At 62.8% G+C, this 111335-nt stretch carries 118 protein-coding genes, 3 tRNA genes and 1 pseudogene (2 of these 122 running past the window's edge); 59 read left to right on the top strand and 63 right to left on the bottom strand.

The window, feature by feature from the left end; translation table 11 throughout:
• Nucleotides 1-109, bottom strand: the 5' portion of a protein-coding gene (locus tag LK535_RS02780; protein ID WP_227770356.1) for a replication-associated recombination protein A. Its footprint begins 1220 nt before the window's first position; the window shows 109 of its 1329 coding nt (coding positions 1-109); the start codon lies at nt 107-109; the stop codon falls past the left edge of the window.
• A 95-nt stretch (nt 110-204) separates the two neighbouring features.
• Between LK535_RS02780 and LK535_RS02775 the strand changes: the two genes are divergently transcribed.
• Nucleotides 205-930, top strand: coding sequence for a PadR family transcriptional regulator (locus LK535_RS02775; protein ID WP_227770355.1), 726 nt, complete (start codon nt 205-207; stop codon nt 928-930).
• A 35-nt stretch (nt 931-965) separates the two neighbouring features.
• Here LK535_RS02775 and LK535_RS02770 read toward each other — a convergent pair whose 3' ends face one another.
• From LK535_RS02770 to LK535_RS02760, 3 genes are read right to left on the bottom strand one after another with little or no spacing between them, the layout of a single operon-like run.
• Entirely contained in the window at nt 966-1625 is a 660-nt protein-coding gene (locus tag LK535_RS02770; RefSeq protein WP_227770354.1) for a septation protein A, read from the bottom strand.
• A 56-nt stretch (nt 1626-1681) separates the two neighbouring features.
• Nucleotides 1682-2614, bottom strand: a complete 933-nt coding sequence (gene ftsY / locus LK535_RS02765) for a signal recognition particle-docking protein FtsY (protein WP_227770353.1) — start codon at nt 2612-2614, stop codon at nt 1682-1684.
• The gene (locus LK535_RS02760) at nt 2611-3855 is read right to left on the bottom strand and encodes a MiaB/RimO family radical SAM methylthiotransferase (RefSeq protein ID WP_227770352.1); all 1245 of its coding nucleotides are present in this window, start codon (nt 3853-3855) and stop codon (nt 2611-2613) included. Before LK535_RS02760 ends, ftsY begins: the two co-directional genes overlap by 4 nt.
• On the opposite strand from LK535_RS02760, the gene LK535_RS02755 reads away from it, so the two are divergent.
• Nucleotides 3854-4441: a DUF924 family protein gene (locus LK535_RS02755; RefSeq protein WP_227770351.1), complete on the top strand. Its 588-nt coding sequence runs from the start codon at nt 3854-3856 to the stop codon at nt 4439-4441. The genes LK535_RS02760 and LK535_RS02755 overlap by 2 nt on opposite strands.
• 72 nt (nt 4442-4513) lie before the next feature.
• On the opposite strand, the gene LK535_RS02750 is transcribed toward LK535_RS02755, so the two are convergent.
• Genes LK535_RS02750 through LK535_RS02740 form a run of 3 tightly spaced genes read right to left on the bottom strand, consistent with a single transcriptional unit; the run spans nt 4514 to nt 7438 of the window.
• Nucleotides 4514-5311, bottom strand: coding sequence for a crotonase/enoyl-CoA hydratase family protein (locus LK535_RS02750; RefSeq protein ID WP_227770350.1), 798 nt, complete (start codon nt 5309-5311; stop codon nt 4514-4516).
• Between the two features lie 13 nt (nt 5312-5324).
• Entirely contained in the window at nt 5325-6476 is a 1152-nt protein-coding gene (locus LK535_RS02745) for an acyl-CoA dehydrogenase family protein (RefSeq protein WP_227770349.1), read from the bottom strand.
• On the bottom strand, nt 6473-7438 hold the full coding sequence (locus tag LK535_RS02740; protein WP_227770348.1) for an acyl-CoA dehydrogenase family protein: 966 nt from the start codon (nt 7436-7438) through the stop codon (nt 6473-6475). The genes LK535_RS02745 and LK535_RS02740 overlap by 4 nt, the downstream gene beginning before the upstream one ends.
• A 152-nt stretch (nt 7439-7590) precedes the next feature.
• On the opposite strand from LK535_RS02740, the gene modA reads away from it, so the two are divergent.
• From modA to LK535_RS02725, 3 genes are read left to right on the top strand one after another with little or no spacing between them, the layout of a single operon-like run.
• Entirely contained in the window at nt 7591-8346 is a 756-nt protein-coding gene (modA, locus tag LK535_RS02735; protein WP_415837064.1) for a molybdate ABC transporter substrate-binding protein, read from the top strand.
• A complete protein-coding gene (modB, locus tag LK535_RS02730; protein WP_227770347.1) occupies nt 8343-9029 on the top strand; it encodes a molybdate ABC transporter permease subunit in 687 nt (228 codons plus the stop codon). Before modA ends, modB begins: the two co-directional genes overlap by 4 nt.
• Nucleotides 9019-9624, top strand: coding sequence for an ATP-binding cassette domain-containing protein (locus LK535_RS02725; RefSeq protein ID WP_227770346.1), 606 nt, complete (start codon nt 9019-9021; stop codon nt 9622-9624). The genes modB and LK535_RS02725 overlap by 11 nt, the downstream gene beginning before the upstream one ends.
• Here the strand turns inward: LK535_RS02725 and LK535_RS02720 are convergent.
• The 4 genes from LK535_RS02720 to LK535_RS02705 form a co-directional block, all read right to left on the bottom strand.
• On the bottom strand, nt 9611-10312 hold the full coding sequence (locus tag LK535_RS02720; protein WP_415837062.1) for a TIGR02281 family clan AA aspartic protease: 702 nt from the start codon (nt 10310-10312) through the stop codon (nt 9611-9613). The two genes, LK535_RS02725 and LK535_RS02720, sit on opposite strands and share 14 nt — an antisense overlap.
• Before the next feature lie 120 nt (nt 10313-10432).
• Nucleotides 10433-10978: a 30S ribosomal protein S9 gene (gene rpsI / locus LK535_RS02715; RefSeq protein WP_227770345.1), complete on the bottom strand. Its 546-nt coding sequence runs from the start codon at nt 10976-10978 to the stop codon at nt 10433-10435.
• Complete coding sequence (gene rplM / locus LK535_RS02710) at nt 10978-11457, bottom strand: 50S ribosomal protein L13 (RefSeq protein WP_227770344.1); 480 nt, start codon at nt 11455-11457, stop codon at nt 10978-10980. Before rplM ends, rpsI begins: the two co-directional genes overlap by 1 nt.
• A gap of 174 nt (nt 11458-11631) precedes the next feature.
• Complete coding sequence (locus tag LK535_RS02705; RefSeq protein WP_227770343.1) at nt 11632-14037, bottom strand: TonB-dependent receptor plug domain-containing protein; 2406 nt, start codon at nt 14035-14037, stop codon at nt 11632-11634.
• Between the two features lie 184 nt (nt 14038-14221).
• Between LK535_RS02705 and LK535_RS02700 the strand changes: the two genes are divergently transcribed.
• Nucleotides 14222-14878 (top strand): sulfite oxidase-like oxidoreductase, encoded by a 657-nt coding sequence (locus LK535_RS02700; protein WP_227770342.1) that lies wholly within the window; start codon nt 14222-14224, stop codon nt 14876-14878.
• Nucleotides 14879-14913: 35 nt separating this feature from the next.
• Here LK535_RS02700 and LK535_RS02695 read toward each other — a convergent pair whose 3' ends face one another.
• The gene (locus tag LK535_RS02695; protein ID WP_227770341.1) at nt 14914-15954 is read right to left on the bottom strand and encodes a COX15/CtaA family protein; all 1041 of its coding nucleotides are present in this window, start codon (nt 15952-15954) and stop codon (nt 14914-14916) included.
• 107 nt (nt 15955-16061) lie between these two features.
• Between LK535_RS02695 and LK535_RS02690 the strand changes: the two genes are divergently transcribed.
• Nucleotides 16062-16451: a MerC domain-containing protein gene (locus LK535_RS02690; RefSeq protein WP_227770340.1), complete on the top strand. Its 390-nt coding sequence runs from the start codon at nt 16062-16064 to the stop codon at nt 16449-16451.
• Nucleotides 16452-16454: 3 nt separating this feature from the next.
• On the opposite strand, the gene LK535_RS02685 is transcribed toward LK535_RS02690, so the two are convergent.
• Nucleotides 16455-17291 (bottom strand): class I SAM-dependent methyltransferase, encoded by an 837-nt coding sequence (locus LK535_RS02685; protein WP_227770339.1) that lies wholly within the window; start codon nt 17289-17291, stop codon nt 16455-16457.
• Between the two features lie 46 nt (nt 17292-17337).
• Between LK535_RS02685 and LK535_RS02680 the strand changes: the two are divergent.
• The 5 genes and pseudogenes from LK535_RS02680 (at nt 17338) to LK535_RS02660 (ending at nt 19744) form a co-directional block, all read left to right on the top strand.
• A pseudogene (locus LK535_RS02680) lies at nt 17338-18062 on the top strand (double zinc ribbon domain-containing protein).
• A gap of 31 nt (nt 18063-18093) precedes the next feature.
• Complete coding sequence (gene grxC / locus LK535_RS02675) at nt 18094-18357, top strand: glutaredoxin 3 (RefSeq protein WP_227770338.1); 264 nt, start codon at nt 18094-18096, stop codon at nt 18355-18357.
• Entirely contained in the window at nt 18354-19178 is an 825-nt protein-coding gene (locus LK535_RS02670; protein WP_227770337.1) for a carbon-nitrogen hydrolase family protein, read from the top strand. The genes grxC and LK535_RS02670 overlap by 4 nt, the downstream gene beginning before the upstream one ends.
• Nucleotides 19175-19603, top strand: coding sequence for a DUF1178 family protein (locus LK535_RS02665; RefSeq protein WP_227770336.1), 429 nt, complete (start codon nt 19175-19177; stop codon nt 19601-19603). The genes LK535_RS02670 and LK535_RS02665 overlap by 4 nt, the downstream gene beginning before the upstream one ends.
• Nucleotides 19604-19667: 64 nt before the next feature.
• Nucleotides 19668-19744, top strand: a tRNA-Arg gene (locus LK535_RS02660).
• Between the two features lie 83 nt (nt 19745-19827).
• On the opposite strand, the gene LK535_RS02655 is transcribed toward LK535_RS02660, so the two are convergent.
• Nucleotides 19828-20109, bottom strand: coding sequence for an SWIB/MDM2 domain-containing protein (locus LK535_RS02655; RefSeq protein ID WP_227770335.1), 282 nt, complete (start codon nt 20107-20109; stop codon nt 19828-19830).
• A gap of 189 nt (nt 20110-20298) precedes the next feature.
• Here LK535_RS02655 and fghA point away from each other — a divergent pair, with 189 nt between their 5' ends.
• Nucleotides 20299-21129: an S-formylglutathione hydrolase gene (gene fghA, locus LK535_RS02650; RefSeq protein ID WP_227770334.1), complete on the top strand. Its 831-nt coding sequence runs from the start codon at nt 20299-20301 to the stop codon at nt 21127-21129.
• Between the two features lie 78 nt (nt 21130-21207).
• Here the strand turns inward: fghA and LK535_RS02645 are convergent, their stop codons facing one another.
• On the bottom strand, nt 21208-24255 hold the full coding sequence (locus tag LK535_RS02645; protein WP_227770333.1) for a TonB-dependent receptor: 3048 nt from the start codon (nt 24253-24255) through the stop codon (nt 21208-21210).
• 219 nt (nt 24256-24474) lie between these two features.
• Here LK535_RS02645 and folE point away from each other — a divergent pair, with 219 nt between their 5' ends.
• Genes folE through LK535_RS02630 form a run of 3 tightly spaced genes read left to right on the top strand, consistent with a single transcriptional unit; the run spans nt 24475 to nt 26206 of the window.
• Entirely contained in the window at nt 24475-25104 is a 630-nt protein-coding gene (gene folE, locus LK535_RS02640) for a GTP cyclohydrolase I FolE (RefSeq protein WP_227771050.1), read from the top strand.
• Nucleotides 25101-25859 carry an SDR family oxidoreductase gene (locus LK535_RS02635; RefSeq protein ID WP_227770332.1) on the top strand — a complete coding sequence of 253 codons (759 nt, stop codon included), beginning with the start codon at nt 25101-25103 and terminating at the stop codon, nt 25857-25859. Before folE ends, LK535_RS02635 begins: the two co-directional genes overlap by 4 nt.
• A complete protein-coding gene (locus tag LK535_RS02630) occupies nt 25856-26206 on the top strand; it encodes a dihydroneopterin aldolase (RefSeq protein WP_227770331.1) in 351 nt (116 codons plus the stop codon). Before LK535_RS02635 ends, LK535_RS02630 begins: the two co-directional genes overlap by 4 nt.
• Nucleotides 26207-26210: 4 nt before the next feature.
• On the opposite strand, the gene LK535_RS02625 is transcribed toward LK535_RS02630, so the two are convergent.
• Both LK535_RS02625 and leuA read right to left on the bottom strand, forming a co-directional pair.
• Entirely contained in the window at nt 26211-27356 is a 1146-nt protein-coding gene (locus LK535_RS02625; RefSeq protein ID WP_227770330.1) for a tetratricopeptide repeat protein, read from the bottom strand.
• Between the two features lie 83 nt (nt 27357-27439).
• A complete protein-coding gene (gene leuA / locus LK535_RS02620; RefSeq protein ID WP_227770329.1) occupies nt 27440-29119 on the bottom strand; it encodes a 2-isopropylmalate synthase in 1680 nt (559 codons plus the stop codon).
• A gap of 252 nt (nt 29120-29371) precedes the next feature.
• On the opposite strand from leuA, the gene LK535_RS02615 reads away from it, so the two are divergent.
• Complete coding sequence (locus LK535_RS02615) at nt 29372-29767, top strand: BLUF domain-containing protein (RefSeq protein WP_227770328.1); 396 nt, start codon at nt 29372-29374, stop codon at nt 29765-29767.
• Between the two features lie 4 nt (nt 29768-29771).
• Here the strand turns inward: LK535_RS02615 and LK535_RS02610 are convergent, their stop codons facing one another.
• From LK535_RS02610 to miaA, 6 genes are all read right to left on the bottom strand, one after another.
• Entirely contained in the window at nt 29772-30407 is a 636-nt protein-coding gene (locus LK535_RS02610) for a YceI family protein (protein ID WP_227770327.1), read from the bottom strand.
• Between the two features lie 83 nt (nt 30408-30490).
• A complete protein-coding gene (locus tag LK535_RS02605; protein ID WP_227770326.1) occupies nt 30491-31255 on the bottom strand; it encodes a hypothetical protein in 765 nt (254 codons plus the stop codon).
• A 214-nt stretch (nt 31256-31469) separates the two neighbouring features.
• Nucleotides 31470-32489 (bottom strand): ketol-acid reductoisomerase, encoded by a 1020-nt coding sequence (gene ilvC / locus LK535_RS02600; protein ID WP_227770325.1) that lies wholly within the window; start codon nt 32487-32489, stop codon nt 31470-31472.
• 97 nt (nt 32490-32586) lie between these two features.
• Nucleotides 32587-33102: an acetolactate synthase small subunit gene (ilvN, locus tag LK535_RS02595; RefSeq protein ID WP_227770324.1), complete on the bottom strand. Its 516-nt coding sequence runs from the start codon at nt 33100-33102 to the stop codon at nt 32587-32589.
• Nucleotides 33103-33193: 91 nt separating this feature from the next.
• Nucleotides 33194-34939 (bottom strand): acetolactate synthase 3 large subunit, encoded by a 1746-nt coding sequence (locus tag LK535_RS02590; RefSeq protein ID WP_227770323.1) that lies wholly within the window; start codon nt 34937-34939, stop codon nt 33194-33196.
• A gap of 73 nt (nt 34940-35012) precedes the next feature.
• Nucleotides 35013-35939: a tRNA (adenosine(37)-N6)-dimethylallyltransferase MiaA gene (gene miaA, locus LK535_RS02585; protein WP_227770322.1), complete on the bottom strand. Its 927-nt coding sequence runs from the start codon at nt 35937-35939 to the stop codon at nt 35013-35015.
• Here miaA and serB point away from each other — a divergent pair.
• From serB to LK535_RS02565, 4 genes are all read left to right on the top strand, one after another.
• A complete protein-coding gene (gene serB, locus LK535_RS02580) occupies nt 35932-36813 on the top strand; it encodes a phosphoserine phosphatase SerB (protein WP_227770321.1) in 882 nt (293 codons plus the stop codon). The genes miaA and serB overlap by 8 nt on opposite strands.
• Nucleotides 36814-36921: 108 nt before the next feature.
• Nucleotides 36922-37905 carry a LacI family DNA-binding transcriptional regulator gene (locus LK535_RS02575; protein WP_227770320.1) on the top strand — a complete coding sequence of 328 codons (984 nt, stop codon included), beginning with the start codon at nt 36922-36924 and terminating at the stop codon, nt 37903-37905.
• Nucleotides 37906-39333 (top strand): glucoamylase family protein, encoded by a 1428-nt coding sequence (locus LK535_RS02570; protein WP_227770319.1) that lies wholly within the window; start codon nt 37906-37908, stop codon nt 39331-39333. It begins immediately after the preceding gene.
• Nucleotides 39334-39464: 131 nt separating this feature from the next.
• Nucleotides 39465-40244 carry an SDR family NAD(P)-dependent oxidoreductase gene (locus LK535_RS02565; RefSeq protein ID WP_227770318.1) on the top strand — a complete coding sequence of 260 codons (780 nt, stop codon included), beginning with the start codon at nt 39465-39467 and terminating at the stop codon, nt 40242-40244.
• Between the two features lie 2 nt (nt 40245-40246).
• On the opposite strand, the gene LK535_RS02560 is transcribed toward LK535_RS02565, so the two are convergent.
• From LK535_RS02560 to LK535_RS02550, 3 genes are all read right to left on the bottom strand, one after another.
• Complete coding sequence (locus LK535_RS02560) at nt 40247-40681, bottom strand: PaaI family thioesterase (RefSeq protein ID WP_227770317.1); 435 nt, start codon at nt 40679-40681, stop codon at nt 40247-40249.
• A gap of 66 nt (nt 40682-40747) precedes the next feature.
• Complete coding sequence (locus LK535_RS02555; protein WP_227770316.1) at nt 40748-42592, bottom strand: sensor domain-containing diguanylate cyclase; 1845 nt, start codon at nt 42590-42592, stop codon at nt 40748-40750.
• On the bottom strand, nt 42564-44609 hold the full coding sequence (locus tag LK535_RS02550) for an NAD(+) synthase (RefSeq protein ID WP_227770315.1): 2046 nt from the start codon (nt 44607-44609) through the stop codon (nt 42564-42566). The genes LK535_RS02555 and LK535_RS02550 overlap by 29 nt, the downstream gene beginning before the upstream one ends.
• 337 nt (nt 44610-44946) lie before the next feature.
• Here LK535_RS02550 and LK535_RS02545 point away from each other — a divergent pair, with 337 nt between their 5' ends.
• Both LK535_RS02545 and LK535_RS02540 read left to right on the top strand, forming a co-directional pair.
• A complete protein-coding gene (locus tag LK535_RS02545) occupies nt 44947-45858 on the top strand; it encodes a fructose bisphosphate aldolase (RefSeq protein WP_227771049.1) in 912 nt (303 codons plus the stop codon).
• A gap of 195 nt (nt 45859-46053) precedes the next feature.
• Nucleotides 46054-46127, top strand: a tRNA-Gly gene (locus tag LK535_RS02540).
• Nucleotides 46128-46199: 72 nt separating this feature from the next.
• Here the strand turns inward: LK535_RS02540 and LK535_RS02535 are convergent.
• Complete coding sequence (locus LK535_RS02535; RefSeq protein ID WP_227770314.1) at nt 46200-47102, bottom strand: hypothetical protein; 903 nt, start codon at nt 47100-47102, stop codon at nt 46200-46202.
• A 288-nt stretch (nt 47103-47390) separates the two neighbouring features.
• On the opposite strand from LK535_RS02535, the gene LK535_RS02530 reads away from it, so the two are divergent.
• On the top strand, nt 47391-48272 hold the full coding sequence (locus LK535_RS02530; RefSeq protein ID WP_227770313.1) for a manganese catalase family protein: 882 nt from the start codon (nt 47391-47393) through the stop codon (nt 48270-48272).
• A gap of 527 nt (nt 48273-48799) precedes the next feature.
• Here the strand turns inward: LK535_RS02530 and LK535_RS02525 are convergent.
• Nucleotides 48800-48885: transfer RNA gene (locus tag LK535_RS02525), tRNA-Tyr, on the bottom strand.
• A gap of 135 nt (nt 48886-49020) precedes the next feature.
• Between LK535_RS02525 and LK535_RS02520 the strand changes: the two genes are divergently transcribed.
• Both LK535_RS02520 and rlmB read left to right on the top strand, forming a co-directional pair.
• Nucleotides 49021-50622 (top strand): M20/M25/M40 family metallo-hydrolase, encoded by a 1602-nt coding sequence (locus LK535_RS02520; protein WP_227770312.1) that lies wholly within the window; start codon nt 49021-49023, stop codon nt 50620-50622.
• On the top strand, nt 50622-51365 hold the full coding sequence (gene rlmB, locus LK535_RS02515; protein ID WP_227770311.1) for a 23S rRNA (guanosine(2251)-2'-O)-methyltransferase RlmB: 744 nt from the start codon (nt 50622-50624) through the stop codon (nt 51363-51365). Before LK535_RS02520 ends, rlmB begins: the two co-directional genes overlap by 1 nt.
• 70 nt (nt 51366-51435) lie before the next feature.
• Here the strand turns inward: rlmB and LK535_RS02510 are convergent, their stop codons facing one another.
• Nucleotides 51436-51753 carry a 2Fe-2S iron-sulfur cluster-binding protein gene (locus tag LK535_RS02510; RefSeq protein ID WP_227770310.1) on the bottom strand — a complete coding sequence of 106 codons (318 nt, stop codon included), beginning with the start codon at nt 51751-51753 and terminating at the stop codon, nt 51436-51438.
• A gap of 54 nt (nt 51754-51807) precedes the next feature.
• On the opposite strand from LK535_RS02510, the gene LK535_RS02505 reads away from it, so the two are divergent.
• On the top strand, nt 51808-52437 hold the full coding sequence (locus LK535_RS02505; RefSeq protein WP_227770309.1) for a DNA-3-methyladenine glycosylase family protein: 630 nt from the start codon (nt 51808-51810) through the stop codon (nt 52435-52437).
• Between the two features lie 86 nt (nt 52438-52523).
• The gene (locus tag LK535_RS02500) at nt 52524-52904 is read left to right on the top strand and encodes a putative quinol monooxygenase (RefSeq protein WP_227770308.1); all 381 of its coding nucleotides are present in this window, start codon (nt 52524-52526) and stop codon (nt 52902-52904) included.
• Nucleotides 52905-53113: 209 nt separating this feature from the next.
• On the opposite strand, the gene LK535_RS02495 is transcribed toward LK535_RS02500, so the two are convergent.
• Nucleotides 53114-53530: a DUF2147 domain-containing protein gene (locus LK535_RS02495; protein ID WP_227770307.1), complete on the bottom strand. Its 417-nt coding sequence runs from the start codon at nt 53528-53530 to the stop codon at nt 53114-53116.
• A 24-nt stretch (nt 53531-53554) separates the two neighbouring features.
• Here LK535_RS02495 and mtnP point away from each other — a divergent pair, with 24 nt between their 5' ends.
• Nucleotides 53555-54424 carry an S-methyl-5'-thioadenosine phosphorylase gene (gene mtnP, locus LK535_RS02490; RefSeq protein WP_227770306.1) on the top strand — a complete coding sequence of 290 codons (870 nt, stop codon included), beginning with the start codon at nt 53555-53557 and terminating at the stop codon, nt 54422-54424.
• 32 nt (nt 54425-54456) lie between these two features.
• Complete coding sequence (locus tag LK535_RS02485; RefSeq protein WP_227770305.1) at nt 54457-55770, top strand: Nramp family divalent metal transporter; 1314 nt, start codon at nt 54457-54459, stop codon at nt 55768-55770.
• A gap of 16 nt (nt 55771-55786) precedes the next feature.
• Here the strand turns inward: LK535_RS02485 and LK535_RS02480 are convergent, their stop codons facing one another.
• From LK535_RS02480 to LK535_RS02470, 3 genes are all read right to left on the bottom strand, one after another.
• On the bottom strand, nt 55787-56566 hold the full coding sequence (locus tag LK535_RS02480) for a tyrosine-protein phosphatase (RefSeq protein WP_227770304.1): 780 nt from the start codon (nt 56564-56566) through the stop codon (nt 55787-55789).
• A gap of 104 nt (nt 56567-56670) precedes the next feature.
• Nucleotides 56671-57387 carry a hypothetical protein gene (locus LK535_RS02475; protein WP_227770303.1) on the bottom strand — a complete coding sequence of 239 codons (717 nt, stop codon included), beginning with the start codon at nt 57385-57387 and terminating at the stop codon, nt 56671-56673.
• Complete coding sequence (locus LK535_RS02470; RefSeq protein ID WP_227770302.1) at nt 57384-58595, bottom strand: toxic anion resistance protein; 1212 nt, start codon at nt 58593-58595, stop codon at nt 57384-57386. Before LK535_RS02470 ends, LK535_RS02475 begins: the two co-directional genes overlap by 4 nt.
• A gap of 157 nt (nt 58596-58752) precedes the next feature.
• Between LK535_RS02470 and LK535_RS02465 the strand changes: the two genes are divergently transcribed.
• The 3 genes from LK535_RS02465 (at nt 58753) to LK535_RS02455 (ending at nt 62760) form a co-directional block, all read left to right on the top strand.
• A complete protein-coding gene (locus tag LK535_RS02465) occupies nt 58753-59766 on the top strand; it encodes a zinc-binding alcohol dehydrogenase family protein (protein ID WP_227770301.1) in 1014 nt (337 codons plus the stop codon).
• A gap of 91 nt (nt 59767-59857) precedes the next feature.
• Entirely contained in the window at nt 59858-61681 is a 1824-nt protein-coding gene (gene typA / locus LK535_RS02460; RefSeq protein ID WP_227770300.1) for a translational GTPase TypA, read from the top strand.
• Nucleotides 61682-61683: 2 nt separating this feature from the next.
• Nucleotides 61684-62760 (top strand): oxidoreductase, encoded by a 1077-nt coding sequence (locus tag LK535_RS02455; RefSeq protein WP_321576528.1) that lies wholly within the window; start codon nt 61684-61686, stop codon nt 62758-62760.
• A 70-nt stretch (nt 62761-62830) separates the two neighbouring features.
• Here the strand turns inward: LK535_RS02455 and LK535_RS02450 are convergent, their stop codons facing one another.
• Nucleotides 62831-63235 (bottom strand): EVE domain-containing protein, encoded by a 405-nt coding sequence (locus tag LK535_RS02450; protein WP_227770299.1) that lies wholly within the window; start codon nt 63233-63235, stop codon nt 62831-62833.
• 134 nt (nt 63236-63369) lie between these two features.
• On the opposite strand from LK535_RS02450, the gene LK535_RS02445 reads away from it, so the two are divergent.
• Together LK535_RS02445 and LK535_RS02440 are read left to right on the top strand one after the other, a co-directional pair.
• The gene (locus LK535_RS02445) at nt 63370-63720 is read left to right on the top strand and encodes a hypothetical protein (protein ID WP_227770298.1); all 351 of its coding nucleotides are present in this window, start codon (nt 63370-63372) and stop codon (nt 63718-63720) included.
• Between the two features lie 99 nt (nt 63721-63819).
• Nucleotides 63820-64095 carry a DUF3297 family protein gene (locus LK535_RS02440; RefSeq protein ID WP_227770297.1) on the top strand — a complete coding sequence of 92 codons (276 nt, stop codon included), beginning with the start codon at nt 63820-63822 and terminating at the stop codon, nt 64093-64095.
• Nucleotides 64096-64257: 162 nt separating this feature from the next.
• On the opposite strand, the gene LK535_RS02435 is transcribed toward LK535_RS02440, so the two are convergent.
• Complete coding sequence (locus LK535_RS02435; protein ID WP_227770296.1) at nt 64258-65229, bottom strand: NAD(P)H-dependent flavin oxidoreductase; 972 nt, start codon at nt 65227-65229, stop codon at nt 64258-64260.
• Between the two features lie 84 nt (nt 65230-65313).
• On the bottom strand, nt 65314-65838 hold the full coding sequence (locus LK535_RS02430) for a gamma carbonic anhydrase family protein (RefSeq protein WP_227770295.1): 525 nt from the start codon (nt 65836-65838) through the stop codon (nt 65314-65316).
• Between the two features lie 88 nt (nt 65839-65926).
• On the opposite strand from LK535_RS02430, the gene LK535_RS02425 reads away from it, so the two are divergent.
• Nucleotides 65927-66088 carry a hypothetical protein gene (locus LK535_RS02425; RefSeq protein ID WP_227770294.1) on the top strand — a complete coding sequence of 54 codons (162 nt, stop codon included), beginning with the start codon at nt 65927-65929 and terminating at the stop codon, nt 66086-66088.
• A gap of 8 nt (nt 66089-66096) precedes the next feature.
• Here LK535_RS02425 and LK535_RS02420 read toward each other — a convergent pair whose 3' ends face one another.
• Nucleotides 66097-67392, bottom strand: a complete 1296-nt coding sequence (locus LK535_RS02420; RefSeq protein ID WP_227770293.1) for an MFS transporter — start codon at nt 67390-67392, stop codon at nt 66097-66099.
• Nucleotides 67393-67505: 113 nt separating this feature from the next.
• Between LK535_RS02420 and pgsA the strand changes: the two genes are divergently transcribed.
• From pgsA to LK535_RS02405, 3 genes are read left to right on the top strand one after another with little or no spacing between them, the layout of a single operon-like run.
• On the top strand, nt 67506-68072 hold the full coding sequence (gene pgsA / locus LK535_RS02415) for a CDP-diacylglycerol--glycerol-3-phosphate 3-phosphatidyltransferase (RefSeq protein ID WP_227770292.1): 567 nt from the start codon (nt 67506-67508) through the stop codon (nt 68070-68072).
• Between the two features lie 5 nt (nt 68073-68077).
• Nucleotides 68078-68329 carry a molybdopterin converting factor subunit 1 gene (gene moaD, locus LK535_RS02410; protein ID WP_227770291.1) on the top strand — a complete coding sequence of 84 codons (252 nt, stop codon included), beginning with the start codon at nt 68078-68080 and terminating at the stop codon, nt 68327-68329.
• Nucleotides 68326-68760 (top strand): molybdenum cofactor biosynthesis protein MoaE, encoded by a 435-nt coding sequence (locus LK535_RS02405; protein WP_227770290.1) that lies wholly within the window; start codon nt 68326-68328, stop codon nt 68758-68760. Before moaD ends, LK535_RS02405 begins: the two co-directional genes overlap by 4 nt.
• A gap of 19 nt (nt 68761-68779) precedes the next feature.
• Here the strand turns inward: LK535_RS02405 and LK535_RS02400 are convergent, their stop codons facing one another.
• A complete protein-coding gene (locus LK535_RS02400; RefSeq protein ID WP_227770289.1) occupies nt 68780-69364 on the bottom strand; it encodes a fasciclin domain-containing protein in 585 nt (194 codons plus the stop codon).
• A gap of 190 nt (nt 69365-69554) precedes the next feature.
• On the opposite strand from LK535_RS02400, the gene thiE reads away from it, so the two are divergent.
• The 4 genes from thiE to LK535_RS02380 all read left to right on the top strand — a co-directional run bounded on the left by thiE (nt 69555) and on the right by LK535_RS02380 (nt 72866).
• Nucleotides 69555-70232: a thiamine phosphate synthase gene (gene thiE / locus LK535_RS02395; protein ID WP_227770288.1), complete on the top strand. Its 678-nt coding sequence runs from the start codon at nt 69555-69557 to the stop codon at nt 70230-70232.
• Between the two features lie 366 nt (nt 70233-70598).
• Nucleotides 70599-71189 carry a M23 family metallopeptidase gene (locus LK535_RS02390; RefSeq protein WP_227770287.1) on the top strand — a complete coding sequence of 197 codons (591 nt, stop codon included), beginning with the start codon at nt 70599-70601 and terminating at the stop codon, nt 71187-71189.
• 164 nt (nt 71190-71353) lie between these two features.
• Complete coding sequence (gene efp / locus LK535_RS02385) at nt 71354-71917, top strand: elongation factor P (protein WP_227770286.1); 564 nt, start codon at nt 71354-71356, stop codon at nt 71915-71917.
• 136 nt (nt 71918-72053) lie between these two features.
• A complete protein-coding gene (locus LK535_RS02380; RefSeq protein ID WP_227770285.1) occupies nt 72054-72866 on the top strand; it encodes an inositol monophosphatase family protein in 813 nt (270 codons plus the stop codon).
• Nucleotides 72867-72918: 52 nt separating this feature from the next.
• Here LK535_RS02380 and LK535_RS02375 read toward each other — a convergent pair whose 3' ends face one another.
• Genes LK535_RS02375 through LK535_RS02335 form a run of 9 tightly spaced genes read right to left on the bottom strand, consistent with a single transcriptional unit; the run spans nt 72919 to nt 79460 of the window.
• A complete protein-coding gene (locus LK535_RS02375; protein WP_321576527.1) occupies nt 72919-73824 on the bottom strand; it encodes a DUF481 domain-containing protein in 906 nt (301 codons plus the stop codon).
• A gap of 57 nt (nt 73825-73881) precedes the next feature.
• Nucleotides 73882-74361: an RNA pyrophosphohydrolase gene (locus tag LK535_RS02370; RefSeq protein ID WP_227770284.1), complete on the bottom strand. Its 480-nt coding sequence runs from the start codon at nt 74359-74361 to the stop codon at nt 73882-73884.
• A 1-nt stretch (nt 74362) separates the two neighbouring features.
• Entirely contained in the window at nt 74363-75175 is an 813-nt protein-coding gene (locus LK535_RS02365; protein WP_227770283.1) for a TrmH family RNA methyltransferase, read from the bottom strand.
• A 14-nt stretch (nt 75176-75189) separates the two neighbouring features.
• A complete protein-coding gene (locus LK535_RS02360; RefSeq protein WP_227770282.1) occupies nt 75190-75459 on the bottom strand; it encodes an HPr family phosphocarrier protein in 270 nt (89 codons plus the stop codon).
• Nucleotides 75456-75869 (bottom strand): PTS sugar transporter subunit IIA, encoded by a 414-nt coding sequence (locus LK535_RS02355; protein ID WP_066780483.1) that lies wholly within the window; start codon nt 75867-75869, stop codon nt 75456-75458. The genes LK535_RS02360 and LK535_RS02355 overlap by 4 nt, the downstream gene beginning before the upstream one ends.
• 17 nt (nt 75870-75886) lie before the next feature.
• Nucleotides 75887-76801 carry an RNase adapter RapZ gene (gene rapZ, locus LK535_RS02350; protein WP_227770281.1) on the bottom strand — a complete coding sequence of 305 codons (915 nt, stop codon included), beginning with the start codon at nt 76799-76801 and terminating at the stop codon, nt 75887-75889.
• A complete protein-coding gene (locus LK535_RS02345) occupies nt 76798-77217 on the bottom strand; it encodes an HPr kinase/phosphorylase (protein WP_227770280.1) in 420 nt (139 codons plus the stop codon). Before LK535_RS02345 ends, rapZ begins: the two co-directional genes overlap by 4 nt.
• Before the next feature lies 1 nt (nt 77218).
• Nucleotides 77219-78787 (bottom strand): stimulus-sensing domain-containing protein, encoded by a 1569-nt coding sequence (locus LK535_RS02340; protein ID WP_227770279.1) that lies wholly within the window; start codon nt 78785-78787, stop codon nt 77219-77221.
• Nucleotides 78756-79460, bottom strand: coding sequence for a response regulator transcription factor (locus tag LK535_RS02335; RefSeq protein WP_227770278.1), 705 nt, complete (start codon nt 79458-79460; stop codon nt 78756-78758). Before LK535_RS02335 ends, LK535_RS02340 begins: the two co-directional genes overlap by 32 nt.
• A gap of 128 nt (nt 79461-79588) precedes the next feature.
• On the opposite strand from LK535_RS02335, the gene LK535_RS02330 reads away from it, so the two are divergent.
• On the top strand, nt 79589-80680 hold the full coding sequence (locus tag LK535_RS02330; protein ID WP_227770277.1) for a mechanosensitive ion channel family protein: 1092 nt from the start codon (nt 79589-79591) through the stop codon (nt 80678-80680).
• Here the strand turns inward: LK535_RS02330 and LK535_RS02325 are convergent, their stop codons facing one another.
• The gene (locus LK535_RS02325; protein WP_227770276.1) at nt 80681-81130 is read right to left on the bottom strand and encodes an NfeD family protein; all 450 of its coding nucleotides are present in this window, start codon (nt 81128-81130) and stop codon (nt 80681-80683) included.
• Nucleotides 81127-82101, bottom strand: a complete 975-nt coding sequence (locus tag LK535_RS02320) for an SPFH domain-containing protein (RefSeq protein WP_227770275.1) — start codon at nt 82099-82101, stop codon at nt 81127-81129. The genes LK535_RS02325 and LK535_RS02320 overlap by 4 nt, the downstream gene beginning before the upstream one ends.
• 121 nt (nt 82102-82222) lie before the next feature.
• Between LK535_RS02320 and guaB the strand changes: the two genes are divergently transcribed.
• Genes guaB through LK535_RS02305 form a run of 3 tightly spaced genes read left to right on the top strand, consistent with a single transcriptional unit; the run spans nt 82223 to nt 85397 of the window.
• Nucleotides 82223-83680 carry an IMP dehydrogenase gene (guaB, locus tag LK535_RS02315; protein ID WP_227770274.1) on the top strand — a complete coding sequence of 486 codons (1458 nt, stop codon included), beginning with the start codon at nt 82223-82225 and terminating at the stop codon, nt 83678-83680.
• A gap of 6 nt (nt 83681-83686) precedes the next feature.
• A complete protein-coding gene (locus LK535_RS02310) occupies nt 83687-84859 on the top strand; it encodes an RsmB/NOP family class I SAM-dependent RNA methyltransferase (protein WP_227770273.1) in 1173 nt (390 codons plus the stop codon).
• Between the two features lie 34 nt (nt 84860-84893).
• The gene (locus LK535_RS02305; protein ID WP_227770272.1) at nt 84894-85397 is read left to right on the top strand and encodes a tetratricopeptide repeat protein; all 504 of its coding nucleotides are present in this window, start codon (nt 84894-84896) and stop codon (nt 85395-85397) included.
• 118 nt (nt 85398-85515) lie between these two features.
• Here the strand turns inward: LK535_RS02305 and LK535_RS02300 are convergent, their stop codons facing one another.
• The 7 genes from LK535_RS02300 to LK535_RS02270 form a co-directional block, all read right to left on the bottom strand.
• The gene (locus LK535_RS02300; RefSeq protein ID WP_227770271.1) at nt 85516-85902 is read right to left on the bottom strand and encodes a hypothetical protein; all 387 of its coding nucleotides are present in this window, start codon (nt 85900-85902) and stop codon (nt 85516-85518) included.
• A 9-nt stretch (nt 85903-85911) separates the two neighbouring features.
• Complete coding sequence (locus LK535_RS02295; protein ID WP_227770270.1) at nt 85912-86472, bottom strand: response regulator transcription factor; 561 nt, start codon at nt 86470-86472, stop codon at nt 85912-85914.
• A 14-nt stretch (nt 86473-86486) separates the two neighbouring features.
• Nucleotides 86487-88058 (bottom strand): ATP-binding protein, encoded by a 1572-nt coding sequence (locus LK535_RS02290; RefSeq protein ID WP_227770269.1) that lies wholly within the window; start codon nt 88056-88058, stop codon nt 86487-86489.
• 466 nt (nt 88059-88524) lie between these two features.
• The gene (gene rsmA, locus LK535_RS02285) at nt 88525-89376 is read right to left on the bottom strand and encodes a 16S rRNA (adenine(1518)-N(6)/adenine(1519)-N(6))-dimethyltransferase RsmA (RefSeq protein ID WP_227770268.1); all 852 of its coding nucleotides are present in this window, start codon (nt 89374-89376) and stop codon (nt 88525-88527) included.
• The gene (gene pdxA, locus LK535_RS02280) at nt 89373-90347 is read right to left on the bottom strand and encodes a 4-hydroxythreonine-4-phosphate dehydrogenase PdxA (RefSeq protein WP_265334028.1); all 975 of its coding nucleotides are present in this window, start codon (nt 90345-90347) and stop codon (nt 89373-89375) included. Before pdxA ends, rsmA begins: the two co-directional genes overlap by 4 nt.
• 31 nt (nt 90348-90378) lie before the next feature.
• Nucleotides 90379-91746 carry a peptidylprolyl isomerase gene (locus LK535_RS02275; protein ID WP_321576543.1) on the bottom strand — a complete coding sequence of 456 codons (1368 nt, stop codon included), beginning with the start codon at nt 91744-91746 and terminating at the stop codon, nt 90379-90381.
• Between the two features lie 80 nt (nt 91747-91826).
• The gene (locus tag LK535_RS02270) at nt 91827-94073 is read right to left on the bottom strand and encodes an LPS-assembly protein LptD (RefSeq protein ID WP_227770267.1); all 2247 of its coding nucleotides are present in this window, start codon (nt 94071-94073) and stop codon (nt 91827-91829) included.
• Nucleotides 94074-94217: 144 nt separating this feature from the next.
• Between LK535_RS02270 and LK535_RS02265 the strand changes: the two genes are divergently transcribed.
• The 4 genes from LK535_RS02265 (at nt 94218) to LK535_RS02250 (ending at nt 97173) form a co-directional block, all read left to right on the top strand.
• The gene (locus LK535_RS02265; protein ID WP_227770266.1) at nt 94218-95690 is read left to right on the top strand and encodes a leucyl aminopeptidase; all 1473 of its coding nucleotides are present in this window, start codon (nt 94218-94220) and stop codon (nt 95688-95690) included.
• Nucleotides 95690-96130: a DNA polymerase III subunit chi gene (locus tag LK535_RS02260; RefSeq protein WP_227770265.1), complete on the top strand. Its 441-nt coding sequence runs from the start codon at nt 95690-95692 to the stop codon at nt 96128-96130. The genes LK535_RS02265 and LK535_RS02260 overlap by 1 nt, the downstream gene beginning before the upstream one ends.
• Nucleotides 96131-96221: 91 nt before the next feature.
• Nucleotides 96222-96644: a nucleoside-diphosphate kinase gene (gene ndk / locus LK535_RS02255; protein WP_227770264.1), complete on the top strand. Its 423-nt coding sequence runs from the start codon at nt 96222-96224 to the stop codon at nt 96642-96644.
• Between the two features lie 4 nt (nt 96645-96648).
• Entirely contained in the window at nt 96649-97173 is a 525-nt protein-coding gene (locus LK535_RS02250) for a GNAT family N-acetyltransferase (RefSeq protein WP_227770263.1), read from the top strand.
• Here the strand turns inward: LK535_RS02250 and LK535_RS02245 are convergent.
• The 4 genes from LK535_RS02245 to purM are packed head-to-tail and all read right to left on the bottom strand — an operon-like array spanning nt 97155 to nt 99767.
• Nucleotides 97155-97754, bottom strand: coding sequence for a hypothetical protein (locus tag LK535_RS02245; RefSeq protein WP_227770262.1), 600 nt, complete (start codon nt 97752-97754; stop codon nt 97155-97157). The two genes, LK535_RS02250 and LK535_RS02245, sit on opposite strands and share 19 nt — an antisense overlap.
• A complete protein-coding gene (locus LK535_RS02240; RefSeq protein WP_227770261.1) occupies nt 97751-98137 on the bottom strand; it encodes an MmcQ/YjbR family DNA-binding protein in 387 nt (128 codons plus the stop codon). Before LK535_RS02240 ends, LK535_RS02245 begins: the two co-directional genes overlap by 4 nt.
• Nucleotides 98122-98679 carry a phosphoribosylglycinamide formyltransferase gene (gene purN, locus LK535_RS02235; protein ID WP_227770260.1) on the bottom strand — a complete coding sequence of 186 codons (558 nt, stop codon included), beginning with the start codon at nt 98677-98679 and terminating at the stop codon, nt 98122-98124. The genes LK535_RS02240 and purN overlap by 16 nt, the downstream gene beginning before the upstream one ends.
• The gene (gene purM, locus LK535_RS02230; protein ID WP_227770259.1) at nt 98676-99767 is read right to left on the bottom strand and encodes a phosphoribosylformylglycinamidine cyclo-ligase; all 1092 of its coding nucleotides are present in this window, start codon (nt 99765-99767) and stop codon (nt 98676-98678) included. Before purM ends, purN begins: the two co-directional genes overlap by 4 nt.
• 64 nt (nt 99768-99831) lie before the next feature.
• On the opposite strand from purM, the gene LK535_RS02225 reads away from it, so the two are divergent.
• Genes LK535_RS02225 through LK535_RS02210 form a run of 4 tightly spaced genes read left to right on the top strand, consistent with a single transcriptional unit; the run spans nt 99832 to nt 105319 of the window.
• On the top strand, nt 99832-101064 hold the full coding sequence (locus LK535_RS02225) for a heavy-metal-associated domain-containing protein (RefSeq protein WP_227770258.1): 1233 nt from the start codon (nt 99832-99834) through the stop codon (nt 101062-101064).
• 10 nt (nt 101065-101074) lie between these two features.
• Complete coding sequence (locus LK535_RS02220; protein ID WP_227770257.1) at nt 101075-101692, top strand: HdaA/DnaA family protein; 618 nt, start codon at nt 101075-101077, stop codon at nt 101690-101692.
• Nucleotides 101692-103857, top strand: coding sequence for an RNA degradosome polyphosphate kinase (locus LK535_RS02215; protein ID WP_227770256.1), 2166 nt, complete (start codon nt 101692-101694; stop codon nt 103855-103857). The genes LK535_RS02220 and LK535_RS02215 overlap by 1 nt, the downstream gene beginning before the upstream one ends.
• A 4-nt stretch (nt 103858-103861) precedes the next feature.
• The gene (locus LK535_RS02210) at nt 103862-105319 is read left to right on the top strand and encodes a Ppx/GppA family phosphatase (protein ID WP_227770255.1); all 1458 of its coding nucleotides are present in this window, start codon (nt 103862-103864) and stop codon (nt 105317-105319) included.
• A 17-nt stretch (nt 105320-105336) separates the two neighbouring features.
• Here LK535_RS02210 and LK535_RS02205 read toward each other — a convergent pair whose 3' ends face one another.
• Both LK535_RS02205 and rnd read right to left on the bottom strand, forming a co-directional pair.
• The gene (locus tag LK535_RS02205) at nt 105337-105618 is read right to left on the bottom strand and encodes an I78 family peptidase inhibitor (RefSeq protein ID WP_227770254.1); all 282 of its coding nucleotides are present in this window, start codon (nt 105616-105618) and stop codon (nt 105337-105339) included.
• Nucleotides 105615-106790, bottom strand: coding sequence for a ribonuclease D (gene rnd, locus LK535_RS02200; RefSeq protein ID WP_227770253.1), 1176 nt, complete (start codon nt 106788-106790; stop codon nt 105615-105617). Before rnd ends, LK535_RS02205 begins: the two co-directional genes overlap by 4 nt.
• Before the next feature lie 174 nt (nt 106791-106964).
• Here rnd and aspS point away from each other — a divergent pair, with 174 nt between their 5' ends.
• Together aspS and LK535_RS02190 are read left to right on the top strand one after the other, a co-directional pair.
• On the top strand, nt 106965-108788 hold the full coding sequence (aspS, locus tag LK535_RS02195) for an aspartate--tRNA ligase (RefSeq protein ID WP_227770252.1): 1824 nt from the start codon (nt 106965-106967) through the stop codon (nt 108786-108788).
• A 39-nt stretch (nt 108789-108827) separates the two neighbouring features.
• Complete coding sequence (locus tag LK535_RS02190) at nt 108828-109307, top strand: DUF892 family protein (RefSeq protein WP_227770251.1); 480 nt, start codon at nt 108828-108830, stop codon at nt 109305-109307.
• A gap of 50 nt (nt 109308-109357) precedes the next feature.
• Here LK535_RS02190 and LK535_RS02185 read toward each other — a convergent pair whose 3' ends face one another.
• Nucleotides 109358-109990 (bottom strand): carbonic anhydrase, encoded by a 633-nt coding sequence (locus tag LK535_RS02185; RefSeq protein WP_227770250.1) that lies wholly within the window; start codon nt 109988-109990, stop codon nt 109358-109360.
• Between the two features lie 55 nt (nt 109991-110045).
• Here LK535_RS02185 and lipA point away from each other — a divergent pair, with 55 nt between their 5' ends.
• The gene (lipA, locus tag LK535_RS02180; RefSeq protein ID WP_227770249.1) at nt 110046-110966 is read left to right on the top strand and encodes a lipoyl synthase; all 921 of its coding nucleotides are present in this window, start codon (nt 110046-110048) and stop codon (nt 110964-110966) included.
• Nucleotides 110953-111335 carry the 5' portion of a type II toxin-antitoxin system RatA family toxin gene (locus tag LK535_RS02175; protein WP_227770248.1) on the top strand. Its footprint extends 100 nt past the window's final position, so the window shows 383 of its 483 coding nt (coding positions 1-383); it begins with the start codon at nt 110953-110955; its stop codon lies beyond the right edge, outside the window. Before lipA ends, LK535_RS02175 begins: the two co-directional genes overlap by 14 nt.

Genomic DNA, 111335 nt, shown 5'->3' with positions numbered 1-111335 from the left:
CCACCACATCGGCAAGACGGGAAGGGCGCAGTCGATCGGCGAGCGGAGCATTGGCCGCTGGCACCGAAGCGGTCTCTGGCATCCCCAAGCCAGCGAAGAGATCAGCCATGCCGGATCACATAGGCGTTGCCAGTGAACTTTCCCAGCATGCTTGACGGCAGCGTCTTAAGATATATCTTGTAAGTATCTTAAGGAGTGTTCGACATGGAAACCGAAGAAGGCCAAGGCAAGGGCGCCAATCGCGGTGGGCCGCGGCGCGCCGCAGCCCTGCGAAAGGCTGCGCGTGCAGCAGGCGCTGTCGAAAAGAAGCGGCTGGCTCGGGCCGGTCGCGCGGCCCGTGGAGCGGTTGCTGCGGAGGCGGGCCCCGGTGCTGCCACTGCGAAGCGCGGGGCAAAGGCGCGCGGCGCAAACGCCCGTGCTGGTCGTGAGGGACGCAGGGGCATGGCAAAGGTTGGTGGCCTGCGCCGCCGCCGCATGTTCGACAGCGGTGAACTCCGTCTCGTTTTGTTGAAGATGATCGCGGATGAACCGCGCCACGGCTACGAACTGATCAAGGCGATCGAGGAACTGACCAGCGGCGGCTATGCGCCCTCGCCGGGCGTCGTTTACCCCACCCTTACGATGCTGGGCGAAAGCGGCCATGTGACTGGCGAGGAAGACGGTGATGGTCGCCGTCGTTTCTCGATCACCGGCGCGGGCAGCGCCGAACTGGTCGAAAGTGAGGATCAGGTCAGCAAGCTGTTCGCTCGCTTGTCCACGGCCGGTGAAAAGCACAAGCAGACTGACGCGGTGCCGGTGCGGCGCGCAATGAGCAACCTGCGGGCCGCCCTTCAGGATCGCCTGAGCCGCGGGGATATCAGCGACGAGACGCTGCTGCAGGTCGTCGCCCTGATCGACGAGGCCGCGCAGAAGATTGAACGGCTCGGCTGAGGTCCAATGGCCCGGCGGCGACTCTCGCTGCCGGGCTATTCCTGCGGCGGAATGGTTGCGGCGGCATCGCCCGCCTGCAAGCCGTGCCGCATCAGCATGGGAACGTTCGCAATCGCGAATATCAGCGTCAGCGGGATCGCTCCCCATAGCTTGAAACCGACCCAGAAATCCGTGCTGGTCGTCCGCCACACGATTTCGTTCAGCGCAGCCATGAAGACAAAGAACAGCGCCCAATTACGGGTGAGCTTGCGCCACCCTTCGCCGGTCAGGCCGGGATAGGCACTTTCCAAGAGCATCTGGAGCAGCGGCCGCCCGGTGGCGAGGCCAATGCCAAGCGTCGCGGCGAAGATGCCATAGACGAACGTGGGCTTCATCTTGATAAAGCGTTCGTCCTGGAACCAGATCGTCAGACCACCGAACACGATCACCAGCGCGCCAGACACCAACAGCATGGGAGGTATGTGCCGCGTCTTCCACCATGACAAAATCAGTGCCGCGACCATGGCCGCCATAAAGGCGCCGGTTGCCGCGATGATCCGCGCGATCGCGGGACCGGGCGTGAGGAAGTTGACCGCGAAAAAGACGATCAACGGTCCATAATCGAGCGCCAGCCGCAGGCCGGGCGAGGATTTGCGCGCGTCGGTCAACTCATACTCCGTTCGTCCGCTGCCAGACAGCGGGCGTTCTTTCGCCATTCCGCGCCACATCCGCGGTCTCATATCTTGTCAGAACGGTCGGAAAGGGTCGCGGTTCACGAGCCCCGATCGACACCGGCAATGATCCGGCTGACTTCGTTGGGGTCGAACGGCCGTAGATCGTTCATCGACTCACCAACGCCAATGGCATGGATGGGCAGGCCATAACGCTCGGCGGCAGCGACCAGCACGCCGCCACGCGCGGTGCCGTCGAGCTTCGTCATCACGAGGCCGGTCACGCCCGCCACTTCCTTGAACACCTCGATCTGGCTGAGCGCGTTCTGTCCCGTCGTCGCGTCCAGAACGAGGACCACGTCGTGCGGTGAGGCCGGGTTGATGCGGCCAAGGACACGCCGGATCTTCGCCAGTTCGTCCATCAGCTCCCGTTTGTTCTGGAGGCGCCCGGCTGTGTCGACGATCAGCACGTCGATGCCTGTTTCGGTTGCTTTCTTCACGGCATCCCAGACGATGCCGGCCGCATCGCCGCCTTCAGGCCCGGTCACGATCGGCACGCCGACCCGTTCCGCCCAGGTGGCGAGCTGGCCAATCGCCGCGGCGCGGAAAGTGTCGCCAGCGGCCAGCATCACGCCATAATCCTGTTCCATGAACAGGTGGGCCAGTTTGGCGATGGTGGTTGTCTTGCCCGAACCGTTCACCCCGATCACCAGGATCACCTGCGGCCGCGGAAAAGCGTCGATCTCCAGCGGCTTGGCGACTTGCGCAAGTACCTTCTCGACTTCCTCGGCCACCACCAGGCGAATGCCGAGTTCCTCCATGTTCCGCTCGAAACTCCCTTCGGCCAGCCGGGTCCGGATCCGGGTGGCCGTTTCTGGCCCGAGGTCCGACGCGATCAGCGCTTCCTCGATCTCGTCCAGCGTTTCGTCATCCAGCCGCGCCGTGCCCAGGCCTGCAAGATTGCCAACCAGCCGGTCGGACGTGCGGCGGAAACCGCCGAGAAGCTTGTCGTGCCAGGAACGCTGGTCAGTCATGCAGGAATTCCAATGAGGTGATCGTGGGCAGCGCCAATGATGGTGACCGATTGGATTGCTCCAACCGTCCCCATCCGAAGGGTCGATAGAGCAGCGGCATCGTTCGGCAAAGCCGGTGAGGCATGCGCCGAGGCCGTCGGTGCAGGGTTGACCAGCCGAACCTCGGCAAAATTTTCCGCATGGCCGCGATCGCCCGGCTTTTCGATGACGATCCGTTGCGTCGTGCCGATCAGCGATCGTAGCCAGGCCCCACGGCGTTGGTCGGCCGCCTCGCGCAGCCGCGCGGCCCGCGCCTTGGCCGTTGTAGGCGCAACCTGCGGCATCCGCGCCGCCGGCGTGCCCGCGCGCGGCGAATAGGGAAAGACATGGGCATGGACGATGTCGCAATCGTCGATCAGCGCCAGGGTGTTGGCAAACGCCGCTTCGTCCTCGGTTGGGAAGCCGGCGATCAGATCCGCCCCCATGGTGATATCGCGCCGCGCCTTCAGGCGCGCCACCACGGCCACCGCTTCTGCCCGGAGGTGCCGGCGCTTCATTCGCTTCAGGATCAGATCGTCGCCCGCCTGCAGCGAAAGATGGACATGCGGCATCACTCGCGGCTCCCCGGTGATCAGTTCGAACAAGCGCTCGTCGATCTCGATCGTGTCCAGCGAGGACAGGCGCAGCCGAGCCAGCCCCGGCACGCCCAGCAGCACCGCTTCGACCAGCCGACCGAGGCCGCCCTCGTAGCTTGTCAGGTCTACGCCGGTCAGCACGATTTCGCGCGCGCCTTGCTCCACCAACTCCGCGGCTGCGGACACGACCTGGCCCACCGGCTCGGAACGGCTTGGCCCGCGCCCCTTAGGAATGGCGCAGAAGGTGCACGAATGATCACAGCCGTTCTGCACGCCCAGAAATGCGCGGGCATGTCGCCGCGGCGGTCGCCTGTTAGGGAAGGCGCCCCAAGTCGCGGGCAGTAGCTTCGCTGCGTTCGGCACCACCCGGTCAACCTCCGGCATCGCCACAAATGCGTCACGGTCGATCTCCGATGCGCAGCCGGTAACGACGATCTGCGCGTCTGGCCGATCGCGGCGCGCGCGGCGGACGGCCACGCGCGTCTGCTTCATTGCCTCGTTTGTCACACCGCAGCCGTTGATCACTACCATATCACTCGCACCGACGAGCGCGCGAATCGCTTCGCTTTCGGCAAGGTTCAATCGGCAGCCCAGCGTAATCACATTGGGCGAACGGGAGGGAAGCATGATGGGCGATCTAGGGAGACAGCACGCGATAGTCCACGATGCGGCACGTGACGTACTAGACTTCTGGTTCGCGCTGTCGATGGAACAGCAGTTCGCCAGAAATGCCGCACTCGATGCGCAGATCGCCGGCCGCTTCGGGCCTCTTCGCGATCAAGTGCTGCGAACCCGAGCGATGGAGTGGCGCGACGGCCCGGATCAGCTCCTCGCCGCGATCATCCTGCTCGATCAGTTTTCACGTAACATCTACCGCGATTCGCCGCGTGCTTATGAGGCGGACGCGCTTGCGGTTGAGCTGTGCCAGCTAGCGATCGAACGTGGGTGGGAGGGGCGCTACGCCCCAGAAGAGCGCGCGTTCCTCTACATGCCGCTGATGCATGCCGAAGACCTCCCACTGCAACGGCTCAGCGTGGCGAAGTTCTCGGAGCTTGGCGGCGGCAATCTGGCCTATGCGGTCGGTCACCTTGAGGTGATCGCCCGGTTCGGGCGCTTCCCCACCCGCAATGCCGTTCTTGGTCGCGAAACGACGCCCGGGGAGCGCGCCTATCTCGATGACCCCGACGATGATTTCGGCCCCCCAAAGGGATGATGCCCTGGGCTGATCAGCCTGCCACTGCCCGCCGTGCGGGGTCGGGGAGTGGCAGATGGGCCAACTCAGTGGTCATTCGCCCCGGAACACTGCCTCACGCTTCTCAAGCAAGGCGGCCACGCCCTCGCGGTGATCAGCCGTCGCATGGCTCACCGCCTGCGCGGTGGATGCCGAATCAAGTGCCTGATCATAGCTGCTCGTCTGCCCCTGGCGCAGCAGGGACTTGGTGAGGCGAAGCGAGTGCGGGGGCAGGGCAGCGATCTTGCCGGCAAGCGCCAGCGCCTCGTCCATGAGCGCTTCGTGAGGAACCACGCGGCTTACGAGACCCCAATCGGCCGCCGTGTTCGCATCGACCACATCCCCGGTGAAGAACAGCTCCGCCGCCCGACTCATCCCGATCGCGCGTGGCAACAGCCAGGACCCACCGTCGCCCGGCACCAGCCCCAGCTTGAGGAAGGTAACGCCGAACTTCGCCTTGTCGCTGGCGATGCGGATGTCGGCCATGCAGGCGACGTCGCACCCAAGGCCGATCGCAGGGCCATTCACCGCCGCGATCACCGGCATGTCCAGGGAGAACAGCGCCCGTGCGATACGGTGGATGTTGCGCTGATAATGGCTGCGAATGCCCAGCCCCGATCCGGAGAACGGTCCCTGCGGATCAGCCATCTTCTTGATGTCGCCACCCGCCGAAAAGGCTCGGCCTTCGCCAGTCAGGATCACGCAGCGGATCGACATGTCGGCGTTCAGCGCGTCGCATGCGGCACGCACCGCCTCGCCGTCGCCGTCTGCGCCCAGCGCATTCATCGCGTCGGGGCGGTTCAGCCGCAGGATGGCGATCGGTCCGCGGATCTCGGTGGTAACGACGGTCATTGATGATCTCCGGTCAACGCAGGCCCAGGCCGCGGGCAATGATGCCGCGCAGGATCTCGCGCGTGCCCCCGCGCAGAGAAAAGCTGGGGGCGTTCATAGTGATATGGGCAAGAACGGCGATAAAGTCGGAAGTGGATCCGGCGTCCGGCTCCGCGTCGATCAGGTTGCGCGCGATATCGGGCAGGTCCTGCTCGAACGTCGCGCCCAGATCCTTCACGATGGCGGCATGCGTGCCCGGGTTCTCGCCGGCCTCCAGCATCGCGGCGACGCCGCGCGATAACCGCCGAAGGGTAACGAGATGAGCCGTAAGGCGCCCCAGCGCCAGTTCAGCGGCTTCGCTTGTTGAACCCCGCAGGGCGCCGATCAACTCGATGAGAAGCTGCATCGAGGACAGGAAGCGCTCCGGCCCGCTGCGTTCGAACGCAAGTTCGCTCATTACCTGTTCCCAACCCGCGCCTTCGCTACCGATCAGGGCGGAGGAGGGCAGAAACGCTTCTTCGAAATGCACTTCGTTAAAGTGATGCTGTCCCGCCAGGTCGATGATCGGACGGATGGTGATCCCGTCCGTCGCCTTCAGGTCGACCAGCAACTGACTCGTTCCTGCCTGCCGATCGGCCGGCGTTCCGCTCGTTCGGCAGAACAGGATCATGTAGTCGGCATCATGGGCGCCGGTCGTCCACAATTTCGTCCCAGTCACCCGCCATCCCCCGTCCACCGGCGTCGCCCGCGTGCGCGTGGCTGCCAGATCGGAACCAGAATCGGGTTCGCTCATGCCGATGCAGAACACTGTCTCGCCAGCGGCGATGCCGGGCAGGATGGACTGCTTCTGATCCTCGGTGCCGTATTTGAGCAGGCTCGGCCCGCTCTGGCGGTCGGCGATCCAGTGCGCCGCCACCGGGGCACCAGCTGCCAGCGTTTCCTCGACTACGACATAGCGTTCAAACGCGCTGCGCTCATGACCGCCGTATTTCTTCGGCCAAGTCATGCCGAGCCAACCGCGCTGGCCGAGCTTGCGACTGAACTCCCGGTCGAAGCCGTTCCAGCTGTCGGCCCGGCGCAGTGGCGGGCGGTCGGCCAGCGCATCGGCAAGAAAGGCGCGAACTTCGGTGCGTAGTGCTTCTGCGGCTCCATGGACCGGCGGGGTGGGGAAGCGAAGTGTTGTCATGCTGCCACCACCATCAGCCAGTAGCCATCCCGTCCGGCGGTCAACGCGCGCTTGCCCAGCGCCAGCGTCCAATATCGTTGCGTGCCGAATTCATCTCGCCACGCCCACAAGGCAGTCGTGAAGCGATGGAGCGCATGTTCACGCGTAAAGCCGATCGCCCCATGCAACTGATGGCCGATGGCTGTAGCCTTGCTGGCCGCTTCACCGATCCTCGTACGCGCGACGGCGACGGCAAAAGTCAGGTCGCCGCCAGTCGCATAGGTGTCGGCGGCATGATCTGCCGCGGCCGATGCAGCCGCAACTTCCCCGGCCAGCTTGGCGAGTTCCTGCTGGATCGCCTGAAACTTGGCGAGGGGGCGTCCGAACTGAACACGGCTTGATACATGCTCGATGGTCAGTTCAAGCACGCGCTCCAGCGCGCCTGCCATCTGCATCGCTCGGGCAAGTGCGCCAAGCTCCAGGAGCGATAATTCGGCCCTCGAACCAGTCTGGCCAGGTAGTACCGATATCTGGTCGCGGGGATGTCCGGCGACATTAGTGCTTTCGGCTGCGACGGGCGACGCCCCATGCCGCTGTACCCCGGTCTCGCTTCCCACGACGATGGTCTTGGCGAAACGGCCCCATGGCACGCGTGCCTCGGCATGTTCGGCAAGTCCGACCGGCCCTTCGGCCAACGGCAGTCCTGCAGAAGCGAGAACGACATTGCCGATCATCGTTTCGGCAAGCGGCAGGGCAAGTGCGTGCCGGCCGATTAGGCGTATCAGCGCAAGCGCTTCGCTTGCCGGAATGCCGAAGCCGCCATGCTCCTCCGGAACCAGCGCCAGCGGCAGGCCGCTTTCCTCGATCGCAGCCCAGGCCGCATCCGCCCATGTTCCGGCGCGCGCCGCGCTCTCGATCCCCTCGGCATGGGTGGCGAACAGCCGCTCGGCCGTATCGGCGAGCATTGCGCTGACGTCGTTCATCTCCATCGCCACAGCCGGTCCTGCTCTTGCATGGCCGCTCCTCTCCGTTTGGCCTGTCGCTAAGCAACGATCTGATCCTTGTCCACCTGACACTGCGGCTGGTCGGATCGTGGCGCCACCGGTACTAAGGGGCACTCGGTGGAGAAACATCCGTGCGCTTGTTTTCCGCATTGCTCCTGCTGCTTGCGCTTTTTTCCCCATCGGCTTCGGCGCAAGAGCGCGGGCCGTTGGTTCTCGCGGCAGCCAGCATGCAGGAGGCTCTGAGCGCCGCCGCCGACGCGTGGGAGAAACAGGGCCATCCCCGGCCAGTGCTCTCCTTCGCTGCATCTTCTGCGCTGGCTCGACAGGTAGCGGCTGGCGCGCCGGCCGACCTATTCGTTTCGGCTGATCAGGAATGGATGGACGATCTCGCCCGGCGCCGCTTGCTCGTGCCAGGCACCCGGGCCAATCTCGCCGGCAATCGGCTGGTCGTGGTGGCTCGCGCAGGACGGGCGCCAGTCACAAGCCTGAGCGGTCCCGCTCTCGGCCGGCTTCTGGCCAGCGGTCCGCTGGCGATGGCGGATCCCGATGCGGTGCCGGCGGGGAGATATGGCAAGGCAGCGCTCCAGCGGCTCGGCGCATGGTCGATGGTTGCGCGGCGCGTTGTTCGGGCGGAGAGCGTCCGCGGGGCGCTCGCTCTCGTAGAAAGAGGGGCGACGCCCTATGGCATCGTTTATCTGACCGACGCGCGTTTGGTCCCGAACCTGTCGGTTGCCGGGATCTTTCCACCGCACAGCCACGCCCCGATCATCTATCCGATTGCCCGTTTGAAGAGCGCGCGGCACAGCGAGGCCGAAATGTTCCGAAAGTTCCTCATCTCCGGCCGCGGACAACAGATAATCGGCCGTTTTGGCTTCACAAAGCCTTGACGGACGACCTCCAAACGGTGGTCAGACTCTCCTTGTTGATCGGGGGAGTGGCGACCGCGGCGACGCTGCCCTTGGCATTCGCGCTGGCCTGGCTCCTGGCGCGCGGGCGCTTTCCCGGCAAGATCTTGCTCGATGGCTTGGTTCACCTGCCCCTGGTAGTGCCGCCAGTGGTCACCGGATGGATGCTACTCCTCGCCTTCGCTCCCAGCGGGCCGTTGGGCGCGGTGCTCGAGCGATGGTTCGGGATCAGCATCCTGTTCCGCTGGACGGGCGCAGCGGTGGCTGCCGCAGTGATGGCATTGCCGCTGATGGTCCGCGCAATTCGCCTTTCGATTGAGGCTGTTGACCGGCGTCTTGAACAAGCTGCGCTAACTTTGGGGGCTGGGCCGTGGCGCACGTTCGTGACCATCACCCTGCCATTGGCGCTGCCCGGTATCCTCGCCGCTGCGATGCTCGGCTTCGCGCGGTCCTTGGGGGAGTTCGGCGCCACCATCACCTTCGTTTCCAACGTGCCGGGCGAAACACAAACGCTCCCGCTGGCGATATACGCTGCCTTGCAGCGGCCCGGTGGCGAGGCGATGGTGTGGCAGTTGGCAACGATCTCGGTCGCGCTCAGTCTTGCCGCCTTGATCTTTTCGGAGTTGCTTGCCCGTCGTCAGGAGCGCCGCCTTCATGTCCTTTGATGTCGACGTCACCGTTCGACGCGGCGGTGCGATCCTGAGCGCGGCGTTCCAGACGGGCGCGGGTAGTAGTGTCCTGATTGGCCCCTCGGGAGCTGGTAAGACCAGCGTCTTGATGATGATCGCCGGCCTGCTCCGACCCGATCGCGGCCATGTGCGTGTCGCGGGTCGAGCGCTTTTCGACGCGGCGGATCGGGTCAATATCGCTCCGCAGCATCGGCGTGCTGGCATCGTATTTCAGGAGCCGAGGCTATTCCCGCATCTCTCGGTTCGGCGAAATCTACTGTATGGCGCTAGGCACACGGGGGCGCTGGATGATGTAACGGCACAGCTCGACATCGCCCATCTGCTTGAGCGTTGGCCAAGAACATTGTCCGGTGGGGAGGCACGACGCGTTGCGATCGGAAGGGCGCTGCTGAGCGAGCCCGATTTTCTGCTGCTCGATGAGCCGCTTGCGTCCCTGGACGGCGCGCGCCGCGCGGAAGCAATGCGAGCCATCGAGCGCGTGCGGGACGAAGTCCGCCTTCCCATGTTGATCGTCACTCACGATTCCGGGGAGGCCGAGCGATTTGGCGGCCGGCAGATTATCCGGATGTAACTTCCTGAGGATGATGCGGCACCAGGATCAGCGTGCGCCCCTCGACCCGCCATGATTTCAGTCGTGAGAGGAAGTTCATCCCAAGCACGTCCGTGTTGCCAAACGCTGGTGAGACAACCACCGGCACATCGCGGGCAACAACATTGCCGAGCTTCAGTTCGTCAACGCCCGCGGTCTGTGCCCTGATCGTGCCGTTGGCCGTCCGCAACAGCATCGGGAACAACGCATCACGCACCTCCAGCCCGGCCTGCGTGGCCGTCTCCAACGACAATGCCGTAACCGTCGCGCCACTGTCGATCAGCATCCGGCGGGTGATCCCACCGAAGCGGACGGACGCCCAGAAATGCCCGTCCGGACTCATCCGGATGCGCGTTTCTTCACCCACCACTTGTTGTCCGGAAAGATCCAGCAACTCCGCGACGCGCCCAAGATATGGATCAAACCGCTCCCGCTGACCCAGCACCATCACCGCGGCCCCAAGCAGGACAAGCCAGGTAAGAACCCCAACGATGCGCCCGATCACCGGAATACGACGCAGGATGCCTGCGACAAGGATCACGGCTAACAGCGTGAGGATAAGGGGGAGATGCGGTGCGAGGTCGGCCAGAACGGGCATGACCACGATATAGGGTGATGCCGCCGGCTCTGCGATGATGAGCCCGCGCGAATTTGATGCGTTGTCGCTCAATCATCACGCTCGCGTCGAAACGCGCAACATCAGAAAAAAGGGGGACCGCCCAGAACGAGCGATCCCCCTCTTTGCCTTGCAGGCCAGATCCGGAGCCGCCCCGCGGCTCGGATCGGCTGATTAGCGCTTCGAGAACTGGAAGCTGCGGCGTGCCTTGGCGCGGCCATACTTCTTACGCTCAACGGTACGGCTGTCGCGGGTCAGGAAGCCTGCGGCCTTTACCGGAGCGCGCAGCGCCGGCTCGTACTTGGTGATTGCCTGGCTGATGCCATGCTTCACCGCGCCGGCCTGACCCGACAGACCACCGCCCTTGACGGTGCAGATCACGTCATACTGACCTTCGCGCTCCGTGATGCCGAACACCTGGTTGATGACGAGACGCAGCGTCGGACGTGCGAAATACACTTCCTGATCACGGCCATTGATCGTGATCTTGCCCGAACCCGGCTTCAACCACACGCGGGCAACCGCGTCCTTGCGGCGGCCGGTCGCATAGGCGCGACCGTACTTGTCAAGCTCCTGCGCGCGCAGCGGCGTGGTCGGCTGTGCCTGGACCGGTGCCTCGGCAGCGGGAGTGCCTTCGGCGGCAGGCGCAGCGGCCGGCTGCTGAGCGGCCTGCTGCGTCAGCGAGGCGAGATCAGAAAGCGACTGGCGATTGTCGGACATTATGCGCCCACCTTGTTCTTGCGGCTCATGCCGGCGATGTCGAGGACCTCGGGGTTCTGCGCTTCGTGTGGATGCTCGGCGCCCTTGAAGATGCGCAGGTTGCGCATCTGCTGACGGCCAAGCGGGCCGCGCGGGATCATGCGCTCAACAGCCTTCTCGAGCACGCGCTCGGGGAAGCGACCTTCCAGCACCTTGGCGGCAGTGATGCCCTTGATGCCGCCGGCATAGCCGGTGTGCTTGTAATAAACCTTGCTGCCCAGCTTGTTGCCGGTGAAGCGCACCTTGTCCGCGTTGATCACGATGACATTGTCACCGCAATCGACGTGCGGGGTGAACGACGGCTTGTGCTTGCCGCGCAGGACGTTGGCGATCACGACCGCTGCACGGCCGACCACCAGGTCGGTGGCGTCGACGATGTGCCACTTCTTTTCCACCTCTGCGGGCTTGGCCGCCTTGGTGGTCTTCATCAGCGCCTTCATGGGCTATGGACCTTTGCAATAAACGATGACGCCGCGCCCGGTGAGAGTGCGTCGTGATGTGGGCGCTGTGATTGAAGGGACAAAGAAAGTCAACGATTCCGCCCCTCCGGTGGCGGGTACCAGGATACCTGCGCATCCGGTCGCTGACGGAAGTCGGCTTGTCCCTTTGGCGCGTTAGAAAAACAGCTTCCGAAAACTCAGCCTTACCGAGCGACCAAGCGGGTCCAGCAGGCTCGGCTGGTATCCGATCGGGACAGCCCGCGCCGCGTCACGCACCTCCAGTCGTTGGTTGAACAGGTTGTTTATCGCGAGGGTCACTCTGGACCCTCGGAAGAAGGGCGCCTTTTGCACCAGTGCTCGCTGTTGGCTCAGGTCGGCGAAAAGCCGGAGGTTGGCCGTGAACAGCGAACCGAACGTCAGATCCTCAGGGGAGGGCGCCCCGCCAGGGTTGGCGAGAAGGGTAGTGCCGCTTTCCCAGGTGCCATTCAGCCGTACGCCGATCCCGTTCCGGTTATATCCGGCATTGAACTCGATCTCGTGCCTTGGCCGACCCCCGCGTGCTCCGGTGGCTGATCCGTCCAGCAGATCCAGTTCCGGAACGCCAGGTCGGATCCTGATAGTGTCTTCGAGGCGCCAGGTATGGAACGCACTGAACTGCACGCGCCCGGTTCTTCCGCCCCCCAAGCCGCGCCCGCCGAAGCCGCCGGCGCCGCCGAACCCGCGCGAGCCAGCAGTACGGACGCCGCTTTCGCTTGTTCCGGAGCCTCGCTCCTGGCGGAACCGTTCGCGCATGGCGGAGCGGCGCTCCTCAATCTGCTCTGGCGTGAGCGGCTGGCCATCTGGGCCCGCGGGCGGCGGTGCCTCAAGGGTCTCCGACCAGTTGAAGCCCCAGCGGATTTGCCGCTGCCGGCTGCTTTCGAAGTTGACCGGGCGATTGTCGATGCGAATGAGAGCGCCGGCTCCGTCACGATCGAAACGATCAGGGAACGCGGCTTCGATCTCGGGCGTGGCGGTTGGAAAACTGGCGATCGGGTTTTCGATGCGGCTGTCGGTGTAATTCACCAGCATCGTAAGATCAGTGCCGGAGATCGGTTTTGCCGTTAGTCCCAGCTTCAATACACGCCGCTGATCCGCGAGCAGGTTGGGGTTCCCGCCCTCGAGCGTGATGGCGTTGACCGTCTGCCCGGTGGTCAGGTCGAACACCCGTACGTTCGGTGTGACGATCACCGGGTTGCCGAGTTGCTGGATGGTCGGTGCACCATCCTCATATGTCATGGAGCCAATCACTCTGATGGCCTCGACAGGACGCCAGTTGAACCCGTAGCCGACGGCTCCAAGGGTGCCGAAGTCGGAAAGCTGGTCCACAGCGCCATTCACGTTGATGCTCAGGGCACCAATTGGGCCATTTCGGAAGATCGGAACGTCGACGTTCGCTTGGCCGCTGACCTGATCGCGCGAAAGGTCGGTAGCGGTAAACACGTCAGCTCGCCGGGACTCGCTGTGTATGTCGCGCATGGAGGCGCCCGCCTTCAGCGTAGCAGTGATCGCGCCGGCCGGCAGGTCCGCCAGATTGCCGCTGAGCGTCGCTTCGGTTTGCAATAGCTCAGTGACGGATCGTGCCCGGTCGCGCTGGACCCCGGCGGCATAGTCGCGATCCGTAAGGGTTGTCGTCCAGTCGCGCGTATATCCACCGTCCAGCGACCAGCGCCATTTCGATAGATCGCCGTTGAACGCGTAGCTCAGTGCGCCGGTCCGGGTTCGACTGTCCCGCAGCAGCCGTTGGCCATTTGCCGCACTGCCCAGGCCTGCCAGCGAATTCGTCCCCTCCAACTCACCATTAAGTGTGGCGGAGACATTGCCGAATATCGTGCGGTTATATGTGGCGTTCAGCTTGGCCGTATCGCTGGCGGCCAGCAATGTTCGGTTAGGGTCTGCATTGGAGATGTCACGTTCGGTTTCGAACAGGGGGTTGCTGTGTGTGTACTCGCCGTCCACGCTGAACCGGCTGCCGTTGGCGAGGCGCAGATAGTTGACGTCGGCTTCATGGACCTGTCGACCGCCATCGGTCGCCAGGTTGGTTTCGGCCTCGGCCGTGATGGCGTTGAAGCGACGGCGCAGCACGATGTTCACCACCTTCTGGTCCGGTCGATAGCCGTACTTGAGCGCCACTTCCTCCGGCAAGATGTCTACCCGTTGGATGGCCTCGGGCGGCAGATCGCGTATTTCCCGGAAGCCGCTGATCCGGCGTCCGCTCAAAAGGACGACTGGGGCTCCTGCGCCGCGGCCTTGGATGCTCCCGGTCAATGGCGCGAGTTCTTCCAGCAGCTCACCAATGTTGCTGGCGCCATAGGCCCGGATGTCTCGTCCGCTAAGCACCACCTCGGGCGTGATGTCGCCGATCACGGATCCGCGTGGCACCCGCGAGCCCGTAACGACGATGTCTTCTTCCAGTTCGGGATCCTCCTCACCCGTCGACGCTGGGGACTCCTGACCGGTGGGCGCCTGTTGCGCGGGAAGACTGGCCGGAGGCAGGGTGGTGGCGGGGGCGAGGCTGACGAGAGGCAGAAGCCATGCAGGCAAGGAAGTGCTCCCAAACAGGGTTGAAACGAATGTGAGCGGGATGAACGATGCTTGTGGCCGCTATGTCCCAGGCGAGGTCGTTAATCGTCGCAAGATGTAACGGCGAGCCGCAGGTTGGGACGCGCGCAGCCTGGCGCCGCGGCCACAAGGGATCAGAACAGCGTCAGCGGAGGAGCAACGGTCGATGGATGATGACACACCGCCAGCCGAGTCGAAGTTGACGCGATCGAAGCAACGCTGGGCGACGGAACGGAAGTTCCTCACCGATGCGCCGCGTGAGCCTGCGCGTGATCGCCTGCCGCCCGGCCAGCACCTCGTCCGGAACTGGCCCGTCCTTGATCTGGGGCGTCAACCGCACATCTCGACTGACCGTTGGCGCTTGAACGTTCGGGGTCTGGTGTCGCGGCCGCTTACGCTGAATTGGGCCGAATTCCAGGAGCTACCTCAAACCACGATCCGGTCGGACATTCACTGCGTCACCACCTGGTCGCGGTACGACAATGACTGGACCGGCGTCGCAACACGTTCGTTGCTGGATCTGGTCGAGCCGCGCGACGAGGCGACGGCGGTGATGCTCCACGGATATGACGGGTACACTACCAACGTGACTCTGCCCGATTTCGCGTCATCTGACGCTATCATCGCCCACTCTTGGCAAGGCAGACCGCTCACCCGGGAGCATGGAGGGCCCGCTCGGCTCATCATTCCGCATCTCTACTTCTGGAAAAGCGCGAAGTGGATCAACGTTATCGAGTTTCTCGGTGCCGATCGTCCAGGTTTCTGGGAGATGAACGGCTATCACATGCGCGGTGAACCCTGGCGCGAGGAACGGTACAGTTAGCCGCTGATCAGCCGACGGTAGTGGCGCGTGAGCCGTTAGGCCCGGCGCCGCCCAATAGTATGTGCCGCCGCAACGACTGCGATCAACAGGACGGCCGCATTCACCTGATGAGCGACGGCAATGGTGATTTCCACGCCGGTGAGCAGAGTCGCAATGCCCAGCACGATCTGCAATCCGACGAGGAGGATAACAGCTCCCCAGGCCGCCACCGCGCCAAGCCTGCGAGCCGCGGTTGCCAGCCACACGACAGCGACTGCCGCCAGGAAGGCGAACCAACGGTGCACGAACTGCACAACCACAGGATTGTCGACCACGTTCCGCCAGGCAGGATCGATCATTGGCGTCTCGGCAGGGAATAAAGTGTCGCCCATGAGCGGCCAGCTGCTGAAGGCATAACCTGCGTTAAGCCCGGCCGTGAATGCACCAAGCACGATCTGGAGTCCGAGCAACAGCAATGCGGCGGCAGCCAAGGGCGTCAGACCTGCCGGAGGTGAAAGGGGGTCGCGTGCAAGGTCCCTAAGGTCCAGCGCGGTCCACACCACGCCGCCAAGGATCAGCAACGCTGCGGACAGATGAACTGCCAGTCGCACGTGGCTGACATCAGTACGGACCGAAAGCCCGGACGCGACCATCCACCAGCCGATCGCGCCCTGCAAACCGCCAAGCGCAAGCAGCGCCAGCAGCCGGGGTGCGTAGCCGCGCGGGATCTGTCGGCGAACGGCAAACCACAACAGTGGAAGCGCAAAGGCGAGACCGATCACACGGCCGAGCAATCGGTGCACATACTCCCAGAAGAAGATAGTTTTGAACCCGCTGAGGGTCATGCCGTTGTTGATCTGCTGATACTCGGGAATGCGCTGGTAGTTGGCGAATTCCGCTTGCCACTGTGCCTCGTTCAGCGGCGGGATAATTCCGCTGATTGGCTTCCATTGCGTGATTGACAGCCCCGATTCGGTCAGGCGAGTGATGCCCCCGACAGCCACCATCAGGACGATCAGCGCGGCGACGACATAGAGCCACCGAGCGAGCGCGAGCGGGCGGGCGGAAACACGAAAGCCGGGGCTGGGCTTGAGCATAAGGCCCTTTAGGATCGTGGAAGGACCGGGGCAATGGCGCATCGTCTTCCGAAAAGTTGCCAGTGTGATGTTGTAACCTCGCGACGCCGGCGCTATCTGCCGTTCAGATGCTGACCGTCGCTCGCCCTGCATTGTCATCCCGGCTGGATCGCATTGCGATCATCGTGTCTGGTCTATGCGTGGTGCACTGCGTCGCGAGTGCAGTCTTGCTCGCGATGCTTTCGGCAGTCGGCGGTTTGTTCGTCGATCCGCTGGTTCACGAGCTCGGCCTCGCAGTCGCAATTGGCCTTGGCGCCTTCGGGCTCGGACGCGGCGCTCTTCAGCACGGTTATCTGCTCCCGATTTCTGTTGGCTCCCTTGGTCTGGGTATCATGGCCGGCGCCTTGTCGCTTCCTCATGAAGCCGGTCTGGCGCACGATGGCGAGGCGATCTGGACCATCATCGGCGTCGCCATCCTTGCCTTTGGCCATGATTTGAATCGCCGCGCCGTCGGCTGACGATCAGCGCAACTTGCCTAACTCGGTGGCCAACGATGCGGTGGCACTGCCGCGACGTGCCGGCTGCGGCTGATCTGGGGAGGGCGCCCAGCCAGTAAGAAAGATGATCTCGAAACGTTCGGCCGTCCGACCATCGGGATCGGATGCCGCTGCAAATGCTTCTGCTGTTCGCGCCAGCGTTTCGCGTCCTAGTGGCTGGCGCTCAATTAGGAGATTGGTCGCCGCCATCCCTCGCAGATCGTCGATTAGCTTTCCGACGCTGCCGTATCTCACGCGCAGGCTCTCTGTATCGGCGACCGGAAGGGCGAAGCCCGCGCGCATCAGGAGGTCGCCCGCCGACCGCACGTCAATTTGCGGGTGGAGCCGCGCGACGGGGCGCTCGCCCTCGGCCGCGCGCAGCGCCGCGCGCAGTGTGGAAAGCGATCCGGCCCCCAGCAGCGCCCCCAAGAACAGGCCGTCGGGACGAAGCACTCGCCGGGTCAGTGAAAGCGCGCCAGGCACGTCATTGACCTGATCGAGCACACCGGCCGAGATCACAAGATCGAATGAGCCGTCCGCGAAGGGAAGGCGGTCCTCGTCCGCTTGAACGCCTTGTCCACCCTGAACAAAGGAATGTCCTGCATCCATTCGCGCGATCTTGGAGCCGGGCGGCGGCACGAAGCTGCCGTCAAAGCTTCCAAGATCGAGCACATCGGCAAAGGTCCGCTTCACGGTTGCGAGCCGTTCCTGGATCCCGTCCAGCATCGCCGCCCGGATGAAGTCATGTGCGCCGTACTTGGGGGCTGCCCGGTCGCGGCGGTGCCGCCGGGCGGCTCGGTCGAATATTTCTGATGCGCTCATGCCGACGGCTTGTGCGCGGATCAGGCAATCGCGACAAGGCGTGACGATGCTGTCTACACTCCTCCGGCCCGTGGTTGCTTACGCGCTGCCACCGCGTTGTGCAGGATGTGGCGCCATCACCGACACTGATCACCGCTTTGTGTCACGTGCTGGACGTCGCTCCGGTTTCTTGGTCCACCCTGGTGCGCGGCGTGTCACCTGCCCTTTGAATATGATCATGGGGAAGATGCACGCTGTGCGCCTTGTCATGCCAACCCGCCAGTGCACGGGGGCATCAACGCGGCGGTGGCTTACGGTCCGGTGGCTCGCACACTAGCCCTGCGGCTGAAGTATGGGGGGCGAGCGTCGTTGGCTCGCACAGCGGCCAACCTCATGATCAAGCACCTTCCTTGCGATGCTCAGATCCTAGTTCCGGTGCCGCTGTACCGGTGGCGAATCTGGTCTCGCGGCTACAATCAAGCCGGGTTAATCGCGGCTGCGCTCGCGAAGGAAAGTGGAGTTCCCTGGGCTCGGGATCTGCTAGAGCGGACGCGCTCGACGCCGGCGCTGCGCAACATGGGCGGCAAGGCGCGGCGTCAGGCGGTGCGTGGCGCGTTTGCGATAAAGAAAGAAAAACGGGCCGACGTCGCCGGGAGACATGTCGTGCTGGTGGACGACGTCTATACCAGCGGCGCCACGACGGACGCTTGCGTCAGTGCGCTCCGCAAGGCGGGGGCGGGGCGCGTCTCCATCCTGTGCTGGGCCCGCGTGATTGACGCGGAGCCAGATTGACAATCGACCTTCGCAACCACACGTCAAGTTCATGGCACAGGTAGAAATCTACACAAAGGCGTGGTGCCCATATTGCGTGCGCGCCAAGCAGCTGCTCTCGAGCAAGGGTGTCGAGCCGACGGAGTTCGATATTACCCTGGGCGGGCCGAAGCGCGGTGAGATGATCGATCGCGCCGGTGGACGCACCACAGTGCCGCAGATCTTCATCAACGGCCGGCACGTCGGCGGATCTGATGACCTCGCGGAGTTGGAGCGCGCCGGTAAGCTGGACGCATTGCTCGCCGCCGCGCCATGAAGGCAGCGATACTGCAGATGACCAGCGGGATTGATCCCGCGGCCAATGCTGCAACGCTGACGAGGGCGGTTCAAACGGCGGCCGAGCGTGGCGCGGCGATGTTGTTCACGCCCGAAATGTCCGGGCTGCTGGATCGGGATCGCGCCCGCGCTGCCAAGTCCATCGCGCGCGAAGAGGATGATCGCGTCCTGGCGGTCGTGCGCGATGCGGCAGCAAAGAGCGGCGTGTGGGTGCATCTGGGCAGCCTCGCGCTACGCGACGAGCATGATCGGCTCGTCAACCGCGGCTTCGTCATTGATGGGGCCGGCGCGATCCGCGCCCGCTACGACAAACTTCACCTGTTCGACGTGGATCTTCCCAGCGGGGAGAGCTGGCGTGAATCGTCCGCTTACGCGGCAGGCGACCGTGCGATCGTTGTCGACACTCCACTCGGCGCGCTGGGCATGTCGATCTGCTACGATCTTCGCTTTCCGGATCTTTACCGTGCGCTGAGTGACGCTGGCGCCACGATCCTATCGGTGCCGGCTGCATTTACTCGGCCCACGGGCGCTGCGCATTGGCACATCCTGTTGCGGGCCCGCGCGATCGAGTGCGCCTGCTTCGTGATTGCCGCGGCTCAGACCGGCAAGCACGCGGATGGGCGCGAGACGTTCGGTCATTCGTTGGCGGTCGATCCATGGGGCGAAGTATTGGGTGACATGGACGATGGGATCGGCGTGGGCTTCGTGAAGCTAGACCCGGCCAAGATTTTGGACGTCAGACAGCGGATTCCGGTGATTTCCCACCGGCGGACCATCCCAGCGGTAACGGTAGCGCGATGATCGTCTTTGATCTCCGCTGTGGCCGGGGGCATGTCTTCGAGGCCTGGTTTGCTTCGTCCGCAGCATTCGAAGATCGGCGCCAGCGCTCATTCGTGCGATGTCCCGTTTGCGCTGATACAGGGATTGAGAAAGCCGTGATGGCACCGAATGTTGCTGCGAAGAGCAACTCCCGACCGGCAGTCACCCCCGAAACGGTAAAGGCAGCTTTACATGCGCTTGCCACCGCGCAGCAGCAGGCGCTTGAGGGCTCGCGATGGGTCGGAAAGAGCTTTGCGACAGAGGCACGGGCCATGCACCTGGGTGATCAGGAGCAGGAAGCGATCCACGGCCAAGCGACCCTTGCTGAGGCCAAAGCTCTGGTAGAGGAGGGAGTGCCGGTCGCCCCACTTCCGTTGCCGGTGCTTCCGCCGGAACAGTCGAATTAAACGGGCTTTCTGCCGACATCCACTGGATTGACCGGCCCGCACCCGCACCGTAGCTAGGAGCAGTGCCCCCGTAGCTCAGCAGGATAGAGCGACGGTTTCCTAAACCGCAGGTCGTGAGTTCGAATCTCGCCGGGGGCACCAGCGCGGCGCCGGTGGTGTGATGCGGGTTTGCGGCAAGGCCGCGCGAGGACGGGCGCCGCGGTTCCGGGCGCCCGTCGGCTACTTCACGCCTTGACGTGGGCCGAGATGTACTTGTTCATCTCGAACATGGTAACCTTGTCCTTGCCGAAGACCTTCTTGAGATTGTCGTCGGCGAGAATTTCGCGCTTGTTCTCGGGATTCTGAAGGTTGTTCGACTTGATATAGTCCCAGACCTTGCTGATCACCTCGCTGCGCGGCAGCTTGTCGGTGCCGACGATCGCGCCGAGCTCGGGCGAGGGCTGAACGGGGGCGTGGATGCCGCCGGTCTTGGCCTTGCCCTCCTCGGTCTTGGTCTTCGTTGCCATTGCTGTCCTTCCTGTTGCGCCGGTCATTCGGCATCTCGCGGAATCACGCCGTTTCGAAGGCGTGACGTCCTTTGTGCGCTGCCACGCGGCGCTTGTCACGTCCTGACGGTTAAGGGATCGCCTCGGACAGGTTGGCGGCCACAGAGGGGCTACGCTAAGCGGTGGCCGATCAGCCGCAGCGGAGAAAGCATGGAAACGCTTAACGAGAGCCGAGCGTACGGTGGGACCCAGGGTGTGTATCGCCACACCTCCACTGCTACGGGTACCGAAATGACCTTCTCGGTTTACGTGCCACCGCACGTATCAGGGGCGCGCCTTCCGGTACTCTGGTATCTATCGGGGCTCACCTGCACCCACGCCAATGTGACGGACAAAGGGGAGTATCGCCGTGCTTGTGCCGAGCACGGCATCATTTTCATAGCGCCTGACACCAGCCCACGCGGCTTCGGCGTTCCCGACGATAGAGACTGGGATTTCGGTCAAGGGGCGGGCTTCTACGTTGACGCCACGCAGGATCCTTGGGCAGCAAATTTCAGGATGCGTAGCTATATCGAAGACGAGCTACCTGCTTTGGTCGCGAGAGAGTTTCCCATGGCCGATCTGACGCGACAGGCAATATCCGGTCATTCGATGGGCGGCCATGGGGCGCTGACAATCGCGCTTCGCAACCCGATCCGATTCAAGAGCGTCTCTGCTTTTGCACCGATAGCTTCGCCGCTGTCCTGCCGTTGGGGAGAGAAGGCACTCGGTGGCTATCTGGGGCAGGATCGAGCCAATTGGAAACAATATGACGCATGCGCCTTGATCGAAGGCGGAGCCCGCATCGACGCGCTTCTGGTCGACCAGGGCGATGCCGACAGCTTCTTGAACGACCAGTTGAAACCTCAACTGCTGCAGCAGGCCTGTGCCAAGGCAGGGGTCAATCTGACCCTGCGCATGCAACCCGGCTATGATCACAGCTACAACTTCGTGTCGACGTTCATGAGTGATCACATCGCGTGGGCAGCCGCGCGGCTATAAAAAAGTGCGGGCCCGACCGGGCCCGCGGAGGGAACCTCTTTAGGATGCCGGACAGCGGAAGCCGCCCGGCACTACCGCTTAGAACTTGAACCCGGCGGCCACGCCGTAGCGGCGGGGCTCAACGGTAAACACGTTGGTGTAAAGGCCCGACGACTGATCCGTCACGAACAAGCCCGTGATGGCATCATTGTCGGTCAGGTTGCTGACGAACGCGCGGACGTAAAAGCGGTCGTCTGGCCCATTCAGCTGGATCTGAGCGTTGACCACTTCATATCCCGGGATCCGGTCGATCGGATTCAGGTTGAAGATCGTGCCATATTGATCACCAGTGTAGTTCAGGTCTGCACGCGGGACGAGCGTGTAGTCGCCGATGTCGATTGTGTATTGAGCACCGACCGACCATTTGTAGGTCGGGCTGTTCGGCAGTCGATTGCCCTTCACATTGACCGGGTTGCCATCAAGCAGGACGGAGACCGGGGCGCCAGTGGCGAGTTGCTGGGCTTGAAGGAACTTGCACGCACTAAATGCGCCGTAAGTGCCGTTGGCGAGCAGCGGAACGGTGCCGTTGAGACCCAGCAGTGCGTTGCTGGCGTCCACGAACCCACGCGAGGCGGCGGCGTTGCCGGCCGTAGTCGGCAGAACCGCGCAGTTGTACGCGCCTGCCAGATCCTTCACGATCACCGCGTCGTTGCGGCCACCAGACACATCGCGCGGATTGGTGAGCAGACGATCCTGCGCCACTTCCGTTTTCAAGTAGCTGATGTTGGCGTTGATCACGAAAGCCGGGGTGGGACTGATAACCGCTTCAGCTTCCACGCCGTAAATGTTTGCCGTGATGTTATCGTTCACCGAGGTGCGCGCAACAATACGAGTGAGCTGAAGGTCCTTGTACTTGTAGTAGAAGCCGGTGACGTTGAGGCGCAGTGCTCCGTTGCCGAAGGTGTTTTTGCTGCCGATCTCATACGAGTCGACCGTTTCCGGTCGGAAGGTGGTCGGCACCGCGAACAGAGGCGACAGCGGCGGATTGATGCCGCCCGATTTGTACCCGCGAGCGTAAGACGCGTAGATCAGGTTATCAGGCGTGATCTGATAGTCGAGTACTGCGCGTCCGGTCATGCGTGAGTAGCGGACGCGTGCTTCCGCCCAAGGCTGGATGCCGGGAATGGTGGCATCGAAGTCAGCAGCACCGCCATCAAACGCCGGGTTGGCATCTGTTGTGCCGATCGGAAGCAACGCGTTGGCGAAGGTGGTGCGGGCGCGAACGTATTTCTTGTCGTTATTGTACCGGGCGCCGAGCGTGAGCTTCAGCTGATCGTTAAACTCGAAATATGCTTCACCGAAGATTCCGTAGGAATCCAAGGTGAACTTGTCCGAGTTGCTGCGGAAGAACGGCGAGGCCAGGAACGAGCTGCTGGTGCGACCCGCAGTAGAGCCCACAATGGTTCCGACCAATCCCGAGAGATAATCGAGGCCAACGTTGTTGACGTAATAGTCAACGTCACGCGCCGTGGCCTTGGTGTAGATGCCGCCCAGAAGGAAGTTGAACATGCCGTCGAACGAACTGTCGACATGTACTTCGCCGACCCAGCCCTTCGAACTTGACCTGGATCGATCGAAGTCGAGGCTTTGCGCGAAGCAGCCGATCGTCTCGCCGCCATAGACGCCAACTCCGCTCGGCCCGCCGTTTGACTGGCAAACGCCTCCTTGCGGGCCATTGGGGATCAGCGCGTTACGCAATCCAGCGAACAGCGGGTTGTAAAGCGGGGAGGCCGGGTTGCCCACGGCTTCAAGCGTGGCGAAGCCGGGAGCGCTTGCTCCGAGGCCATTTACCGCCAGGTTGTAGTCGGATGTGGCGTTCAGTTTGCTGCGTGAGTGACCTGCGGTCAGGCTCACGGCGATGTTGCCGAAGTTGTGGTACGCCTTAAGCGTGTAGATCTGGTCCTCGGTCTTCCAAGTTGGCAAGTAGTCCGCCGTCACCGTGCGGAAATCTGGCGGGTTCACGGCGTTCGCGAACGCGTCAGGCGTTGCAGGAATGCCTGGGCTGCCGATGCTGCCTAGCCCGAAGGGGGCCAGCAAAGGCCGCGTCGCAGCAAGCGTGCCGAGGAAGGTCGGGACGTAAGCGGGGTTGCTAGTAGCAAGCGTTACCGAAGCATCCGCAAGGAACAGCGGAAGGCCTTGGATCGACTCCGTGGCGCCGCCCAGAGTCGCGTTGGCATTCGGGGTGCCGAACGCCCGGCGCGTCGGCAGACATCCAAGGACACCAGTCGGATCTCGGTCGCAAAGTTGTTTCTGCAGGCGCGAACGGTCGTCGTCTTCACGGCTGTAATAAGCGATAAAGTCGACGCGGGTATCCGGAGACGGCTCCCAAGATAGAGTTCCGCGCAACGAGTACATGTCGCGGCCATCGAAACTGGAATTGTTGTAGGTGTTCTTGATGTAGCCATCGCGGTTGAGGTAGTATCCTGCAACCCGAACCCCGATAGTGTCAGTAAGTGGAAGGTTGATCATCCCCTTCACACGCTTCGAATCGTAATTGCCGTACTCGAATTCACCCGCGGCGTGGAAGCCTGACAGATCCGGTTTGGCCGTGATGATATTCACCACGCCCGAAGTCGCATTTCGACCGAACAATGTGCCCTGCGGACCACGCAGAACCTCGATCCGCTCGATGTCGTAGAATTCGCCTTCGAGAATACGACCACCAACTGGCTGCTCGTTCAGCGCGATGCCCGTGGCGGAGTCGCAGGTGACGCCAACGCAAAGGTCACCGATACCGCGGATGGTGAAGGTATTGGTAGCGAACTGGCCTTTCGTGAATGTCACGTTCGGCAGAGTTTGCTGCAATGCCAGCGGATTAACGATCTGCTGCCGCTCTAGGTTTTCAGACGTGAACGCGGAGACTGCGATTGGCACGTCCTGCAGGCGCTGTGACTGGCGCTGCGCCGTAATGACGATGTCGGCATAGTTGCCGGCATTGGACTGCGGATCCGAGGTGCGCACCTCCTGTCCGGGACCATTAGTGGGCGCGGTATCCTGCGCCGAGGTGGTAGCGCCAGTCTGCGCATGCGCTGGCATTGCTGCAACGATCACGATAGCGGAAGCGGCAAGCAGATAGGATTTTCTCATCGATCTCCCCTCCTGGGACCCATGCCCGCTCTGTGGCGGTGTCACGGTGTTTGATGGTCCGGCATGGAAGTTAGCGTCAGAAAATTTCGTTCGTCAAACGGAATTCGAAAGGAATTAATTGCAGGTCGCGTAGTTGTGTCGGAAATGAAACAGTAGCTGAGTTGAACCTATGCTTCGGTGCAGCATAGGATACGCCGCAACGCACAAGGGTGAATGTTCATGAATTTCAGTAGCTCTCCGGAAGATGGCGACATAGTCGGCGATGATGGCAAGATCATCGTTCCAGATCATGTTGCAGATGCGATAAAAACGCTGATCCGCTGGGCCGGTGACGATCCCGCCCGTGAGGGTCTGATTGATACGCCGCGGCGGGTGGCGCGTGCATGGAGAGAGTATTGCGCAGGCTATTCGGAGGATCCGTCGCACCACCTTTCCCGAATCTTCGAAGAAGTAGGGGGCTATGATGAGATCGTCTTGTTGAAAGACATTCCATTCCAGTCGCATTGCGAGCACCACATGGCCCCGATCATCGGCCGTGCCCACATCGCTTACCTCCCCAAAAACCATGTAGTCGGGATCTCGAAACTAGCGCGTGTGCTTCACGCGTTCGCCCGGCGCCTCCAGGTGCAGGAGAGGCTTACGGCCGAAGTTGCCGACTGCATCTGGAACGGGCTAAAGCCGCAAGGGGTCGCGGTCGTCATTGAGGCGAGCCATGCCTGCATGACGGCGCGAGGCGTTCGCACACCTGGCGTGTCGATGGTTACCAGCCGGATGATGGGCGTGTTCCGCGAGGATGAGCGCAGCCGTAAGGAAGTGCTCGCGCTCATGGGGATGCAGGGACGCGCATGACGCGAACGGTTCTGGTTACAGGCGGGGCAAAGCGGATCGGGGCAGCGATCAGTCGGGCCTGCGCCGAAGCGGGCTGGCGCGTGGTGGTCCATTACGGCACCTCAGAGAAGGAGGCACAGGCACTTGCGGCGGAGCTAGGCGGTGCAACGGTCAGCGGCGATCTTGAGGACACCCGGGCTATCGATGCGCTTTTCGAGCGCGCCCGTGTGGCGGCGGGCGGCCCTATCCATGCGCTCGTCAACAGCGCATCGCAGTTCGAGGAAGACCGGCCCGAACGGGTTGATGGTCGCCTCGCGGCGCGCTTGTACGCAGTAAACTGCACCGCGCCAACGTTATTGGCCGGCGCCCTTGCTGGTCAGTGTGAACTCAGCGCAGGCGCGATCGTGAACCTCCTGGATCAGAAACTCGGCAATCCAAATCCGGACTTCTTTTCCTACTCCCTGAGCAAATATGCGCTCCGGGGAGCGACGGAAATGATGGCAATGGCTTTCGCTCCTCGGATCCGGGTCAACGCCGTTGCACCCGGCCTGACGCTGCCAAGCGGAGATCAGAGTGCCGCTGAGTTCGACCGGGTGGCTCGCGAGAACCTGCTCAACCGGCCGGTGGGTGCCGATCAGGTTGCGGCTGCCGTGCTTTACTTGCTGGACGCGGTAAGTGTGACCGGGCAGACGCTCTATGTTGATAGTGGACAGCGCTTCCTGAAGCGGCAGGGAGATGTGATGTTCGAGGGCAGGGAGCGGATGGGCGGCGAGTGACTGAGTACACGATACTTCTTGATCAATTCGACGTCGCGATGCGCCTGGGCATACATCCGCACGAGGCAGAGCCGCAACGGGTGAGGCTCTCGGTCGAGATGACGATAGTGTATCCCGCGCCACTGGCGGGAGATGCGATTACGGAAGTTCTCGACTACGACTTTCTTCGCGATAGCATCCGTGAGCTGGCGCGAGGACCGGGCTTCGCCCTCCAGGAGACGCTCGTAGACGCTATTGCGGCGTTGTGCCTGTCCGACAGCCGAGTCCGCCAAGTGAGGGTGCGATCGATGAAGTTGGACGTTTATCCTGACGCTGTTGTGGGATGCGAAATCGTGCGTCGTCGCTGAACGATCAGCTCGCGGCAGCATCCGCGGCTTGGGCACCGGCTGTGAGATCGAGGATCTCGTACCCTCCCATCAGGACACGCCGTGAGATGAGGCTGCCGCTCGGCACGACGTACTCGGAACGAAGGGTGAACCGCTGGATCTTGTACACTCCTTGTACCTGATCCGAACTGGAGGGCTCCTGCGAAGAATAGCGCCGCCCGGAAATCTGCTTCAACAATGAGGTCGCCCAAGAATTTTTGGGCGAAGACCGAAGTACCTCCACCTCGGCGGTTCGTCCCTCGGGGCGGATCCAGAAGCCGATGTCCGCCCATTGGATAGCACCAACATCGGTGGAGCGGATTCGAAGCGGATCTTCTTCGCCAAACCGCCGGGCAAGTGCTCGTGCATCAGATGCGGCGGCCGCCGCGTCCTGCGCATATGGAGGAGCCCAGATCAGTATGGGATCATTTCCTTGCCCTTGCCCGACAAGGCCGGCGAGTTCCTGCATCTCCTCGTCGCTCGCGTCCCGCGCTCTCATGCGCAGACGCAGCACACGCAGGGCAGTTCCAAACCCCTGTTGCCGGGCGAGGGGTCGTGCCTCGAGTTCCCGCAACTTGCTGAGCGCGGCCGAAGTTCGCTGCATGGTAGAGGCGAGCCAGACGCGCTTCATTCCGGCGAGCATTGCAGGCTGATCCTGCCCCGTCGCCAAAGCGTCTTGCTCTACGCTTCGGTACACCAGATCCGCTTGTCGATAATTGCCGAGCTTCAGCCACATGTCGCCCAACGCGGTCGCGGCCGATACGACGGTCGGATCACTTGCAGGCAAATTGTCTCGGAGCGTTCGCACCTGTCGCGCGACGGCTGAACGATAGGTCTGCTTATCGCCGTCGTGCAAGGCAACCGTCGCATAAGCCTCGTACAGCGCAGCAACCGGCTTGGGATCTGTTCCTGCCTTGTCCCTGTTCCGCGTCACCGCGGCCGCGAGCAGACGTTTGGCATCCCGGTAGGCGCCCTCCCGAAAGCGGGACTCAGCAAGCGCGATGGTTGCCTGTGCGTCGCGCAAAGGTGTGCATTCCCCCTTCACGCAGGCAGCATGAGCTTCGGCCAAACGCTTACCGGTGACGACAATGTCGCCGGTTGCTGCTTGCAGTATGAGGAGAAGAGCCAACATCCGCAGTGTTCCCAAGGAGATGTTGATGCTCAGACGTCACTGCTCTTTTCGCAAGAGCAGTGACGTAAACTATCGTGACCGGTTTAAACCGTTGTCGTGCTGAGCCTAGTTCGATTAGCGGCGCTGAGGACTGCGCGGACACTTGCGGTCGCTATGTCAGTATCTATGCCAACGCCCCACACGGTCTGCCCGTCTGCACTGCGGCATTCGATATACGCCGCCGCCTGCGCACTGGCTCCATGGCCAATGGCATGTTCGGTATAATCAACCACGTCCAGCGCAGGTCCCGTGGTGTCCGCCAGCGCCGCGATCACGCCAGAGATAAGGCCGTTGCCACGACCTGAAAGCGAGCGCTCCTCGCCGTCGATTGCCACCCGGCCCACGAACAACCGGTCGCCTGCGGTCCCCGTTTCGTCATAGTCGCGAAGCACGAAGCGATCGCCTGCGCCCGGCAGGTATGTGCGTGCAAACGCGCCCCAGATGTCCGCGGCGTTCAATTCGCGGCTGGTTTCGTCGGCGAGCGCCTGAACATGCCGGCTGAAATCAGCCTGAAGCCGCTTCGGCAGCTTCAAGCCCTTGTCCTGCTCGATTACCCAAGCAACCCCGCCTTTCCCGGATTGCGAGTTGACTCGGATTACCGCCTCGTAACTGCGACCGAGGTCTGCGGGATCGATGGGGAGATAGGGCACCTCCCAGAAATCATCATTGAGCGCGGCCTGCGCGGCAAAGCCCTTCTTGATGGCGTCCTGGTGACTGCCCGAAAACGCCGTGAAGACCAGATCTCCCGCGTAGGGGGTGCGCGGGTGCACCGGTATGTTGGTGGCATATTCCACCGTTTTCACGACACCATCGATGTCCGACAGGTCCAGTCCCGGATCTACCCCTTGGGTGTACATGTTGAGCGCGACCGTGACCAGGTCGCAGTTCCCGGTCCGTTCGCCATTACCCAGCAGGCATCCTTCGACCCGATCAGCGCCAGCCATCAGGCCCAGTTCAGCCGCTGCAACACCAGTGCCCCGATCATTGTGGGTGTGAAGGCTGATCACCACCGTTTCGCGGTTGGGGATGTGTCGGCCGAAATATTCGATCTGGTCGGCATACACGTTTGGTGTTGCACACTCCACCGTCGCGGGCAGGTTCAGGATCAGCGGGTGCTCGGCGGTTGGCTCGAGAATGTCCATCACGGCTGCGCAGACTTCGATGCTGAAATCCACTTCCGCCGTCGAGAAAGTTTCGGGACTATACTCAAAATGCCACTCCGTTCCCGGGCGCTTGGCGGCTTCATCGCGCAGCACCTTGGCGCCCTCGATCGCGATGGACTTCACTTCTTCGCGGCTCATGCCGAAAACGATCCGGCGCCACGTAGGGCTGACCGCGTTGTACAGGTGAACGATCGCGGACTGCGCGCCCTCAAGGCTGCGGAAGCTGGTCTCGATAAGGTCGCGCCGCGATTGTGTCAGCACCTGGATCTTTACGTCATCGGGGATCCGATCCTGTCTAATCAGGCCGGAAATGAAGTCGAACTCGGTTGCACCGGCAGACGGGAAGCCGACCTCGATCTCCTTCAGTCCCACCTTGACGAGTAGGTCGAAGAATCGCGTCTTCTTTTCGGCATCCATCGGATCGATCAACGCCTGATTGCCATCACGCAGGTCGGTGGAAAGCCAGCGCGGCGCACGTGTGATCGTCTTCGATGGCCACTGTCGGTTAGGCAGGTCTACTATAGGGAACGGGCGGTATTTCGTCGATGGATCGCGCAGCATAAGTGGGCTCGCTCTGCTGATGAGGCTTCTTGGTTCGGCTGGCCCTTAGGCGCATCGCGGTGCCCGCCGGCACACGTCGTCGTTCGCGCCTAAGGGCGCGTAAGTCGAAGAAGAAGGCCGACCGCCTGGATCATTGCCAGTTGCTTGCCTTATCGCGTCGCTGAAGTCCAGCGGCAAAGAAATTTGACGCTTTCGTAATCATTTGCACTGAAATGGCGATCTGCCCGTGGGCGAAGCAGCGAAGGATTTTGCGTGAGGCAGCTACTCTACATCAGTACGGCGACGCCTGGCGCGGCAATAGATATCACTGGCATTCTCGCGACGTCGCTGCGAAACAACCGTCGGGAGGGTGTAACCGGCCTGTTGTGGACGGATGAGCGCCGTTTCCTTCAGGTGCTGGAGGGCAGCGACGATGCTGTTCAGGCCGTTCTTGGCCGAATCAAGATCGATACGCGCCATCGCGCGATTGTGGTTCTTCAGGATCGCACCATCGCGGTCCGTGAGTTCGGCGCCTGGGAAATGGCCCGACGGGGTCCAGCCGATACTGCCGATGCATTCGACGTGCGGATGCGTCAGTATCTCGCCGGAGCCTCACCATCGGTGCGCGGCACGTTCGAAGGGCTGATCGCCGCCCGACGCGCCGCGTAGACCCTCACTTCTGAAACGCCGCCGTAATCTTTAGCTTCACTTCATCGGACACCATGGGGATGCCGTAGCCGATGTTGAATTCGCTACGACGAATGGCACCGGACGCGGTGAAACCGACATTTTCCTTGCCGCCCATTTGTGCCGGCATCTTGCCTGCGCCGTAGAAACTTGCATCGAGGGTGACGGGACGGGTTACGCCGTTCAGCGTCAGATTGCCTTCGACCCGGGCATTCTCGCCATTGGGAGTCACTCGCGTCGAGACAAATCGCGCCGGCGCCGGCGCGGCACCGAAGAAGTCAGCTTGCTTGCCCGTCTCTGCCGGCTTCATCAGATGCTTGGTCAGACCTGCGCTGGCCGTTGTCACCTCGGCAACCGGGATTGTCACGTCTACCTTGGCGGCAGCGGGGTTCTTAGGATCTAGCGTCAGCGTGCCGGTGACGTTGCCGAACATCCCGAAATAAGGGGAAAAGCCGAGGTGATCGACAGTCCACTCCACCAGGGTATGGCCTGCATCCGCGGTGTAGGTGCCTCCGGTGATAGCGGTGACATTTTTCGAACCGGGGGCGCCGCTGGGCGCCTGCTGCGCCACAACTGCCCCGGTCAGAAGGGCGGAGAATAGGAAGGCGTGTGCAATGCGCATGATGATGGCTCCCGAACCGTTTCGCGTTTGAAACCACAACGCGCTAGGCGGGGAAAGCTCCTCACCCAAATAACTCGTTTGCGTTATTTTTCGATCCCGACGGTCAGGTCAAATTTTATTCGCACCCATGCGCCGATCAACGGTTTGTCATTTACGCGGGGTGGGCGGACCAGGAACTGCCATGACGCTCTCCGTAACCCGCGCGCGATGCCGGAGCCCGGCGTTTCGCCCATCTCCCGGCAATCCTCCACGCGATTCCCCTCCGCCGTTCGGCACGCGATGATCCCCCAGCCGCTCTCCTGACGCGCTGGCATATAGGTCACAAGCTCGGCACGAGTCGGCTCACGTACCCATTCTGCGGCGTATAGCGTCTCACCACCCGGGCCCGCGCCAGCTACGCCTTGATCCCCTAGGCCACTGCCTTGACCCTCGGATCCGCCGGAACCTTGAGCGCTTGGTGGCTGGGATGGTGCGATACGCCCAATGTCTGACCCCGCGTAGTCGGCACGCGAGAGCTTGATCACGCCCGGCAGTTCGATGGGGGGCGGCGGCAGTGGTGCGGGAGCGGGCAGCAGCGGCCGTGCTTCGGTGCGTTGTGGCCGCTCGCTCTGGCGCAGATCGGTACGTTGGGGGCGGCTTTCGTGCGCAGGTCCAGCGGCGCTGACGTCGAACGTCGAAAGCGGGCGTCCGTCTCCAGGAGGAAGCAGCGGCAGCGCGCCCATCTTGATCAGAACCCAAATGAGCAGTCCGACCAGCCCAAGCGCCACAGAAGACGAAACCAGGCGGGTGCGCCACGAGGGCCGCGCACGGTACGTCGCTTGGGAATAGGACGCCGTGCGCATCGTCATGCCGCCTAGTCGCTATCGGCGCCGGGAACAATGCGGCCCAAACTATGGTGAGACGACGAATTCGGCTCGGTCGGGAGTCAGCCTGCCGGGGAGAAACATGATGCCGTACCGGCCTCAAAAGCAGTGTCGTTCCCAGTAAGTGTATTTCCTGCTCCCTGTGCGATGGGTGGTGCGACGGTGCGCGCCGTCGCACCACCCGGTCGTGAGGGTCAGGTCAGTTCTTTTCCTTGTCGACCAGCTTGTTCGCGCCGATCCACGGCATCATCGCGCGCAGTTCGGCCCCGGTCTTCTCGATCGGGTGCGCTTCCGCGGCCTTGCGCGCCGCCTTCAGCTCGGGTTGGCCGGCGCGGTTGTCGAGCACGAAGTTCTTGACGAAGCGGCCCGACTGGATGTCGGCGAGGACGCGCTTCATTTCCGTCTTGGTCTCGTCGGTGATGATCCGCGGGCCGGTGGTGATGTCACCATATTCGGCGGTGTTGCTGATCGAATAGCGCATGTTGGCGATGCCGCCCTCATACAGCAGGTCGACGATCAGCTTGGTTTCGTGGAGGCACTCGAAATAGGCCATTTCGGGGGCGTAGCCCGCCTCGACCAGCGTCTCGAACCCGGCCTGGATCAGGTGGGTGATGCCACCGCACAGCACCGCCTGCTCGCCGAACAGGTCGGTTTCGCACTCTTCCTTGAAGTTCGTTTCGATGATGCCCGAACGGCCGCCACCGACGCCGCTGGCATAGGCGAGCGCGATATCATGCGCGTTGCCGCTCGCGTCCTGGTGGACGGCGATGAGGCAGGGGACGCCGCCGCCCTTGACGTATTCGCTGCGCACGGTGTGGCCGGGGCCTTTGGGCGCGATCATGATGACGTCGATGTCGGCCGGCGCCTCGATCAGGCCGAAGTGGATGTTGAGGCCGTGGGCAAAGGCGAGCGCGCTGCCGGGCTTCATGTTGCCCTTCAGGTCATTCTCCCAGATCGCCGCCTGATGTTCGTCGGGCGCCAGGATCATGAGGATGTCGGCCCAGCCCGCCGCTTCCTTGTTCGACAGCACCTTGAAGCCGGCGGTCTCGACCTTCTTAGCCGTCGCCGAGCCTTCACGAAGCGCGATCGCGACGTCCTTCACGCCGCTGTCGCGCAGGTTCTGGGCATGGGCATGGCCCTGCGAGCCATAGCCGACGATGGCGATCTTCTTGGAAGAGATCAGGTTCAGATCAGCGTCGCGATCATAATAGACACGCATTGGTAGCTACTCCCTTGCTCGTACATCCCGGCTCCGCGGCCGGGGCCCGGCGTGCGGCCGGGCAAACCTTTGGTTGGTGATGGGGCGGTGGAAAAACTCAGGCGGTCTCGTTGCCGCGGCCGATCGCGACGATGCCAGTGCGGGCCACTTCGATCAGGCCGACTTCGCTCATCAGTTCGACGAACTTGTCGATCTTCTCGATCCCCCCGGTCACCTCGAACACGAAGCTGGAGGTCGTCGCGTCGACCACGCGGGCGCGATAGACGTCGGCCAGGCGAAGCGCCTCGATCCGGTGATCGCCGACGCCGCGCACCTTGACCAGCGCCAGCTCGCGCTCGACGTGCGGGCCCTCGGCGGTCAGGTCGCGCACCTTGTGGACCGGCACCAGCCGGTCGAGCTGCGCCACGATCTGCTCCAGCATCGGCTTGCTGGCGGAGGTGACGATGGTGATGCGGCTGACCGCCTTGTCGGCGGTGATCTCGCTCACCGTCAGGCTTTCGATATTGTAGCCGCGCGCCGTGAACAGACCGGCGATCCGCGCCAGGATGCCCGGTTCGTTGTCGACGATGACGGCGAGCGTGTGCCGCTCCGCAGTTTCGGATTTGATATGCACTGTTCTTGTCCTTCTCCCCTCTCGCGCGAACGAGAGGGGCGGGGAGGAGGAATGGGGGCGGGCGGCCGGTACAGGCCGCTGCACGACCGGATTAGACGAGCGCCTTGGCCTCGTCGTCCATCGTCCCCGATACTTCGTTCGCCTGCAGGATCATGTCCGTATGGGCGGCGCCGCTGGGGATCATGGGGAAGCAATTGGCGAGCTTCGCCACCATGCAGTCCACCATCACCGGGCCGTCATGCGCGAGCATGTCGGCGATCCCTTGGTCGAGCTGGACGGGATGCTCGATACGGATGCCCTTCCAGCCATAGGCCTCCGCCAGCTTCACGAAATCCGGGAGCGAGTCCGAATAGCTTTCGGCATAGCGGCTCTCATAGGTGAGCTCCTGCCACTGGCGCACCATCCCCATATATTCGTTGTTGAGGATGAAGACCTTCACCGGCAGGCGATATTGCGTCGCCGTCGCCAGTTCCTGGATGTTCATCTGGATCGAGGCTTCGCCCGCGATGTCGATAACCAGCGCGTTCGGGTTGCCGAGCTGCGCACCGATCGCAGCGGGCAGGCCATAGCCCATCGTGCCGAGCCCGCCCGACGTCAGCCACTTGTTCGGCTTTTCAAAGCCGAAATGCTGTGCCGCCCACATCTGGTGCTGGCCGACCTCGGTGGTGATGATCGGATCGCGTGCCTGGGTCGCCTCCCACAAGGCGCGGATCGCGCGCTGCGGCATGATGACCTGGTCGTCCTTGGGGAAGTTCAGGCATTGCACCGCCCGCCAGCCGGAAATGCGACGCCACCATTCCGCCGTGTCGGGCTTCGGGTGCTGGCGGCCCTTCCACACGCGAATCATGTCCTCCATCGCATGGCCCGCGTCAGCGACGATGCCGAGGTCGATCCGCACCGTCTTGTTGATGCTCGACCGGTCGATATCGATGTGGACCTTGCGACTGTTGGGCGAAAAGGCGTCGAGCCGTCCCGTCACACGGTCGTCGAACCGAGCCCCGATCGCGACGATCAGGTCCGCCTGGTTCATCGCCATGTTCGCCTCATAGGTCCCGTGCATGCCAAGCATGCCCAGGAACTGCGGCGAGGTAGCGGGGAAGGCGCCAAGTCCCATCAGCGTCGAGGTGACGGGCGCACCGGTGATCCGCGCCAGCTCGCGCAGCAGCTGCGACGCGGCCGGGCCGGAATTGATCACGCCGCCGCCGGTGTAGAGGATCGGGCGCTCCGCCGCTGCCAGCATGTCGACGACCTGTTCGATCCCGCTGCGCTCCGCCTTCAGCGCGGGGCGATAGGTCTTGTGCTGGATCGGGCCGGGCTTGGTGTAGCTGGCGGTTGCGACCTGCACGTCCTTGGGGATGTCGACCACGACCGGGCCAGGGCGGCCGGACGTCGCGATATGGAACGCCTCATGGATCACCTCGCCCAGGCGGGCGGGATCCTTCACCAGGTAATTGTGCTTGGTGCAGTGGCGCGTGATGCCGACGGTATCCGCCTCCTGAAAGGCGTCCGATCCGATCAGCGCGGTCGGCACCTGGCCGGTGATGACCACCATCGGGATCGAATCGAGCAGCGCGTCGGTGATGCCGGTGACGGCATTGGTCGCGCCCGGTCCCGAGGTGACGAGCACCACGCCCGGCTTGCCGGTGGAACGGGCATAGCCCTCTGCCGCATGGGTTGCCGCCTGTTCGTGGCGTACAAGAATGTGACGAATTCGCTTGGACCGGAAAAGGGCGTCGTAAATCGGTAGGACCGCGCCGCCAGGATAGCCGAAGATGACCTCCACGCCGAGATCGCACAGCGCCTCGACCAGGATGTCTGCTCCGCTTTTCTCAGTCACGTTGAAATTCCTTTCTCTACTATACGCACCCGCTGGATGGGTCGGGCGGCGCTACGGTCGCAAAAGTTGCGCGTCAAGGCTCCGTCTTGAAATAATATTCCAGATCGATCGTATCGCTGTTGTTTATGCGTGGCCAGTCCGGCGGCGGCTGGTGCCTGAACCAGGTATATTGCCGCTTGGCATAGCGGCGGGTGGCGAGCGCGGTCCGCGCCTTCGCTTGATCGCGCGACAGGTCACCGGCGAGCATCGCTGCAATGTCCTCCACCCCGATCGCCCGACGGACAGGCGCGCTGGGATCGACGTTGCTGCGGCCGAGCAGCGCCGCAACCTCCTCGATCGCACCGCCATCGAACATCGCGTCGAGCCGGGCATCGATCCGCTGGTTGAGCAGGTCACGATCGGGCAGCACGACCAGCGGGGCGAGCGTGACGGCGTCGCCGATCCCGCCGCTGCGCGCGGCCTGCCACGCGGCCAGCGGTCGGCCGGTCGAGCGCACCACCTCCAGCGCGCGGGCGATGCGCGCCGTGTCGCCGGGGGCGAGCCGGTCGGCCGCGGCGGGATCGAGGGATTGCAGCTCGCCATAGGCGATCGCCACCGGCATCGCGCGGGTCTCTTCCCGGATCGCAGGATCAATCTCCGGCACGGGCGCGATGCCGTCGAGCAGCGTGCGAATGTAGAGCCCCGTGCCGCCGGTCAGAATCGGCAGGCGGCCGCTGCCATGCGCCTCCGCGATCACCGCGCGCGCATCCTGCGCCCAGCGGACTGCCGACCAGCCTTCCGCGCCGTCGACATAGCCGTAGAGGCGATGCTCGGCGCGGCGCTCGTCCTCCGGCGACGGCCGCGCGGTGATGACCGACAGGTCGCGATACACCTGGCTCGCATCGGCGTTGATGATGACGCCGCCGGTGCGTTCGGCGAGCGCGAGCGCCAGCGATGACTTGCCGCTGGCCGTCGGCCCTGCAATGAGCGCCAGCGTCGGAAGGGAGTGCCGTTTGTTCACCGCAACGCTGATAGCAGCAGGGCGTCTGTCGCCCCAGACCCTCACGGATGCCGTCGCCCGGCTGGCGGACGCGGGATGCGCGCCCGGCACGCCCGAATGGCTGGACGAGGGCGACGCGGCGGACATCGCCATCAACGCCAATCCGGCGGGCGCGCGCGCCGCGCTGGAGGGGGCGGTCGACGGGGTCGATTTGGTGGTGCAGCCCGCGGCGGGGCGCGAGAAGCGGCTGCTGGTCGCCGACATGGATTCGACGATGATCACCGTCGAATGTATCGACGAGCTGGCCGATTATGCCGGTCTGAAGCCGCAGATCGCCGAGATCACCGAGGCGGCGATGCGCGGCGAGCTGGATTTCGCTGCGGCGTTGGACGCGCGTGTTGCGCTGCTGAAGGGGCTCGATGCCTCGGCCATCGAGCGCTGTCGCGAGGAGCGGGTACGTTTGATGCCCGGCGCCCGCACCCTGGTTCGCACCATGCGATCTCGCGGCGCAACCACCGTTCTGGTGTCAGGAGGCTTTACGGCTTTCGCAGAACCGGTCGCGGCAGAAATCGGATTTGATCGCGCGATCGCGAACATTCTAGAGGTGGATGACGGACGTCTGGCTGGGACAGTGACCAAGCCGATCGTCGACTCCTCTACGAAGGAGAGAACGCTGCGGGAAACGCGGCTGAAGCTTGGCATCTCCGACGATCTCACGCTTGCGGTCGGTGACGGCGCGAACGACCTTGCCATGATCAACATTGCGGGTCTGGGCGTGGCCTATCGCGCCAAGCCTGTGGTCGCCGCGGCAGCGGCGGCTCGCATTGATCACAACGATCTGACGGCGCTGCTCTGGGCGCAAGGCATTTGTCGTTCAGCGTGGGTGACCAGCTGACGGCGCCATGTGCCGGGCTCACGCCCCCAAGTTCTCAATAGCCATTGCGCCCTTGTAACCGGTTACCTAGAGCCGGGGCATTGAAGTTAGATAGCTAGGATGGGGTGAATGACTGAGGCCACGATCCGGGACGTGGCACGACGAGCCGCCGTGTCGGTTGCATCTGTTTCTCGAGCCTTGAACGGGGCGTCGAATGTTCATCCGGACACGCGTGCGCGCGTCCTCGCCGCGGCGGATGAGCTTGGTTATGTGCCGCATGCCGGCGCCCGCAGCCTCAGTCTTGCGCGGACGCATGCCATTGGGGTGGTGCTGCCGGATCTTCATGGCGAGTTCTTTTCGGAGATGATCCGTGGCCTGGATCGTGAGGCCAGCGTGCGCGGTTACCATTTGTTGCTTTCGAACATTCAGCCTGACCGCGATCATGCCGTTCAGGCGCTCCGCGCGATGCGCGGGCGTGTCGACGGGCTGGTGATCATGGCGCCGCATGTGGATCCGCCGGCGCTTGCTCCCATGCTGCCGGCCAGCCTGCCTACCGTCATGATCAACACGCACGCGGCCCCCGGCGCCAGCATGCTGCGGGTCGACAATGGCGCGGGTGCGGAGGCAATGATACACCATCTGGCGCAAATCGGCCGCAGGCGCATCGTTCACATCGCTGGGCCGGCCAGCAACTCCGACGCTCAGCAACGGCTGCAAGGTTGCAAGGCTGCACTGCCGTCTCATGTGGATCTCCGGGTGGTGGAGGGCGACTTCACGGAGGTGTCCGGGGCGGAAGCGATCAAGAGATTGCTGACGAGCAATGCCGATTTCGATGCTGTGTTCGCGGCCAATGACATGATGGCGCTGGGCGCGCTCCAGGCATTGCGAAGCGCCGGTCGCCGCGTGCCGAAAGACGTCGCGGTCGCCGGCTTCGATGACGTGCCGCTTGCACGTTACCTCTCGCTCACGACTATCCGCGTTCATATGGCGGATATCGGCGCCCGCGCGGCCGCCCGACTGATCGAGAGGTTGGGAACTCCGGGCAGTGAGCCGTTCGACGAATTGATCGTTCCTGCACTCGTTGTGCGCGGGACGACCGTGCCGGAGGCGTGAATGCTGGATCGCCGGACACTCCTCGCGAACACGTCACTTGGGCTTGCGGGTTTGGCGGCCGGGTGCGCGGATCCGGCCATCCCGGTGACGCCCAGTCCCAAGCTGATTTCGCTTCCCGATTTCTATGAAGAGATCGAGTACCGAACCTTTCGCTATTTCCGCGACACCGTGAACCCGGCGAATGGCCTAATCCCGGATCGTTGGCCGAGCCAAAGTGGGGCAAACGTCGCGGGTGTCGGCGCCGCTCTCGCGATCTGGCCCATTGCCGTGGAACGGGGTTGGATCAGCCGCAGTCTTGCGCGTGACTTCACCCTGGCGGCGTTGCGCTTCTTCAATGCCGCGCCTCAGGGCGACGGCGCGACCGGCATGACTGGGCACCGCGGCTTTTTCTATCGCCTGCTCGATATCAAAACCGGCGTCCGTCTCAGGAACTCGGAGCTCTCCAGTATCGCCACGACCATGCTGCACCTTGGCATGCTCTTCGCGGCCGGGTGGTGGAACGGCGATACGGCAGAGGAACGTGAGATCCGACGCCTTGGCGATGACATCGTCGAACGTGCCGAGTGGCTCTGGTTTCAGAACGACAGTCAAGAGCTGCGGCTCAGCTGGCGTCCCGAAGGTGGTTTCGCTGAGGAGACCCTCCAAGGCTACAACGAAGGCATGATGGCTGTCCTGCTCGCGCTCGGTTCCGCCCGCCACGCGGCGGAAGACGGTGCTTGGGAGGCGTGGACCGCCTCCTACCCGCGGGTCTGGCGAGGCGAGGGAGATACACGTCACTTGGCGTACGCACCGCTGGCCGGTCACCAGTTGAGCCACATGTGGATCGACTTCCGAGGTATTCGTGACACCGTCATGCGCGGCGCCGGCTTTGACTATTTCGAGAATAGCCGTCGGGCGACTTACGCGAACCGGGCCTATTGCATTGCCAATCCGCTGCGGTGGGACGGGTATTCGGCGGATACGTGGGGGCTCACGGGTTGCGATGGACCCGGCAATTTCCAGCTGCCGTTCAAGAGCGAAACCCGCACCTTCTTCGGCTATTCGGACCGGGGTCCGCTCGACCAGCCGGGGGAGCGCGACGACGGCACCTTGGCACCGGCGGCAGCACTTGGCAGCCTGCCGTTCGCGCCCGAGATCGTTGCCCCAACCGCGCGGGCATTCATGTCCGTTCCTGGCCTGTACCGGGAGTATGGATTTCTGAACGCGTTCAACCCGAGTTTCCGCTTTCCGGACAGGACGTCGGAGACAGGCAGCATCAACGCACAGACCGGCTGGATGGCGCGTGATTACCGCGCGCTGACCCAAGCGCCGATCCTCATCCAAGCTGCGAACCATCGCAGCGAGGCGGTGTGGAAGGTGATGCGCGCCAGCCCGGTTCTGCGACGTGGGCTGACCCGGGCGGGGTTCACAGGCGGGTGGCTGGATTAAGCGCCGGGCCTTTCTCCGGACCTGTTCGACCGACGCTTGTGTCAACGCCCGGGACAGCCGAAGGTAGTACGGATCGAGAGGTCTCGCCGAGCGAGCGGGAACAACAAACGACAACAAAGAGGAGAGGATGGATGCGAGCCATTCCGGCGATAAGCTCGAGACTGGATGGGGCTGGTGCGATCGTCACGGGTGCAGCCAGCGGGATGGGAAGGGCGACCGCCATTCTCCTGGCCCGCGCAGGTGCAAGTGTCGCCCTTACCGACGTCGGGCTGGAACAGGCGCAACGTGTCGCCGACGAAATCGCGGGCGAAGGTCTGCGCGCAAAAGCCTGGGCGTTAGACGTGGCTGATCAGGGACGGATCGAGGCTGTCGTTCAGGATGCCGTCGCAAGCTTCGGCGACGTGTCGATCATCGTCAACAATGCCGGCATTTCGGCCAATCTGCCGATCGATGATCCCAGCTACGATCAGTCGTGGGACCGGCACCTTTCGGTCCTGCTGACGGCACATCAGCGCCTGATCCGCGCCGCCCTACCGTACCTGAGGCGCGCCGCGCATCCTCGGATCGTCAATATCGCGTCAACAGAGGGCCTGGGTGCCACCGCTGGGTTCAGCGCTTACTCCGCCGCGAAGGCGGGTGTAATCGGCTTGACCCGAAGCCTGGCGGTCGAACTCGGCAAATCAGGCATCACCGTGAACTGCATCTGTCCCGGCCCGATCGAGACCGGCATGACCGAAGCCATCCCCGATGAAGCGAAGCAAGTTTACGCAGCCCGGCGCACCGCCTTGCGGCGCTACGGCTTGCCTGAAGAAGTGGCCTTCATGACAGCCAGCCTCTGCGCGCCTGCCGCGAGCTTCGTCACCGGCGCAATCATTCCGGTGGACGGTGGCCTAATGGCGCGCAACGCCTGAAATCAGCTTGATGAGGCCGCTGCGGAGGCTTGTTCGACCCGCTGGCGTGAAGCAAGCATCAGGGTGGAACTGGCCTTCGCCAGCACTTTGCCGGCCGTGTCGAGCAGGCGTCCCTCAAAGAAGCAGGTGCTGCGCCCGCGACGTTCGACCCATCCTTCTGCTATCACCAGCCCCGGTCTTGCGGGTGCGAAGAAACTCACTTTCAGTTCAAGGGACATAGGGACAACGTCAGGTCCGCCCATCGCGATTGCCGCGTGCGCCATGGCAGCGTCGATCCAGCCGGTAACAAACCCGCCCTGAACCACTCCGCCCGAATGGCACATGTGCTGACCGGCACGATACTCAAGCCGTGCCCGTCCCACCGGGTCCATCTCGATAACCCGCACCAGGCCAAGCGTGCGGCTCAATTCGTGAATGGTCTCGTCCTGATCGCTCATTCGGCCCTCTTCCTCACATATGCAAACACAGTGTTCGTTGGCGTGGGCTCTAGCAAGTCCAACCGGTCAGGCGGCGAGAGCCAGTTGATCGCGACCTGCGTGCTTGGCCCGGTACAAGGCGCGATCGGCCACCCGCAAAATGTCCTCAGAGGATTGATTGCGCAGATAGGGCGCAACGCCCCCGCTCACCGTCACGGAGATGAGGCTCTCTCCCACCTGGACACTGGTGGAGGCGATCGCATGGCGAAGGCGTTCGCACACCAGGGCTGCCTGGCTGATCGTGGCCTCTGGCAAGACAACAGCAAATTCCTCGCCGCCGAGGCGCGCAACCAGATCCTGCTCGCGGACGCTGGCCCGTGCGAGCGTGGCGAAGCGGCGCAACACCTCGTCACCGGCGGCATGGCCGTGGGTGTCGTTGATGCGCTTGAAATGATCCAGGTCGAACAGTGCGACGCAGCCGCCCGAGCCGGTGGAAAGCCGGGCGCCGAGTTCCTCGTCCAGTCCCCGCCTGTTGGCGAGACCCGTTAGTGCATCGGTCAGCGCGGCACGAGCAAGGCGCTCCTCATGTGCCTTTCGGTTCGATACATCACGGATGGCACTGACGACCCCAGTGACGTTGCCGATGTCATCCGTCACAGCCCGGCTATGTGTTTCGAACCAACGCACATCTTCACCGCCGATTACCCCGCGGTACTCGTTGACATGGGTCTTGGTCGGTTCCGCAATGATCCGCCGGAACGAGGTCTCAGCACGAGCGGCGTCGTCGGGGTGCAGCAGACGGCTGACGCGGCGCCCGATCAACTTGTCTGGCTCGAAACCGCTGATCTGGGCGATTGACGTCGACGCGAACTGGAGACGCCCCCCTACGTCAAGGTTGATCACGATGTCCGTGGAGTTTTCCGTAAGCAAGCGGTAGCGCGCTTCGCTTTCCCGGAGCCGGCGGAACAAACAGGCGCGCTGCTGCAGTTCTGCATTGGCTGGCAGGATGGTCAGCATCGCACACGCGATATAGAGTTGGAGAAACTGCATTTTCGCCCCGATCGGCGCATCGACCAGCGCGAGCGGGCCGTGCCCTTGAAGCGTCAGAGCGCCTCCGATCACCGCGACAATGACGATCGACGCCGCGGTGGACAGCGCTCCTCCGCGGAACGTGGCCAGCACCATCGGCAGGATCGGCAAAAACAATAGCGGCAATCGATCTTGGGCGAAGCTAGCGTAGGTGACCGTTCCCACGAGCGCGACGAGGGCGGCGAATTCGACGAGTTTCCGCTGATCCATCTGCTTCACCAGGCGAACTGCGTCACCTCGCATCACGAGCATGAAGATCGGCATGAAGGTGAGCGTGCCCAGGGCATGCCCGCTATACCAATTCAGCCCGCTTCTCAGAAAGGGCTGTTCCGCAGCACTAGCGAGGATGGATGCCGCAAGCGCAGCAGAGGTCAGTGGCGCGATGACCCCCGTCGCAAGTGCGAAAGTCAGCAGCCAGCGGTGAGAATCCAGCACCGGGCGCCAAGGGGCAAACCGGTGCAAGATGGCTGCGCCCAACGCGCCTTCCAGCATGTTAATGGCGGCAAATGGCAGGGCCATGCTGGGCCCAAAGCCCCACAGGGATGTCGCCAGAATGCTCGCGACCGAGCAGATAGCCAGCGGCGCGGCCCAGTGACGCATAGGCATTGTTGTGAGCCGCGCCGTGAGAATTGCGGTGGCGATCCAAAGAAACGCGACGCCGCCATCGAACCGCGTGAGACGCATGGTTGCCGCGGATACGACGAAGTAAGCGAGCCCTAGGGAGATCAAAGAAGCCGGTCGGAGTGCGGGCGCGTTCACCATGACGCCGCGGGTACGTGGAGATTGTAAACGCCGCGTTGCGAAATACGTAATTTCAGGGTCCGTTGGCGGCCAGTTCCTCAAGCCAGGAGGTAGCCGTACCGTCAGCAGGCGCGCGCCAGTCGCCTCGCGGTGAGACGGCTCCGCCCGGCGACACTTTGGGAGAGTTGGGCAGCGCCGAGCGCTTGAACTGGCTCGTCTGGAAGAACCGGACCAGGAACTTCTGCAGCCAGCTCTTCACCGTTTCCAGGTCATAGGCGGTTCGCGCCTCTTCCGGATAACCGATCGGCCACCGGCCTGCCTCCGCATCCCGCCATGCATGCCAAGCCAGGAACGCGATCTTCGACGGAGCTAATCCGTGGCGGATAACATAGTGGGTAAAGAAATCATTAAGCGGATATGGTCCGATCTTACTTTCCGTACTCTGCATTGCCCCGCTTTCGTCAGCTGGGACAAGCTCCGGCGAGATTTCCTGCGCCAGAATTGCCTCGAGAACTGCATCTGTCTCGGGATCATATTGATCGGTCGCGATGCACCAGCGGATCAGGAACTGGATCAACGTCTTAGGAACGCCGGCATTGACCCCATAGTGGCTCATGTGATCGCCAACGCCGTACGTGCACCATCCAAGCGCCAGTTCGCTAAGATCGCCGGTGCCGACCACGATGCCCTCGCGTTGGTTCGCGAGCCGGAACAGGTAGTCGGTACGAAGCCCTGCCTGAACATTCTCGAACGTCACGTCATACACGGGCTCGCCGGCTGCGAACGGATGCTTCAGCCCTTCAAGCATGGTGCGCGCGGCAGGGCGGATGTCGATTTCCTCAGCCGTGATGCCCAGCGCGCGCATCAACTTCCAGGCGTTGTCCTTCGTCCCTTCGCTGGTCGCAAAGCCTGGCATCGTGATCCCGAGGATGTCCGAACGTGGGCGACCCAAACGATCGAGCGCCTTGGCGGCGACAATCAACGCGTGGGTCGAGTCCAGTCCACCAGACACGCCGATGACCAGCCTTTTCACTCCGGTGGCCTTCACCCGTTTCAGCAGGCCTTCCACCTGGATGTTGAATGCCTCGTAGCAATCTTCATCGAGGCGTGCGGGGGTGTCGGGCACGAACGGGAAGCGCCGAATTGCCCGTTTCAGCCCGACATCGGCATAGTCGGGTAAGTGCTGGAAGCCGATGCGACGGAAGCGGGTTTCGGGATGGCCGGAGAACGTCGCTGCATCGCCGAACGTGCCCATGCGCAGACGCTCCTGAAGAAGGCGCTCGCAGTCCACATCCGCGAGGACGAGCTCAGGAGTGAGTGAGAAGCGCGTGGATGCAGCAAGGGGCTCGCCAAGTTCATGGATCATGCCTTGGCCGTCCCAGGCAAGATCGGTGGTGCTTTCCCCCGGACCCGCCGCAGAATAGACATAGGCACATACGGCCCGAGCGGACTGCGCCGCCGACAGCATCGCACGCTCTCGCGACTTGCCGATCACCACGTTGGAGGCGGACAGGTTGCAACACACCAACGCGCCCGCGAGCGCGCCCATTGTCGATGGAGGGGTGGGGGACCAATAGTCTTCGCAGATCTCGGCATGGAAGATGAAGTGCGGCAGGTCCGAAGCTGCGAAGATGAGATCGGTACCGAAGGGAACAACGTTCCCACCCACATCAATGCTCAGTCCGGTGAGGCCCGCCCCGCTGCTGAACCAGCGCTTCTCGTAATATTCGCGATAGTTTGGAAGAAAAGTCTTTGGGACGACGCCGATGATGTTGCCCCGCGCGATGACGACCGCACAATTATAGAGCCTGCCGTTACGCGGCAGCGCGGCACCCACGATGAGCAACGGGCGAAGATCCTTTGTCCCTTCAGCCACGGCGAGAACGGCGTCGCGCGCGGCTTCGTGCTGCGCCGACTGCAGGTGAAGATCATCAATGGCATAGGAAGTTATGTTGAGTTCGGGAAAGACGACCAGGTCCGCCCCTTCTTCATGCGCTCGCTTGGCCAACTCCAGCGTCGCCTGCGCATTGGCAACGGTATCTCCGACGCTGGCGCGAGGGGTGGCCGCCGCAACGCGAAGCATGCGGTGGTGGTGGATGGAGGGGAAGCGCTCGTTCATTGCAGGAACCGTTATCCTTCTTTCTGGCGCGGAGCCAATGAGGCTCTGCTCGCTTCCCGGCTGCCGAACTGCCGTAAGCGAAACCAAACCGCCCCGAGACAACGGCCGTCTCGCCGCTTTGTTCGCCGCCATCGAAAGCTAACGGTTCGCTCGGGCATCAAGATCGGTCAACAGCGCGGTGAGCCAGGCAACCTGTCGAGTCTGGTTGCCACCAACGCGCCTCCGAAAGTCTGGCCGCGCAACCCATCTAGGTGAGGGGCCGGTGAGGCGCTGGCCAAAGTGGGCAGTCAACCGTAATGACGCGGGGTATCGTAACACTGTGAGGGGAACGCTGATCATGACTCCTGCTGAGATGACCGCGAAGATTGCAGATGGTGAAGGCTTCATCGCCGCGCTGGATCAATCGGGTGGTTCAACGCCCAAGGCGTTGAAGGGCTACGGCATCGAAGAGGGTGCGTGGTCGACGGATGAGGAGATGTTCGGCCTCATCCACGACATGCGGGCGCGGATCATCACGTCGCCTGCCTTCACGGGCGATAAGGTGATCGGCGCGATCCTGTTCGAACGCACAATGGACGGCGAAGCGGGTGGGAAACCTGTTCCGCAGGCACTGCAAGACCGCGGCGTGGTGCCTTTCCTGAAGATCGACAAAGGTCTTGAGGACGAGAATAATGGTGTTCAGCTAATGAAGCCGATGCCCGGCCTGGACGCGCTGCTGGAGCGGGCCGCGAAGCTCGGCATCTTCGGCACCAAGGAGCGCTCGGTCATCAATCTTGCGAACCGCGACGGTATCGCCGCCGTCGTGGCGCAGCAGTTTGAGGTTGCGCAGCAGGTGTTGTCCCACGGACTGGTCCCGATCATCGAGCCGGAAGTCAACATCAAGAGCGCCGAGCGCGCCGAGGCGGATGCCATACTTCTTGAGGAGCTCGGTAAGGCGCTCGATTCGATGACCGGCGATGCGAAGGTCATGCTGAAGCTTTCGCTGCCAACGAAGCCCGACCTGTTCCTCCCGCTGGTTGAGCATCCGCGCGTGTTGCGGGTGGTTGCGCTTTCGGGCGGCTATGCACGTCCCGAGGCGTGCGTGGAGCTCGCTCGTAATCATGGTGTTATCGCCAGCTTCAGCCGCGCGCTGCTGGAGGATCTGCGTCATGGAATGTCTGACGCGGAGTTCAACGAATCCCTCGGCGCGGCGATTGACGAAATCTGGGCAGCCTCCGCCAAGAAGGCGCCCGCCGCAGCGGCGGCCTGAAGCTAGCCCGGCCGATCGGCTGACCTTCAAGCCCCGCGGGGTCGCTGACGAGCACATCGTCGGCGGCCCATGCACAGGAAGAAGCACCGATCGTCGGGCTTCGAGAACTCAGAGCAACTTTCTATCCGCTCCCGGCGATCGACCTGGTTGACCGAAGGCAATCGATCGTGGCAGTGGATGCCCCGCGGTGAGATCGCGGGTATAGCACAATGGTAGTGCAGCAGCCTTCCAAGCTGAATACACGGGTTCGATTCCCGTTACCCGCTCCACCGCAGCTCCGCCGATCGGATGGACCTCACCTTCCAAGCACCAAGAAGGGCATTCGTTGCCCCGGACGCAGGTCACTCAGGCCGCGCTGCCGCGTCCCTTAGTCGTTTTTCAAGTGCCGAAATTCTGCGGTCCATGGAAATGATCAGGTCCAGCAACGCAGGAACGACCACTGCGGGGGCGGCATGTTGAGGGTCAATCGCCGGGCCATCCGAAGGTGCGGAAAGTACGAGCCCAAAATCCCGCGCAAGCGTCGCGTTCTCTGCGTCGAATGAAGCGGCGAACCTTTGCCACTCTTGTCCCGTCGGAAGCGTGGATCGAGGGTCAACGTCGCGATACCGTTTTTTCTCGACGCCATTTACGGCCAGCGTGCGCTGCAAAGCGCCGGGAAGGGCCTCCTCGTCGCTCTGGCCCTGATAGAGCCGATATAGCGTCATGATCGTGGGATCAGGCGTCTGATAGTGCCGCGTCGTGCCTTGGCTCTCCGGCGGGAGTTGCAGACCCGCCGTGATCAGGAAGTCGGTAACAACGTCCGCGGCTTGGTCGTAGGATCGCAGGTGGAGTTGGCCCGGCATGATAGAAGCGCACCAACTCTCGATAACGCGGCGGTAATCAGCGCCGCGTGATTGCGCCTCCGGTAGCCATTCGGCGAAGGTCCTGATGGGTCCGACCGACGCTTTGTGCTTCACTCCCCATTGCAAGTAAGCCGAAACCAGCCAGCTGGCCTGATGCCGAAAGTAAAGGACGACCTCGGTTTCGCAGATAGGCGACAGTCGTGCGATCACGCGGCCAATCAATCCGGCGTGAACAGCCAATCCTATGTGGCTCCACACAAAGGTGTTCAGCGCCGCACGGCTCTTCAGCCGCTCCGTAAGCAGCGCGACCAGGCGGTCCTCTATTGTAGGATCTTCACTCAGTGCTCGTTGAAGATCGTCTGCCGATTCGAAGTCGTAGGGCGTCGCCTCGCCGCGCTCCAAATACATCCCTAGGTAAAAGGCACCGGCGGAGCGCAGGACGGCTGCATGGTCGCGACAGTATTTTTGGATTGCCGATGAGCCAGACTTGCCCAGGCCGGCATGGATGATCAGCCGCCGCCGGGATGATGGGTCCGCTTCAGACATCAGGATACTTTGCCTCTTAGTAGAACCTGTCAGCTGCCTAACCTAAGTTATGGAGAAAAGGCCACTTCGTTGAAGACCTGTAATAAACCGCCGCGGCTTGCGAGCGTTCGGGGGAGGGCTCCAGCAAGCAGCGAGAGGTTCTCCATGTACTATCATGATCGACGGCTTCAGTACCCGGTTCGGGTCGAAACGCCTAACCCTCAGTTCGCCCGAATGCTTCAGCAGGCAATCGGAGGCGTCGAGGGAGAAATCCGCGTCGCCATGCAATATTTCTTCCAGGCGTGGGGCAATAGAGCGCCCACGACGAAGTACCGTGACCTGTTGCTGAACACAGCGACCGAGGAGCTGGGTCACATCGAGATGTTGGCGACCGCAGTCGCGTTGAACCTCGAGACTGCCCCCACGTCAGCGCAGGAGCAGGGCGCAACGGACAGTATTGTTGGTGCCGTGATGGGCGGCGGCAATGCCAAACACGCCATCGAAGGCATCATTCACAAGAACCTTCTGTCATCCGGCATGGCGGCAATGCCGGTCGACTCCGATGGCGTACCTTTTGACATGAGCCACATCTACGCCAGCGGAAATGCGGCGGCTGACATGTTCTGCAATGTTGCCGCAGAAAGCACCGGACGTGTACTTGCGGTGCGCTTGTTCAACGCGACGGAAGACCCTGGCATGAAGGATATGCTCCGCTTCCTTATCGCGCGCGACACCATGCACCAGCAACAGTGGCTCGCCGCCTTGGAGGACATGGGCGGCTTCCGCGCGGCTATGCCGATCCCGAACAGCTTCCCGCAGGCAGAGGAGAACCAGGACCACAACCACGATTTCTTCGTGACATCGCTTGATGGCAGCTTCCCAGAAGGCCGGTGGACCGAAGGCGCTACATTCGACGGCAAGGGAGAGTTCAGCGTATTTCGGGCGCAGCCGCTCGGCGAGGAGCCTGTCCTTGGCCCTGCGCGGCCTGACAGCGGTGCACAAGCGGAGCAAATCGGGGGTTCTGCGGCCGCAACGGCGGATAAATGATTCATGGGGGCAGGCGGGCAGAGCGCCCGCCTGCCTTTCTTGTCTTCAGGCCGAAGAAGCTGGCCGGGATAACAGAATTGGTCCGCGACTGGCCCGTGAGCCCGCATATAATGCCGGCCGCTTCCGGTCATTTACTTCTGAACTGCGTCTTTCCCGCTCCCCGGCCTCCACGCGCCTGGCTTGCGAGACGGGTCTTCGCCCGTGTCCGCACCGCTACCCTGCGCTTCACCGGTATCGGGATCTACAGATGCAGCGGTGCCGGCACCACCGGGACCGCCCGTTTCGCCATTCACTGCTCCAGATGGGTCTGCTGCCCGCAGCGCAGCTTCGCGATCTCGAGAATATGACTGGCCAGTAAGACCCTCATCGTGATCGAACGGATTCTTGGGAACGCGACGTTCCGGATCGACCAACTGGTGATTGCGCCTGTCGTCCATCGTGCCCTCCGATCAGGCTGCGCTAGTGCCGCCTACTCGAAGACTGAACGCTACCGTCGGTCCAGCGATCCATCCCGCGTTGCGGGATGATGGTGGAAGGGACTGGATTCGAACCAGTGTACACTTGCGTGGGCAGATTTACAGTCTGCTGCCTTTAACCACTCGGCCACCCTTCCACAGGGCCGCTTCGTCAGAGCGAGGGCGCCCAATGCCGAAGCCGCGGCGACCTGTCAACGCATGTGATCACGGTTGCACGAAGGAATTGTCGCGCATAGCAGGCCGCAACCACTTTCCAGGAGTTTACGAGGGCGATGCGCCACCTTTTGCTCGCCGCGGCGGCTATCGTCACGCCGGCTCACGCCCAGGATCACGCCGCCACGGTGCGAATCATGGATGAAGGTCTTGCCCGCTCACAGGTGATGGTGACCGCTCAGCACCTGACAGATGTGATCGGTCCGCGCCTCACCAATTCACCGCAGATGCGGGCCGCCGAGGTCTGGACACAAGCCCGGTTCAAGGAATGGGGCTTGAAGAACGTCCACAAGGAAGGTTTCGATTTCGGTCGTGGCTGGTGGATTGAACGGTCCAGCGTTCGGATGGTGACGCCAAGGCCATTGCAGCTGACTGCGATCCCGATCGCGTGGACACCGCCGACGGCTGGAACGCTGAGTGCACCGATCAAGGTCGCGCCTATGAAGAAGGCGAGCGACTTTGCGCAATATCGGGGCAAGCTGGCGGGCAAAATCGTGCTTGTCTCCCAACCCGGCGAGGTGTCGGAGCGGAAGCGGGCGATTTTCGAGCGCTTGAGTGACGAGGATCTTGGAAAGCTCGACTCCTATGACCTGCCGAACCACGATCCCCACGCAGATGCCCGTGAGCTGAAAAACGCGGATTTCGAGAAGCAGCGGGACGCCTTTTTGAAGGCGGAGGGTGCGCTCGCCTACGCGACCATCTCGTACCGTGATGGCAAGCTCGTTCATGGCGAAGGCTATATGTTCGAGGCTGGGAAGTCTCCGACGTTGCCGGGCGTACAGATCGCTGCCGAAGATTACCGTCGCTTGGCGCGCCTCGCCAAGATCGGGCAGACGCCGACGTTAGAGATCATCAGCGACGTTCGATACGATGACAGCGATCAGCAAGCGTATAACATTTTTGCTGAGATACCCGGGACTGATCCAAAGGCCGGTTATGTGATGGCCGGAGCGCATCTCGACAGCTGGGTGGCTGGCGACGGGGCTACCGATAATGCTGCGGGATCCGCTGTCGTCATGGAAGCGGCGCGCATCTTGGCGAAGCTGAACGTGCGTCCGAAGCGAACAATTCGGTTCGCGCTTTGGTCTGGTGAGGAGCAGGCTCTGCTGGGAAGCCTTGCTTGGGTCGAAAAGAACCTCGCGACGCGTGGTAATGCTGGCGATCCGCCGCTTACCGGCGAAAGACGCTATTACGAGTGGCCCAAGCGCTGGCCGATCAATCCGCGTCCGGGTTATTCAGAGCTGGCGGCTTATTTCAACGTCGACAATGGCTCGGGACGCTTTCGCGGAATCTATGCGGAGAACAATCCGCAGGCGGCGGCGACGTTCCGCGAATGGATGGTGCCACTCCAAGGCCTCGGAATGACAACCGTGGCGGCGGGCCGCACCGACGGTACGGACCACGTCTTCATGCAGTCTGTCGGCGCACCAGGGTTCCAGTTCATTCAAGACCCGCTCGAATATAGCAGCCGGACGCATCATTCCTCCGCCGACACGTTCGATCACCTGAAGGCGGAGGACATGCGACAGGGCGCTACCGTGCTGGCTGCGTTCCTGCTTAACGCGGCAAATGCGGCCAAGCCGCTTCCGCGGCCGCCGCTGCCTACGCAGCCGGCGGTGACCAATCCTTTTTCCTATCCTGATCCGGAAGAGACAAACTGATGGCGCGTCGTGGACATCGCCCGAGCCAGGCACCAAGCAATCGCCCGCGGTTTTGGGGGCGGCATGCTGTAACAGCTGCACTGGCCAACCCCGAGCGGACGGTTCGCAAGATTTGGGGAACGCGAGAAGCGCTCGCAAACCTTCAGCTGCCCCCATTGTTGCCGGTCGTTTTCGCGGATGCGGCTGATCTTGGTCGAATGGTGCCGTCTGACGCGCCTCACCAAGGCCTTGTTGCCGAGGTGGACCCGCTGGAGGAGATCTGGCTCGGAGACCTTCTCGAGCAAGGGCGCGACGACAGCCGGCCCCTGATCGTTCTCGATCAAGTGACCGATCCCCATAATGTGGGTGCGGTGCTGCGATCCGCCGCCGCTTTCGATGCCCTCGGCATCGTCACGCAGGATCGCCATGCGCCGCCGGAGTCCGGTGCTCTTGCGCGCTCGGCCTCGGGAGCGCTGGAGTCGGTGCCATGGGTTCGCGTCGTCAATCTGGCTCGCGCGCTGGACGAGATCGCTGAAGCAGGTTTCTGGCGCATCGGTCTGACCGGCCACGCATCGCAAACGCTCGGCGACACGATGGGGCAGGGACGTATCGCCCTGGTGCTAGGTGCTGAGGGCGAGGGTATGCGCCAGAATACCGAGGCGCACTGTGATCAGCTCGCGAAGTTGCCGATCAGCCCGAAGGTTGAAAGCCTTAATATATCCAATGCCGCGGCCATCGCTCTCTATGCGATCGCCACTCGCTAAGGGCACTTACTGATCATCGCGTCCGGGCACCCGTCCTCCTCCAGGCGGGTGCCCGACGCTATGTCGACACTCAGTCTTCCTCGGCGATCCGCACCTTCAACCCGTCGAGCTCCGGGCCAAAAGGCAGCTGGCAGGAGAGGCGGGAGTATTCGTCACGGCTGCTGGACGACTCAAGCAGGTCATTCTCGTCCTCGGTCATGGGCGGGAGTTTGGCCGCAAATTCCGGGTCGACATGGATGTGGCAAGTCGCACAGCTGCAGCAGCCCCCGCAAAGCGCAAGGATCTCGTCAATGCCACCGTCGCGGATGACTTCCATCACCGACAGCCCCGCTGCACCATCGATTACACGTTCTTCCCCGTCGCGCAGCGTGACGATAAGCTTCGACATCATGCTCTCCCCGCAAGTTCCCCGCTCCATTGCCGATCTTGTGGGCCGCCTGCAATGGGGCTGAGCGAAGAGCAGCTCCGCGCCGACGTCGACGCGCTTGTGCAGATCGAACCGCTGTTCGGGTCGGCATTGGCCCGCGTCGGGTATCCGCCCACCCGGATTCGCGAGCGCGGGTACGTCACCCTGATGCGAACGATCGTGGGACAGCAGGTGAGTGTAAAAGCCGCCGATGCGATGTGGCGGAAACTGACCGATTTGGTCGGAGAGCCGATTGACCTGGCTCGGATCGGCCGCGCCAGTGACGACGAACTGCGAGCTGCGGGCATCTCTCGGCAGAAGTCGGCCTATTTGCGAAGCCTTGCGGAGGAGGTTCTGAGCGGTCGGCTGGACTTCGCGAACCTGCCTGAGGATGATGAGGCGGCGATCGCCCAGCTGGTGCAGGTGAAGGGCGTCGGGCGCTGGTCCGCCGAGATCTATTTGCTCTTCGCGGAAGGACGACGGGACATTTGGCCCGCTGGCGATCTGGCGGTGCAGATCGAAATTGGGAAGATCCTCGGTCATGAGGCTCGACCGAGTGAGAAGCTGACACGGGCGTGGGCAGAAGCGTGGCGGCCGCATCGCGGTGCGGCTGCGATTTTCGCCTGGCATCATTACGGCGCAAAGGGCGGTGCGGCGCCGGTCTAGAGATGGTGGGCCTTTCCTTTGCGTCTCTTTAGATCTCACCAGCTGCTGGACCTACCCGGCTGCGCAATCGGAATTATGGTAGCGAGATGAGCATCGAGCGACGGACCTTTCTGATCGGGACTACAGCTTTCGCTGCCGTGAGTTCAGCGCAGGGTGAGAAGCTAGAGGCCATGTACGGCCTCATCGGAAAGATGAGGGCGCAGCGGGGAAAGCGGGACGCGCTGATCGCAATCCTGATGGAAGGAATCGCGGGCATGCCGGGGTGCCTAAGCTATGTGATCGCCAATGATCCGGCCGATCCCGACATCATCTGGATAACAGAAGTCTGGGCGTCGAAGGCTGCGCATCAGGCGTCACTTCGGCTACCCTCGGTTCGAGATGCGATCTCCAGAGGAAGGCCACTAATCGCCGCTATGGAGAACATCGCCGAGACCACGCCCGTCGGAGGAACAGGTTTAGCCCGGTAAGATCGTCCGGCGGCGCAGGCGCTTCCCGAGAGCCGCTGGCCATTAGCCGAGAGCGATGACGTGACCGACCAGCAGCGCGTACTTTCAAGCAGGAAACCGGCAGCTGTTCATGATTGCCCTGAAGCTTTCTGCCTTCTGACCAGTTGGTCGCGACGGGTATTTGTCCGTCGGGCGATTGGACCAACCACCAACCAGTCTCCGGTAGTGGGTTAGCGCGCCGCTTTCCACACCTGTGTCTGGCAGATGAAGGATATGCAGCCCTTCACCCGCAACGTGCCGTTCTCCCCGCGAGTGACAATGGACTTGTAGCTCTTGCCGTTTCGCGGATCGTAGATGCGACCGCGCCATTCGTTTCCGGCATCGGTGAAGCCGAAGAGGATGGGAAGACCGACCATCGACCGGTTCCGCAATGACGGGTCGGGATTGTTCACATCGGTGGTCGGGGCGCCCGGTCGCGGCTTTACAACAGCAGCGATTCTTCCGCAGGTGCTGGTGCCACAGGGCCCCACTTGAATGATGGCGGAGCCGTCTTCGGTAAGCCAGCGCCCGGCAATCGGTTGTGCGGCGTGCGCAGACCCGGCAAGGGAGAGCGCGAGAAGAGCGGCTGCAGCGCGAGTAATCGTCATGCGCCAGCTTATCGGAGGACCGCGATGAACACGCAATGGACGATCGGGATCATCGGCGGCTCCGGATTGTACGCGATAGACGGACTGGAAGAGGCTGAGTGGCGACATGTTCCAAGTCCCTGGGGTGAGCCGTCAGACGAGATATTGTTCGGCAGGATCGGCGACGTGGCGATCCGCTTCTTGCCCCGGCACGGGCGTGGCCACCGTTTCTCACCAGACCAGATTCCGGTTCGGGCCAACATCGACGCGCTGAAGCGGGCTGGGTGCACCGACCTGATCGCCATCTCATCGGTCGGCTCGCTTCGGGAGGAGCTGGAGCCAGGCCGGTTTGTGATCGTGGATCAATACGTTGATCGAACGGTGGCCCGGCCAACCAGCTTCTTTGGCACCGGTTTGGTGACGCATGTTTCGATGGCCGACCCGGTGTGCGAGCGACTGTCGGCGTTTGCCGCTGCCGCTGTTCAGGCGGCGGGCGGTAAGGTGACGGAACGCGCCACCTACCTGGCGATGGAAGGGCCGCAGTTCTCCACCCGTGCGGAAAGCCGCATGTACCGCGACTGGGGCTGCGATGTGATCGGGATGACCGGTATGCCGGAGGCACGGCTCGCGCGTGAGGCGGAGCTGCCCTATGCCCTGATCGGAATGGTGACCGATTTCGATTGCTGGCGAGAGAATGAAGCTGCCGTCGAGGTAACCGCCATTGTGGCGCAAATGGCGGCGAACGGCGATATTGCACGATCGGCAATCAAGGCGTTTGTGGACGCCCTGCCGGCGCACCGAACTTCGTCCCCTATCGACCAGGCACTGGATGGGGCGATCATGACGGCACCTTCGCAGCGTGATCCCATCCTGGTCGAGCGCAACACCGCCATTCTCGCCCGTTTGAACCGTTGAAACCGAAGGACGAGTTCCGCATTGCAGCAGGGATGACACCTCCCGCCGCCGAGTTGATGCGATCGCTGCCCGAGGTTCACGCCTCAATACGAGTGCCACAAGGCGCGAGCTTCTGGCGGAGACTGTTCGCCTTCGTTGGGCCGGGGTGGCTGGTCGCGGTCGGATATATGGACCCTGGCAACTGGGCCACGGACATCGCCGGCGGGTCGGCGTTCGGCTACACGCTGCTGAGCGTTATCCTGCTCTCTAACCTGATGGCGATCATCCTGCAGGCGCTCTCTGCCCGGCTGGGGATCGGGGCGGGCATGGATCTGGCGCAGGCGTGTCGGCAGCAATATTCCCGGCCGGTATCGCTCGTCCTGTGGGTGTTGTGTGAAATAGCGATCATCGCATGCGACCTGGCGGAGGTGTTGGGCACTGCGATCGCGCTCAAGTTGCTGTTCGGACTACCGCTCGTTGCGGGTGTTTGTGTAACGGCGCTTGATGTCTTCTTGATCCTGGCACTGCAACGCTACGGCTTCCGACGCCTGGAAGCGTTTGTGGCGTCACTGCTGATCGTGATTGCAGGCTGCTTTGCCCTGGAACTGGCCTGGGCAGGACCGGACTGGGGAGCCGCCGCGGCGGGACTGATCCCCTCCGCGGAGATCGTCAGCAATCCCGCGATGCTTTACATCGCGATCGGCATTCTCGGCGCCACTGTGATGCCTCACAACCTGTACCTCCATTCGGCCATCGTGCAGACGCGGGCAGTAGGTGACGAGGTCGCCGACAAGCGCGACGCGCTGAAGATGGCGACAATCGACTCCACAGTCAGCCTGGGACTGGCATTCTTCATCAATGCAGCAATACTGGTGCTCGCCGCCGCGACGTTCCACGTCGCGGGGCGGACAGAGGTCGCCGAAATCGAGGAAGCGCACCGGTTGCTCGCACCGATGCTGGGCGTCGGCGTGGCGAGCATTGTCTTCGCCGTGGCCTTGCTGGCCAGCGGTCAGAACTCCACCGTTACCGGAACGCTCGCGGGTCAGATCGTGATGGAGGGTTTTCTTGACCTTCGCCTGCCGCTTTGGTTGCGGCGCATGATCACTCGCGGGTTCGCAATCATCCCGGCGGTGATTGGCGTTGCGCTTGCGGGGGACAGCGGGGCAACCCAGCTGCTGGTGTTGAGCCAGGTGGTGCTTAGCTTGCAATTGCCCTTTGCCGTGCTGCCGCTGGTGGCGTTTACGGGGAGCAGGCGGCTGATGGGGCCGCTGGCAGCGCCACGTTGGCTGGCGGCGCTTGCCTGGGGCATTGCGGCGGTGATCGTTGCCCTGAACGGCTGGATGCTGTGGGGTTTGGTAACCGGTTGAGCGGCCGGTTGCCTAATCAGGCGATCAGTCGTTCGCGCAACGCTTGACGACGCGCTGCGTCGACACCCAACACTTCCTCCGCATAGCGTTCCGTTGATCCATAGCGCTGCTTGATTGAGCGGGTCGCGGCGTCAAGGTACGTGGCGTCCACGCCCATCAGCGTTTCGATGGCCTCATCGGTGATCTGCGAACCATAGCGCTGGCGGATCGAGTCGCCCGCCGCAGCGATACGACGCTGTTGATTGCCGGCAACGTTAGTGAGCAGATAATCCGCCATCACGTCATCCTCGTGCACGCCGAGAAGACGATGCAGCAACGCCGCTGCCAAGCCGGTCCGATCCTTACCGGCGAGACAGTGCAGGAGGCTGGAGCCGTCGCGCGTCGCCAGTGCTTCGAAATACAGCGTGAGCGAGCGGATAAGCACTGTGCGAAACGGCATGTTCTCGTACAGCCGCGTCATCGCCGCGCGCGCTTCATCGGCCGTGGTGATGCCGCGGCCCGCCTCTTCATGCGGCGCGAGTTCCGATCCGGCAGTTTCCCCGGGCGCGAAAAGGACGAGGCCATCGAAACCATCGTGGCGGAGGCACGGCATCAACTGCCGCTCGCTGTCACCACGAAGATCAATTACCGTGGAGATGCCCAGATTGGCCACGGTCGCCAAATCCTTCTCCGTCGCGTCGCCATGTTGCCCGGAGCGCCAGAGCACACCATTGCGGAGACGCCCGTCACTGCCGGTGTAACGGCCGTAATCGCGGAAGTTATGGATACCTTCGAGGACGAGGACACGATCGTTCATGCGTGATTGCTAACCCAACAACATGACAATGTCGCGTCGATTAAGCGTGTTGGCTTAAAAAGCCGGCTGTCGCATGGTGTCACACCGCGAGCAGCCGGCGCGGATCAGGCCGGGTCGCCGTCCTTATACTTCATCTCGAGGAAACGCCCGCGTGTCTCCAGCGAATCGAGATCACTGCGTGCCAGTTCCTCGCTTAATTGGCCGATCTCACGCTCGATCAGCTCCAGACCTTCGACGAGCTGCCGATCGGGTGTCTTTCCATTGCGTTCCGCGCCCCGGAGTTCAGATGGTACGCGTTGATAGTCGCGGATGAACTCAGGCAATTGCTCGCCCACCAGGCGCCTGATATCGGCCGCCGCCGGCGTATCATCTTCTACCGACGCCAGCTGCTTGCCGAGCGTGTCCAGACGCAGGCCGATGCGGTCCGTCACCTGAACCGCCGGGGCTGGCAATGCAGGGCGCTGCGCATCAAGCCAGCGTGTCGTTTGCGTCGGCAACGCTTTCAACTCGCTTCTGGCGAGCTTCTCGTGAGTCACCGGGCGGGGACCCGGTGCAAAGGCGATGGCGAGCGTCACAGCCATCATGACCATCATGACCGCAAGTGCGCCGAAGATGCCGAGCGGCGCCACGGCGAGGCCGATGATCGCGGCTACAATCAGGATCGCGACATTGGCAGCGCCGATTGCCGCCACCCGTTTTGCAAGACCGCGGCCGTTGTGTGCTCGCCGGGCGGTCGGCAAGCCCTCGAATGACTGAAGTCTAACCCTGTCGAGCGTGCCACGGGCGCGCGCCAGCGCCTCGTCGGTGTCGTGAGAGATCACAGCGCCTCCAGCTTGAAGGTCTCAGGCGAGGAGCCAACGCGGTTCTGCGCCGCGCCCTCCGCCCGGGCGATGTAGCCGCGTGATTTTTCGACTTCGCCGGACAGCGTGTCGACAGTGGCCTTCATGGAGTCGAGGGCCTTCAGCTTGAAGGTGTCGATCGCATCCATGGTCTCGTAGATGTTCTGGAACGCCCGCTGGAGCGTTTCGAGCGGGATGGCCGAACTTGCCGCTTGCTCATGGATACGAGCGGTATTCGAACGCAGCAGCTTGCCCGTCGAGTCGATGATGCTCGCGGTCGTATTGTTCAGCTGGGTAATCTGTTCCAGCACGAGCTTTTGATTGGTCATCGCCTGCGCGACCGTCACGGCAGTGCGCAGCGCCGCCACAGTCGTCGTGGATGCCCGATCAACGCCCTTGATGAGCTCGACGTTGTTCTTCTTGACGAGGTCGAGTGCCAGATAACCCTGGACGGTCACCGCCATCTGGGTCAGCAGATCCTGGGTTCGCTGCCGCGCGTAGAACAAGGCGCTTTCGCGGATCGCCTTGGCCTTTGCCGGGTCGGTGGCGTCCAGTTCGTTGGCCTTATCTTCAAGCTTCTGATCGAGCATCTTCGAGAGCTGGATCATCTGCTCCAGCTTGCCCATGGCGCTCCACAGATTAGCGCGTTCGGTGTCGATGGAGGCATTGTCCATCAACAGCTCGTCCTTGCCCGAGGCAAGGCTCTTCAGGATCGAGGCGATGTGGGTCTGGCTCGATTTGTAGCTGTCGAAATAATTCCGCATCTTGTTGCCGAACGGAATGATGCCGAACAATTTTTGGGGCGCCGTCAGATTGCCCTTCTTGCCGGGATCCAGATCCTCCACCACCCGGCGGAGCTGAGCGAGGTCCTTACCCACGCCGGTTTCCTGATCCATCGCGCGTACCGGGCGATCAAGGAAGCGGTTCGACTGGCCCGCAGCGTCGCGGATCTCCTTGGCCCCCATGTTGGTGATCGCATCGACCACCTTGCCGAATTCAGGGCTGTTCGCGTCCCGCTCGATCAGCTGCTGAACGGCATAGTCAGCGCGTTCCTCCAGCTTCGACTTCGTGCCGTCGTCCACCGGGACCAGGCCAGCCGCCTTTTCCGCGGCGACGGTCGGCACCGGATCGGGTGGTGTGAGCTTCAGCGCCGGCTCGGTCGCGGTGATCGTGTCGGGGGTGCTCGCCATTTGTTCCTCCAGCGTTGCCGTCACGATGACGGCAGACGGGTCTTCGTTCAAGTGTATCAGGGATATAATACGCGTCCCTGTCTTGCGCAAAGCCCGGCCATTGCACAGGAACGCTTCATCCGAGTTCGACGCACCACGAGACGAGAGAGGAAGTCACATGCGCGCTGTCGCTTTCAAACAGCCGGGACCGCTGAGCCGCGAAGACTCGTTGGTCGACATCGAACTTCCCGATCCCGTGGCGACTGGCCGCGATCTGCTCGTCCGGATCCATGCCGTTTCGGTGAATCCCGTGGACGTAAAGGTGCGCGCCGGAATGCGCGGCGGCGGCGAAGATTGGCGGGTGCTCGGCTTTGACGCGGCAGGGGAGGTGGTAGCGGCCGGGCCCGAGGTAACTGGGTTTAAGGTGGGTGATCACGTGATGTATGCCGGGCAGATCGATCGTCCCGGCAGCAACGCGGAACTCCAGCTCGTTGATGAGCGAATCGTCGGACGAAAGCCTGCTTCGCTCGATTGGGCGGCCGCCGCAGCGCTGCCGCTGACGACAATCACCGCCTGGGAAGCGCTGTTCGACAAGCTGGATGTGCGCCGGGCGATTCCAGGCGCCGCACCGGCGGTGTTCATCCTCAATGGCGCAGGTGGCGTCGGATCGATCGCCATACAGTTGCTACGGGCGCGGACCGATCTGACCGTCATTGCTTCCGCATCGCGGCCAGAGACGAAAGCCTGGGTCGAAGAGTTGGGCGCTCACCATGTGGTGAACCATCGTGGACCGATGGCGCCGCAGATCGACGCGCTGGGGCTCGGCAAGCCGGGCCACGTGTTTTCCACCACGCACACGGACGAACATCTCGCCGACATCACGCGCCTGATCGCGCCGCAGGGTAAGCTTTGTCTGATCGACGACCCAAAGACCCTCGACATCATGCCGCTGAAAGCGAAAGCCGTGTCGGTTCATTGGGAGCTGATGTTCACCCGGCCGCTCTTCAAGACGCCCGACATGGCGGAGCAGGGAAGGCTGCTCAACGAAGTCGCCAATCTCGTGAATGCGGGACGCATCCGTTCGACGGTGACCGAAACGATGGGTGCGATCACGGCGGCTAACCTGAAGCGCGCTCATGGCCTAATCGAGAGTGGGACAGCGCGCGGGAAGGTCGTGCTTGCGGGCTGGTGATGCTGCGGACGCGAAGGCTGGCGCTTGCGGGTCATTTCGGCTATGCGCGCCCGCAATGCTGCCGCGCCGTGGCGGCCATCCAGGAAAATGTATGAATCTGCGCAATATCGCCATCATCGCGCACGTCGATCATGGCAAAACCACGCTTGTTGACCAGCTTTTCCGCCAATCGGGTACCTTCCGAGACAATCAGCGCGTGGAAGAACGCGCGATGGACTCGAACGATCTGGAGAAGGAGCGCGGGATCACCATTCTTGCGAAGCCGACCTCGATCGAGTGGGAAGGCACTCGCATCAACATCGTGGACACCCCTGGTCACGCGGACTTCGGCGGTGAGGTGGAGCGCATCCTTTCGATGGTCGACGGCGTGATCCTGCTGGTCGATTCGTCCGAAGGCGCGATGCCGCAGACGAAGTTCGTGACTGGCAAGGCGTTGGCGCTGGGGCTTCGCCCGATCGTCGTCGTCAACAAGGTCGATCGTCCCGACCAGCGCATTCAGGAAGTGCTGGATGAAGTTTTCGACCTGTTCGTCAGCCTCGATGCCACGGACGAGCAGCTCGACTTCCCGGTTCTCTACGCCTCGGGCCGCAACGGCTATGCCAGCGAGGATCCCGATCGTCGTGAAGGCACGCTGACCCCGCTGTTCCAGAAGATCGTCGATCACGTGCCGCCGCCGGCGCTGGATGTCGATGCGCCGTTCACGTTCCTGGTCACGCTGCTCGATCGTGACAACTTCCTGGGCCGCGTGCTGACGGGCCGCGTCAACTCCGGCACGGTCAAGGTCAACCAGCCGATCCATGCGCTCGACATGGATGGCAAGGTGATCGAGACGGGCCGCGCCTCCAAGATCATGACCTTCCAGGGACTGGAGCGTGTGCCGACCGACGAGGCGCGCGCTGGCGACATCATCAGCCTTGCCGGCCTGACGGTCGCTACGGTTTCGAACACCATCGCCGACACCAGCGTCACCGAAGCGATCCAGGCGCAGCCGATCGATCCGCCGACGCTGTCGATGCGGTTTGCGGTGAACGATTCGCCGATGGCAGGCCGCGAGGGCAGCAAGGTGACGAGCCGCATGATCCGCGATCGCCTGTTCCGTGAGGCGGAATCGAACGTCGCGATCAAGGTGACCGAATCGGCCGACCGCGACAGCTTCGAAGTCGCCGGCCGCGGCGAACTTCAGCTCGGCGTGCTGATCGAGACGATGCGCCGCGAAGGCTTCGAGCTCGGAATCAGCCGCCCGCGCGTGCTGTTCCGCGAGGACGAGAACGGCAAGAAGCTCGAGCCGTATGAAACCGTCATCATCGACGTGGACGAAGAGCATTCCGGCACCGTCGTCGAGAAGATGAACCTGCGTAAGGCTGAGATGACCGACATGCGTCCGTCGGGCGGTGGCAAGACGCGCATCACCTTCTCCGCGCCCAGCCGCGGCATGATCGGTTACCACGGCGAGTTCCTGTCGGACACGCGTGGCACGGGCATCATGAACCGGCTCTTCGAGAAGTACGGCCCCCACAAGGGTCCGATCGAGGGGCGCAAGAACGGCGTGCTGATCTCCAACGGTGCCGGCGAGGCTCAGGCCTATGCGCTGGGTCCGCTCGAGGATCGCGGCATCCTGTTCGTCGGTCATGGCGAAGCCCTCTACGAGGGTATGATCATCGGCGAGAACGCCAAGACGGATGACCTTGAGGTCAATCCGATGAAGGCGAAGCAGCTGACGAACTTCCGCGCGTCGGGCGGCAAGGACGATGCGATCCGCCTGACCCCGCCGAAGAAGATGACGCTGGAACAGGCCATCGCCTACATCGATGATGACGAGATGGTGGAGGTGACGCCGAAGACCATCCGTTTGCGCAAGCGCTTCCTCGATCCGCATGAGCGCAAGCGCCAGAAGCGTTCGGCCGAGGCAGCTTAATCGTGCCGCCGATCAGTACCGCACCCGTTCGGGTGGGACTGATCGGTTTCGGTTATGCGGGGCGCACGTTCCACGCCCCGCTGATCCGCGCGACCGAAGGTGTTGCGCTTGTCGCGGTCGCCTCCTCGCGTCCGTCTGAGGTGCGTACAGCGCTCGGTGATGTTGCGGTTACTGATACTGCCGAAGCCCTTGTTGCACGCGATGACATCGATCTAATCGTCGTGGCCAGCCCCAATGACAGCCACGCGCCGCTGGCGCTGGCCGCGTTAGCGGCTGGCAAGCATGTCATCGTGGAAAAACCGTTCGCCCTGTCAATGGACGAAGCGCGTGCGGTGATCGTGGCGGCAGATCGTGCCGATCGCCTGCTTGCGGTATTTCACAACCGTCGGTGGGACAGCGACTTTCTGTCCGTGAGAGCGGCAATTGATCGGCAGGCGATAGGGCAGGTCGCTCATTTCGAAAGCCGATTCGATCGATTTCGCCCGGTCGTGCGCGATCGTTGGCGCGAGCGGGCGACCCCGGGCGGCGGGATATGGTATGATCTTGGTCCCCACCTGATCGATCAGGCTCTGCAACTGTTCGGTCTTCCTGAACGGGTGGAAGCCAATCTGGCCATTCTTCGGCGCGGTGGCTCGGCGCACGATTGGGCGCACGCAGTCCTTGAGTATGCGGACAAGCAAGTCGTTCTTCAGGCCAGCATGCTCGTTGCTGGCGGCAGCGCCCGTTTTGTGGTGCATGGAAGTGCCGGCAGCCTGGTAAAGGAGCGGGGAGACCAGCAGGAAGCGCAACTGCTCGCGGGACTGCGGCCTGGCGAGGCGGGCTGGGGTGAAGACCATGATCCGCTCGTTGTGCACGATGGGCAGAGCCGCCATGTACTGCCAGTGATCGCGGGAGATCAGCGCGACTTCTATCGCGCCGTGGCCGCGGCGATCCGCGACCACGCGCCAAACCCGGTTCCTCCCGCGCAAGCCCTCGCCACGATGGCGGTGATCGAAGCAGGTCTGCTCTCTTCGAAGCAGCGCCGGGCGATAGCTTTGCCACTCACGCCGGCGGAGCGGGAGTCGTTTAGCGGGCGTTAGCCGCAACTACGGTTTCTACAGGCACGGGATCGACAAATACTCGCGCCGGACCTCCAAGCTTCGGTACTGCTCAGGACAGTCCGCCGAGTTCCATCAATGCCGTCCATTCCTCCTCGCGCACCGGCGTGACCGACAGGCGGCTTTGACGAAGAACCTCGAGACTTGCGAGGCGGGGTTCCGCCTTGATCGTTGCCAACGGCACGGGCCTGGGCAGCTTTTTCAGCGGCCTCACGGCCACAGACGCCCATACGCCCTTTTCGCCATCCGGCCGCCACGCCCGCACGATTTCCATCGTGCCGACAGCCGCCTTCTCCTTGTTCGAGTGATAAAAGATCGCCTGATCGCCCGGCGTCATTTCCTTGAGGAAGTTACGAGCGGTGTAGTTGCGAACGCCGTCCCATTCCGTTTCCCCGTCGCGGATAAGATGGTCCCACCCATAGACATCAGGTTCCGACCTCAACAACCAGAAGCGCATCGAATCTTAAACCCATTATGAACGCGACATTCCGCGCCGGTTAAGCCCGACTCGCGCATACCAGCAAACACGCTCATGGCATCGTGCGTTTACACCTTCAGAGCGGACCGAGCGTATGTGTTAGGAGGTTCGAGATGAACGGATTTCTGATGAAGGCCGGATTAGGTACTGCGCTGGCAGCCTCGGCGCTTGCCACTGCGGCACCGGCTAGCGCGCAGCGTTGGCACCATCGCTATGATCGCGGTTCGGACGTCGCTGCCGGCGCGCTGATCGGCGGCGTGGTCGGGCTGGGACTTGGTGCGGCGATCGCGTCGAGCAACCGCGGTCCTTATTACGACTATCCGCGCTACCGCGAGTACCGGGGCTACTACCCGCGGTCCTACTACAATGACTATCGTCCGAGGTGGCGAGGGCCAAGGTGCTTCCGCCAGTGGCAATGGGATCCCTATTACGGTGAACGGGTTCCTGTGCGGGTCTGTCGTTAACTAGCTTCAGCGAGCACGCAGGGGGCGGCGCGGGGGATCTATTCTCCCGCGCCGCTTTTTCTGTTGGGAGTGGCGCGGGGATCGTTTAGTCGCGCAGCCATGACTGAGACACCGCCAGATCACCTCTCCATTGATCCTTCGAGCCCTTATTTCGATCAGCCGACGCTCGAGCGCGGCATCGGAATCCGCTTCAAGGGCGTCGAGCGGAACGATGTCGAAGAGTATTCGATTTCCGAAGGCTGGATCCGCGTCGCCCTAGGCAAGAAGGTCGATCGTCGGGGACGGCCGCTCACCATCAAGCTTTCCGGTCCCGTTGAGGCGTATTTCCGGAGCCCGGCTTCTGGCGACGATGCAGACGACGCGGCGACCGCCTAGAGCCCTGTCGGCCGGCTGCCCAGCTGTGCGGGCGGAGATCAGCGCCCCCGGGGTAGTCGAGGATGGGTGCTGCGGACACCGTGCCTCTCTGATGAGGGGTGGGTCCGCAGCGGTTCTCCGCAATCAGGAATGAGGTTGCAGCGCTTGCTGCAACCCAATTGATCAAGCCGCCACGAGGCCGATTCGTGCCTTGGCGGCGTTGTACTCGCGTTCCATACGGTCGATCCGGTCGGCGACGCTTTCCACCTTTTCCACCGCACCAATGCCCTGGCCAGAGCCCCAGATGTCGCGCCATGCCTTGGCCTTAGGCGCATTGTCGCCCTGACCGAAGTTCATGGTCTTGTAATCACCCTCGGGCAGATTGTCTGGATCTAGTCCTGCACGCTCGATTGAGCCGCGCAGATAATTGCCGTGCACGCCGGTGAACAGGTTGGAATAGACGATGTCGGAGGCGCGACCTTCGACGATGCCGTTCTTGTAACCCTCATCCGCGTTAGCCTCGAGCGTGGCGATGAAGGGTGATCCGATATAGGCGAAGTCGGCGCCCATCGCTTGCGCGGCCAGCACTGCGTCACCGGTAGCGATGGAGCCGGAGAGTGCCACCGGGCCGTCGAACCATTGGCGGATTTCGCTGACGAGAGCGAATGGAGAAAGGCGTCCGGCGTGACCGCCCGCGCCCGCAGCTACCGGGATCAGACCATCCGCACCCTTTTCGATCGCCTTGCGCGCAAAACGGTCGTCGATAACGTCGTGAAAGGTGATGCCGCCCCAATTGTGAACAGCCTGGTTCAACTCCTCGCGTGCGCCGAGGGAGGTGATGGTGATCGGAACCTGCCACTTCTCGCAAGTGGCGAGATCAGCCTCCAGCCGATCGTTCGACTTATGTACGATTTGGTTGACGGCGAAGGGCGCGGCCGGGCGATCGGGATTGTTACGATTATGCGCCGCGAGTTCTTCGGTGATCCGGTGCAGCCATTCGTCAAGAAGCCCCTGCGGGCGCGCGTTCAGGGCAGGGAAGGAGCCGACGATGCCGGCCTTACACTGCGCGATCACGAGATCCGGACCGGAGATGATGAACAGCGGCGAGCCGATGACCGGCAAGCGCAAGCGGGAGAGGATCGCTGGGACTGACATAAGTCAGGTTATGTCGGGAGAGTAACCACCTGTCCAGCAGAGCGCGCTACAGCCCACCAACCGGTCCGGATCTTTTTGAGCCGTTCAGTCGACGCGCTTTAGGCCCGATGCTGCCGCTCTGCCGTTCTCCACATAGTGCGCAGCAGATACCTTCAGTCCGGCGACCGCTTGGTCGTCCAAGGACCGGACTGCCTTCGCCGGGCTTCCCACGATCAGACTGCGCGGAGGAAAGGTCTTGCCTTCAGTGACCAATGCATTGGCGCCGACGATGCAATCGTCAGGGATCACGGCTCGGTTCAAGATCGTAGCGCCCATTCCGATCAGGACGCGGTCGCCGATCGTGCAGCCGTGCAGGATGGCACGATGGCCGATGGTGCAATCCTCTCCAACCGTCAGCGGCGAGCCTGGATCGGAGTGGAGCATCGCGCCCTCCTGAATGTTGCTGCGCGCGCCGATCGGGATGGTCGTGTTGTCGCCGCGGATCACCGCCCCGAACCACACGCTGGTGTCTTCAGCCAACCGTACGTCACCTACGATGTCAGCACTGGGTGCAACCCAGGCGGTTTCGTGACAGGTCGGGCGCTGCCCGCGAAACTCATAAAGCGGCATGTTTCTCTCCTGTACCAACATCGGACACTGGACTGGTTACTTCTTCAGGGCAGTTCCAAACCGTAAACAACTCGTTAACCATGGCGGGGTGGAGAGACGCCTCATCAGTGACGAAGCCGCTGGCCATCCGATCCGCCAGATGCTGGCGCGCGCCGAAGCACGGCCGAAGCGGAATGACGATCAGGATCTAAAGCTCTTCGTGTTGAGCTTCACCGCCTTCTTCATCTGCTTTTATACCCTGATCATGTAGCTCACCGCTTAATCGCAGGCGCGATGAAGGCGCTGGGCGATCCAGGCGGAGACGACGCACATCCCTGCCACAAGCAGCAGCAGCTGGCTGGCCGTGGCGCCGAGTGCCGTTATTCCTGCGACCGTTGCCGAGCCGATCGTCATCGCTCCGGCATTCACCACATTGTTCGCAGCAACAGTCCTAGCGGTTTGATCCTTTGGCACCGTGGTGGTGAGAAAGGCGTAAAGCGGCACGACGAACATGCCGCCGAAGATCGCCACGAACATGAGGGTTACAAGAACAAGCGGCGCGCCGGGATGACTGACAAATCCGGCGATGTCATAAAGCGTACCTGTGGGGGCTGGCTCCCAATTCGCCGCCACGAACCAGAACGCCAGAACCGCGGCGCCCATGGCAATCACGGAGGCGGGGGAGAAACGAGCCGAGATATGGCCGCGGAGCATCAGGTTGATGACCACCGACCCGATCGCAACACCGACCGAAAAGATCGCCAGCACCAAGCTGGCCACGCTGGCATCGGAAGTGAGAACATTCTTCACCAGCGGCGGGAAGATGACCACCAGGACGGACCCGATCGTCCAGAAGAAGCTGATTGCGCAGATTGCCAGGAATAGGCGGGGAATGTGCATGGTGCCCGCAACCAGGCGCCACGATGCGCGGAATGGATTATAGTCGAGCTTTAGCGCGGGCCCGAGCCGCGGCGCGGGAGGAACCATGCGAGCGCTGAGATAACCGAAGAGCGCAACAAGGAAGGTAAGACCGGCGATCAGCGGGATCGATTCGTAGATAAAGCCCGCCAATATCGTGCCTAGAAGGATGGAGAGGTAGGTGCCTGCCTCGACCAAGCCAGTGCCGCCGAGCACATCCTCATCCTCGAGATGCTGTGGCAGGATCGCGTATTTGATGGGGCTGAAAAAGGTCGAGTGAATGCCAAGCCCGACCACCGCGCCAAGCATCATGACCACCGGAAGCGTTACCTGACCGGCGCGAGCCAGCAACAGGCCGCCGCAACCAAGCGCCATGATCCCGAATTCGACAATTTTCACGACGCGAATGATCCGCGCCTTGTCCATTGTATCGGCGAGTTGGCCAGCCAATGCCGACAATAGAAAGAACGGCAAGATAAAGAGGCCGGCCGCCAGAGCGTTGAAGAAACTTTCCTGCTTCTCGTTCGCGAATATCTGGTAGGTTGCAAAAAGAACCATCGAGGTTTTGAAGAGATTGTCATTGAAGGCACCCAAGAATTGGGTGACAAAAAGCGGCAAAAAGCGCCGGCGTTTGAGAAGCCCGAGGGCATTGATCATGGCAGAAGGTGGCCCGGCTGTGGCAGATTGAAACTTCGGCATAGCCGCTGGCCGTACCTGCTGCCAACCCCGGCAGGGTTGCGCCACGGGTCCGCTAAGCTAAGTCATCATTCGTGCTTACGTTGCCCAACCTGCTCACCCTATCGCGAATCGTCGCGGTGCCCGCGCTGGTAGCGTTACTCTGGTGGCCTACCTGGCAGGCCGGGTTCGCCATCGCGTTCGGCCTGTACTGCCTGATGGGCATCACGGATTATTTCGATGGCTACCTCGCTCGTGCGCAGGGCGCCGTGTCGCGCCTGGGCGTATTTCTCGATCCCATTGCAGACAAGATCATGGTGGCTGCCGTGATCCTGATGCTGGTGGGCACACGGCACAATGACACGGCGGTGATTACCGGCGTTCATATCATCGCCGCTCTCGTCATTCTGCTCCGCGAAATTGCGGTTTCTGGCCTTCGCGAGTTTCTGGCGGGTCTGCAGGTCTCCCTGCCTGTGTCTCGGCTGGCGAAGTGGAAAACGACCCTTCAGCTCGTCTCTTTGGGAGCGCTCATCCTAGCGGGCGCGCTCCCGGAGTTCAGCTGGGTGAAGCTGACGGGGCTGGTGTCGCTATGGGGTGCCGCTGTGCTGACGATCGTGACCGGCTGGGATTACCTGCGCGTCGGCCTGAAGCACATGGATTGACGGCGATGCGTGTCCTCTACTTTGCATGGGTGCGCGAACGGATCGGCAGCGCTGAGGAGGAGGTGGATCCGCCGCCAGAGGTGGATACCATCGCCGCGCTGATCAGTTGGCTTGCCGTGCGATCGGCCGGCCACGCAGCAGCTCTCGCCGACTGTGATCGCTTACGGGCGGCTCGGGATGAAGAGTTCGTTCCGCTTCAAACGGCGATCGCGGGCGCGCGCGAGATCGCGATTTTTCCGCCGGTGACGGGAGGATGATCCGCGTTGTCGTCACGTCTGCGCCAATCGTGCTTGCGGACGAGCTGGCGATGGCGGAGCAGAGCGGCGCCCTCGCTACATTTACGGGCATGGTGCGCGCGGATGATGGCGTCACCGAACTGATGCTGGAACATTATCCCGGCGCGACCGAGCGCGCGTTGGAGGCGCTGGCCCGGGTGGCGTTTCAGCGCTGGAGCTTGTCCGGAGCGACGATTGTTCATCGGGTGGGATCCATGGTGCCGGGTGACCGGATCGTGTTTGTGGCCACGAGTGCGGCTCACCGCGCGGCGGCGCTGGAGGCATGCGCATTCCTGATCGATCGCCTGAAGACCGATGCGCCGTTCTGGAAGCGGGAGCGGTTGGGCGATCGCCATCGTTGGGTAGAGCCGCGCAAGAGCGATGATGCCTCTGCAGCGAAGTGGCAGCTTTAAGAAGGCGTCTCGGTTGCGATCAGGCCAGCCGCGGAATCATTACTCCATTGATGACGTGAAACACGCCATCCGACTGCTGCACGTCTGGCGTTTCAACATAGCTCTTGTTGCCATTGGCGTCCGTCAGCGCAACTGCCGCGCCCTCCTTCCGTGCCACCAGGGGAGCGCCTTCAACGGTGGTCAGGTGAGCGGTGCCGCCCCCTTGGTCGATGCGTGCACGAAGTTGGTCGAGGGTGATGGTGCCGGGCACGACGTGATAGTTCACCAGCTTGTTCAACGTGGGCCGGTTCGCAGGCGAAAGCAGTGCATTCACGGCATGCGGGGACATACGGCCGAAGGCCTCGTCGCTTGGCGCGAAAACGGTAACTGGTCCGGCGGTGCTCAGAGCGCGCCCTGCGTCGCTTGCAGTCAGGGCACGGGTCAGGATCTGCAGGTTCGGGGCTGCTGCGCAGTTCGCGGCGATCGTGCGGGTGCCGAGCATATGCGCACCGCCGATCTGCGGGTTGATGGCGGTTGCTGCCATGGCCGCCAGCTGATTGACGGGTTCTGCCGCCAACCGCGACGGGGCCGCGACATGATCGGCGGTGCCAACATTACGCGCCACGCGCGTCGCTTGCGGAGCACATGCCGAAACAAGCGCGGCGAGGCCGATGGCCGGGACTATTCTTGTGGAGAGCATAAAATCGCCTACTTCCAACGTTGTGTGACAACACCAACGATCGTTGGTTCGGGTTGTTGCGCCAGATGACCCGCTTCCGCTTCCGTCCATCGTTCTTGACCGCTAGGTTCAGGCGATGATTGATGATCCCCTCGGCCCACTCGATCCCGAATTTGCAGCAGCGTTCCAGCGGGACAACAGCCGCCCGGCCTGCCAACTGTACCTGATCTCGCCACTTGAGGTGGGAGGAAGTTTCCCATCACGGCTGGAGCGTGCGCTGGACGCCGGGCCGGTGGCGGCTTTTCAGTTCAGGGTAAAGAACCTCAACCAGCATGAGGCAGCGCGGCTGGCGGAGCCACTTCAGCGCATATGCGCGGATCGGGAGGTAGCTTTTATCGTCAACGACAGCGTGTCGCTTGCCAAGCGGCTGGGCGCCGACGGCGTTCATTTGGGGCAGGACGATGGTGATCCGCGCGAGGCGCGGGCCGCGTTAGGGCCGAATGTACAGATCGGCGTGACGTGCCACGACAGCCGGCACCTGGCGATGGAAGCCGGTGACGCCGGAGCGGATTATGTCGCCTTCGGCAGTTTTTACCCGACGACGACGAAGGAGGTGAAGCATCACCCCGAGCCGGTTGTCCTGTCCTGGTGGTCAACGCTGTTCGAGCTCCCCTGTGTTGCCATTGGCGGCATTACGCCTGCGAACGCATTGCCGTTGGTCGCGGCGGGTGCTGATTTCATTGCGACCTCGGGCGCGGTCTGGAACGGCGACGAAGCGGCTGCTATCCGGGCCTTCAGCGAGGTGCTTGGCTGACGATCGCCGCTTGGTTGGCGAAACCTGGCGGCGGCACGGCCGTTCGGCGCTTCGGCGGATCAATTCGAGGTGCCGGAATGACGGTGACGTCGCATCAACGGGTTTTCGGGAGTGCTCTGGATTGAGTACTTCCGTCGACCTGCGGGGTGGGGCGGCAGACGCTTGCCGTCGGGCTGGGTCAGCAGGGCCCACCACCCGCGATGGTCAGGCCCTCCGGAAGATACGAGAGGCGCGGATGAATGCCGCTCAGGAAAACTGTCCGAGGGTGACGCGGGGCAGGCAATCCTACAGCGCACCTCGCGCACGCTCAGCCAGTGGCGCCTTTGAGGCGCTAATTGGCTTCCCTATCGTCCTCCAGGTCCGTCAATGACCAAGCTGGGCGCCACGATCCTCGCCCTCATCGGGCTGGCCGTGATCGGTTTCGCGTCAATGCTAACCTTTGGTCCGGAAAACACACCTCGCTCCGCAACACCGAACAAGGCGCCCGCGGCTCGCACGCCTGAAGTTGCTAACATTCCGCTGAGCATCCCAGTGGCGGGTATCACGGCGAACCAACTTACGAACACCTGGGGCGATACTCGCGGTGGAGGTAGTCGAACGCACGAAGCAATAGACATCATGGCGCCGGCCCATACGCCAGTCCTAGCGGCGGGGCCTGGATCGATCGAAAAGTTGTTTTACAGCAAGGCAGGTGGGACAACGCTGTACGTGCGCTCACCTGATCGGCGATGGAGCCACTATTATGCTCATTTGGCCGATTACGCGCCTGGCGTGCGAGAAGGAATGACCGTCACCCGCGGCATGCTGCTTGGCTACGTCGGCGACACCGGAAACGCCGGGCCGGGCAATACCCATCTTCATTTTGGCGTCAGCAGAATGGCGCCCGGCGATCGATGGCATCAAGGAACGCCGGTGAACCCGTACCCACTGCTTGCCGGAAAGCGCAAGGTCCGTTAGGGCAGCCGCCTTCCAGTTCAACACTGCCGTTTGCCCTGAGCTGGTCGAAGCCTGCCCTGACTACCTGCATGTCCAGGATAGCCGAACAGGGGCGCCTCCTCTTGGGGAAGGGGAGCCGGGTATTCGACACGCTCAGCCCGAACGGAGAATGGGCAGTATAAGTCATGAAGATCAGCGGTGTGGACATCCGTCCGGGCAACATCATCGAATATGAAGGCGGCATCTGGCGTGCCGTGAAGATTCAGCACACCCAGCCCGGCAAGGGCGGGGCCTATATGCAGGTTGAGCTGAAGAACCTGCGCGATGGCCGCAAGAACAACGTGCGCTTCCGCTCGGCCGAAACCGTGGAGCGCGTGCGGCTCGACACCAAGGACTTCCAGTTCCTGTTCGCGGATGGCGACGGCCTCGTGTTCATGGATAAGGACACGTACCATCAGGTGACGTTGCCGCGTGACCTGCTAGGCGATGCCGCTGCCTTCCTGCAGGATGGCATGGACGTGGTCATGGAACTCTATGAAGAAGAGGCAATCAGCGTGCAGCTGCCGGACACGATCGAGGCAACGATCGTCGAGGCTGATGCCGTAGTGAAGGGCCAAACGGCTTCCTCCAGCTACAAGCCGGCGATTCTCGACAATGGCGTTCGCGTGATGGTGCCGCCGCACATTTCCAGCGGAACCCGGATCGTTGTGGACGTTTACGAGCAGACTTACGTTCGTCGCGCAGATTGATTGTCTGACCTCCCTGTCGGGAGCGACCGGGACGAGGCGAGGCTTCTGCAACGTATGGAAGCTTTCGTCGACATTTGTGCCCGAATATTGATGCCCACCCCCGTCCCCTCCTGTGTCGGAGGGGGGAGTTGTTGAAATGCCTTCCCATTCCGGTCTGTTCACGATCATCGAGCGTGCCGCGCGCAAGGCGGCCCCACGGCTGCGGCGTGACTTCAACGAGGTCCAGAACCTTCAGGTGAGCCGTAAGGGGCCGGCCGATTTCGTTTCAATGGCGGACAAGCGGGCCGAGCAGACGCTGTTCGAAGAATTGTCCAAGGCGCGCCCCGATTGGGGCTTCGTGATGGAAGAACGTGGTGAAGTCGCTGGCGACCCGTCCAAGCCGCGCTTCATCATCGATCCGCTGGATGGGACCACCAACTTCCTGCACGGCATTCCGCACTTCGCGATCTCCATCGCCGTGGAGGAGCCTCTGCCGAACGGTAAGCGCGAGATCACGACAGCGCTGGTCTATCAACCGCTTACGGATGAAAGTTTCTGGGCCGAGAAGGGACGTGGGGCCTGGCTGCAGGATCAGCGCCTTCGTGTGTCTTCCCGCCGCGAACTGACCGAAGCGGTGATCGCCACCGGTATCCCGTTCATGGGTCATGGCGACTTTGCGGAGTGGACGCGCATCTTCGGTTCGATCGCACCACAGGTGGCGGGGATCCGGCGACTGGGCTCTGCCGCGTTGGATCTCGCCTGGGTCGCCGCAGGCCGTTTTGACGGCTATTGGGAGTCCAAGCTCAAGATCTGGGACGCGGCAGCCGGCATGCTGTTGGTTAAGGAAGCCGGCGGCTTCGTTACCGATTTCAGAGGAGGCGATCGGTCCATCGAACGCAGCGAGTTCCTGGCTGCGAATGATGGATTACATTCCAAGCTGCACAAGCTGCTGGCTGGAGCCCTGCGGTAAGCGCGTAGCGGGACCTTGTCGGGAATGGGCGCCACCACGGCGAGCGGTGCGCTCAGAAGGTATAGACGAGCGATGCTCTGCTGGTCGTGTCTGTGGAGACACGACCGATCGGCGGCTCGCTTTCGTATTGGACGGTATAGCTTACCTGCGCCGAAAGCGGGCCCACCAACTTCGCGGCAAGGGCCGTCGTGCTGCTCACCGTTGAATTGAAACGCTGAAGGTACGCTGAGGCGTCTTGGCTGACAGACAGTCCCGGCGACAGCTTGAGATCAAGGTCGACGCTGCCGCGCGCCGCGATGCTGCTTTCGACCGTGCTGTCGGTGAACTGCGTGTGCCGAAAGGCTGGGCCAAGCTCCAGATTAAGGGTCAGGGCGCGCGTCTGGACCGCACTATAGCCGGCACCGGCCGAGGCCGAGTAGCGATCCGAGTAACCAAAGAACCGGTCGCTTTCATACTGAAGAGCGCCATACACATATTGCCGGGAGTCAATTTTCCAGTTCGGCTCGTAGGCGGCGAGGTAATGCTCGCGCGTTGTGATGCCTAGGCTGCGTTGGAAGTCCGCCTGTCCGCGCAGCTTGTGGCGCCAATCGAGGCCCTCGCGGGTGAGATCAAGAATGCCGGTTACGCCGGCGGTGCTGGAATTTCCCGTCGTGATGAACCCGCCCACTTCGGCTCGACCAGTCCACAGGTCGGTCCAGCCCGCCCGTACGATGCGAGCCTCGCGATCCTTTGCCCGGACCGCGCGCCATTCCTCAGCAATGCGAAGCACCGCGTCTCCGCTCGCTGGATCGGCAGCACGGGCGTACTTCACGATGGTTGAAACTTCGCCCTCATTGCCGGAGGCGATTGCGGCGTCGAGCATTGCCCGAATGGGAGGCGGGATCCGAACCTGATCCGCCTCGACAGTGGCTCCGTCGTTAGGCAAGCTTGAGGCGGCGAGAAAGACGGCTAGGATCACGGGCAAGCGCTACTTAAGGCTGCGAGCGACGTGAAGGCGCCCCGGGCGGATGGTGTCTCAGTTGAGATAAGCGGAGAACGCCGTCAGGACTTCTTCATAGAGCCCGCGTTTGAAGGGTACGATCTGCATCACCAGATCTTTCGGGTCCGCCCAGCGCCATGCGCGGAATTCGGGATGCGCCGTTTCAATGCGAACGTCGCTGTCTTGGCCAAGAAAGCGGAACAGAAACCATCGCTGCGTCTGTCCTCGATACTTCCCCTTCCAGACCTTGCCGATCAGATCCGAGGGAAGGTCGTACTGGAACTTCCCCGGCGCTTGGGCGATCAGCTCAACAAGGTTTGGGGCGATCCCCGTTTCTTCCCTGAGCTCCCGGATAGCCGTAGCGAGGGGATCCTCGCCCGGATCGATCCCGCCTTGCGGCATTTGCCATGCTTCCAGAGTCGTATCGAGGCGCTGGCCGACAAATACCTGGCCTTGCCGGTTCAGCAACATGACGCCCACGCAGGGCCGATACGGGAGATCGATGTTGTCGGTCATATCAGTTACTTCCGGCCAACGAGTGATGGGCAAGCACTTCATAAGCCATGACCGCCGTAGCCACCGCAGCGTTCAGGCTGTCCGCCTTGCCCAGCATCGGCATCTTCACAAGCAGGTCGCACTCCTCTTCCATCTCGGCCGGAAGGCCCTGAGCCTCGTTGCCGGTCAGGAGAAAAGTGGGCGCTGCATAAGGCGCCGTGCGGTAGTGATTGTCTGTTCGCAGGCTGAGGCCGACGAGCTGCCCGGGACCTGAGCGAAGCCAAGGCAGGAACGACTCCCAGCTGGCCCGAATGAGCGGCACGGTAAACAATGCACCCATGCTTGCCCGAACTGCTTCGGTCGAAAACGGATCGACGCAATCACCGATGAGGATCAACCCGCCAGCACCAACCGCATCGCCGGTACGCAGGATGGTTCCCAAGTTGCCGGGATCGCGCAGCCGCTCGGCGACGAGCCAGATCGTGCTCGCCGATCGGTCAAGGGACGACAATTCTGCATCAAAGACGGGGAAGGCACCCACCACTGACTGCGGGTTGTCCTTGCCGGAGAGCTTCGACAGGATCGCTTCCGTGGTCTCAATCGCCTCGCCACCAGCCGCCTCGACATCCTTGACGAGCACAGTGACGAGCGGATGGCGTGCGCTTGCCTCAGCGTAAAACAGAAACTCCGGGATACGCCCCGTTTCTCTGGCCTCAGTGAGGATGCGCAGGCCCTCTGCCAGGAACATGCCCTCTTCGCGGCGATGCCGCTTGTCGCGCAGTGCCTGAATGCGCTTCACCAGCGGATTGGAGAAGGCGGTAATGATACGAGGCATTTAGGTTTCAGCCGTCAGTCTTCGCCAAACTTGGCTTCAACGAGCGCACACATGGCCGCGACAACAGTTTCTGCATCGCCGCCCTGCGCGCTGATGGTGATCGTGTCACCCTTCGCGGCGCCCAGCATCATCAGCCCCATGATTGACGTCCCAGTCACCGTGGAACCGCCTTTCGCAACCTGAACCGTCAGCGGTTGCTGCGTCGCGAGCGTCACGAACTTGGCACTAGCTCGAGCGTGGAGACCCCGTCGATTGGTGATGAGAACATCGCGAGATACGATCACGCAGCCGCCTCTCCAACGCCGAGGACCTCGGAAGCAACCGAGATATACTTGCGCCCCGCTTCGCGCGCAGCAGCGACCGCAGCGGCAACTCCCATCTTCCGGCGAGCCGATTCCAGCCGGATCAGCATCGGGAGGTTGATCCCGGCGATTACTTCGATTCTACCGCGCTCCATGAGCGAAATGGCCAGGTTTGAAGGGGTTCCGCCGAACAAATCGGTGAGGACGATAACACCACGGCCGCTGTCCACCTCTGCAATGGCGCTGCGGATATCCGCCCGACGAGCTTCCATGTCGTCATCAGGGCCAATGGCAACGGTCCGGACCTGCTTTTGCGGGCCCACCACGTGCTCCATCGCCGTTACGAACTCATCGGCCAGCCGGCCATGAGTCACGAGCACAAGCCCGATCATCTGCGTCGTCAATCCGTTCATTGCCCGTCAGGCCGTCCCTCGAGCCTATCTTGCGGCACTGCCGCAAGATCACGATGAGTGACCGTGGGCGAAAATGCCGCATTGCGCAACAGTGCTGCAATGCGTTCTGCCACGTGCACCGACCGATGTCTCCCGCCGGTACAGCCGACAGCTATGTTTATATAGGATTTCCCTTCCGCGCGATAGCGGGGAAGCAGGAGCAGAAGGAGGTCCTCTATACGGCTCAACGCCGGCTCATAGGCCGGATCCTCAGCCACGTAAGCCGCCACCTCGTCATCTTTGCCCGTACCGGGACGCAGATGTGGAACCCAATGCGGATTACGTAGGAACCGCATATCGAAGACCAGATCTGCATCGGGCGGCAGACCGCGCGAAAAACCAAAAGACATGACCGACACCGCCGGTTCGCTAAGCCCAGGCTGCCCAAACGTCCGGCGGATCTGCTTGGCCAGATCGGCGCTGCTATATTGGCTGGTATCGATCAGCCGAGGTGCCCAGCGCCGCAGCGACTCCAGCAAATCGCGCTCTTGAGCAATGCCCTCACGTGCCGGCCGGTCAACGGCGAGCGGGTGGCGTCGCCTCGTTTCATCATAGCGGCGGGCGAGTTCGTCCGCGGCGCAGTCCAGGAAAAGCGTATCGATGTCCTGCCGACCGGCAGCGCGCAGACTATCAATCTGGCGAGTGATCGCCGCTGCATCAAAGTCGCGGGTTGTCGCCCCGACGCCGATCGCCAGGGGACGTGCCAAACCCGATTGACTGGGCCCGGCATCGGTTCGGAGCAGACGGTCGAGCAAGCTCAGCGGCAGGTTGTCGACGACCTCCCATCCCAAATCCTCCAGGGTATTCAGCACGGTTGATTTGCCTGCTCCCGACATGCCGGTGACGAGAAGAATCTCAGAAGGGAAACTCATGGCAGATCGTGTCTCAGTGCATGCTCTATCACGAGCGGGGCGGAGGCCGGGCGGGGATCGAGAACTAGAGTACGAACGGAGACGCTCGCGAATTGCTCCGTCTGCCGTTCGGGCATTCGCTCGGTAGCAGGTTTCAAGCGAACGGCCAGCACAACGGGTATGCTGTCCACATGTTCGACGAGAATGATGCCGAGGCTTCGCACCTCAATGCGGCCGGCAATTGTCGGCGGCGCGCTCGCCACCAGCATATCTCCCGATCGCTGAAGATGCGTGTAATCGTCCGCCACCAGCACAGCGCCTCGGTCAATCAGGCGTAACGCGAGGTCCGATTTGCCGCTGCCGGATGGGCCAAGGAGCATCACAGCGCGGCCACCAATCGACACCGTGGTCGCGTGGATCGTCTCCGTGTCGCTCATTTCATGGCCGCCGAATGAGTGGGAGATGAACCAGGAAACGTGCGCCGCTCAAGCGATCCTCCCGCGACTCCACGTGAATGGAACCCCCATGCGCCTCCACGATCGTGCGCGCAATCGCGAGCCCTAGCCCCGAGTGGCGCCCGAACCCTTCGTTGCTCGGACGAACGGAATGGAACCGCCGGAATATGGCCTCGCGAGCCTCTTCTGGCACCCCTGGCCCTTCGTCTTCGAAACGAAGCTCTAGCTTATCGTCGCGCGCGAGCGCTGCGATCGAAACAAGGCCGTCGTCCGGCGAGAACGAAACTGCGTTATCGATCAGGTTTTCGAACACGCGTTCGAGGCGGGCGCCCTCACCCGAGACGAGAAGCGATCCGCCTTCTTCCTGATCGAAGCGCAGCCTCACACCGCGCTCAATACCACGCTCCTCACGCTGCATGAGAATGCCGCGAAGCATGGCGGCCGCATCAACGATTTCGAACTTGGCGCGACTTAGCTGCGCGTCGATGCGCGAAGCATCAGATATATCGCTAATCAGGCGATCCAGTCGGTGAATGTCGTCTCGAACGATCGAAAGCAATCGCTCCTGCAAGGCAGGATCGTGAACGCTGCCGAGCCCGTCCACAGCCGAGCGCAGCGAAGCCAATGGATTCTTGAGTTCGTGCGTGACGTCTGCGGCGAAGGCCTCTGTCGCGTCGATCCTGGCGCGCAGTGCCAAGCTCATGTCGGAGAGTGCCCGCGCCAGCAGGCCGATTTCGTCCTTTCGTTCGGGAAGGCGAGGAACGACCACTTCGCGGGCGCGGCCTAGCCGAACGCGAACCGCAGCACGCGCGAGCCTGCGCAAAGGCCGCACGATCGTACGTGCCAAGAACAAGGACAGGAACACCGAGACGAGGGTTACCCCCAACAACACGACGCTAAGGCGGAAGCGTTCGACGCGGACGGTCTGGGTGATGTCCCGGGCGTTCACCGTGGTCATTATCGCGGCTTGGCCGCCGGTGATCTTCGCCGCGGCTGTGATTACTGGGGTACGATCAGGAGCACGCCAGACTGTCGCTGACGGATAGCCGGTGAGGGCGGTGCGCACATCCGTCCATCGATGACCGCTGGCCTTCTCTCGATAGAGTGGGGGGCGCTTGGCCCCGACTACGGTGTCAATGCCAGCATCCAGGAAGCGGGCTATCCGTTGCCCTGCGCCGTCCTTATCCGGATCGCGCAACCGGAAATTGCGTTCACCAAGAAGGCGACTGTCGGCGAGGAGCGCACCGCTCGGCGAGTACAATCGCAATCGAGTGCCAGTGTCTCGGGCCAGCTGGCGTATCAGTTGGGCGCGCTGATCCGGCGGTACAACCCCGAGCGCTTCGGCAATAAGCTTCGCCTCCTGCATCGCTTGCTGCGTTCGGTTGTCGAGAATGCGAGCCCGATAGCTGTCGAGATAGAAGAACCCGCCCGCGAGCAGAAGCAACGCGAAGATATTCACCGCAAGGATGCGCCGCGTCAGCGATACGCGGCCCGACCAACGCAGCGTCAGGTCATTGCTGTCACTCTTCGGAGAAACGGTATCCGGCGCCATACAAGGTCTCGATGGCGTCAAAGGTCGGATCTACCTGGCGGAATTTCCGACGCACGCGCTTAATATGAGAGTCGATGGTGCGGTCGTCGACGTAGATGTCGTCCTGGTAAGCAGCGTCCATCAACTGGTTGCGCGTCTTCACGATCCCCGGTCGCTGTGCAAGTGTTTCGAGGATCAGGAACTCGGTGACGGTGAGCGTCACGGCCTCGCCGTTCCAAGTTACGCGGTGACGCGCAGGGTCCATGGCCAGCCGCCCGCGTTCGATGGGCGATGCGGCATCCGGCTCCCCGGCGTCTTGTGCCTGCGCCAATTCGGTGCGTCGCAGGATGGCGCGTATGCGAGCGATCAGCAGCCGCTGGCTGAAGGGTTTGGAGATGTAGTCGTCCGCCCCCATGGCGAGCCCGAGCGCTTCGTCCAGCTCATCGTCCTTACTGGTCAGGAAGATTACCGGAACCTGGCTGCGTTCGCGCACGCGACGGAGCAACTCCAACCCATCCATCCTCGGCATCTTGATGTCGAAGATGGCGAGGTCAGGGGGATTGTCCACCAGTGCTTTGAGCGCCGTTTCGCCATCGGGGTACAAGCGGGTCAAGAAACCCTCAGCCTGGAGCGCGATCGAAACGGAGGTAAGGATGTTGCGGTCGTCATCGACGAGCGCGATCGTTGCCGTCATGGAACGGCGTTAGTGCAAACGGCCGCCTTGCTCAATGCCAGCGTTGCGGCTCGCCCGCTTCACGCCTCGTGGCATCACAATGTTGCGCTGCGGCGGAACCACACGCGTTCCAGTCTCATTACTTGGTCATGGATGCGTATTGGAGCGGCTGGGAAGTGCCGGGCATGATCGCCAACATCGCGATCGTGTTTGGTGCAGTGACGCTCGCGCTGGTTCTGCACGCCTTGTTTATGGCGTTGGGCCGGCGCATCGCGGGGAGAACGCCGGACTCGGTCGACGATGCCGCGCTTGCCCTATCTGCCAGACCTTCCCGGTGGATCGCCGTCGCGGTTGCGCTCGCGATATCGCGCCGTTTCCTCATTTTGCCGGGTTGGCTAGATGACCTGTGGCAGCTTGCGGCGGGCTTTATCGTACCTGGGCTGATCGGATGGCTGATCATCACGGTCGTTCAGGTTTACATCCGCGCTATTGAGCTTCGCTACGACATTGCCGTTGAAGACAATCTTCGTGCCCGCCGCCGTCGCACGCGCGCAGCGATCCTGGGCAGGATCGTGATAATCGGTGTGTCGATCGTGACGGTCGCGCTGATGCTTCTCTCCATTCCAAGCATCCGTAGCGTCGGCATCACCTTGATGGCGTCGGCCGGTCTTGCGGGACTTGCCGTTGGCGCAGCAGCTCAGCCGGCGCTAAAAAACCTGATCGCCGGCGTGCAGCTCGCATTTACCGAGCCGATCCGTATCGACGACGTACTGATCATCGAGGGCGAGTGGGGAAAGGTCGAGGAAATCCGATTGACCTATGTTGTGGTGGCGCTGTGGGACGAGCGGCGGCTTATCGTGCCGGTATCCCGCTTCCTGGAGATGCCGTTCCAGAACTGGACCCGGAACACGAGCAAGTTGCTGGGAAGCGCCTTCTTCTGGCTTGATCCCACAGCTAACGTCCCGCGCTTGCGTGACAAGTTCGAGGAGATCGTGCGCGCCAACCCACGCTGGGACGGGCGCGCGTACGTACTTCAGGTGACCGATACAAAACCGGAGGCAATCGAAGTGCGCGTCCTTGCAACCGCCAAGGACGCATCAACGGCCTTTGACCTGCGATGCGATATTCGAGAGGCAATGCTCGCATTTATCCGCGACGAGATGCCCGAAGCCCTTCCGAAGCGCCGGCTCATCTATGCGGATCAGGTCTCCGGCGGGCGGCTGGACGACAGCCGCGCCTGATCAAACCGGTTCGACGACCAAGACCCCACTGGCAACGGATATGATCCGCATGCGAGCGCCAGCGGGGGCGTCCGGACCTGATGCCGGCCACTCGCCATCGCCAACACGGACGCGTCCTCGGCCAGCGACGATCGGATCTGCCACTGTAACAGTCTCCCCGACCAAACGAGCGGCGCGATCGTTCAGCAGCGGATCGCTCGTTTCCACAGGGTAATCGATGTACCATCGCCTTCCGATCAAGACCGCGACAACGCTCCACATCGCGAACGCGCCGAGCTGAGCGGCGATGGGCAGATCAGGGAGAACATAGGTGGCAGCAGAAACGATCGCAGCTGCCACTCCCAGGAATCCCAGAAACACGCCAGGAACGGCCAGTTCGGCAGCCGCGAGCATGACAGCCACGAGCAACCAGAAGACCGGCGCATTTGCCGTTAAAGCCGTGATCGTCATTGCGACGGTTCCCCGCGCATGGCGGTTATGGGTGGCTTCGCCAGCGGTGAGCCGGTGGGCGAATTGTCACCAAATGTCGCTTTAGCCAATTCGCCAATCCCGCCCAACGTACCGATCAACTGGGTTGCTTCCACGGGGAACAGGATGGTCTTCGCATTCGGGCTGGTCGCGAACTTGCCCACCGCCTCCACGTATTTTTGCGCGATGAAATAGTTCAGGCTCTGTGTGCCACCACTTTCGATCGCTGCCGAGACCACCTGGCTTGCCTTGGCCTCCGCTTCTGCCGCGCGTTCGCGTGCCTCGGCGTCGCGAAACGCCGACTCGCGACGTCCTTCGGCCTCCAGAATGCGAGCTTGCTTTTGCCCTTCGGCGCGCAGGATCTCTGAAGCGCGCATGCCCTCCGCCTCTAAGATATTGGCGCGCTTCTCGCGCTCCGCCTTCATCTGGCGACCCATAGCGTTGACGATGTCGGCGGGCGGCCGGATGTCCTTGATTTCGACCCGCGTAATCTTCACGCCCCAAGGGGTTGTGGCATGATCCACAACACTAAGCAGGCGTGCGTTGATCTCGTCCCGCTTGGACAAAGTTTCGTCCAGGTCCATCGAGCCCATCACGGTGCGTAGGTTGGTCGTGGTGAGCTGAAGCAGCGCCACATAGAGATCCGACACCTCATAGGCGGCTTTTGCGGCGTCAAGCACCTGGAAGAATACGACCCCATCGGTGGAGATCATCGCATTGTCTTTGGTGATGATTTCCTGCCCAGGGATGTCGATCACCTGCTCCATCATGTTCACGCGTCGACCGACGCGATAGAAGAAGGCGGGATAGAAGTTGAAGCCGGGCGCGGCCGTTGTCGTGTAGCGGCCGAAATGCTCGATTGTGTATTGATAGCCCTGACGCACGATCTTGATGCTGACCACGAGGTAGAGCAGCACCAAAGCCAGGACCAGCGTGGCGGCGACGAGTGCCATGCGCGTTTAATCCTCCCCGAATTTGGCTCAGCTTAGCAGCGGGCGGCGAGGGGGCCTAGCGGATCGTCGCTGTCGCGGTTACATGGCCCGCCACCCCTGCGCGACACGGAAACGGCACTTCATGGATATTCGGCTCGGCCTCACCTTCGACGACGTTCTCCTCGTTCCGGCTGCATCCGAGGTGTTGCCGAGCGAGGCCGACACCAGGACCCGAGTGTCGCGCGACATTTCGCTCAACATCCCGATCCTTTCTTCCGCGATGGACACGGTCACGGAAGCGGACATGGCGATTGTCATGGCGCAGCTTGGTGGGCTGGGCGTGCTGCACCGTAACCTCACCGTGGAAGAACAGGTTGCGGCGGTCCGGCAGGTAAAGCGCTTCGAAAGTGGAATGGTGGTCAACCCGATCACGATAACGCCGCAGGCGACCCTGGCCGAAGCGCAGGCAATGATGGCCCAGAACCGGATCAGCGGCATTCCGGTAGTCGAACATGACGGGAAGCTGGTCGGCATCCTCACCAATCGGGATGTCCGGTTTGCCGAAAACCCGATGCAGCCGGTCTCGGAACTGATGACCCGCGACAATCTGGCTACAGTGCGCGTCGGCGTGGGACAGGAAGAGGCTCGGCGTCTCCTTCACCAGCGCCGGATCGAGAAGCTGATCGTCGTCGACGAGAGTTACCGGTGCGTTGGCCTGATCACGGTCAAGGACATCGAGAAGGCGGTGACCTACCCAGACGCGACAAAAGACGCGGCCGGGCGCTTGCGGGTCGCTGCAGCGACCACCGTGGGGGACAAGGGCTTTGAGCGCACCGAGGCGCTGGTGGACGCGGAGTGCGACCTCGTCGTCATTGACACCGCGCACGGGCACAATCGTGACGTGGCGCGCGCGGTGGAGCGCGTGAAGAAGCTGTCCAATTCGGTGCAGGTCGTCGCTGGCAACGTAGCCACCGGAGAGGCGACGCGAGCCTTGATCGACGCCGGCGCGGACGGGATCAAGGTGGGGATCGGCCCGGGGTCGATCTGCACGACTCGCGTCGTTGCCGGCGTGGGCGTTCCGCAGCTGACGGCTGTGATGGATTGCGCCGAGGCGGCAGCGGGAACCGGTGTTCCGGTAATTGCGGACGGCGGACTGCGCACGTCTGGTGATCTCGCCAAGGCACTGGCCGCGGGCGCCTCGACCTGCATGGTTGGCTCCCTGCTGGCCGGGACCGAAGAAGCACCGGGCGAGACCTTTATCTACCAGGGGCGCGCATATAAATCGTACCGTGGAATGGGTAGCGTGGGCGCGATGGGGCGCGGCTCCGCGGATCGTTATTTCCAAGGCGAAATCAAAGATCAGCTGAAGCTCGTACCTGAAGGCATCGAAGGACAGGTGCCCTTCAAGGGGCCGGCGCGCGACGTGATCCATCAGCTAGTTGGAGGCATCAAGGCGGCGATGGGGTATACGGGGTCGGCCACACTGTCCGACCTGCGCGATCGTGCAAACTTCGTCCGCATCACGGGCGCGGGGCTGAAGGAAAGCCACGTTCACGATGTGACGATCACGCGCGAGGCGCCAAATTATCCGACGCGCTGAGGCAAGATGACGCCAGCCGCACGGACTCAGGCGGCGATCGAGCTGCTCGACGCCGTTATCGCCGCTGCCCGAGATGGGGGAGCGGCGGCCGATACGCTAATCGCGCGCTATTTCGCATCCCGGCGATATGCGGGTTCGAAGGACCGTCGCGCTATTCGCGAGCTGGTATACACCGCGGTCCGGCAGTGCGGCGAGCCGCCGAGCAGCGGACGGGCGGCGATGTTGCTTGTTGCCCAGAGCGATCCCAAGCTGGCAAGTCGATTTGACGGCTCCCAACATGGCCCCGCCGCCATCGAGCCCGGAGAGCCTGTGGCCGAGAAAGGGGTTGTTCCGGCCTGGATTGCGCGCGAACTGGAACGATCCGGAATTCAATCGGCCTCATGGCCCGCGCTGGTCGAACGAGCCCCCTTGGATGTTCGGGTCCGCCGCGACGTTGACGCTCGAGAGCTCCTGTCTGCGTTTGCAGATGCGCAGTCTATTGCGGGTCTTGAACGGGGCTGGCGATTGCCGGCGGGATCCGATGTCGCAAGCCTTGCCGGCGCGGTCGAAGTGCAGGACGCAGGCAGCCAAGTGGTGTCGCTCGCGGCGCAGGTGGGCCCGGGTATGACCGTCATCGACCTGTGCGCCGGTGCTGGGGGCAAGACGCTGGCGCTGGGCGACGCGATGGAGGATCGCGGCCGCATTGTCGCGTGTGACGTGGATCGGGGGCGGCTGTCCCGCCTCGCACCGCGGGCCGAGCGGGCGAACCTTACCATTGTCGAGAGCCGGTTGCTGGACCCTGGCCGGGAGGCACAACGACTTGGCGACCTGCAAGCAGGGGCAGACCTGGTATTTGTGGACGCGCCCTGTTCGGGAACGGGCACGTGGCGGCGCAACCCGGAGGCGCGTTGGCGCTTAACGCCGGAACGACTGAGCCGGTTCGTCGCAATGCAGGCACATGTGCTGGAAGTGGCAGCGCCACTGGTGAAGCCTGGTGGCGCGATCGTTTATGTCGTGTGCTCGTTGCTAGATGCCGAAGGCAAGGACCAGGTCGACAACTTCCTCTCCGCACATGCTGGGTGGACGGCAGCGGATCCGATGCTGCCAATCGGCGCAGCGCACGGCCGGGGAGTTCGCCTGTCGCCGGCGCAGGATCAAAGCGACGGTTTTTTCGTCGCGCGCCTAGTGGCACCGTGCTAACTCCAACTACGCCGTGCCGAAGCTGGAGCCCTTGATGCGTTACACGTCTGTCGCCGTAGCCGCCGCGCTTGCGATGGTCTCGATCTCGACGTCGCTCCACGGCCAGCGGCCTGACGACCAGATCGATGCCAAGTCGCTCGCCCTGCTGCAGCAAGGCAAGGCTGCCCGCGCCGCAGGTAACGTGGAAACCGCGATTGACCTGCTGGAAACGGCGGTAGCCGTGGATCCGCGCAACCGTCAGGCCTTCATCGTGCTCGCCGAACTGTCGGAAGGGCGGGGGCTACCTGGCAAGGCGATCCGGCTGTACCGCGAGGCGCTGTTGCTTGAGCCCAACGACGTGGATGCGCTGAAGGGTCAGGGGCAGGCGCTGGTCGCCAAAGGGGCGATCGCACGCGCGAAGGAAAATCTGGCGCGGGTCAAATCGATCTGCAAGACTACCTGCCCGCAGGCAACCTCGCTAGCCGCCGCGATTGCCAAGGGACCGTCAGTTTCGACGGCACAGGCGAATACGACCAAGCAGGTGCCGGCGAAAAACTGACGGTTCGCAGCCTGCCGGCCGTTCAGCAGTGATGTCTCCGCTTGATCGCAGTAGATGAGAGCCGCGGCGTTGCGGGCGCAGCGCCGGACTCAATGTCTAACGCTGGCGGGCGCGTGACTCAGGCTTCCACGTTGCCAACCCGCCACCCGTCCCAGGCGAGCAGGATTGCACGTCCTTCGGTGTAACCGTTCTCGTTCGTTTCCAGAGCCTCCAGATCGTCACGACGGCGATCAATCATTTCCAGCCACTTCTCACGCACAGCGGGCACCCGATCCGGCAACAGATAGCGATGCCACAGGCGAGCCACCCGACGTTCCTTCCACAACCGCTCCAGCACGGGGCGCACATGCGCCCCGGGGATCGACGGTAGACGGCGACGCAACTCGCCAACCAGATGTGACGGGTAAATTTCGGTACGTTCGGCCAGCACGCCGAGGATCGCCAGTTCGATCAGCATCTCATCCATGCGACGCTGATGCGGCTCTGTTACGACGGAAGCGGTCATGGACGTAACTCACTTTGATAAAGCGATAAGTTGGGCGAGGCCGCTCGCCCCGGTCTTGGCAAGGACCGAGGCGCGATGATCCTCGACGGTCTTCGGGGAAAGGCCCAAGCGGTCGGCGACCACCTTGTTCGGGTGCCCCTGTACGAGCAGGTCGAAGACCTGTCGCTCTCGAGGAGTAAGATTGGCTGTGCGGGCGGTGACTGCGCGGCGATCATGGCTCCAAGCCACTCCTTCCCGCACTGCGGCGAGCAGGCGATCCTCGTCGATCGGCTTTTCCAGATAGTCCAGCCCGCCATAGCGCCGGACCGAGTCCACGGCGTTTGCCGTGGTGGGCCAAGCGGTCATGAAAACAATTGCGACGTCTGGATCGAGCACGCGGACCCGATCGGCGAAGGCGAAGCCGTCCAGATCTCCCATCATGACATCCGTAACGATGCAATGTGCTGGCGCTTCAGCGTAGACGTGCAGCAACGCGGCGGGATCGAGGATAGGCTCGGCAGCATAACCCTGTCGCCGCAGCAACCGGGATACGCTCGCGGCAAGATCCGGGTCGTCATCGACGACGTACACGCTCTCGCATTCCCTCACCCCGGTTCCCCCACGAGCGGAAGCGCGATTGTCGCGCGTACGCGGCCGCTCTGTTCCGTGACTCGAACCAGCGTGCCGCCGTGAGCCTCCACAATCGCCCGCGCGATCAGCGTTCCTACCCCCATGCCGGGCTGAGCGGGTTGTCCCGGCAAGCAGGTGTTCTGGACGCTCAGGCGCACGAGATCGCCCTCCTGCTCGGCCGCGAGCGTTACTTCTCCGCTCGGTCCACATGCTTGCGCAGCGTTGCGGATCAGGTTCATCATCGCCTGGGCGAGCTCTACTTCCTGCCCGAGCACGACAAGATCTTCGTCGCCCCGGCTGACGCTGAGGGTGACACCGGCGGCGGAAACCTCAGGCCGGGCGAGGGCAAGAACGCTGTCCATCAGCGCACTGACCGGCAAAGGGGTTGGTTCATCAACGGCGCGGCCGCCATAGCGACGCAAGCGACGGACAAGCTCCGACAGTTGAGTCGCCTTGGCGTGGATCAGCGCCGCCGTGGCGGCTACCTCCGGTGGGGCGTCAGCAGCGGATTCGTGAAGGTGGCGTGCCTCGATCGAGAGGGTCGACAGCGGCTGCGAAATTTCGTGGATCACCGCCACGGACATCGCGCGCAGCGTCTTCAGTCGCTCGGCCTGGAAAAGCAGCCGATCACGCCGGGCAAGATCCTCGCGCGCCCGCACTTGGGCATCTGCGAAGCTTCCGGCGAGATAGCCCGTCACCACAAGGGTGGCGAGCCCGAGGTGGAGATGAAGGCGCGCGGCTGTCGTCATCTCTCCCGCGGTGAACGGCAGAACGATGGTGGCGACGGTCAGCAGCGCGCACCATGCTCCAAAGCGCCCCAGGCGAAGACCGACCCAGGCGATGGCGACCAACACAGGTGCCGGCTGTAACCCGAGGCCGATCCAGGCGAGACCGACCGCCAGGAGGATACCAACAGCGAGAACCGCCGCTCCCTCAACGAGGACCCGAACCTTACGCCGGCGGATCGCGAAGCGGTTCCGGCCGCTGACATGGTCCGCGGCCCAGAGCAGAGGCGGGGCCACCAGGAGCACACCCAGCAAGTCACCAATGGCGAAGGCATTGAGCGAGAGCACAACGGCGCGCAGATCGGTGACACCCGTCAGGTCAGGGCGCAGGAGGGCTTGGGGAACCGCAGCAAGAGCAGCGGCGATGGGTGCCAGCACGCTGCCCACAGCGAAGGGCATCGGCGCCGTGAATAGCACGCCGCGGCTTTCCATGCGCCGGAGCAACCGGCGGATAGCAAATACCGTTAAGCCATAGGCAAAAACCGGCCTCACGACTGCGGACACGGTCATCAGCCAATCCGAAGTGGTCAACAGAACCGCGCCGGTCAGGACGTCCATACCAAGTTCGACCAGCGCGACAGGCAGCGTGAACCGCGCTCCGGCGCGCCACAGAAGCGCAAAGCGTAGCCCGGCAGCAGGAAACCATAACGAGTAATAGCCGTCACCATCCCAAGCAGCGGCAATTCGGTGCGTGATGACGAAGCCGATGGCATAGAGCGCCAGCAGCGCCGCATCCCGCGCATATCCCTTAGGGAGCGTCAACGAAGAACGCCGTGTGGCTGGATTACCAGCATGATGGAGCGCGCGGCTGGCCATGGCATTCCCGAACGGCGGGCCCTTCCTCAGTGGTTTTCGTAAGTCCCGTACGTAGCACGGAACATTCGAGGCGTACCGTTGGCCCGTGAACTGGGGTCGGCCAAGCAGGGAAATACCCGGTATGGCGGTGACTTACCGGGTATTTCCCGGATAACCATGAGGCGGCGGGCGGGGCATTGCTGCTCTCGCCTCTGAGGGCGCGACGGATAGTGACGGACCGAAACGGGGGGCCGTCACAGCAATGATGATGTGGAGCTGCGCAATAGGGGGCCGGCTTCACATCAATCGTCCTGCGTGCCGTGCGGGCAATCGTCTGGGTCGAGGAGGGAGCGGCCCGGCGGGAGCGGCTGCATAGCCGGGCGAACGGGAGGCCGGATGACTGGGGAGTTCGCGCCGGCCTCCCAAGCGCACTCTATCCTTCGGTAATAGTCGCCTGCTCGGTCGTGCTTGCGGACAGGCGGCGCGCCAAAGCCACAAACTCGGACACGGAGACGGTTTCCGCACGGCGCGTTGAGTCGATACCTTCGGCCTCCAAGGCAGTGAGGGCACCAGACACGCCTCGCAGACTTTGCCGCAACATCTTCCGCCGCTGCCCGAAAGCCGCACTCGTAAGCGCTTCCAGCTTCGCCAGCTGCACGCCAGCGGGCGCTTCGTCGGGAACGATGTGCACCACGGCCGACATCACCTTTGGCGGCGGTGTGAAGGCGGAGCGGTGCACCGGCAGCGCGATGCGCGGTGTGCTTCGCCATTGCGCGAGCACGGCCAGCCTGCCGTAGGCATCGGTACCCGGCGCTGCGACGATGCGATCGGCGACCTCGCGCTGGAACATCAGGGTAAGCGACTGCCACCAAGGCATCCATTCCGCCGAGAGCCATCCGACGAGGAGGGCTGTGCCCACATTATACGGGAGATTGGCGGCAATGTGCGGCTTGCCAGCGAAGAGCGAACGCGCATCGATCGCGAGCGCGTCCCCTTCGATGACGGTCAGATGGCCGGGGTAGGCGTCGCCAAGCTCCGCGAGCGCGGGGATGCACCGTCGATCGCGCTCGATTGCGGTGACCTTTGCACCCGCGGCGAGCAGTGCTCGGGTCAATCCGCCCGGGCCAGGCCCGATCTCTAAAACTTCCTCGTTATCCAGATCACCCGGAATGCGGGCGATGCGGGCGAGGAGTTGAGCGTCGAAGAGGAAATTTTGGCCGAGCGCCTTGGAAGCGCTGAGACCATGCCGCGCGATCACCTCGCGCAGCGGCGGCAGGTCCGTCACAGGTTTGGACAGGCGGCTCGCACCGCCGCAGCCTTTGCCGCCATAGCGATTGCCGCGATCATCGCGCCCGGCTCTGCCCTGTTTTGGCCGGCGAGTGCGAACGCTGTGCCGTGATCGGGCGAAGTGCGCACCACGGGAAGGCCCAGCGTGATGTTGACACCCTCATCGAAATGAAGCGCCTTGAGCGGGATGAGCGCCTGATCATGATAACAGCAAAGCGCCGCATCATATTGCTCGCGAGCGCGACCATGGAACATCGTGTCCGCCGCGAACGGGCCGACGGCGTTGATCCCCTCCTCCCGCAATTGAGCGATGGCGGGCTCCAGAACGTCAATTTCCTCACGGCCCAACGCGCCGGACTCTCCCGCATGCGGGTTGAAGCCGGCGAAGGCCAGGCGAGGCTCCTCCACCCCAAAGTTCCGACGGAGCCCGCGTGCCGTCGCACGCCCCTTGGCGACCACAAGGTCAATCGTGAGCAGCGATGCGACCTGCGCCAGCGGAACATGCGTGGTCATCGGCACGACACGCAGGGAAGGGCCAGCCAGCATCATCACGGCATTCTCCTTGGCGACGCCGAACCGCTCCGCCACGAATTCCGTCTGGCCAGGGTGACTGAAGCCGATGCCGTAGAGTTGTGCCTTTGATACCGGCCCCGTGACCAGTGCCGACGCCGCGCTTGAGCGCGCGAGACCAACCGCGAGCTCGAGCGAATGGAGTGCGCAGCGTGCGCCGTCTGCATCCGGCCGACCTGGCACGATTTCCCCGGCATCCTCGACGGTGAGGACCGGAAGCGCGTTGCCGAAGGCCGCCTCCACCTCACGAAGATCAGTGATCCGCGCCACGGGGCCGTTCCAGACACGTTCGATCGCGCGCGCGTCCCCTACCGCGAAAAAGGGCGGCAGCGATGTCGCTTTGCGGACGGCCCATGCCTTGGCAATGACCTCCGGCCCGATCCCGGCGGGATCACCCATGGAAACAGCGAGAGGTGCCACGGTCGAGATCTCAGCGATACTCCACGATGGCGTCGCGACGCAGGTCACGGAGCGCCTGTTGCGCGCGAAGGTTCACGCGCTGTTGCTCCAGCTGGTTCTGGATCTGTTCGGTGCCGGGGAGCTGGGCCGAAGCCGTATCGTCGCGCCCGCAGAGGACAAGGGTGCGCACGCCTTCTTCCGGGTTGCCGAATGGCGGCGTCGCTTGGCCGACCTGAAGGTTCAACATGATCTCCTGCAAAGGCGCGGGAAGATCGCGGATCCGAATGGCGTCGTTCTGCACGACTTCGGCGTTGATCGTAGCAGCGACCTTTTCAACAGAGCCGCAGCCCTGAAGCTTCGTGAGGGTGGACGCGAAGCTCGCGGTTCGCTGGCTCGCCTGCGCCTGCGTGGTTCCACGTGGGAACTTGATCGTCATCTGCTTCAGGCTGAGACGCGCGTCACGCGGGTTTGCGGTCAGTACCTGACGCTTGTCCACCAAGTGAAGGATCGAGAACCCGCCCGGCACCGGGATCGGACCGACGACCTGACCGACCTGCATCTGCGCAGCGGCTTCGGCTAGTTCGGCCGGCAACTGCGCGCCACGCACCCAGCCGAGATCGCCATTCACGCCGCGCGTTGAGGCTTCGGAATAGTTGCGTGCGAAATAGCCGAACGGTGCCTGACCTTTCTGGATCTCACCGATCAACTGGCGTGCGGCGGCATAGACCTGTTCGGTGCGGTCAGGAGTTGCGGACAGGTAGATTTCGTTGAGGTGAAACTCGTCCGTGCCCTTCGCGGCTTCCAGACGATCGAGGATCGCCTTGACCTCTTCCTCACCGACGTTAACGAACGGCTCGACACGGCGACGCAGATACCGCTGCCACGCCAGTTCTCCCTCGATCTGGCGCTTGATCGATCGTTCAGACGAACCCTGCTCGCGCAGGAAGACGCGGAACTGTTCAGGCGTGCGATTAAAGTTCGTCGCGATGCGATTGAAGCTCTGGTTCAGTTCATCGTCCGTGATCGTGATCTCGGCCGTTTTCGCTTGCTGGATCTGCAGAACCTCATCGATCAACTGCCGCAGCACCTGAAGGCGAAGCCGATCGATTTCCTCCGGCTTCAGCTGAACATTGTTCGCAGCGAGGATCAGCGCCACCCGCTGGTCCACGTCAGTGCGTGTCAAAACATTGTCGTTCACGATCGCAGTTGCCTTGCGAACGTTCGGATCGACGCTGCCGAAGATTTCCAGGTTCTGGGGGATGTTCAGCCCGGTGTTGTCCGGCAGAGACTGATCGTTCACCGTCGCAGGTCCCGCCTGCTGCCCGGTCGCCGCACCTGCAGCGGCCAGCGCCAGCACCATGCCCGCGACGCGGCCGAACCGCAGCGCCTTGTTGCCCATCGTCGTCACTCGTTCAGGAATCCCATCTTGCGCGCCGTTGCTGCCGACCCGGCACTGCATTCATGTAGCTGAACCGAGGCTTAGCGCCCGAGGTTCTTGAACGCCAGCGTCAACAGGAAGCTGCTGCCGCGGCGGGCGTCGCCCGTGGTGCGATAATCCTGCCGCCAGGTAACGCCGAGCGTCAGACAATCGTCCTCATACTGCACGCCAAGCCGGTGCCGGATGGGATCGAACCCATCGGAGAGCGAGAATACGTCGTCCGTACGGTCGGTAAGATCGATCAGGCCTGATGCAAAGGCCGACCAGAAGCGCGCGAACTGTACGCGGCCACCGACGCGGATTTCCTCCCGATCCTGCAGATCCTCAAGCTCGTCAATATCGCGGTTCAGCCGGAGATAGCCAACCAGAAGATAAGTATCGCGCGAACCTACGGTTGCGTCGATCTCGTTCCGGCGCACCGCCAGCCCATCCTTGTCCAGGCGGTAGCGATGCGTGAGGGACAGGAAGTCGCGGAAGCGAATGTTCGTACGGCCAACGATGTCAGAAAAGCGATCGCTGAGCCCAGTTCCGGATGGCAGGATGGTCGCGCGATTGTTCAGGCGATAGCTTTGGCCGATGTTGGTGGCGATGCTGAGCCCTGGCAGATCGAGATTATATTCGATGCCGTAGGTAGCGCGGGATGAATCCTCCCAACGATCGTAGCCCGCGAACCGATTCAGCGCGAACAGGTTCGAGTCCTCAAGATCGATCGCGCGGGCATCCTCATTCGGAAGCTCCAAGTTCTCAATTTTCGGGGAGGCGACGATTTGCAGCCGCGGCGTGATACGCTGCGTGCCGCTCAGGAATGTCCCGATGAACGGCCAGCGAACGTCTACTGCCACGGACCCGATGCCCCGCGACTGAAAGCCCTCGATACCGCGGTAGCTGGCGATGTTGGTCGCAGCGGTATCGTTGGTGTTGTAGGCATCCGCTCGAGCAAAGGCCGTGAACGTGACTTCCTGTCCCCAATTCGTGAGGCGGCGCAGATCCCAGCGTGCACTGGCGAAGGCTCTCTGGGTATCCTGGCCAGCCTTGCGGCCGAGGGCCAGCGTATTCAGCTGGAACTGAAGGGTGCCGCCCAACAGGCCTTCGCTGACGCGGCGTCGATAATCGAGCTCCGGCAGGGCGACCGGTTGCAAACCCTGACGTTCGCCGACACGCAACGTTTGTGTTGCCCAGCCCGCAAGCGAGAAATAGCTGTTCTGATCGATCCGTTCGAGCGCGAAGGTCGTCCGCAGACGATCGGCCTTCGAAATGTCATAACGGCGCAGGAAAGTCCGGTCCGTAGCCAGGCGAAGCGATCCGGAAAGGCTCCAGTTTTCGTCCAGCTGAAACCGGCCGACGCCGTCGAGATAACCGCGGAACGCCTGCTCGGTCGATGAGGTGAAGCCACTCGACAGATCATCGCTACGGCGGCTCACGGTTCCGAAGCCGGTAATGCTGAACGCACCCAGTTCGTTCAGGTGCTCGTAATTGGTTTCCAGCATTGGCAAGACCGCCGAATAGACGTGCGGCGTCACCGTCAGCTTCCGATTGGGCGCCAGACGGAAGAGGTAAGGCGTCGCGACCTCAAACCCATTCACGCGATCATAGCGGACGTTCGGAGTCAGGAGGCCGCTTGCGGTGCCTTCGCCGATCGGATGTGAGAATTTCGGAAGCGGGATGGATGGCAGTCCGAACAGGTGGACCTGGCCGCCGGTATAATACACGCGCTCACGATCCGGTCGGTAGGTGACTTTCACCGCTGTCACCTTCCACGTCGGTTCCTTCGGGCAACCATCAGAATCGACGACCGAACAGGCAGTATAGGCGGCGCGCTCCAGCGAAATGGTGCCATCCTCGAACCGGGTGCCGCGGTCCGCCGCCAGCCGGCCGCCACGCTCGAGTACGACAAGCATGTTGTCGACCAATCCGTCCTTCAGCGAATCGGTCAGCTCGATCGAATCGCCATAGGCGGTGTCGCCCTCGGGATTGGTGACCGCGATGTTGCCGCTCGCCACGACCTTCCCAGTCTTGCGGTCCCACACGACCTTGTCGGCGCGCAGCCGCTGGCCAGAACGGAACATGCGCACGTCCCCGGTGGCCGTAACGACATCGCCTTCATAATCATATTCGAGCGTACCAGCGCTGAAATTCACCTGGTCGTCGGCCGCGCCTGGCGCCGGATCGGTCGCGACCTCCGGTGCAGGCGGTGGCACCGGCCGGTCCTGAAGATCCTGCGCGGCGGCTGTCCCGGAAAGCAATGCCACCGGAAGCGCGCAGCTTGCCAGAAGGTCGAGACGCGTCACTCGCTTACTCGCAAAGCTTGAACCCCTTTTCGCCGCCTGATGGCGCGTCAGCCATCGGCCCTATCGCATCGAAGGCGCCCGGCGCAACGCTTTGCCACCGGCGGGTGGAATGCCTATCTGCATGGCGAAACAAGAGGAACAACCATGAACGTAACCTTTGCTGCCAGCCGCCCAGCAGAAGCGCCGGTTCTGGCGCTGCCGGTCACTAAGGCGAGCGCTGGATCGCTCTCGCCTGCAGGGCTGGACGAATCAGCTCGGGCGATCGTGGCTGCAGCCGCGGCCGGACAGCGCTTTGCCGGTGAGCCAGGCAGCGTCGCGGAAGCGTATGTTGCCGCTGGGCAGGGAGCCACCCGCATCCTTCTCCTGGGTGTCGGCGAGGGTGACGACGCCAGCTACGAACGGGCGGGCGGCGCGTTGACTGCGAGGCTGCTCACCTCAGGGGTCAAGGCGGCGACGGTTGATCTTTCGGACACCGGCGCAAGTGCCACGGCCGCAGCCCGGCTGGCGGCTGCAATTGCGCAGCGCTCTTGGCGTTATGACGTTTACCGCACGAAGCTGTCCGAGGAGGCAAAGCCTTCGCTTACCGACGTGACGATTGTCGGGGCGCCGGAAGGAACAGATAGCGAATGGTCGATCCGCGATGCGGCGACGCAGGGCCTCGCCCTCACGAAGACGCTGGTGACACTGCCGCCGAACGTTCTTTACCCCGAGAGCTTCGTTGAGATCGTCACCAAGGAGACGGAAGGTCTCGGCTTGGAAGTAACGGTGCTGGACGAGCCCGCCATGCGTGAACTGGGTATGGGAGCGCTGCTGGGCGTGGCGCAGGGCTCGCGTCGGGCGCCGCGCATCCTTGCGTTGCGCTGGAACGGTGCGGGCGAGGGTGATCCTGCGTTGGCGCTTGTGGGCAAGGGCGTGACGTTCGATACGGGCGGCATCTCGATCAAGCCCGCCGCCGGCATGGAAGACATGAAGTGGGACATGGGCGGGGCAGGCGCGGTGGCCGGTGCGATGAAGGCGCTGGCGCTTCGCAAGGCGAAGGCCAATGTCATCGGCGTCATGGGCCTTGTCGAGAACATGCCTGACGGCAATGCCCAGCGTCCGGGCGACGTAGTGACGTCCATGTCAGGTCAGACGATCGAGGTGATCAACACTGACGCCGAAGGACGGCTGGTGCTCTGCGATTGCGTCACCTGGGTGCAGCGTACGTACAAGGTGAAGACGATCGTTGATCTCGCGACGCTGACCGGGGCAATGATCATCAGCCTGGGCAACGAGCAGGCCGGGCTGTTCGCCAACGATGACGGCCTGGCGGATCAATTGCTCGCGGCAGGCAAGGCGAGCGGTGACCAGCTGTGGCGCTTTCCATTGGGAACAGCGTACGACAAGCTGATCGATAGCCCCATTGCCGATATGAAGAATGTCGGACCGCGGGGTGGCGGCTCGATCACCGCGGCGCAGTTCATCAAGCGCTTTGTCGAGGATGACGTTCGCTGGGCGCACCTCGACATCGCCGGGACCGTCTGGTCCGACAAGGACGGCCCCACATGGGGCAAGGGCGCGACCGGCTATGGTGTGCGGCTGCTCGACGCTTTTGTCGCGAGCAACTTCGAAGGCTAATGCAGGTCGACTTCTATCACCTGACCCTGATGCCTATCGAGCGCGTGTTGCCGCGGATCGCGGAACGCGTGCTCGTCAGCGCACAGCGGCTGTTGATCGTCGCAGCTGACGAAGGTCAGCGCGCGGCGATCGACAAGCTTCTTTGGGAATATGCGCCGGAGAGCTTCCTTCCTCATGCGTGCCTGGGCGCAGCAGACGATGCGAGCCAGCCGATCCTGATCGCGGCGGACGTCAATGCTGCCAATGCCGCGCGTCACATCGCCTTGGTCGATGGAGAGTGGAGGGACGAAGCGCTAGTGTTCGACCGGGCGTTTCATTTCTTCGACGAAGACCGGATCGCAGCCGCGCGGTCGGCATGGAAAGCACTGGCCGGGCGTGACGGGGTGGAGCGTCGCTATTGGAAGCAGAACGAGGACGGGCGGTGGGAACAAGCGGCTTAGGCCCGGTCCGGCGGGCGGTTGCGCTTCACTCTTCGCCCCGCTAACGGCGCGGCAGTTTCCAGCATTACAAACACAGGAGCAAGCGACCATCATGGCCGCCAATCGTACTTTCTCGATCATCAAGCCCGATGCGACCCGCCGCAACCTGACCGGCGCCGTTACCAAGATGCTGGAGGAAGCCGGCCTGCGCGTCGTCGCTTCCAAGCGCATCCAGATGACCAAGGAGCAGGCCGAAGGCTTCTATGCCGTCCACAAGGAGCGTCCGTTCTTCAACGACCTGGTTTCCTTCATGATCTCCGGTCCGGTGGTTGTGCAGGTGCTGGAGGGCGAAAACGCCGTGCAGCGCAACCGTGACATCATGGGCGCCACCAACCCCGAGAACGCAGCACCCGGCACGATCCGCAAGGAGCTGGCCGAGTCGATCGAGGCGAATTCGGTGCATGGTTCGGATTCCGCCGAGAATGCGGCGATCGAGATCGCCTATTTCTTCAAGCCCGAAGAGATCGTCGGCTGATCCGATGACATATGACTGGCGGCTGCGCCGCGCCGCTTCGGCGGATGCGTCGGCGGTGGCAATGGTGGCTGCCGCCAGTTTTCTAGAAACGTTCGCCGGCATCCTGCCGGGGAGCGATATCGTTGCGCATTGCGCGCGAAATAGCTCGCCCGAGAAGTTCGCCGGCTGGGCTGGTGATCCTGCCACCGTAGTGACGATAGCGGAACATCCCGTTGGCGAGGCGCCGGTCGGCTATTCAGTGCTGACCAGCCCGGATCTTCCCATAGACGTGCTACCCGGCGATATTGAGCTGCGTCGCATCTATACGCTGTCCGTGGCCCGCGGCACCGGCTTGGGCCACCGGCTTATGGCGCTGGCCCTAGCCGATGCGGCGGCGCTTGGCGCGAAGCGGGTGCTACTGGGGGTGCTGGGCACCAACGTCCGGGCGCGCACCTTCTATGAACGTGAAGGCTTCGTGCTTGCCGGTACGCGGCGGTTCAATGTTGGCGCGGGCTGGTATGACGACGTGATCTACGCTCGGGATCTCTGACTCTTCATTTCCGCCGCCCACAATGCGTTAATCCGCTTGCGGTCGCCCCCGGATTCACGCACCCGCACGGCCTCGATCGTCAGCGTTCGCCCGCCAACCAAGCGGCCATGCGTGCGCCAGATTATCTCGACAATGGCGCGTCCCTCGCGCGGCGAGTCTCCCACCATATAGCGGGCCGTGACCAAGACAGGCAGACGACCTTCGCGATCGTCCGCTCCACCGTCGGTCGCCCCCAACACGGCGCGTTCGAACCAGTGACGATCGATCCGCGCTGTGGCAGGCGTTTGCCGTTCGATCCGCAGCGCGGCGGGAAATTCGACAGCCGTATCGATCAGCTCATGCCGCGCGTCCGAGAGCCGGATCTCCCGCCCGCCACTTGCCAGGTCTGCATCGAGGCTGAGACGGACCTTCGCGGCTCCGGCGGCTGCGGCAGCTGCAGCCTTTTCCTCCGCCGCCTCTCGCTTCTCGCTCCAATTCAGGCCGAGGGTGAGGGCGCCCACCACGAGCCCAAGTACCGCAACCATCTCGGGAAGCGTCACCAGGCGACGACGCGTCTTCGGTTGATCAGGAACATCGTTCACCGTCCGCCCATCTCCAGCAGGCGGCGAGGAGCGACCATTTCCCAGCTTGCCGCAATCCGGTCTGCCACATGATCCCAATCGGTGCCCGGCGCGGCCACGCGTATGGCGATCCAGCCGGACGGGCCGAGATAGGGCGGCTTGTAATAGAGGTCCGGATCCGCCTCGATCAGCATTCCCTGTTCCTCCGCGCCGCTTGTTTTTACGAGAACGGCTGTCTCCCCGCTGCGGTGATGATCGTGCGAGAAGTAGGCAAAGAACTTGCCCTTCACGATGTGGAAGCCGGGGGCGCCATGCGACAGGCGCTCCGCAGCTTCAGGCAGCTCAAGCGCGATCGCACGCACGCGAGCAAGCGCCTGCTCGACAGCTTCTACCGACTCAACCATTCGGCTAGAACGCGTGGATAGAGGCGATGCTCCTCGGCCAGCACGCGCGCCGCGAGGCTCTGTGGTGTATCGTCAGGGAGGATCGGCACCTCTGCCTGACCCAGCACCTCTCCGCCATCCAGTTCCTCCGTCACCACATGCACGGAACAGCCCGCCACCGTATCGCCCGCTGCGATAGCACGCGCGTGGGTATCGAGCCCCTTGTACTTGGGAAGTAGCGAGGGGTGGATATTGATGATCCGATTGCGCCATCGGGCAACAAATTCGTCGGACAACAAGCGCATGTAGCCGGCCAGCGCGAGATATTCCGCGCCAGCTGCCCGCAGAGCTGCATCAAGTGCGGCCTCATACGTCGCCCGCCCAACGTCCTTGGGCGACAAGGCAAAAGTGGGAATGCCATGTTCAAGCGCCCAGGCGAGACCCGGTGCCGTCGGACGGTCTGAGGCTACGACCACAACTTCGTAGGCTGCACCTGCATGGGTAACGAGCGACTGCATGTTCGATCCCCGACCGGAGATCAATATGCCCAGCTTGGCCGTCATGCGTTGTGCGTGGCGGTCCAGGGTGCCCGCGCGCTCCACGTCTCGGCTGAACCGGAAACGGTGCAACCGCGCTGGCCTGATTCGATGGCGCCGATGCGGAACACCTGCTCACCGGCCGCTTCGAGTTCGGCGACGACGGTATCCGCCTGGTCGGCGGCCACCACCACCGCCATGCCGATGCCGCAGTTGAAGGTGCGGGCCATTTCTTCGGGCTCGATCGCGCCCTGAGCCTGAAGAAAGGCCATCAATCGTGGTTGCGGCCACGCATCCGCGTCGACCCGCGCATGCGCCTCAGCCGGAAGCACGCGCGGGATGTTCTCCAGCAGGCCGCCGCCGGTAATATGTGCCAGCCCCTTGATCCGCCCCGCTCCGAGGAGCGGGAGAAGGCTCTTCACGTAAATGCGAGTCGGGGCCATCAGCGCCTCGATCAACAGCACTTCCGGATCGAAGAGCGCAGGCCGATCCAGTTTCCAGCCCTTGTCAGCGGCAAGCCGTCGAACCAGCGAAAAGCCGTTCGAGTGCACGCCGGACGAGGCCATACCGAGAATGACGTCGCCTGCGGCGATCCCGCTGCCGGTCAACACACGATCGCGCTCGACCGCGCCCACGCAGAAGCCGGCAAGGTCATAGTCGCCGTCCGCGTACATGCCCGGCATTTCTGCTGTTTCGCCGCCGATCAACGCGCAACCGGCGATCCGGCACCCGTCAGCAATGGACGCGATAACGCGCTCGGCAACGGCACCGTCGAGCTTCCCGGATGCATAATAGTCGAGGAAAAACAGCGGCTCCGCGCCCTGAACAATCAGATCGTTTGCACACATGGCGACAAGATCAATGCCGACGCCATCGTGCCGGTCATGCTCGATCGCCAGCTTCAACTTGGTGCCGACACCGTCATTGGCGGCGACCAGGAGCGGATCGGTGAAGCCGGCAGCCTTCAGATCGAAGAATCCGCCGAAGCCGCCAAGGTCGGCATCAGCCCCCTTGCGCCGCGTCGCCCGTGCCAGGGGCGCGATCGCCCGCACCAATGCATTTCCCGCCGCGATCGACACGCCGGCCTGCTCGTAAGTGTACCCGCTTTCGCTCATGTGGTGCCGCCTAGCCACAACGCGCTTGGATTTCCACGCCTGCTTCGCCAAAAGAGGCCAGCTTATGCGCCTGAAGCCTTTGTTCCTTGTTCCTGCTGCCGTGGCGCTCATGCTCGGGGCAGGCGTCAGCATCGCCCAGATCGAGGGCAGCGGCCGGGGCGTGGCCCCGGTAGATAGCTCCAGCGACTATGAAGTTTCCGGCGTACGCGTCGATGTTGCAGCGAAAGATGCCGACAGCGCACGACTAGGCGGGTGGCGGGTAGCGCAGCGCAAGGCGTGGCTTCAGCTTTCAACCCGGCTTGGGGCGGGCAGGGGATTGGTGCCCGATTCGACCCTGGACTCGATCGTCACCGGCATCGTCGTAGAAAACGAACAGATCGGGTCGAAGCGCTACGTGGCGAGGCTGGGTGTGCTGTTCGATCGCAATCGGGCGGGCGCAATCCTTGGCATCTCCAACTATGTGTTGCGGTCGCCGCCAATGGTGGTGATCCCGATCGTATGGTCAGGCGGCGTGGCAACAGGGTTTGAACAGCGGACCCTTTGGCAGGAGGCCTGGGCCAGGTACCGGACCGGCGGAAGTTCGATCGATTATATTCGGCCAACGGGCAGCGGTCCTGATCCGCTGCTGCTGAACCTGGGGCAGACGCAGCGCCCTGGGCGCGGTTGGTGGCGCGCGGTGCTGGATCAATATGGCGGGACGGACGTGCTGATCCCAACCGTCAAACTGTACCGCCAATGGCCGGGCGGGCCGGTGATCGGCGTCTTCCAGGCGCGCCAGGGACCGGACAATCGCCTGCTGTCCCAATTCACGCTGCGGGTCGGCAGCGTCTCCGGCGTCCCGGCACTGCTGGATGCAGGCGTGAAGCGTCTGGACGAGACGTACCAGTCGGCATTGCGGGCCGGATACCTGCGCAGTGATCCCGGCCTGTCCTATGTGCCGCCGAGCGAAGTGCCGGTCGACGATGACGAAGCCGGCGAGACGCTGGTGACCGACGTGCCGGCGCAGCCCGTGGTGTCCGTCTCCGTTCAGTTCGACACTCCTGGGGTAGCGGCCGTGACGGCCGGTGAGGCGGCCCTGCGTGCAGTGCCAGGGGTCTCTTCCGCGACCACCAGCAGCCTGGCACTGGGCGGTGTATCGGTGATGACGGTGGGCTTCACAGGTACGCCGGACGCTCTCAAGGCAGCGCTGGAGGCGCGCGGGTGGCAGGTGTTCGGATCCGGCACAACGATTCGGATTCGTCGCGCGCCACGACTGCTGCCTCCCGATCTCGTGCCAGACAATTCCACAGCTGGATGATGGCCGAACGATGAGCCAGATCGCGCTGCCACTGGTCTGGCCCGCTGATCCGCGCGACGAAGAATTTGTGGTTTCTCCCTCGAACGAGCGGGCAGTGCATGCACTGGACCGCTGGGCGACGTGGCCGGTGATGACCTCGCTGCTCGTGGGACCGCGGAAATCGGGACGTAGTCTGCTCGCGCGTATCTTCGCGGCGAAGAGCGGTGGCACCATCATCGATGACGCGCCCGGCCGGCCGGAAACCGAACTGTTCCACGCGTGGAATCGGGCGCAGGAGCAACGCCGGCCGCTTCTGCTGGTCGCGGACGTCGCGCCTCCAAGCTGGGATTTGCAGTTGCCCGACCTGCGCTCCCGGCTGTCGGCAACGCCGCTGGCTGAGATCGGTCCCCCCGATGACATCCTGATGCGTGCACTGCTGGAGCGCGAGTTCACCCGCCGCAGCCTGGATGCTAGGCCCGATCTGATCGAGTGGCTGGTGGCCAGGATCGAGCGGAGTCATCTGGCCGTCATACGTTGCGTCGATGCCCTTGATCAGGAGGTGATGGAACGTCGGAAGCGGCTGTCCATTCCTCTGGCAAGGACAACGCTCGCGGCAGCGGCGTTGATCACGACACCGCCGGAGCCATGATGAACCGATCTGTCCGCCAAGCTCGTCTCGATTCCGATGACGATCCGTTCGAGGAGCGGGGGACCGATCGTTACTTCAATCGCGAACTATCCTGGCTGGCGTTCAATCGCCGCGTCTTGGAAGAAGCCCGGAATCCGGCGCATCCATTGCTTGAGCGGCTACGGTTCCTCTCGATCTCCGGATCAAACCTAGACGAGTTTTTCATGGTCCGAGTGGCGGGGCTCAAGGGGCAGCAGCTGCTTGATGTGGACGCGCGTTCGGCGGACGGACTGACGCCATCGCAACAGCTTGGTGCAATCACCGCAGAAGCAGACGCGCTGCTTGCCAGCCAGGAAACAGTGTGGCGGGAAATACGGCACGCGCTTGGTGATACTGGCATTCAGGTATTCGGATCGAGCCGGATAGACGCGATGCTCTCCCGAGACGAGATCGGATGGCTGGAAACTCATTTTCGCGAGCAGATTTTCCCGGTTATCACGCCGCAGGCGCTTGATCCGGCACATCCGTTCCCGTTCATGCCGAACAAGGGCCTTGCGGTCATGTTCGACCTCATCCGCATATCCGATGAGGAGCCCATTCGCGAGCTCGTCATGGTGCCGAACGGGATGTCGCGCTTCGTCCGCCTGCCTGGCATTCCGGCGCGCTACGTTGCCGTAGAATCAATGATCAAGCGGTTTTCCGCCATGCTTTTCCCGGGCTACCGAGTTGAGGGAGCCGCCGAGTTTCGGGTGCTGCGGGATAGCGATATCGAAATCGAGGAAGAGGCAGAGGATCTGGTCCGCTACTTCGCCAATGCCATCAAGCGCCGGCGGCGGGGCCGTGTCATCAGGCTGGAACTGGAAAGCGGCATGCCTCCTTCCCTCGCCAAGGCGTTGCGGGACGAGCTTGGCGAGCAGGCACTGGTGACCGAATCCGGATCGTTTCTCGGCATCGGCGACTTGGACCAGATCGTTGAAGAGGATCGCCCGGACCTCAAATTCGTCCCGTTCACCCCTCGATTTCCGGAGCGAATTCGCGAGTTTGGAGGCGATTGCTTCGCGGCGATTAGCGCGAAAGACATTATCGTCCATCACCCATATGAGACCTTCGACGTGGTGCTCGCCTTCCTGAAGCAGGCGGCCGCTGATCCGGATGTGGTGGCAATCAAGCAGACGCTCTACCGTGCGGGCAAGCAATCGGCTGTTATCAACGCGCTGATCCAGGCTGCCGAAGCAGGTAAGTCCGTCACCGCAATCGTGGAGTTGAAGGCGCGCTTCGACGAGGAGCAGAACCTGCTCTGGGCCTCCGCACTGGAAAGGGCGGGCGTTCAAGTGGTGTATGGGTTTATCGACTGGAAAACCCACGCAAAGGTTTCAATGGTCGTGCGGCGGGAGGCTGGGCAGTTCCGCACCTACTGTCACTTCGGCACGGGTAACTATCACCCGATCACCGCCAAAATATACACTGATCTCAGCTTCTTCACCGCCAATCCTGCCACCGGTAGAGATGCAGCCCGGATGTTCAACTACATCACCGGCTACGTCGAGCCGGACGATATGGAACGGCTCGTGCTGTCGCCCCGGTCGCTGCGAACCCGATTGATCGAGGAGATCGATGCCGAGATCCAGCACGCCCGCGCCGGGCGACCGGCGACGATCTGGGCCAAGATGAACAGCCTCGTGGACCCCTCAATCATCGAGAAGCTGTACGAAGCCAGCGGCGCGGGTGTTCAAATCGATTTGGTGATCCGTGGTATCTGCTGTCTGCGTCCGCGGATCCCGGGTTTGTCCGAGAACATACGGGTGAAATCAATCGTTGGCCGCTTTCTCGAACACAGCCGTATCGCCGTATTCGGCAACGGTGCGCCGCTCCCGAACGACGATGCGCGCGTATACATTTCTTCGGCAGACTGGATGCCGCGCAACTTTGATCGCCGGGTGGAATATATGCTGCCACTGGAAAGCGGGACCGTTCATGATCAAGTGCTGGACCAGGTGATGCTCGCAAATCTGATCGACACCGAGCAGAGCTGGGACTTGTATGCCGACGGCACCTACATGCGCACCCCGCCCGGTGACAAACCATTCAACTTGCACCGATACTTCATGACTAACCCGTCGCTTTCCGGCCGCGGCGCCGCGCTTGCCGAAGGCGGCGCCGTGCCGAAACTGTCACTGCGGGGCTGATCGAGTGGACGGCAAGCGTACTGCCATCATCGACATCGGGTCGAATTCGATCCGATTGGTTGTTTACCAGGGACCGCCGCGCCTGCCTGCCATCCTCTTCAACGAGAAGGTTCTTGCGGGACTCGGTCGCAGCCTTGCAGAAACGGGCACGATCGACAGCACGGCAATGAACCTGGCAGGCGCCGCGCTTCAGCGCTTCAGTGCGCTGGTCCAGCAAATGGCGTGCGATGATGTTCGCACCGTCGCCACGGCAGCGGTGCGCGACGCGACTAATGGCGCGGGCCTGATCAGCGTCGCGGAACGACTCGGGCTTTCCGTCGAACTGCTATCGGGTGAGCAGGAGGCAAAAGCGGCCGGGTTGGGAGTGTTGTCGGCCATGCCTGAGGCGGACGGGATCGTCGGGGATCTCGGCGGCGGCAGCCTGGAGCTAGTGCGGATTGCCGGGGGGCAGGTCCATGAGCATGTGTCTTTCCCTTTGGGAGTCCTCCGCCTCGGCGGCCTGAGGGGCAAAGGCGGCTTCGCTCGCAGGGTAGAACGTATTCTCGAAGATGCCGGCTGGCGCAGTCTCGGGTACGGTAAGCCGCTTTATCTCGTGGGAGGATCCTGGCGCTCCCTGGCGCGCGTGGACATTCATGATCGGGGGTATCCGCTACCCGTGCTGCATGGTTACACCATGCCCGCGTCTCGCATCGACCTGCTAAGTCGCAAGCTGCCGGCGCTCGACAAGCCGTGGTTCAAGGCAGTGCCAAACCTTTCCACCGGACGAGTTCCAACGCTGAGTGCCGCTGCGGACCTGCTTAGCGCTATTCTACCAGTGCTCGGCTGCTCAGGCACAGTCGTCTCGGCGTTCGGACTTCGTGAAGGACTGCTGTACGAGCGCTTGTCTCCGGAAGAAGCGGGCTTGGACCCGCTGGTCGTGGCTGCGCGGGACGAGGGAAGACAACTTGGGCGCTTCCCCGAACACGGCGATCTCCTGAACCGGTGGATCACACCCCTGTTCCACGAAGAGCCGCATGGCGATTCGCGACTGCGCCATGCCGCCTGCCTGCTTGCCGACACGAGCTGGAGAGCTAATCCGGAGTTTCGCGTCGAACTCGGCATCGAGACGGCACTGCATGGCAACTGGGTGGGAATCGATGCACGCGGACGGGCGATGATGGCGGCAGCCCTTGCGGCAAGCCTGGGCGCGCAGGCGCCGTATGCAGACCCGATCCCGTTGCTCGCGACCCCAAAAGACATCGCGACAGCCACCTCCTGGGGCTTGGCCATACGTCTGGCCCAGCGTCTGTCCGGGGGGGTCGCAGGTCCGCTTCACCGGACCGGTGTGCGGCGCGGCGCAAATGGCATCGAGCTGATCTTCGACGACGGCGACCTCGCATTGAGCGGAGAGGTCGTAGAAAAGCGATTGAAAGCGCTGGGCGCGGCGCTTGGCCTCCAGGTGAGGATCAGCCAACGCCGGTAGGTGCCGTTGCCGACTACTTAGCCGCAGGATAGCTTGACGATCGTGCCCGCGGCGTCCGTCTCGATGTTCAAGCGGTCTTCCCAGTAGTCCATCGTCAGGGGCGAACCGGTTTCGTAGCTGCGCACGATCGCGGCGCCGGCGCGCTGCTTTGCCTCTGCTTGGTGAGCTGTCAGTGCCTTTCCGACGAGATCCTGGACATTGGCCGCATTGCACCGCCCCTCCGAGGGCGCCGTAGCGGGAACAGTGTCCATCGTAGTGCATCCTGCCAACGCCACCGCGGCAGCTACGATCGCCTTCATGCGGCATCCTCCGTTCTGGTCATCTTGAGCTTTCCACCCACCACAGCAAAGCCAAGCCGCCCTTCGACAAGATCGAGCGCGTCGCGCCCGAATTGATCGAAGCGCCAGCCTTCGAGGATCGCCAGCTGACCACGCTGCCCGGCTGCGAGCGCTTCAAGCTCCTCGCTACGCGCCAGCAGCCGCGGCGCGACATCGATGTCACGAGCGCGGATCTTCAGCAGGAGCTTGAGGAGGTCAGCGACCAACGCGCCATCCTTGCCTAGGCCCGGCTTGCGGTCCTCGCGCGGAGGCATCTCGTCAGCCGACAACGGCTCCGCCGACTCGATCGCCGCCAACAGTCGCTTGCCGATGTCGTTCGACGCCCACGTCGCCGAAAGTCCGCGCACCTTGGCGAGGTCTCCCTGCTTGCGAGGAGGATGTCCTGCGAGGTCAGCGATCGTTTCATCCTTCACGATGCGTCCGCGCGGCAAATCCTTGGCGCGCGCCTCAACCTCGCGCCAGCGGGCAATGGCCTTTAGCCGGCCGAGAACGTCAGCCCGCCGCCCGGAAATACGGACTCGCTTCCAAGCGAGGTCGGGATCGTTGGCGTAATTGGCGGGGTCGGAAATCCGCTCCATCTCTTGATCCAGCCACTGACCGCGCCCAGTTTTCTTCAGGCGGTCCAACATGCGAGGGAAGATCTTAGACAGGTGGGTTACGTCGCCAATTGCATAATCAACCTGCCGCTGATCCAGCGGACGGCGTGACCAGTCCGTAAAGCGGGCGCCCTTGTCCACCTGAATACCGAGCCAGCTGTCCACCAGGTTGGAATAGCCGATCTGCTCCCCTTGCCCCAGCGCCATCGCTGCAACCTGGGTGTCAAACATTGGATGCGGCGTCTTGCCGGTCAGATTGTAGATGATCTCTATGTCCTGTCCGCCGGCATGGAAGACCTTCAGGACATCCTCGTTGTTCACGAGGAGATCCAGCAACGGCTGCAGATCAAGATCGGGCGCTTTCGGATCAATCGCGGCCGCTTCTTCTGTGTCGGCGATCTGAATCAGGCATAGTTCCGGCCAGTAGGTATTCTCCCGCATAAACTCGGTATCGACGCACACGAAGGGGGCGTCGGCGAGACGGGCGCACAGATTGGCAAGTGTGGCGCTGTCGGTGATTAGCGGGTGAACATGCATAAGCCGCGCCCCATAGACCCGAGCGTGCGGGTTGACAAAGAGGGTATGGAAGGGGAGGGGCGCGAGCCATCGCCTCGCCCGTTGTACCGACATCTGTTGGCGCTTCGCGGCGGAGAGCGCCACCCTTGCTGCACGATACCCCAGCCTTCGCTGGGGTGACGAGAGAAACGAGACATGCACGCTTATCGTTCGCACACTTGCGCCGCGCTCACCGCCTCTGAGGTCGGCTCTGAGGTTCGCCTGTCAGGGTGGATCCACCGCAAGCGCGATCACGGCGGCGTGCTCTTTGTCGACCTGCGTGATCATTATGGGATCACTCAAATCGTCGCCGACACCGATTCGCCGGCGCTGCCGATCCTGGAAACGCTCCGCGTCGAATCGGTTATCACTATTGACGGGGTGGTGAAGGCGCGTGCCCAGGGAACGGTGAACCCAAACCTCGCGACAGGCGAGATCGAGGTCTTCGCACGCGGCGTGACGGTGCAGAGTGCCGCTCAGGAACTGCCGATGCCGGTCGCCGGCGAGCAGGAATATCCGGAGGACATTCGCCTTCGCTACCGCTTCCTCGATCTGCGTCGTGAAAAGCTCCACGCCAACATCATGCTGCGCTCCAGCGTGATTGCGTCGATCCGCCGTCGCATGGTGGATCAAGGCTTCACTGAGTTCCAGACGCCGATCCTCACCGCGTCGTCCCCGGAAGGCGCGCGCGACTACCTTGTTCCCAGCCGCGTTCACCCGGGCAAGTTCTACGCCCTCCCGCAGGCGCCGCAGATGTTCAAGCAGCTGCTGATGGTGGCTGGCTTTGATCGCTACTTCCAGATCGCGCCGTGTTTCCGTGACGAGGATGCTCGCGCCGACCGTTCACCGGGCGAGTTCTACCAGCTCGACTTCGAAATGAGCTACGTCACTCAGGAAGACGTGTTTGCAGCCATTGAGCCAGTGCTCCACGGCGTATTCGAGGAATTCGCCAACTGGCAGAACAAGGGACGCACCGTCAGCCCGCTGCCGTTCAAGCGCATCCCGTATCGCGAGTCGATGCTGAAATACGGCAATGACAAGCCGGATCTGCGCAATCCCTTGGTCATCTCAGACGTCAGCGGCTTCTTCTCTGGCTCAGGCTTCGGGCGCTTCGCCTCGATCGTTGAGGCGGGCGACGTGGTGCGGGCAATTCCGGCGCCGAATACCGCAGACAAGAGCCGCAAGTTCTTCGACGATATGAACGCATGGGCGCAATCCGAGGGCTTCGCTGGCCTGGGCTATGCCACGCGCAAGGGTGGCGAGTTCGGCGGCCCGATTGCCAAGAACCACGGCGACGTGGGCATGCGCGAGCTGGCAGAAGCACTGGGCCTCGGCCCGGATGATGGCGTGTTCTTCGCTGCCGGTAAGGAAGCGCAGGCGGCGAAGCTGGCTGGTCTGGCCCGTACCCGTATCGCAGAGCAGCTCGACCTGATCGACAAGAACCGCTTCGAGTTCTGCTGGATCGTCGACTTCCCGATGTTTGAATATGACGAGGAGGCGAAGAAGATCGACTTCAGCCATAACCCGTTCAGCATGCCGCAGGGCGAACTGGAGGCGCTGGAGAGCAAGGATCCACTCGATATCCTCGCCTATCAGTATGACATCGTGTGCAACGGCATCGAGCTGTCGTCGGGCGCGATCCGGAACCACCGTCCCGAGATCATGTACAAGGCGTTCGAGATCGCGGGCTACAGCCAGCAGGATGTCGACACAAACTTCGCGGGCATGATCAACGCGTTCAAGTTCGGCGCGCCGCCGCACGGCGGTTCGGCACCGGGCGTCGATCGCATTGTGATGCTGTTGGCGGACGAGCCGAACATCCGTGAGGTCATCGTCTTCCCGATGACTCAGAAGGCCGAAGACCTGATGATGGGGGCGCCGAACTTCGCCACCGCAAAGCAGCTGCGCGAGCTCAACATCCGTGTGACTGCCGAGCAGCCGAGGGACGTCACCAAGGCAGTAGCGCCCGACGCGGGCTAAACTGGGGGAACTCGGCGGCGACGCATGCGCTAAGTCAGCATGTCGCTGACCGCATCGCGCGCCGCCTTGCTCCACGTCGCCCTCCAGGATCTGCGCGCCGGCAAGCAATTGCTGATTGAGCGATTGTTGCCGCTGGCCGAGACAGCGTCCGACCCCAGCCTTCAGGACGTGATCGAGCGTGATCGCGCCAATGCCCGGCGCCACGCCGCCCGGCTCGACGGAATAGCGGACCTTGCGGGTGCACCCGCCAATCTGTGGATGAGCGGCATCCTTGATGACGCGGAGCGCGACGCGCGTAGCCACCAGAGCGGCGCCATTCTCGACACCGCATTGATCGGCGCGCTGCGCAAGGCAAAGGCGGCTGAAGTCGTATCCATCGAGACAGCTATGGCCCTGGCCGGCAGCGAATCACCGGCCATGCTGCCGGCGCTATCGGCAAATCATGCCGAAGATCGGGCGATCGAGGCCCGTCTCGCCCGTTTGCTCGCTACTATCGGCGGCCAGGTTCCGGTGGCCTGAGCCGGCGGAGGCATCGTCCTTGCTGCTAATGAGATGACCCTTTTCGACTCTTAGCTGGCCGGCGCGAATTCTCCATTCTCGTCCATTACCCAGAGCACGCCCTCGCGGATCGAGAACCACGCACCATGGAGCGTCAACTGTCCGGCGGCTTCCGCTTCCTGAACGAACGGGAAGGTGCGGAGGTTGGCCAGGCTGACCCGAACCGTCTCCAGCTCCAACGCGCGAACTGCGTCTTCGCCGTGGCCGTGCTCGGTGGTCACGCGGTCTCGTGCCTCATCGAGAAGGTTGATCCAGCGGGCAATGAAGCCCCCTTCACCTGGGTCAGCCTCGGCGAAGCGCTTGGTCAAGGAGGCGTGAACACCGCCGCACATGCCATGACCCATGACCACGACTTCCTCGACCTTAAGCTGCGTAACCGCGAATTCCAGTGCGGCAGACACGCCGTGACGGCCCCCGCCGATTTCGAACGGCGGAACGAGATTGGCCACGTTTCGGACAACGAAGATCTCGCCCGGCGAGGTATCGAAAACGGTCGCCGGATCCGTACGGCTGTCCGAACAGGCAATTACCATCACCTTGGGAGACTGTCCCTCGGCAAGGTGCGCCCACCGTTCGCGCTCTTCTGCCCAGCCATGTTCCCGGAAACGGCCGTAGCCAGCGACAAGATCGGAGAAGACGGTCATGTTTGCCCTATACGCGTTGTTTCAAGCCGTGGCAGTCGCTATCTCGCGCCGCGACATGACCGAGATTATCCCGCTCGCCCGGCCAGAACGCGCCCGCAAACCCGATTGGATCCGCGTCAAGGCGCCGACATCGGTCGGCTTTGCCGAAACGAAGCAGCTGATGCGACGGCTGAACCTGGCCACGGTGTGCGAGGAGGCAGCGTGCCCGAACATCGGTGAATGCTGGACGAAGAAGCACGCCACGGTGATGATCCTGGGCGACACCTGCACGCGAGCGTGCGCCTTCTGCAACGTGAAGACCGGTATGCCACGTGCGGTTGACCCGCTCGAGCCGGAGCATGTTGCGGTCGCCGCTGCCGAGATGAGCTTACAGCATATTGTGATCACGTCCGTCGATCGTGACGATCTGCCGGACGGCGGCGCATCGCAGTTCGTCAAGGTGATTGAGGCACTTCGCCGGAACACGCCGACTACAACCATCGAGATCCTGACTCCGGATTTCCGCAACAAGACCCAGGCAGCGGTAGAGTCGATCGTTGCGGCGCGGCCTGACGTCTACAACCACAATTTGGAAACAGTACCGCGGCTGTACCCGACCATCCGTCCCGGCGCACGGTACTATGCCTCGCTCCGCCTGCTGGAGAGCGTGAAGCGCCATGATCCTTCGATCTTCACGAAATCCGGTGTGATGCTCGGGCTTGGCGAAGAGCGCCTGGAGATTCATCAGGTGATGGACGACATGCGTTCCGCCGACATCGATTTCCTGACGATGGGCCAATATCTGCAGCCGACGCCTCGCCATGCCAAAGTGGCGGAGTTCGTCACACCCAAGGCGTTTGACGCATATGCCGCAATCGCCCGCGCCAAAGGCTTTTTGCTGGTGGCTTCGTCACCGCTGACCCGGTCGAGCTATCACGCCGGTGACGATTTCGCGAAACTGCGCGCAGCGCGCGAGGCCCAGCTTGCCAAAGCATAGCGAAACGAGAGGGATGCCCTACACGCCGGAGCAGATGTTCGATCTGGTGGCGGACGTGAAGGCGTATCAGGACTTCCTTCCTTGGGTCATCGCCATGCGGGTGCGCCGCGATGCACCCGAAGAAACTGTGGCCGACATGATTGTGGGCTTCAAAGGGTTGCGAGAGACGTTCACGTCGCGCGTGGAGAAGCAGCGGCCGGAGCGGATCCACGTCGACTACGTGGACGGGCCGCTGAAGTACTTGCACAATGAGTGGCGTTTTCGGCCTGATGGCGACGGGTGCCTAGTGGACTTCACCGTCGACTTTCAGTTCAAGAACCGCATGTTCGAAATGCTAGCGGGCCAGGTCTTCACCATGGCCCTGCGCAA

The organism is Sphingomonas sp. IC4-52 (genome assembly GCF_020707225.1).
Classification (GTDB): domain Bacteria; phylum Pseudomonadota; class Alphaproteobacteria; order Sphingomonadales; family Sphingomonadaceae; genus Sphingomonas.
This window is presented reverse-complemented; position numbering and strand designations above follow the sequence as displayed.

Coding starts and splice junctions, on each gene's coding strand:
- LK535_RS02775 (WP_227770355.1), top strand. CDS start 205: ATGGAAACCGAAGAAGGCCAAGGCAAGGGCGCCAATCGCGGTGGGCCG.
- LK535_RS02770 (WP_227770354.1), bottom strand. CDS start 1,625: ATGGCGAAAGAACGCCCGCTGTCTGGCAGCGGACGAACGGAGTATGAG.
- ftsY (WP_227770353.1), bottom strand. CDS start 2,614: ATGACTGACCAGCGTTCCTGGCACGACAAGCTTCTCGGCGGTTTCCGC.
- LK535_RS02755 (WP_227770351.1), top strand. CDS start 3,854: ATGATGGGCGATCTAGGGAGACAGCACGCGATAGTCCACGATGCGGCA.
- LK535_RS02760 (WP_227770352.1), bottom strand. CDS start 3,855: ATGCTTCCCTCCCGTTCGCCCAATGTGATTACGCTGGGCTGCCGATTG.
- LK535_RS02750 (WP_227770350.1), bottom strand. CDS start 5,311: ATGACCGTCGTTACCACCGAGATCCGCGGACCGATCGCCATCCTGCGG.
- LK535_RS02745 (WP_227770349.1), bottom strand. CDS start 6,476: ATGACAACACTTCGCTTCCCCACCCCGCCGGTCCATGGAGCCGCAGAA.
- LK535_RS02740 (WP_227770348.1), bottom strand. CDS start 7,438: ATGAACGACGTCAGCGCAATGCTCGCCGATACGGCCGAGCGGCTGTTC.
- LK535_RS02725 (WP_227770346.1), top strand. CDS start 9,019: ATGTCCTTTGATGTCGACGTCACCGTTCGACGCGGCGGTGCGATCCTG.
- rpsI (WP_227770345.1), bottom strand. CDS start 10,978: ATGTCCGACAATCGCCAGTCGCTTTCTGATCTCGCCTCGCTGACGCAG.
- rplM (WP_227770344.1), bottom strand. CDS start 11,457: ATGAAGGCGCTGATGAAGACCACCAAGGCGGCCAAGCCCGCAGAGGTG.
- LK535_RS02700 (WP_227770342.1), top strand. CDS start 14,222: ATGGATGATGACACACCGCCAGCCGAGTCGAAGTTGACGCGATCGAAG.
- LK535_RS02695 (WP_227770341.1), bottom strand. CDS start 15,954: ATGCTCAAGCCCAGCCCCGGCTTTCGTGTTTCCGCCCGCCCGCTCGCG.
- LK535_RS02690 (WP_227770340.1), top strand. CDS start 16,062: ATGCTGACCGTCGCTCGCCCTGCATTGTCATCCCGGCTGGATCGCATT.
- LK535_RS02685 (WP_227770339.1), bottom strand. CDS start 17,291: ATGAGCGCATCAGAAATATTCGACCGAGCCGCCCGGCGGCACCGCCGC.
- grxC (WP_227770338.1), top strand. CDS start 18,094: ATGGCACAGGTAGAAATCTACACAAAGGCGTGGTGCCCATATTGCGTG.
- LK535_RS02670 (WP_227770337.1), top strand. CDS start 18,354: ATGAAGGCAGCGATACTGCAGATGACCAGCGGGATTGATCCCGCGGCC.
- LK535_RS02665 (WP_227770336.1), top strand. CDS start 19,175: ATGATCGTCTTTGATCTCCGCTGTGGCCGGGGGCATGTCTTCGAGGCC.
- LK535_RS02655 (WP_227770335.1), bottom strand. CDS start 20,109: ATGGCAACGAAGACCAAGACCGAGGAGGGCAAGGCCAAGACCGGCGGC.
- fghA (WP_227770334.1), top strand. CDS start 20,299: ATGGAAACGCTTAACGAGAGCCGAGCGTACGGTGGGACCCAGGGTGTG.
- LK535_RS02645 (WP_227770333.1), bottom strand. CDS start 24,255: ATGAGAAAATCCTATCTGCTTGCCGCTTCCGCTATCGTGATCGTTGCA.
- folE (WP_227771050.1), top strand. CDS start 24,475: ATGAATTTCAGTAGCTCTCCGGAAGATGGCGACATAGTCGGCGATGAT.
- LK535_RS02635 (WP_227770332.1), top strand. CDS start 25,101: ATGACGCGAACGGTTCTGGTTACAGGCGGGGCAAAGCGGATCGGGGCA.
- LK535_RS02625 (WP_227770330.1), bottom strand. CDS start 27,356: ATGTTGGCTCTTCTCCTCATACTGCAAGCAGCAACCGGCGACATTGTC.
- leuA (WP_227770329.1), bottom strand. CDS start 29,119: ATGCTGCGCGATCCATCGACGAAATACCGCCCGTTCCCTATAGTAGAC.
- LK535_RS02610 (WP_227770327.1), bottom strand. CDS start 30,407: ATGCGCATTGCACACGCCTTCCTATTCTCCGCCCTTCTGACCGGGGCA.
- LK535_RS02605 (WP_227770326.1), bottom strand. CDS start 31,255: ATGACGATGCGCACGGCGTCCTATTCCCAAGCGACGTACCGTGCGCGG.
- ilvC (WP_227770325.1), bottom strand. CDS start 32,489: ATGCGTGTCTATTATGATCGCGACGCTGATCTGAACCTGATCTCTTCC.
- LK535_RS02575 (WP_227770320.1), top strand. CDS start 36,922: ATGACTGAGGCCACGATCCGGGACGTGGCACGACGAGCCGCCGTGTCG.
- LK535_RS02570 (WP_227770319.1), top strand. CDS start 37,906: ATGCTGGATCGCCGGACACTCCTCGCGAACACGTCACTTGGGCTTGCG.
- LK535_RS02565 (WP_227770318.1), top strand. CDS start 39,465: ATGCGAGCCATTCCGGCGATAAGCTCGAGACTGGATGGGGCTGGTGCG.
- LK535_RS02560 (WP_227770317.1), bottom strand. CDS start 40,681: ATGAGCGATCAGGACGAGACCATTCACGAATTGAGCCGCACGCTTGGC.
- LK535_RS02550 (WP_227770315.1), bottom strand. CDS start 44,609: ATGAACGAGCGCTTCCCCTCCATCCACCACCACCGCATGCTTCGCGTT.
- LK535_RS02545 (WP_227771049.1), top strand. CDS start 44,947: ATGACTCCTGCTGAGATGACCGCGAAGATTGCAGATGGTGAAGGCTTC.
- LK535_RS02530 (WP_227770313.1), top strand. CDS start 47,391: ATGTACTATCATGATCGACGGCTTCAGTACCCGGTTCGGGTCGAAACG.
- LK535_RS02520 (WP_227770312.1), top strand. CDS start 49,021: ATGCGCCACCTTTTGCTCGCCGCGGCGGCTATCGTCACGCCGGCTCAC.
- rlmB (WP_227770311.1), top strand. CDS start 50,622: ATGGCGCGTCGTGGACATCGCCCGAGCCAGGCACCAAGCAATCGCCCG.
- LK535_RS02510 (WP_227770310.1), bottom strand. CDS start 51,753: ATGTCGAAGCTTATCGTCACGCTGCGCGACGGGGAAGAACGTGTAATC.
- LK535_RS02505 (WP_227770309.1), top strand. CDS start 51,808: ATGGGGCTGAGCGAAGAGCAGCTCCGCGCCGACGTCGACGCGCTTGTG.
- LK535_RS02500 (WP_227770308.1), top strand. CDS start 52,524: ATGAGCATCGAGCGACGGACCTTTCTGATCGGGACTACAGCTTTCGCT.
- LK535_RS02495 (WP_227770307.1), bottom strand. CDS start 53,530: ATGACGATTACTCGCGCTGCAGCCGCTCTTCTCGCGCTCTCCCTTGCC.
- mtnP (WP_227770306.1), top strand. CDS start 53,555: ATGAACACGCAATGGACGATCGGGATCATCGGCGGCTCCGGATTGTAC.
- LK535_RS02485 (WP_227770305.1), top strand. CDS start 54,457: ATGACACCTCCCGCCGCCGAGTTGATGCGATCGCTGCCCGAGGTTCAC.
- LK535_RS02480 (WP_227770304.1), bottom strand. CDS start 56,566: ATGAACGATCGTGTCCTCGTCCTCGAAGGTATCCATAACTTCCGCGAT.
- LK535_RS02470 (WP_227770302.1), bottom strand. CDS start 58,595: ATGGCGAGCACCCCCGACACGATCACCGCGACCGAGCCGGCGCTGAAG.
- LK535_RS02465 (WP_227770301.1), top strand. CDS start 58,753: ATGCGCGCTGTCGCTTTCAAACAGCCGGGACCGCTGAGCCGCGAAGAC.
- typA (WP_227770300.1), top strand. CDS start 59,858: ATGAATCTGCGCAATATCGCCATCATCGCGCACGTCGATCATGGCAAA.
- LK535_RS02450 (WP_227770299.1), bottom strand. CDS start 63,235: ATGCGCTTCTGGTTGTTGAGGTCGGAACCTGATGTCTATGGGTGGGAC.
- LK535_RS02445 (WP_227770298.1), top strand. CDS start 63,370: ATGAACGGATTTCTGATGAAGGCCGGATTAGGTACTGCGCTGGCAGCC.
- LK535_RS02440 (WP_227770297.1), top strand. CDS start 63,820: ATGACTGAGACACCGCCAGATCACCTCTCCATTGATCCTTCGAGCCCT.
- LK535_RS02435 (WP_227770296.1), bottom strand. CDS start 65,229: ATGTCAGTCCCAGCGATCCTCTCCCGCTTGCGCTTGCCGGTCATCGGC.
- LK535_RS02430 (WP_227770295.1), bottom strand. CDS start 65,838: ATGCCGCTTTATGAGTTTCGCGGGCAGCGCCCGACCTGTCACGAAACC.
- LK535_RS02420 (WP_227770293.1), bottom strand. CDS start 67,392: ATGATCAATGCCCTCGGGCTTCTCAAACGCCGGCGCTTTTTGCCGCTT.
- moaD (WP_227770291.1), top strand. CDS start 68,078: ATGCGTGTCCTCTACTTTGCATGGGTGCGCGAACGGATCGGCAGCGCT.
- LK535_RS02405 (WP_227770290.1), top strand. CDS start 68,326: ATGATCCGCGTTGTCGTCACGTCTGCGCCAATCGTGCTTGCGGACGAG.
- thiE (WP_227770288.1), top strand. CDS start 69,555: ATGATTGATGATCCCCTCGGCCCACTCGATCCCGAATTTGCAGCAGCG.
- LK535_RS02390 (WP_227770287.1), top strand. CDS start 70,599: ATGACCAAGCTGGGCGCCACGATCCTCGCCCTCATCGGGCTGGCCGTG.
- efp (WP_227770286.1), top strand. CDS start 71,354: ATGAAGATCAGCGGTGTGGACATCCGTCCGGGCAACATCATCGAATAT.
- LK535_RS02380 (WP_227770285.1), top strand. CDS start 72,054: ATGCCTTCCCATTCCGGTCTGTTCACGATCATCGAGCGTGCCGCGCGC.
- LK535_RS02370 (WP_227770284.1), bottom strand. CDS start 74,361: ATGACCGACAACATCGATCTCCCGTATCGGCCCTGCGTGGGCGTCATG.
- LK535_RS02365 (WP_227770283.1), bottom strand. CDS start 75,175: ATGCCTCGTATCATTACCGCCTTCTCCAATCCGCTGGTGAAGCGCATT.
- LK535_RS02355 (WP_066780483.1), bottom strand. CDS start 75,869: ATGATCGGGCTTGTGCTCGTGACTCATGGCCGGCTGGCCGATGAGTTC.
- rapZ (WP_227770281.1), bottom strand. CDS start 76,801: ATGAGTTTCCCTTCTGAGATTCTTCTCGTCACCGGCATGTCGGGAGCA.
- LK535_RS02345 (WP_227770280.1), bottom strand. CDS start 77,217: ATGAGCGACACGGAGACGATCCACGCGACCACGGTGTCGATTGGTGGC.
- LK535_RS02340 (WP_227770279.1), bottom strand. CDS start 78,787: ATGGCGCCGGATACCGTTTCTCCGAAGAGTGACAGCAATGACCTGACG.
- LK535_RS02335 (WP_227770278.1), bottom strand. CDS start 79,460: ATGACGGCAACGATCGCGCTCGTCGATGACGACCGCAACATCCTTACC.
- LK535_RS02330 (WP_227770277.1), top strand. CDS start 79,589: ATGGATGCGTATTGGAGCGGCTGGGAAGTGCCGGGCATGATCGCCAAC.
- LK535_RS02325 (WP_227770276.1), bottom strand. CDS start 81,130: ATGACGATCACGGCTTTAACGGCAAATGCGCCGGTCTTCTGGTTGCTC.
- LK535_RS02320 (WP_227770275.1), bottom strand. CDS start 82,101: ATGGCACTCGTCGCCGCCACGCTGGTCCTGGCTTTGGTGCTGCTCTAC.
- guaB (WP_227770274.1), top strand. CDS start 82,223: ATGGATATTCGGCTCGGCCTCACCTTCGACGACGTTCTCCTCGTTCCG.
- LK535_RS02310 (WP_227770273.1), top strand. CDS start 83,687: ATGACGCCAGCCGCACGGACTCAGGCGGCGATCGAGCTGCTCGACGCC.
- LK535_RS02305 (WP_227770272.1), top strand. CDS start 84,894: ATGCGTTACACGTCTGTCGCCGTAGCCGCCGCGCTTGCGATGGTCTCG.
- LK535_RS02300 (WP_227770271.1), bottom strand. CDS start 85,902: ATGACCGCTTCCGTCGTAACAGAGCCGCATCAGCGTCGCATGGATGAG.
- pdxA (WP_265334028.1), bottom strand. CDS start 90,347: ATGGGTGATCCCGCCGGGATCGGGCCGGAGGTCATTGCCAAGGCATGG.
- LK535_RS02275 (WP_321576543.1), bottom strand. CDS start 91,746: ATGGGCAACAAGGCGCTGCGGTTCGGCCGCGTCGCGGGCATGGTGCTG.
- LK535_RS02265 (WP_227770266.1), top strand. CDS start 94,218: ATGAACGTAACCTTTGCTGCCAGCCGCCCAGCAGAAGCGCCGGTTCTG.
- LK535_RS02260 (WP_227770265.1), top strand. CDS start 95,690: ATGCAGGTCGACTTCTATCACCTGACCCTGATGCCTATCGAGCGCGTG.
- ndk (WP_227770264.1), top strand. CDS start 96,222: ATGGCCGCCAATCGTACTTTCTCGATCATCAAGCCCGATGCGACCCGC.
- LK535_RS02250 (WP_227770263.1), top strand. CDS start 96,649: ATGACATATGACTGGCGGCTGCGCCGCGCCGCTTCGGCGGATGCGTCG.
- LK535_RS02240 (WP_227770261.1), bottom strand. CDS start 98,137: ATGGTTGAGTCGGTAGAAGCTGTCGAGCAGGCGCTTGCTCGCGTGCGT.
- purN (WP_227770260.1), bottom strand. CDS start 98,679: ATGACGGCCAAGCTGGGCATATTGATCTCCGGTCGGGGATCGAACATG.
- purM (WP_227770259.1), bottom strand. CDS start 99,767: ATGAGCGAAAGCGGGTACACTTACGAGCAGGCCGGCGTGTCGATCGCG.
- LK535_RS02225 (WP_227770258.1), top strand. CDS start 99,832: ATGCGCCTGAAGCCTTTGTTCCTTGTTCCTGCTGCCGTGGCGCTCATG.
- LK535_RS02220 (WP_227770257.1), top strand. CDS start 101,075: ATGAGCCAGATCGCGCTGCCACTGGTCTGGCCCGCTGATCCGCGCGAC.
- LK535_RS02215 (WP_227770256.1), top strand. CDS start 101,692: ATGAACCGATCTGTCCGCCAAGCTCGTCTCGATTCCGATGACGATCCG.
- LK535_RS02205 (WP_227770254.1), bottom strand. CDS start 105,618: ATGAAGGCGATCGTAGCTGCCGCGGTGGCGTTGGCAGGATGCACTACG.
- rnd (WP_227770253.1), bottom strand. CDS start 106,790: ATGCATGTTCACCCGCTAATCACCGACAGCGCCACACTTGCCAATCTG.
- aspS (WP_227770252.1), top strand. CDS start 106,965: ATGCACGCTTATCGTTCGCACACTTGCGCCGCGCTCACCGCCTCTGAG.
- LK535_RS02190 (WP_227770251.1), top strand. CDS start 108,828: ATGTCGCTGACCGCATCGCGCGCCGCCTTGCTCCACGTCGCCCTCCAG.
- LK535_RS02185 (WP_227770250.1), bottom strand. CDS start 109,990: ATGACCGTCTTCTCCGATCTTGTCGCTGGCTACGGCCGTTTCCGGGAA.
- lipA (WP_227770249.1), top strand. CDS start 110,046: ATGACCGAGATTATCCCGCTCGCCCGGCCAGAACGCGCCCGCAAACCC.